At 45.5% G+C, this 115,343-nt stretch carries 100 protein-coding genes, 1 tRNA gene, 1 other RNA gene and 1 riboswitch (2 of these 103 only partly in view); of the genes, 34 read left to right on the top strand and 68 right to left on the bottom strand.

The window, feature by feature from the left end; genetic code table 11:
- Together leuD and leuC are read right to left on the bottom strand one after the other, a co-directional pair.
- Window positions 1-55, bottom strand: the 5' end (the start) of a protein-coding gene (gene leuD, locus N746_RS0103270; RefSeq protein WP_211245119.1) for a 3-isopropylmalate dehydratase small subunit. Its footprint begins 590 nt before the window's first position; the window shows 55 of its 645 coding nt (coding positions 1-55); its start codon is at window positions 53-55; its stop codon lies off the left edge, out of view.
- Window positions 52-1,479, bottom strand: coding sequence for a 3-isopropylmalate dehydratase large subunit (leuC, locus tag N746_RS0103265; RefSeq protein ID WP_029933933.1), 1,428 nt, complete (start codon window positions 1,477-1,479; stop codon window positions 52-54). Before leuC ends, leuD begins: the two co-directional genes overlap by 4 nt.
- A 146-nt stretch (window positions 1,480-1,625) precedes the next feature.
- Here leuC and queE point away from each other — a divergent pair, with 146 nt between their 5' ends.
- Both queE and N746_RS0103255 read left to right on the top strand, forming a co-directional pair.
- On the top strand, window positions 1,626-2,261 hold the full coding sequence (gene queE / locus N746_RS0103260; RefSeq protein ID WP_029933932.1) for a 7-carboxy-7-deazaguanine synthase: 636 nt from the start codon (window positions 1,626-1,628) through the stop codon (window positions 2,259-2,261).
- Between the two features lie 21 nt (window positions 2,262-2,282).
- Window positions 2,283-2,891 (top strand): class I SAM-dependent methyltransferase, encoded by a 609-nt coding sequence (locus N746_RS0103255; protein WP_029933931.1) that lies wholly within the window; start codon window positions 2,283-2,285, stop codon window positions 2,889-2,891.
- Here the strand turns inward: N746_RS0103255 and N746_RS0103250 are convergent.
- The 4 genes from N746_RS0103250 to N746_RS0103235 all read right to left on the bottom strand — a co-directional run bounded on the left by N746_RS0103250 (window position 2,883) and on the right by N746_RS0103235 (window position 7,062).
- On the bottom strand, window positions 2,883-3,578 hold the full coding sequence (locus N746_RS0103250) for an OmpA/MotB family protein (protein WP_029933930.1): 696 nt from the start codon (window positions 3,576-3,578) through the stop codon (window positions 2,883-2,885). The genes N746_RS0103255 and N746_RS0103250 overlap by 9 nt on opposite strands.
- 27 nt (window positions 3,579-3,605) lie before the next feature.
- Window positions 3,606-4,448, bottom strand: coding sequence for a motility-associated protein (locus N746_RS0103245; RefSeq protein WP_029933929.1), 843 nt, complete (start codon window positions 4,446-4,448; stop codon window positions 3,606-3,608).
- A gap of 104 nt (window positions 4,449-4,552) precedes the next feature.
- Entirely contained in the window at window positions 4,553-6,781 is a 2,229-nt protein-coding gene (gene parC, locus N746_RS0103240; RefSeq protein ID WP_029933928.1) for a DNA topoisomerase IV subunit A, read from the bottom strand.
- A 2-nt stretch (window positions 6,782-6,783) separates the two neighbouring features.
- Window positions 6,784-7,062 (bottom strand): heavy-metal-associated domain-containing protein, encoded by a 279-nt coding sequence (locus tag N746_RS0103235; protein WP_029933927.1) that lies wholly within the window; start codon window positions 7,060-7,062, stop codon window positions 6,784-6,786.
- A gap of 39 nt (window positions 7,063-7,101) precedes the next feature.
- Here N746_RS0103235 and N746_RS0103230 point away from each other — a divergent pair, with 39 nt between their 5' ends.
- Entirely contained in the window at window positions 7,102-7,461 is a 360-nt protein-coding gene (locus tag N746_RS0103230; protein ID WP_029933926.1) for a PilZ domain-containing protein, read from the top strand.
- A gap of 191 nt (window positions 7,462-7,652) precedes the next feature.
- On the top strand, window positions 7,653-8,234 hold the full coding sequence (locus tag N746_RS0103225; protein ID WP_029933925.1) for a response regulator: 582 nt from the start codon (window positions 7,653-7,655) through the stop codon (window positions 8,232-8,234).
- 11 nt (window positions 8,235-8,245) lie between these two features.
- Here the strand turns inward: N746_RS0103225 and N746_RS0103220 are convergent, their stop codons facing one another.
- The 5 genes from N746_RS0103220 to ectA form a co-directional block, all read right to left on the bottom strand.
- On the bottom strand, window positions 8,246-9,244 hold the full coding sequence (locus N746_RS0103220; RefSeq protein WP_029933924.1) for an amidoligase family protein: 999 nt from the start codon (window positions 9,242-9,244) through the stop codon (window positions 8,246-8,248).
- A gap of 18 nt (window positions 9,245-9,262) precedes the next feature.
- Window positions 9,263-9,700: a gamma-glutamylcyclotransferase family protein gene (locus tag N746_RS0103215; RefSeq protein WP_051678488.1), complete on the bottom strand. Its 438-nt coding sequence runs from the start codon at window positions 9,698-9,700 to the stop codon at window positions 9,263-9,265.
- An 87-nt stretch (window positions 9,701-9,787) separates the two neighbouring features.
- Complete coding sequence (locus N746_RS0103210) at window positions 9,788-10,180, bottom strand: ectoine synthase (RefSeq protein WP_029933922.1); 393 nt, start codon at window positions 10,178-10,180, stop codon at window positions 9,788-9,790.
- On the bottom strand, window positions 10,177-11,454 hold the full coding sequence (gene ectB, locus N746_RS0103205; RefSeq protein ID WP_029933921.1) for a diaminobutyrate--2-oxoglutarate transaminase: 1,278 nt from the start codon (window positions 11,452-11,454) through the stop codon (window positions 10,177-10,179). The genes N746_RS0103210 and ectB overlap by 4 nt, the downstream gene beginning before the upstream one ends.
- A 53-nt stretch (window positions 11,455-11,507) precedes the next feature.
- Window positions 11,508-12,017 carry a diaminobutyrate acetyltransferase gene (ectA, locus tag N746_RS0103200; protein WP_029933920.1) on the bottom strand — a complete coding sequence of 170 codons (510 nt, stop codon included), beginning with the start codon at window positions 12,015-12,017 and terminating at the stop codon, window positions 11,508-11,510.
- Between the two features lie 375 nt (window positions 12,018-12,392).
- Here ectA and hemA point away from each other — a divergent pair, with 375 nt between their 5' ends.
- The 5 genes from hemA to N746_RS0103175 are packed head-to-tail and all read left to right on the top strand — an operon-like array spanning window position 12,393 to window position 16,990.
- A complete protein-coding gene (gene hemA, locus N746_RS0103195) occupies window positions 12,393-13,682 on the top strand; it encodes a glutamyl-tRNA reductase (RefSeq protein WP_029933919.1) in 1,290 nt (429 codons plus the stop codon).
- Window positions 13,679-14,767: a peptide chain release factor 1 gene (gene prfA, locus N746_RS0103190; protein WP_029933918.1), complete on the top strand. Its 1,089-nt coding sequence runs from the start codon at window positions 13,679-13,681 to the stop codon at window positions 14,765-14,767. Before hemA ends, prfA begins: the two co-directional genes overlap by 4 nt.
- Window positions 14,768-14,770: 3 nt before the next feature.
- Window positions 14,771-15,610 carry a peptide chain release factor N(5)-glutamine methyltransferase gene (gene prmC, locus N746_RS0103185; protein WP_029933917.1) on the top strand — a complete coding sequence of 280 codons (840 nt, stop codon included), beginning with the start codon at window positions 14,771-14,773 and terminating at the stop codon, window positions 15,608-15,610.
- Window positions 15,607-16,359, top strand: a complete 753-nt coding sequence (locus N746_RS0103180; RefSeq protein ID WP_029933916.1) for a HesA/MoeB/ThiF family protein — start codon at window positions 15,607-15,609, stop codon at window positions 16,357-16,359. Before prmC ends, N746_RS0103180 begins: the two co-directional genes overlap by 4 nt.
- Window positions 16,349-16,990, top strand: a complete 642-nt coding sequence (locus N746_RS0103175; RefSeq protein WP_029933915.1) for an outer membrane beta-barrel protein — start codon at window positions 16,349-16,351, stop codon at window positions 16,988-16,990. Before N746_RS0103180 ends, N746_RS0103175 begins: the two co-directional genes overlap by 11 nt.
- A gap of 67 nt (window positions 16,991-17,057) precedes the next feature.
- Here the strand turns inward: N746_RS0103175 and hemN are convergent, their stop codons facing one another.
- From hemN to rlmKL, 4 genes are all read right to left on the bottom strand, one after another.
- On the bottom strand, window positions 17,058-18,440 hold the full coding sequence (gene hemN / locus N746_RS0103170; protein ID WP_029933914.1) for an oxygen-independent coproporphyrinogen III oxidase: 1,383 nt from the start codon (window positions 18,438-18,440) through the stop codon (window positions 17,058-17,060).
- 115 nt (window positions 18,441-18,555) lie between these two features.
- Window positions 18,556-20,778 (bottom strand): YgiQ family radical SAM protein, encoded by a 2,223-nt coding sequence (locus N746_RS0103165; RefSeq protein WP_038125866.1) that lies wholly within the window; start codon window positions 20,776-20,778, stop codon window positions 18,556-18,558.
- Window positions 20,779-20,979: 201 nt separating this feature from the next.
- On the bottom strand, window positions 20,980-21,183 hold the full coding sequence (locus tag N746_RS0103160) for a hypothetical protein (protein ID WP_029933912.1): 204 nt from the start codon (window positions 21,181-21,183) through the stop codon (window positions 20,980-20,982).
- Window positions 21,184-21,351: 168 nt separating this feature from the next.
- Entirely contained in the window at window positions 21,352-23,544 is a 2,193-nt protein-coding gene (gene rlmKL, locus N746_RS0103155) for a bifunctional 23S rRNA (guanine(2069)-N(7))-methyltransferase RlmK/23S rRNA (guanine(2445)-N(2))-methyltransferase RlmL (RefSeq protein ID WP_029933911.1), read from the bottom strand.
- A 190-nt stretch (window positions 23,545-23,734) separates the two neighbouring features.
- Here rlmKL and N746_RS0103150 point away from each other — a divergent pair, with 190 nt between their 5' ends.
- From N746_RS0103150 to N746_RS0103135, 4 genes are all read left to right on the top strand, one after another.
- Complete coding sequence (locus tag N746_RS0103150; protein WP_245603325.1) at window positions 23,735-24,898, top strand: lytic murein transglycosylase; 1,164 nt, start codon at window positions 23,735-23,737, stop codon at window positions 24,896-24,898.
- Window positions 24,899-25,045, top strand: coding sequence for a hypothetical protein (locus N746_RS10825; protein WP_156018262.1), 147 nt, complete (start codon window positions 24,899-24,901; stop codon window positions 25,043-25,045).
- 119 nt (window positions 25,046-25,164) lie between these two features.
- Complete coding sequence (locus tag N746_RS0103140; RefSeq protein ID WP_029933909.1) at window positions 25,165-26,235, top strand: efflux RND transporter periplasmic adaptor subunit; 1,071 nt, start codon at window positions 25,165-25,167, stop codon at window positions 26,233-26,235.
- Complete coding sequence (locus N746_RS0103135) at window positions 26,232-29,285, top strand: efflux RND transporter permease subunit (RefSeq protein ID WP_029933908.1); 3,054 nt, start codon at window positions 26,232-26,234, stop codon at window positions 29,283-29,285. The genes N746_RS0103140 and N746_RS0103135 overlap by 4 nt, the downstream gene beginning before the upstream one ends.
- Before the next feature lie 50 nt (window positions 29,286-29,335).
- On the opposite strand, the gene N746_RS10375 is transcribed toward N746_RS0103135, so the two are convergent.
- The 7 genes from N746_RS10375 to murJ all read right to left on the bottom strand — a co-directional run bounded on the left by N746_RS10375 (window position 29,336) and on the right by murJ (window position 40,755).
- Window positions 29,336-29,515: a DUF2986 domain-containing protein gene (locus N746_RS10375; protein WP_038125863.1), complete on the bottom strand. Its 180-nt coding sequence runs from the start codon at window positions 29,513-29,515 to the stop codon at window positions 29,336-29,338.
- 46 nt (window positions 29,516-29,561) lie between these two features.
- The gene (gene lspA, locus N746_RS0103125; RefSeq protein WP_029933907.1) at window positions 29,562-30,071 is read right to left on the bottom strand and encodes a signal peptidase II; all 510 of its coding nucleotides are present in this window, start codon (window positions 30,069-30,071) and stop codon (window positions 29,562-29,564) included.
- Window positions 30,064-32,892: an isoleucine--tRNA ligase gene (gene ileS / locus N746_RS0103120; protein ID WP_029933906.1), complete on the bottom strand. Its 2,829-nt coding sequence runs from the start codon at window positions 32,890-32,892 to the stop codon at window positions 30,064-30,066. Before ileS ends, lspA begins: the two co-directional genes overlap by 8 nt.
- 10 nt (window positions 32,893-32,902) lie before the next feature.
- Window positions 32,903-33,850 carry a bifunctional riboflavin kinase/FAD synthetase gene (gene ribF, locus N746_RS0103115; protein ID WP_029933905.1) on the bottom strand — a complete coding sequence of 316 codons (948 nt, stop codon included), beginning with the start codon at window positions 33,848-33,850 and terminating at the stop codon, window positions 32,903-32,905.
- Between the two features lie 119 nt (window positions 33,851-33,969).
- A complete protein-coding gene (locus N746_RS10595) occupies window positions 33,970-36,693 on the bottom strand; it encodes a bifunctional diguanylate cyclase/phosphodiesterase (RefSeq protein ID WP_162173027.1) in 2,724 nt (907 codons plus the stop codon).
- A gap of 9 nt (window positions 36,694-36,702) precedes the next feature.
- The gene (locus N746_RS0103105; RefSeq protein ID WP_029933903.1) at window positions 36,703-38,925 is read right to left on the bottom strand and encodes a methyl-accepting chemotaxis protein; all 2,223 of its coding nucleotides are present in this window, start codon (window positions 38,923-38,925) and stop codon (window positions 36,703-36,705) included.
- A 288-nt stretch (window positions 38,926-39,213) separates the two neighbouring features.
- Window positions 39,214-40,755: a murein biosynthesis integral membrane protein MurJ gene (gene murJ / locus N746_RS0103100; RefSeq protein ID WP_029933902.1), complete on the bottom strand. Its 1,542-nt coding sequence runs from the start codon at window positions 40,753-40,755 to the stop codon at window positions 39,214-39,216.
- Between the two features lie 140 nt (window positions 40,756-40,895).
- Between murJ and N746_RS0103095 the strand changes: the two genes are divergently transcribed.
- A complete protein-coding gene (locus N746_RS0103095; protein WP_029933901.1) occupies window positions 40,896-42,527 on the top strand; it encodes an acetolactate synthase large subunit in 1,632 nt (543 codons plus the stop codon).
- Between the two features lie 55 nt (window positions 42,528-42,582).
- Here N746_RS0103095 and N746_RS0103090 read toward each other — a convergent pair whose 3' ends face one another.
- The gene (locus tag N746_RS0103090) at window positions 42,583-43,161 is read right to left on the bottom strand and encodes an ATP-dependent zinc protease family protein (RefSeq protein WP_051678486.1); all 579 of its coding nucleotides are present in this window, start codon (window positions 43,159-43,161) and stop codon (window positions 42,583-42,585) included.
- Between the two features lie 135 nt (window positions 43,162-43,296).
- Window positions 43,297-43,560 (bottom strand): 30S ribosomal protein S20, encoded by a 264-nt coding sequence (gene rpsT, locus N746_RS0103085; protein WP_029933899.1) that lies wholly within the window; start codon window positions 43,558-43,560, stop codon window positions 43,297-43,299.
- A 218-nt stretch (window positions 43,561-43,778) separates the two neighbouring features.
- Between rpsT and N746_RS0103080 the strand changes: the two genes are divergently transcribed.
- Entirely contained in the window at window positions 43,779-44,009 is a 231-nt protein-coding gene (locus tag N746_RS0103080; RefSeq protein WP_029933898.1) for a DUF2789 domain-containing protein, read from the top strand.
- A 16-nt stretch (window positions 44,010-44,025) separates the two neighbouring features.
- On the opposite strand, the gene rlmH is transcribed toward N746_RS0103080, so the two are convergent.
- Genes rlmH through nadD form a run of 3 tightly spaced genes read right to left on the bottom strand, consistent with a single transcriptional unit; the run spans window position 44,026 to window position 45,561 of the window.
- Window positions 44,026-44,496, bottom strand: a complete 471-nt coding sequence (gene rlmH, locus N746_RS0103075) for a 23S rRNA (pseudouridine(1915)-N(3))-methyltransferase RlmH (protein ID WP_029933897.1) — start codon at window positions 44,494-44,496, stop codon at window positions 44,026-44,028.
- A 15-nt stretch (window positions 44,497-44,511) separates the two neighbouring features.
- Window positions 44,512-44,880: a ribosome silencing factor gene (gene rsfS / locus N746_RS0103070; RefSeq protein ID WP_029933896.1), complete on the bottom strand. Its 369-nt coding sequence runs from the start codon at window positions 44,878-44,880 to the stop codon at window positions 44,512-44,514.
- A 9-nt stretch (window positions 44,881-44,889) separates the two neighbouring features.
- Complete coding sequence (gene nadD / locus N746_RS0103065; protein ID WP_051678485.1) at window positions 44,890-45,561, bottom strand: nicotinate-nucleotide adenylyltransferase; 672 nt, start codon at window positions 45,559-45,561, stop codon at window positions 44,890-44,892.
- Between the two features lie 86 nt (window positions 45,562-45,647).
- On the opposite strand from nadD, the gene N746_RS10370 reads away from it, so the two are divergent.
- From N746_RS10370 to N746_RS0103045, 4 genes are all read left to right on the top strand, one after another.
- Complete coding sequence (locus N746_RS10370; protein WP_051678484.1) at window positions 45,648-46,118, top strand: methylated-DNA--[protein]-cysteine S-methyltransferase; 471 nt, start codon at window positions 45,648-45,650, stop codon at window positions 46,116-46,118.
- Window positions 46,102-46,725: a DNA-J related domain-containing protein gene (locus tag N746_RS0103055; protein ID WP_029933893.1), complete on the top strand. Its 624-nt coding sequence runs from the start codon at window positions 46,102-46,104 to the stop codon at window positions 46,723-46,725. Before N746_RS10370 ends, N746_RS0103055 begins: the two co-directional genes overlap by 17 nt.
- A gap of 48 nt (window positions 46,726-46,773) precedes the next feature.
- On the top strand, window positions 46,774-49,098 hold the full coding sequence (locus N746_RS0103050) for a heavy metal translocating P-type ATPase (protein ID WP_051678483.1): 2,325 nt from the start codon (window positions 46,774-46,776) through the stop codon (window positions 49,096-49,098).
- Between the two features lie 259 nt (window positions 49,099-49,357).
- Window positions 49,358-50,035: a hypothetical protein gene (locus N746_RS0103045; protein WP_029933891.1), complete on the top strand. Its 678-nt coding sequence runs from the start codon at window positions 49,358-49,360 to the stop codon at window positions 50,033-50,035.
- Window positions 50,036-50,110: 75 nt separating this feature from the next.
- On the opposite strand, the gene N746_RS0103040 is transcribed toward N746_RS0103045, so the two are convergent.
- The 7 genes from N746_RS0103040 to leuS all read right to left on the bottom strand — a co-directional run bounded on the left by N746_RS0103040 (window position 50,111) and on the right by leuS (window position 58,638).
- Complete coding sequence (locus N746_RS0103040; protein ID WP_029933890.1) at window positions 50,111-51,364, bottom strand: glutamate-5-semialdehyde dehydrogenase; 1,254 nt, start codon at window positions 51,362-51,364, stop codon at window positions 50,111-50,113.
- Window positions 51,365-51,536: 172 nt separating this feature from the next.
- Window positions 51,537-52,556 carry a sodium:calcium antiporter gene (locus N746_RS0103035; RefSeq protein ID WP_029933889.1) on the bottom strand — a complete coding sequence of 340 codons (1,020 nt, stop codon included), beginning with the start codon at window positions 52,554-52,556 and terminating at the stop codon, window positions 51,537-51,539.
- Between the two features lie 25 nt (window positions 52,557-52,581).
- Window positions 52,582-53,304 (bottom strand): cytochrome b/b6 domain-containing protein, encoded by a 723-nt coding sequence (locus N746_RS10365; RefSeq protein WP_038125860.1) that lies wholly within the window; start codon window positions 53,302-53,304, stop codon window positions 52,582-52,584.
- 65 nt (window positions 53,305-53,369) lie between these two features.
- On the bottom strand, window positions 53,370-54,368 hold the full coding sequence (locus N746_RS0103025) for a hypothetical protein (RefSeq protein WP_029933887.1): 999 nt from the start codon (window positions 54,366-54,368) through the stop codon (window positions 53,370-53,372).
- A gap of 188 nt (window positions 54,369-54,556) precedes the next feature.
- Complete coding sequence (holA, locus tag N746_RS0103020) at window positions 54,557-55,573, bottom strand: DNA polymerase III subunit delta (RefSeq protein WP_029933886.1); 1,017 nt, start codon at window positions 55,571-55,573, stop codon at window positions 54,557-54,559.
- Complete coding sequence (locus N746_RS0103015) at window positions 55,570-56,157, bottom strand: LPS-assembly lipoprotein LptE (RefSeq protein ID WP_051678482.1); 588 nt, start codon at window positions 56,155-56,157, stop codon at window positions 55,570-55,572. Before N746_RS0103015 ends, holA begins: the two co-directional genes overlap by 4 nt.
- Before the next feature lie 21 nt (window positions 56,158-56,178).
- Window positions 56,179-58,638: a leucine--tRNA ligase gene (gene leuS, locus N746_RS0103010; protein ID WP_029933884.1), complete on the bottom strand. Its 2,460-nt coding sequence runs from the start codon at window positions 58,636-58,638 to the stop codon at window positions 56,179-56,181.
- Window positions 58,639-58,774: 136 nt separating this feature from the next.
- Here leuS and N746_RS0103005 point away from each other — a divergent pair, with 136 nt between their 5' ends.
- Both N746_RS0103005 and N746_RS0103000 read left to right on the top strand, forming a co-directional pair.
- Complete coding sequence (locus N746_RS0103005) at window positions 58,775-59,143, top strand: zinc ribbon-containing protein (RefSeq protein WP_029933883.1); 369 nt, start codon at window positions 58,775-58,777, stop codon at window positions 59,141-59,143.
- 12 nt (window positions 59,144-59,155) lie between these two features.
- Window positions 59,156-59,593: a DsrE family protein gene (locus N746_RS0103000; RefSeq protein WP_245603323.1), complete on the top strand. Its 438-nt coding sequence runs from the start codon at window positions 59,156-59,158 to the stop codon at window positions 59,591-59,593.
- Window positions 59,594-59,616: 23 nt separating this feature from the next.
- Here N746_RS0103000 and lnt read toward each other — a convergent pair whose 3' ends face one another.
- The 11 genes from lnt to N746_RS0102945 all read right to left on the bottom strand — a co-directional run bounded on the left by lnt (window position 59,617) and on the right by N746_RS0102945 (window position 77,666).
- The gene (lnt, locus tag N746_RS0102995) at window positions 59,617-61,164 is read right to left on the bottom strand and encodes an apolipoprotein N-acyltransferase (RefSeq protein ID WP_051678480.1); all 1,548 of its coding nucleotides are present in this window, start codon (window positions 61,162-61,164) and stop codon (window positions 59,617-59,619) included.
- Window positions 61,164-62,024, bottom strand: a complete 861-nt coding sequence (locus tag N746_RS0102990; protein ID WP_029933880.1) for a CorC family transporter — start codon at window positions 62,022-62,024, stop codon at window positions 61,164-61,166. The genes lnt and N746_RS0102990 overlap by 1 nt, the downstream gene beginning before the upstream one ends.
- A gap of 73 nt (window positions 62,025-62,097) precedes the next feature.
- Window positions 62,098-62,562 carry an rRNA maturation RNase YbeY gene (ybeY, locus tag N746_RS0102985; RefSeq protein WP_029933879.1) on the bottom strand — a complete coding sequence of 155 codons (465 nt, stop codon included), beginning with the start codon at window positions 62,560-62,562 and terminating at the stop codon, window positions 62,098-62,100.
- A gap of 11 nt (window positions 62,563-62,573) precedes the next feature.
- Window positions 62,574-63,503 carry a PhoH family protein gene (locus tag N746_RS0102980; RefSeq protein WP_051678479.1) on the bottom strand — a complete coding sequence of 310 codons (930 nt, stop codon included), beginning with the start codon at window positions 63,501-63,503 and terminating at the stop codon, window positions 62,574-62,576.
- Between the two features lie 141 nt (window positions 63,504-63,644).
- Window positions 63,645-65,102 carry a tRNA (N6-isopentenyl adenosine(37)-C2)-methylthiotransferase MiaB gene (gene miaB / locus N746_RS0102975; protein WP_081835970.1) on the bottom strand — a complete coding sequence of 486 codons (1,458 nt, stop codon included), beginning with the start codon at window positions 65,100-65,102 and terminating at the stop codon, window positions 63,645-63,647.
- A gap of 262 nt (window positions 65,103-65,364) precedes the next feature.
- A complete protein-coding gene (gene ppsA / locus N746_RS0102970) occupies window positions 65,365-67,776 on the bottom strand; it encodes a phosphoenolpyruvate synthase (protein ID WP_029933876.1) in 2,412 nt (803 codons plus the stop codon).
- 40 nt (window positions 67,777-67,816) lie between these two features.
- A complete protein-coding gene (locus N746_RS0102965; protein WP_029933875.1) occupies window positions 67,817-69,031 on the bottom strand; it encodes a mechanosensitive ion channel family protein in 1,215 nt (404 codons plus the stop codon).
- A gap of 182 nt (window positions 69,032-69,213) precedes the next feature.
- Window positions 69,214-70,503 carry an HDOD domain-containing protein gene (locus N746_RS0102960; RefSeq protein ID WP_029933874.1) on the bottom strand — a complete coding sequence of 430 codons (1,290 nt, stop codon included), beginning with the start codon at window positions 70,501-70,503 and terminating at the stop codon, window positions 69,214-69,216.
- Window positions 70,504-70,665: 162 nt separating this feature from the next.
- Window positions 70,666-74,181 carry a UvrD-helicase domain-containing protein gene (locus N746_RS0102955; RefSeq protein WP_029933873.1) on the bottom strand — a complete coding sequence of 1,172 codons (3,516 nt, stop codon included), beginning with the start codon at window positions 74,179-74,181 and terminating at the stop codon, window positions 70,666-70,668.
- Window positions 74,178-76,916 (bottom strand): PD-(D/E)XK nuclease family protein, encoded by a 2,739-nt coding sequence (locus N746_RS0102950; protein ID WP_029933872.1) that lies wholly within the window; start codon window positions 76,914-76,916, stop codon window positions 74,178-74,180. Before N746_RS0102950 ends, N746_RS0102955 begins: the two co-directional genes overlap by 4 nt.
- A gap of 27 nt (window positions 76,917-76,943) precedes the next feature.
- Window positions 76,944-77,666, bottom strand: a complete 723-nt coding sequence (locus N746_RS0102945; protein ID WP_029933871.1) for a M48 family metallopeptidase — start codon at window positions 77,664-77,666, stop codon at window positions 76,944-76,946.
- 159 nt (window positions 77,667-77,825) lie between these two features.
- Between N746_RS0102945 and N746_RS0102940 the strand changes: the two genes are divergently transcribed.
- Complete coding sequence (locus N746_RS0102940) at window positions 77,826-78,266, top strand: PAS domain-containing protein (protein ID WP_162173026.1); 441 nt, start codon at window positions 77,826-77,828, stop codon at window positions 78,264-78,266.
- Here N746_RS0102940 and N746_RS10590 read toward each other — a convergent pair.
- Window positions 78,263-78,922, bottom strand: a complete 660-nt coding sequence (locus tag N746_RS10590; RefSeq protein ID WP_051678478.1) for a hypothetical protein — start codon at window positions 78,920-78,922, stop codon at window positions 78,263-78,265. The two genes, N746_RS0102940 and N746_RS10590, sit on opposite strands and share 4 nt — an antisense overlap.
- Window positions 78,923-78,973: 51 nt before the next feature.
- Window positions 78,974-79,441: a YaiI/YqxD family protein gene (locus tag N746_RS0102930; protein WP_029933868.1), complete on the bottom strand. Its 468-nt coding sequence runs from the start codon at window positions 79,439-79,441 to the stop codon at window positions 78,974-78,976.
- A 261-nt stretch (window positions 79,442-79,702) separates the two neighbouring features.
- On the opposite strand from N746_RS0102930, the gene N746_RS0102925 reads away from it, so the two are divergent.
- The gene (locus N746_RS0102925; RefSeq protein WP_029933867.1) at window positions 79,703-79,975 is read left to right on the top strand and encodes an HU family DNA-binding protein; all 273 of its coding nucleotides are present in this window, start codon (window positions 79,703-79,705) and stop codon (window positions 79,973-79,975) included.
- Window positions 79,976-80,108: 133 nt separating this feature from the next.
- On the opposite strand, the gene N746_RS0102920 is transcribed toward N746_RS0102925, so the two are convergent.
- A complete protein-coding gene (locus tag N746_RS0102920) occupies window positions 80,109-80,618 on the bottom strand; it encodes a lipocalin family protein (RefSeq protein ID WP_029933866.1) in 510 nt (169 codons plus the stop codon).
- Between the two features lie 135 nt (window positions 80,619-80,753).
- Here N746_RS0102920 and N746_RS0102915 point away from each other — a divergent pair, with 135 nt between their 5' ends.
- Window positions 80,754-82,088 (top strand): Y-family DNA polymerase, encoded by a 1,335-nt coding sequence (locus N746_RS0102915; RefSeq protein ID WP_029933865.1) that lies wholly within the window; start codon window positions 80,754-80,756, stop codon window positions 82,086-82,088.
- Between the two features lie 130 nt (window positions 82,089-82,218).
- Entirely contained in the window at window positions 82,219-82,830 is a 612-nt protein-coding gene (locus N746_RS0102910; protein ID WP_029933864.1) for a LexA family protein, read from the top strand.
- Window positions 82,831-82,871: 41 nt separating this feature from the next.
- On the opposite strand, the gene N746_RS0102905 is transcribed toward N746_RS0102910, so the two are convergent.
- On the bottom strand, window positions 82,872-83,918 hold the full coding sequence (locus tag N746_RS0102905) for an NADP(H)-dependent aldo-keto reductase (RefSeq protein ID WP_029933863.1): 1,047 nt from the start codon (window positions 83,916-83,918) through the stop codon (window positions 82,872-82,874).
- Between the two features lie 242 nt (window positions 83,919-84,160).
- Here N746_RS0102905 and N746_RS0102900 point away from each other — a divergent pair, with 242 nt between their 5' ends.
- The 3 genes from N746_RS0102900 (at window position 84,161) to N746_RS0102890 (ending at window position 86,221) form a co-directional block, all read left to right on the top strand.
- Window positions 84,161-85,039 (top strand): ion transporter, encoded by an 879-nt coding sequence (locus tag N746_RS0102900; RefSeq protein ID WP_029933862.1) that lies wholly within the window; start codon window positions 84,161-84,163, stop codon window positions 85,037-85,039.
- 12 nt (window positions 85,040-85,051) lie between these two features.
- A complete protein-coding gene (locus tag N746_RS10360; protein ID WP_051678477.1) occupies window positions 85,052-85,999 on the top strand; it encodes a mechanosensitive ion channel family protein in 948 nt (315 codons plus the stop codon).
- A 146-nt stretch (window positions 86,000-86,145) separates the two neighbouring features.
- Window positions 86,146-86,221 (top strand) — tRNA-Asn (locus N746_RS0102890).
- Window positions 86,222-86,330: 109 nt separating this feature from the next.
- Here N746_RS0102890 and N746_RS0102885 read toward each other — a convergent pair.
- The 5 genes from N746_RS0102885 to N746_RS0102865 all read right to left on the bottom strand — a co-directional run bounded on the left by N746_RS0102885 (window position 86,331) and on the right by N746_RS0102865 (window position 91,506).
- Window positions 86,331-86,750 (bottom strand): secondary thiamine-phosphate synthase enzyme YjbQ, encoded by a 420-nt coding sequence (locus tag N746_RS0102885; RefSeq protein ID WP_029933860.1) that lies wholly within the window; start codon window positions 86,748-86,750, stop codon window positions 86,331-86,333.
- A gap of 26 nt (window positions 86,751-86,776) precedes the next feature.
- Entirely contained in the window at window positions 86,777-87,688 is a 912-nt protein-coding gene (locus tag N746_RS0102880; RefSeq protein WP_029933859.1) for a DMT family transporter, read from the bottom strand.
- Between the two features lie 135 nt (window positions 87,689-87,823).
- The gene (locus N746_RS0102875) at window positions 87,824-90,220 is read right to left on the bottom strand and encodes a sensor histidine kinase (protein ID WP_029933858.1); all 2,397 of its coding nucleotides are present in this window, start codon (window positions 90,218-90,220) and stop codon (window positions 87,824-87,826) included.
- Between the two features lie 9 nt (window positions 90,221-90,229).
- Entirely contained in the window at window positions 90,230-91,153 is a 924-nt protein-coding gene (locus N746_RS0102870) for a response regulator (RefSeq protein WP_029933857.1), read from the bottom strand.
- Window positions 91,154-91,200: 47 nt separating this feature from the next.
- Window positions 91,201-91,506, bottom strand: a complete 306-nt coding sequence (locus tag N746_RS0102865; protein ID WP_029933856.1) for an STAS domain-containing protein — start codon at window positions 91,504-91,506, stop codon at window positions 91,201-91,203.
- Window positions 91,507-91,719: 213 nt separating this feature from the next.
- Window positions 91,720-91,828, top strand: a riboswitch (TPP riboswitch).
- Window positions 91,829-91,901: 73 nt separating this feature from the next.
- On the opposite strand from N746_RS0102865, the gene N746_RS0102860 reads away from it, so the two are divergent.
- The 3 genes from N746_RS0102860 (at window position 91,902) to pnuC (ending at window position 95,029) form a co-directional block, all read left to right on the top strand.
- On the top strand, window positions 91,902-94,061 hold the full coding sequence (locus N746_RS0102860) for a TonB-dependent receptor (protein ID WP_029933855.1): 2,160 nt from the start codon (window positions 91,902-91,904) through the stop codon (window positions 94,059-94,061).
- Window positions 94,062-94,161: 100 nt separating this feature from the next.
- The gene (locus N746_RS0102855; RefSeq protein WP_029933854.1) at window positions 94,162-94,428 is read left to right on the top strand and encodes a hypothetical protein; all 267 of its coding nucleotides are present in this window, start codon (window positions 94,162-94,164) and stop codon (window positions 94,426-94,428) included.
- On the top strand, window positions 94,418-95,029 hold the full coding sequence (pnuC, locus tag N746_RS0102850) for a nicotinamide riboside transporter PnuC (RefSeq protein WP_029933853.1): 612 nt from the start codon (window positions 94,418-94,420) through the stop codon (window positions 95,027-95,029). The genes N746_RS0102855 and pnuC overlap by 11 nt, the downstream gene beginning before the upstream one ends.
- Here the strand turns inward: pnuC and N746_RS10585 are convergent.
- Genes N746_RS10585 through N746_RS0102835 form a run of 3 tightly spaced genes read right to left on the bottom strand, consistent with a single transcriptional unit; the run spans window position 95,026 to window position 97,127 of the window.
- A complete protein-coding gene (locus N746_RS10585; protein ID WP_029933852.1) occupies window positions 95,026-95,934 on the bottom strand; it encodes a hypothetical protein in 909 nt (302 codons plus the stop codon). The two genes, pnuC and N746_RS10585, sit on opposite strands and share 4 nt — an antisense overlap.
- Complete coding sequence (locus tag N746_RS0102840) at window positions 95,934-96,146, bottom strand: zinc-finger domain-containing protein (RefSeq protein WP_029933851.1); 213 nt, start codon at window positions 96,144-96,146, stop codon at window positions 95,934-95,936. Before N746_RS0102840 ends, N746_RS10585 begins: the two co-directional genes overlap by 1 nt.
- Window positions 96,147-96,200: 54 nt before the next feature.
- Window positions 96,201-97,127 (bottom strand): branched-chain amino acid transaminase, encoded by a 927-nt coding sequence (locus N746_RS0102835; RefSeq protein WP_029933850.1) that lies wholly within the window; start codon window positions 97,125-97,127, stop codon window positions 96,201-96,203.
- Window positions 97,128-97,422: 295 nt separating this feature from the next.
- Here N746_RS0102835 and N746_RS0102830 point away from each other — a divergent pair, with 295 nt between their 5' ends.
- The 3 genes from N746_RS0102830 (at window position 97,423) to N746_RS0102820 (ending at window position 100,794) form a co-directional block, all read left to right on the top strand.
- Entirely contained in the window at window positions 97,423-98,601 is a 1,179-nt protein-coding gene (locus tag N746_RS0102830) for an acetylornithine transaminase (protein ID WP_029933849.1), read from the top strand.
- 4 nt (window positions 98,602-98,605) lie between these two features.
- The gene (argF, locus tag N746_RS0102825) at window positions 98,606-99,514 is read left to right on the top strand and encodes an ornithine carbamoyltransferase (RefSeq protein WP_029933848.1); all 909 of its coding nucleotides are present in this window, start codon (window positions 98,606-98,608) and stop codon (window positions 99,512-99,514) included.
- Between the two features lie 80 nt (window positions 99,515-99,594).
- Window positions 99,595-100,794 (top strand): cation:proton antiporter, encoded by a 1,200-nt coding sequence (locus N746_RS0102820; RefSeq protein WP_029933847.1) that lies wholly within the window; start codon window positions 99,595-99,597, stop codon window positions 100,792-100,794.
- Here N746_RS0102820 and recR read toward each other — a convergent pair.
- The 11 genes from recR to glk all read right to left on the bottom strand — a co-directional run.
- The gene (gene recR / locus N746_RS0102815) at window positions 100,769-101,365 is read right to left on the bottom strand and encodes a recombination mediator RecR (RefSeq protein ID WP_029933846.1); all 597 of its coding nucleotides are present in this window, start codon (window positions 101,363-101,365) and stop codon (window positions 100,769-100,771) included. The genes N746_RS0102820 and recR overlap by 26 nt on opposite strands.
- Window positions 101,366-101,385: 20 nt before the next feature.
- The gene (locus N746_RS0102810) at window positions 101,386-101,715 is read right to left on the bottom strand and encodes a YbaB/EbfC family nucleoid-associated protein (protein ID WP_029933845.1); all 330 of its coding nucleotides are present in this window, start codon (window positions 101,713-101,715) and stop codon (window positions 101,386-101,388) included.
- A gap of 49 nt (window positions 101,716-101,764) precedes the next feature.
- Window positions 101,765-103,807, bottom strand: coding sequence for a DNA polymerase III subunit gamma/tau (gene dnaX, locus N746_RS0102805; RefSeq protein WP_029933844.1), 2,043 nt, complete (start codon window positions 103,805-103,807; stop codon window positions 101,765-101,767).
- Window positions 103,808-103,881: 74 nt separating this feature from the next.
- Window positions 103,882-103,978: signal recognition particle sRNA small type (gene ffs / locus N746_RS10765), an RNA gene on the bottom strand.
- Between the two features lie 89 nt (window positions 103,979-104,067).
- Complete coding sequence (locus N746_RS0102800; protein WP_029933843.1) at window positions 104,068-106,566, bottom strand: glycogen/starch/alpha-glucan phosphorylase; 2,499 nt, start codon at window positions 106,564-106,566, stop codon at window positions 104,068-104,070.
- Window positions 106,567-108,039 carry a glycogen synthase GlgA gene (glgA, locus tag N746_RS0102795; protein ID WP_029933842.1) on the bottom strand — a complete coding sequence of 491 codons (1,473 nt, stop codon included), beginning with the start codon at window positions 108,037-108,039 and terminating at the stop codon, window positions 106,567-106,569.
- Between the two features lie 82 nt (window positions 108,040-108,121).
- Complete coding sequence (gene glgB, locus N746_RS0102790; RefSeq protein WP_029933841.1) at window positions 108,122-110,293, bottom strand: 1,4-alpha-glucan branching protein GlgB; 2,172 nt, start codon at window positions 110,291-110,293, stop codon at window positions 108,122-108,124.
- Window positions 110,290-111,651: a 4-alpha-glucanotransferase gene (gene malQ, locus N746_RS0102785; RefSeq protein WP_038125853.1), complete on the bottom strand. Its 1,362-nt coding sequence runs from the start codon at window positions 111,649-111,651 to the stop codon at window positions 110,290-110,292. The genes glgB and malQ overlap by 4 nt, the downstream gene beginning before the upstream one ends.
- Before the next feature lie 50 nt (window positions 111,652-111,701).
- Entirely contained in the window at window positions 111,702-113,381 is a 1,680-nt protein-coding gene (locus N746_RS0102780) for a glycoside hydrolase family 57 protein (RefSeq protein WP_051678476.1), read from the bottom strand.
- Between the two features lie 76 nt (window positions 113,382-113,457).
- Window positions 113,458-114,723, bottom strand: coding sequence for a glucose-1-phosphate adenylyltransferase (gene glgC / locus N746_RS0102775; RefSeq protein ID WP_029933838.1), 1,266 nt, complete (start codon window positions 114,721-114,723; stop codon window positions 113,458-113,460).
- 70 nt (window positions 114,724-114,793) lie between these two features.
- Window positions 114,794-115,343: the 3' portion of a glucokinase gene (gene glk, locus N746_RS0102770; protein WP_038125851.1), read on the bottom strand. 428 nt of this gene lie beyond the right edge of the window; 550 of the gene's 978 nt are visible here — the last part of the coding sequence; its start codon lies off the right edge, out of view — the gene reads right to left on this strand; it ends in the stop codon at window positions 114,794-114,796.

Below are 115,343 nucleotides of genomic sequence, written 5' to 3'. Positions count from 1 at the left end.
AACGATCAAGCGGCGCAACAATGGCAGTTAGCTTAGTAAACTGATTCATACTCATAAAGATCCCCCCATCATTTCGCGTACATCAACAAAATGACCGGCTACCGCAGCGGCCGCCGCCATTTGCGGACTTACCAAATGCGTACGTCCACCCGCTCCTTGGCGCCCTTCAAAATTACGATTTGACGTAGATGCGCAATGTTTTTGTGGAGGCAAACGGTCTGCATTCATCGCTAAACACATCGAGCACCCTGGATTGCGCCATTCAAAGCCAGCTTCAATAAAAATCTTATCCAAACCTTCTGCTTCAGCCTGATGCTTAACCCTACCAGAGCCTGGTACGACCAAAGCTTGCTCAACATTTGATGCGACTTTATGACCCTTTACAACACTTGCGGCCGCACGTAAGTCTTCTATACGTGAATTAGTACAGGAGCCGATAAACACATAATCAATTGCAATATCTTTAATCGCCATGCTGGGCTTTAAACCCATGTAGTCAAGTGCTCGTTTAATGCCGCCAGCCTTGACAGGATCAGACTCTTTAGCCGGATCGGGTACAATACCATTCACACCAACCACCATTTCGGGTGAGGTTCCCCAGCTTACCTGCGGCTCAATACTTGAACCGTCCAGCTCAATCACCTTATCAAATACAGCATCAGGATCTGACTTAAAATTCATCCAATAGGCGACAGCTGCATCCCAATGTTCATCTTTAGGAGCGAAAGGACGACCCTTAACATAGTTAATTGTATTTTCATCTACAGCCACCAAGCCTGCTCTCGCACCAGCTTCAATAGCCATATTACAGACGGTCATACGTCCTTCTATCGACATATCCCGAATAACCTGGCCACCAAACTCTATCGCACAACCATTACCGCCAGCTGTACCAATCTTACCAATAATAGCCAACACTACATCTTTTGGACCGACACCGGGTTTTAATTTACCATCAACCCTAATCAGCATATTTTTCATTTTCTTTTGAATCAAACACTGCGTTGCCAGTACATGCTCGACTTCAGACGTACCAATACCATGAGCCAAAGCACCTAATGCACCATGAGTTGAGGTATGAGAATCACCGCATACAACCGTCATACCAGGCAAAGTCGCACCAGACTCCGGACCGACAACGTGCACAATACCTTGACGGACATCACCCATACCATATTCCGTAATGCCAAACTCTTTGGTATTACTTCCTAAGGCCTGAACTTGGATGCGAGAAATAGGGTCTTTAATGCTGGATACACCACCCTCCAACTCGGTAGTTGGAACATTGTGGTCTGGCGTGGCCAAGTTCGCTGAAACTCGCCAAGGCTTGCGTTGAGCCAAACGAAGGCCTTCAAAAGCTTGAGGCGAGGTTACTTCATGCAATAACTGCCGATCAATGTATATCAGGGCGGTGCCGTCTTCTTCCTGACGAACCACATGGGCATCCCACAACTTATCGTAGAGCGTTTTTGCTGACATTAGTTTTTCCGTATCCATTAATACTTGAGCGGTACACATATTCCGAGCAAGCTAAAGTCTAAAAAATAGTTTTCGATTATAACATTTTGAAACTTTTACAACGTAGTAAAATATCACCAATTCGAACTAAACCTTGCGGAAACAACATGAGTTATCAGATCAAAGAAGTATTTTACTCCCTTCAAGGTGAAGGCGTGCACACTGGTCGACCGGCTATTTTCTGCCGATTTAGCCAGTGCAACCTATGGACTGGCCGCGAACAAGATCGCAATAATGCAATTTGTTCATTTTGTGACACCGATTTCGTTGGTACAGACGGTCAAAACGGAGGACGTTTTGAAGATGCGCAAGCCTTAACCCGGCACCTACTAAGCTTCTGGCCAACATCTAGCCCACAACACCCTTTTGTGGTCTTAACTGGAGGAGAACCATTGTTGCAAGTGGATCAAGCGCTGATTAATGAAATGCATCAGCACCAGGTAGAAATTGCCATTGAAACAAATGGAACCAAACTACCACCTGATGGCATAGACTGGATATGCGTCAGTCCAAAAGCGGGAGCACCCTGGATACTTACCGAAGGCGATGAGCTCAAACTGGTTTATCCACAAGTTGACTTATTGCCAAACAAAATTCCACTCACAGGGTTTAAACACTTTTATTTACAACCCATGGATGGCGACCAACAATCAAAAAACCTTCAATCTGCGATTAAGTTCTGCCTTCAACATCCAGAATGGAAACTTAGTTTACAGACTCATAAAATTATGAATATTGATTAAATAAGAGGGGTTGACAATTTTATGTGGAATCAAAAGTTTAATCGGCAAGATTATTTATACGGTACGGAACCAAATGATTTTTTACGCTCTGCAGCTGAGCAGCTTTCACCCAATAGTAAAGTGCTTTGCATCGCTGAAGGTGAAGGACGAAACGCCATCTTTTTAGCAAAACTTGGCCACCAAGTGACTGCAATGGATGCCTCCGAGGTGGGGTTAAACAAAGCTAAGCAACTCGCGAAAAAAAATGGGGTTAGCCTTAAAACACTTGTCGCTGACCTGGCAGATTTTGAAATGGGGGTATCAAGATGGGATGCAGTTATTGCGATTTTTTGCCATCTCCCACCCTCGTTAAGAAAGCTGGTAAACCAAAAAATAGTAACCGCACTCAAACCTAACGGTTTATTTATCGCCGAAGCCTATAGTAAAAAACAAATAGAACACGATACGGGTGGGCCAAAAGATTTAAATTTACTAATGGATTTAAACCAGGTTAAAAGTGAACTTACCGGACTAGATTGGCTTCTAGCCTCTGAGATCAAACGAGAAATCATAGAGGGCGCGGGCCACACAGGGCTAGGTGAAGCAATTCAGTTAATTGGCATCAAACCGAACACAAAACCATTAAGGTAGAAGGTTGCCGGTCTTATCAACCATAATAATAACTCGGCGATTCAATGAGCGCCCATAAGGCGTATCATTGGGTGCAACAGCATCATTATCCGCACGGCCTTCAATTGAGACCAACTCTCGATCTACCCCCATATAAATAAAGGTTCGACCTACCGTAGCTGCTCGTGAAGCTGATAACTCCCAGTTAGAAGGATATTGAAGTGTATTAATAGGCGCACTATCGGTATAACCGGTAATTCGAATCGCCTGACCACGCCCCGCCAAGGTTTCACCAAGCAACTCTAATTGCAGACGCGTTTTTTCGTTAATCGTGGCTCGCCCACTTTCAAAAAAACTATCCGATTTCAGCGTAATCTTTGTAAACTCAGGGGTGTCTTCAATTTCAATATCTTTCGGATCAACTTGATTCATTGCCCGCTGAATCTCAAGCGTGGTGGCTGGTGGCTTTAAATCTAATGGATTCAATTCGCTACCACGGATACTGGCATCTTGTTCCACTTCTTTCGAAGTCTTATCCCCCATCAATGACTGCACAAAATCATCACGATCCCCTGGATCAACGACCGACACCAACCACATTACCAAGAAAAACACCATTAACACCGTCATCAAGTCGGCTAATGCAATCTTCCAAGACCCACCATGAGCGCCACCATCATCGTGTCCGCCACCGCGACGACGAGACATATCAAACTCCCTGCTTTAAATTATTCATTAATTATTCCGAGGAACATCATATTCGGGCGGAATGCGCTGACGCGCAACCTCAACCGCAAGGTTAGGTGAAACCCCATTTGCATAAGCGGCAATAAAAGCCGCTGTCATTTCAAGCAGTGTACGATCCTGTCGATTCATCACCTCTAATGCGTGAGTAAAGGGCGCCACTAATGCAAATGCGAAGAATACGCCTGCTAATGTCCCGACTAAAGCCGCCCCAACAGACTGACCGATCAATGCCACATCCATCTCACCACCCAGTAGAGTCATAGTCAAAATAACGCCCATAATGGCGGCCACGATACCAAAACCTGGTAACCAATCGGCTACTTTTCCGGTCGCTTTTGGCAACTCCATCATGGAGTTATAAATACCATCAATCTGATCTAGTAAATGATCCTCAAAATGCTGGCTTTGCGGTGGGTTGAGCAGTAGATAACTAAAGTTATCTACAATAAATTTACGCAACTGCTTATGTTTCATTACCAAGGAATAATGACTAAATATCGGACTAACTCCGGGGTTTACGACATGCTTCTCCAATGCCAACATACCACTGGCACGCGCTGTTCTAGCCAACTCTTCAAGCAGGCCAATCGTTTCAGCGTATAAACGCTTATTGACCCGATCCCCTGCAAATACTCGCCCTGTACTCTTAATCGCATCAAACCAAATATACATAGGTGTAGATACCATGAAAGCACCCAAGGCCACACCTAAGATAATCACCAATTCAGAGGGATGCCAAATTGCAGCAAGATCGCCACCCATTAGCTTGAAGCCGCCGAGAAAGCTCAAAAATATAACTAAGATCCCGAGGGGTTTTGCAATAATACTCATATTTGACCATTCACCGAGTTAATTCACATCCAAGTCAACTTGGATTGCACGTTTTTATTTTGATTGCTTTTGCTGCCGATAAGCAAAGCAACTGCTATGCCAGACTATTGTGCGACACGAATCTCATTTACTTTTTTTAAGGTTCTTGGCAAGGCCACTCCACGTTTAGCTCGTTGCGATAACGCCTCTTCAATTGCGCTTGCGCTTAGCGTTTTAACATAATCTCCCGCAACAAAGTCTAGTTTACTGCCAGGCTCACAGGCGAACACAGCCATAACCTGCTCACCTTTGGCCAGCTGTATCAACTTATTACCCTTACCCTTAGCGAGCTCAGGTAACTCATCAGAGACAAACACTAAAAGTCTCGGCTCAGACGTTACCACAACAATCCAGTCACCCGACTTCACTGCACAAGGTGTCAATACTTCAGACTTAACTGGCAAACTTAAAATCGCTTTACCTGATTTGTTTTTAGATACTAAATTGTCTAAACTCGTTATAAACCCATAACCTGCCGATGAAGCTAGTACAACTTTCTGCTTTGGCTCACCCATCATCACTTGGGTTATACGGCCTCCGGCTGGTAAATTCAAACGACCACTTAACGGTTCGCCATGACTTCTAGCGGAAGGTAAACTATGTCCAGGCAGACTGTAACTACGACCCGTTGAATCAAAAAACACCACCATTTGCCGACTCTGGCCGAATGCCTGACCAGCAAAGCTATCTCCTGATTTATAGGCCAGCTGACGTCCATCCACATCATGTCCTTTTGCCGCTCTGACCCAACCATTATCCGACAACACAACAGTAATGGGTTCAGATGGCAACAAATCTTGTTCACTCATGGCACGAGCCGCGTCCACCTCCAATAAGGATGAACGACGATCATCACCATAAAGCTCTGCATCGGCCAGTAGCTCTTTTTTTACCTGAGTATTAAGGCGTGTTTCACTGGATAGGATACGTTCAAGTTTTTTACGTTCAGCCTCTAGCTCGGCTTGCTCACCACGGATTTTCATTTCTTCTAGACGTGCCAAATGACGTAACTTAAGTTCTAGAATCGCTTCGGCTTGAATATCACTTAAACCAAAACGCGCCATTAATACAGGTTTAGGCTTATCTTCTTCACGAATAATCGCAATGACTTCATCTATGTTTAAAAAGGCAATTAATAAACCATCTAAAATATGCAAACGATCCAGCACCTTATCCAATCGGTACTGTAGCCGGCGGCGCACAGTTTCTACTCTATAAGACAACCATTCAAGCAATAAACCACGCAAATTTTTAACTTGCGGACGACCATTTAAGCCAATCACATTTAAGTTCACACGATAACTACGTTCAAGATCGGTACTGGCAAATAAGTGCAGCATCGTGGCATGCACATCAATACGCTTAGAACGCAATTCAATAACCAAACGGGTCGGATTTTCATGATCTGACTCATCGCGTAAATCTACCACCATCGGCAATTTTTTCGCGCGCATTTGATTCGCAATCTGCTCTAATACCTTGGCACCGGATACTTGAAAAGGCAGCGCATGTACTACCACATTAACATCGTCTTCAACTTCATACGCAGCACGTTGACGTACCGAGCCATGACCGGTAGTGTAAAGTTGGGCCAATTCTTCTTTTGGTGTAATAATTAAAGCTTCATTCGGGTAATCCGGGCCTGGAACGAGTTCAAACAATTCCGCATCGGTTAGTTTTGGATTTGCAATTAGGGCAATACAACCAGCCACAATTTCACGTAAATTATGTGGCGGTATATCGGTAGCCATACCAACTGCAATCCCCGATGTGCCATTCAGCAATATATGAGGCACTCTAGCTGGTAAGACGAGCGGCTCACTCATCGTACCATCAAAATTAGGTACCCAATCAACGGTACCTTGTCCTACTTCATCTAGTAACAACTGAGCAAACTTAGACAGCCTTGATTCGGTGTAACGCATAGCCGCAAACGATTTGGGATCATCAATTGAACCCCAATTACCCTGTCCATCGACTAAGGTATAACGGAATGAAAAGTCCTGTGCCATCAGAACCATGGCTTCATAACAAGCGCTGTCACCATGTGGATGGAATTTACCCAGCACATCCCCCACAGTACGAGCTGATTTTTTATATTTCGATGTCGCCTTCAATCCTAGCTCAGACATCGCATAAATAATTCGTCGTTGAACCGGCTTTAAGCCATCACCAATATGAGGTAAGGCACGATCTAAAATTACGTACATCGCGTAATCAAGATAAGCCTTCTCTGTGAAGTGAGCTACGCTCTGCTGCTCCACTCCCTCGTAGTTGATGATTTGCTGAGACACACTTACTCCTTAGTCACTTTACCGATTGCACAACTAACAAATGATTTGGCTTTAGCCCCGACCGCACCCAAACCTTCCAATGATCCTGCTACTGGATAACCTATACTCTTAAGCTCTGATTTAACCTGATCAATTAATTCGTTTTTAGAAGAAAACGTAACTTGCCCCTGCTCAACGTCGACAGTGACATCCGTCACGCCATCCAAACCCGATAACTTAGATACAATAGAATGAGCACAACCGCCGCATTTTATATTGTCAACATTCAATCTATGTTGCATAGTAATCACCTATATCTAGTAAATTAAGAAACGAGCATTATGTCAAATAAAAGTTCAAACTCAAACACCGAGCTTCGTCATAATAAACGAATAACCACTCACAGACCAATTATCTTAAATCATCAAAACCTAAGTTTAGGTATAACGATGATTAATCTATCCCTGACTGGACTGGGCGCAACCAGCGCCATAAAAATAAACCCCGACGCCCCTGTAGAAGTAAAGTTTAGCTTGCCTTTTAATGATGAATTTATTGAATTAAAGCTCAATTCTTGGCTTGTTCACAGCACTCCTGTTCGAGGCCAGTTCTTGATTGGCTTGGCTTTTGATAAATTAAACTCACATCAACAACGCATCATTTCAAACTTCATTAACAGCCACCAAAAATCACAACTTTAAATTTTAAATGGCTAATAATTAACTAAACCAGGGTACTAGATTACTCAAAAAGCGCGAATTAATCATCTTAAAAACGGTTAAGACACTATAATGCACTCATAAACCTTAAAAATTCAAATTTTTGCCCACTTTTACAAAAAAGCAGATACAATACTTCATAAAGTAACAATTCGAACTATCCGAGACGATTCATGGCAAAAACTAATTCTAAGTACATCACAACCACCGAAGCTTGCGACTTGATTGGCGTATCCAAAACAGTCATCAAGCGCTTGGCAGATGAAGGTGTTCTGCAAATATGGAAAACACCGGGCGGTCATCGTCGTTTATTGCGTTCATCTGTAGATGAGTACATTATGCAAAATGGCCGTGAAAGAGCCAATGAAGACGATGGGGTATTAAAAGTATTAGTTGTAGATGATGATCGAATTTCACAAGAGTTGATTAAGTCAATGGCCCAAAGCTTGGACTTCCCAATGAAAGTTCTGACCGCTAATGATGGTTACGAAGGTCTCATTAATGCTGGACGCTACAAGCCAGAAATTATTTTTGCAGATCTCATTATGCCGCAAATGGACGGTTACAGTATGGTACATGCAATGCGTAACTTTGAAACTACCAAAGCCGCAACAATTATTGTAATGACGGGCGAAAAACCTAGTGAAATCGATCGTGAAAGGCTACCTAAAGACATCACAGTTATGCATAAACCAGTTCAGGCAGACATCCTAAAGCAGTTTTTAACTTACGAATACAACCTGAAACGCGGTTAACGCCTTTAAGGTTAGCGATCTTCTGCTAAAAATGTCACCACTAGCTCATCCCAGTTATTAACAAACCGTTCAATCGGATGAGCTAAAAATATTTGATAAGCTTCACACACCCTATCTAAACGAGCCGAGTCGAACACTAACTTCTCCACCTCTAACCAGTCATTCCAGGCCTGGTGAATCCCCCAGCTAGGCTGTCCTATCTCACTATCTGGTAATCGATAATGCAAGGTTGGACGTGATTTGATTAACACATCATCCGCGATAGCCAGCACTCGACTTTCATCAAGAAAGCGAAACAATGGCAGCATATCAAGTGCCCGATTTCGGGTTGGGTTATAGCTCAAATAATCATCAATTAATTGATCCTGATTCGGCCAATAATCTGGCGCAATAACTTTAAGCACATAAGCACGAGGAAATGGATCGACATAACTGGTGATCTTACGCGTAAGATTAATATCAGCACGCTTTTCAAGCCAATCATATAAGCACAAAAAAGCTTTCAAAAAACGCACAATCATCTGAGAATCTAAACTCGGCATCTCGGGGTTGAACTGCATGCCAAACGCATTGCGCCATCGGTCAGATGTGCCTTCCGCACCGGCTTTTGTTAATTGTTCAACCAACGACTCCACCTCAACTAGCCTATCCATCTCAATGGGCGGGCTCACCAGTTCTAATGGCACAATTTGTTCAGAAAGGGTTTTTAGAGTTTTCTCTAAACTAGCATCCAACTCGTCCATAAAAGAATCGCCAAGTCTCTCTTGACGCCCCCAGCGCTTTAACAAATCAAAATCCAGCTCTACCTTCCAGTCACCTGCCGCATCACCTTTTAAAAGGCGCTCGTAACGACCATCCGTTTTAACGGTTAGATTAAAATGCTTGGCTACAATCTGAGCCAACTCATCCACACCCAAGCCACTCATTTCAATTTCGACACCAATTCGGCGCTTATTGCCTTCAAAGTTATGAGTAAAGACAAGCGGTTTTAATGGACTCTTGGTTGACATATTAATTCCTATTTAAACTTACGGTTCCAAGCGCTGGTAAACCCAAGCTTGAGAGCCATCAGTTAAACTCATTTTTACACGCTTGTAGCGTTCACCTACACGCTCATAACGATCCAATTTACGCAACGCATTTGCATCTACTTCAAACACTACCCCTTCTGTAACAGCACCTTTACGCACATGAACATCTAGCCCTACCTGGTGATAATCACGCAACTGGGCTGGCTGAGTATCAACCCGTTGATGAATAATCAACCAACGAATGACCGGATTGGTTAAGGTTCCGTAAGCAAATACTCGATAACTGGCTTGTTCTGATAAATCATCAACTCTCTGTGCGCTGTATCCAAGCGGACTAACGAACAACCACCATAAGTAAATAATGACGGCAAGTAGAACAGAAAGCCCTAGGGTTATCCAATGCTTAAATTGACGAAACGACCCCAATAGTTTCATAAAACCTCGGTTCGATTAAGTGAATGAGTAGGAATGCAGATAAGGGGAACGGCCTGGCAAAAACAACCAGGCCTAATGGTGAACAGATTATTCAGTGATCAGAGGGTAAACACCGTTTTCATCGTGTACTTCACGGCCGGTAACCGGTGGATTAAACACACAAATCAAACGCATATCCTTAGTCGCACGCAAGTGATGGCGATCATGATTATTTAGAGCATAGAGCGTTCCATCTTCAATCGGTGTCGTCACACCTGTCTCTAAATCTTCAATTTCACCCTCACCTGCCACGCAATACACCGCTTCTAAGTGATTTGCATAATGAAAGTAGTTTTCATGGCCTGCGTAGATAATGGTTTCATGCATCGAAAAACCCATACCATCTTTTGCAAGTAATAGACGACGACTGACCCAATGACCGTTATCCGGTTTAACATCGCGATCGGTTCCAATAATCTCTTTTAACTTGCGAATAATCATGCCTTCTCCTTTTCTAATTTTTCTACTGCGGCCGCTACGGCTTCACGAAGAATAGCAAAGCCTTCTTCTAGTTCGGTTTCGCTAATAACCAATGGGGCTAAGAATTTCAATACCTGGTCATCTGCCCCAGCGGTTTCCATAATTAATCCACGTTGGAAAGCTTGATAAGATACTTCATTACAAAAACCTTCAACTAAAGACTCTAAGCCCCAAATCATGCCTAAACCACGAACGTCGGTAATGTATTTTGGGAATTCTTTTTGCAGACTCTTAAAGGTTTCTTCAACCTGCTTACCTTTAGCACGAATCGAGTGACTGAAATCATCGTTCTTCCAAAGTTCCATAACCGCTGTACCAGCCACAAACGCATGACTGTTACCACGGAAAGTACCGGTATGTTCACCCGGTTCCCATACATCCACTTCTGGCTTCATTAATACGATCGACATAGGTAAGCCGGTACCAATCGATTTAGATAAAGTGATAATGTCGGGCTTAATACCCGCACGCTCAAATGAGAAGAAGTCACCGGTACGACCGTTACCAACCTGGATATCGTCCATAATCAATAAAATATCTAGATCCTTACACAACTTATCTAGCTTCTGTAACCACTTAACACTGGCGACGTTAATGCCACCTTCACCCTGAATGGACTCAACAATAATAGCTGCTGGCAAATCATAACCTGAACTGTTGTCTTCCATGTAGTGACGCAGCATATCCATGCTGTCCATACCTTTGTCATTATCGAAATAATTGTCAAATGGCATTTTAGTTACGTTTAACGGCACGCCATAATAATCATCATGATAAAACTCGTTACCTGTGACCGCCAAAGCGCCCAGCGTATGGCCGTGATAAGCATTGGTAAAGGCAATTACATTGCTACGCTGTTTCTTTTTACGTGCGAGCTTAAGAGCGGTTTCTACACCGTTGGTTCCAGTTGGGCCAACGAACTGAATTTTATAATCCATACCACGCGGCTTTAAAATCGTATTTTGGAAAGATTCAATAAAGTCGTGTTTAGCAACGGTCGCCTTATCTAAAGCGTTACTGATTCCGTTGCGCTGAATATAGTTAATCAAAGCTTGGTTAACTAACGGATGGTTATGACCGTAGTTTAACGAGCCGGCACCGCCAAAAAAGTCGATATAGCGTACGCCGTCTACATCAACGATGGTGGCACTGGTTGCCGTGTCAAAGATTTTTGGGAAAGAACGAATATAACCACGAACGTTAGACTCATATTGTTCAAATAATGCAATGTCCATTTTTGTATCCTTACGTTTTAAGTGTTTATGTTTTAGTTTTATATTTTGTTTAATTAAGACTTGGTCAAATCAATGACAACTAAAGGCTCATCTTCATGGCCACCGCCCAAATGGGTTTCTGTCAAGAAAGGTTCAATCTTAGTGTGCGAACTCAGCTCACCCGCCAATTTATTAAATAAAGCATTTGAAGCTGTATTGGATGGTGAAATGGTGCACTGAACTTGGCGAATCTCGCCAAACCAATCTCGTTGTGTTAAGTTTTTTAACAGCGCCATCGCTAAACCCTGACCGCGCATCTTTGGATCCACGGCTACTTGCCAGACAAACAATACACTTGGATCTTTTGGCAAACGATAAGCCGTTACAAATCCGACCAGTTCGTTATCTGCATCATCAAGCTGCGCTACCGCACACGTATCTGAAAAATGCTCGGCAAGTAAGAAATAGAGGTAACTGGAGTTCACATCCAGTGTTTGCGATTGTTTTACCAATCGAGTGATAGCCGCACCGTCTTGTAGACAAGGGGGTCTTAAAGTGAAATTCATGTTTGATTGCGTTTTCATCGTCACTTCCTGCTGAAGTGGTACGCTAAAAAACGTCTCCTTTGCTTTTTAAGTTAATTGAATCGAAACCGCCAAGGCAACTTCCGTCAAATTTGAGATCTTTTAAACCCTAACACAATTTGACCCCATTCATCAAGTTCAAACCTCATAAAGGGTGATATTAATGCTAACACCAACCCTAACCAAAATCAGAACAATTTCAACTAAATTAATCAGTTAAAACAAACCCCACTCCACTTATACTTAATCTAAATTACCGCTTTACAAGCCTATTTAAAACTTAGCTAAAAGCTCGTGTTGTGAATGTTTTGTTAAAGTGGTCAAAATCGGATAAAATCGCTGTCTCTTTTTTAACCAGACACTTGCAGTGATCGCATGAATTTATTCGCCTTAGGTGTGAACCACGAAACCGCTCCCGTAGACATTCGAGAAACCGTGTCTTTTACGGCCGAGCGAGTTTTTAGCGCCCTACAGCAGCTCAAAGACGATCAACTTGTCGCTGAAAGCATTATTTTATCGACCTGCAACCGCACTGAAATCTACTTTACAGTGAAAGATGCGCAAGCTCAGGGTGTGATTGACTGGTTACATGCATTTTTTGAGTTAACGCCCGACAGTTTGACTCCTTATGTATATCTTCATCAAGACCTAAACGCAGTTCAACACATTATGCGAGTCGCTTGTGGCTTAAACTCTTTAGTATTGGGCGAACCACAAATTTTGGGGCAAATCAAAGATGCCTATAATTTAGCGCACAAAACTGAAAGCGTGCATCACACATTAGAACACTTATTTCAACAAGTATTTCGGACCGCTAAACAAGTAAGAACCGACACCGCAATTGGTTCAAGCCCGGTTTCAGTAGCATTTTCGGCCGTTTCGTTAGCCAAACAGTTTTTTGGTGATTTATCCAATCAAACCGCTTTACTCATTGGTGCGGGTGAAACCATAGAACTCGTCGCTCGTCATTTACATGAAAGCCACATTGGTCGCATTATTATCGCCAACCGCACTTTCAGTCGCGCTCATAGTTTAGCGGAAACCCTGGGTGGGTTTGCAATCGAACTCGACCAACTCACCGGGCACTTGCATGAGGCCGATATGGTCATTGCCTCAACCGGTAGCCCAGTACAATTAGTAAGCAAAGCTGATGTAAAGCAAGCACTTAAAAAGCGCCGAAACCGTCCGATGTTTATGGTAGACATCGCCGTTCCACGAGATATTGATGCCAATGTAAATGAGTTTGAAGATGTTTACCTATATAGCGTTGATGACTTGCAGGAAATCATTTCTGAAAATAAACGTTCACGCCAAGATGCCGCTAATGAAGCTGAAGAAATCATCCAGATGCAAGCCGAACGTTTTATATGCCAATATCAGGCGATTCAGTGCGTTAACCCACTGATTCGAACTTACCGTCATCAAGCTGACAAAATTAAACAACAGGTCTTGCAACAAGCATTGCATCAGCTTGAATTGGGTCAAGATCCACAAAGCGTAATTCATCGCTTGGCACACCAACTCACCAACAAACTCATTCACACACCTAGCCATCAGCTACACGAAGCCGGACTGGCAGGTAATCAAGATTTAATCAATATGGCAGAAACCCTGTTGTTAGAATCCAATCATCACCCAACAAAAGCAATCGAGAAACCTGAGTGAAATCGTCAATACGCAATAAATTAGAAACCCTAGTCGAACGACTGGAAGAAGTCGGGGCTATGCTATCGGAGCCCAGCATTGTCAACGACCAAAACCAATTCCGCAACTTGTCCAAAGAGCATTCGCAACTCACTCCAGTAGTCGAAACCTACCAAAAATTTGTTGCAGCTGAAGCCGATTTGCAAGAAGCCAAAGATATGATTGCTTCGGGGGATCGCGAGCTTAAAGAAATGGCGCAAGAAGAATATCCAAGCTTAGAAAGATCCATCGACGAGCTCGAACTGGATCTAAATAAAATGTTGTTACCGCGTGACCCCAACGACGATGCCAACATATTCCTTGAAATTCGCGCTGGTACAGGTGGGGATGAGGCTGCAATTTTTGCTGGTGATCTATTCAAAATGTACAGTCGATACGCCGAAACGATGCGTTGGCAAATCGAAATCATCAACCAAAATGAAGGCGAACACGGCGGTTTCAAAGAAATTATTGTGCGTATTATTGGCGATGGCGCCTACTCTAAGCTTAAGTTTGAATCCGGAGCCCACCGCGTTCAACGTGTACCGGCAACCGAAACCCAAGGTCGCGTGCATACCTCGGCCGCTACTGTAGCTGTTATGCCGGAAGTACCGGATGTCGAACAGATTGAATTGAACCCGGCTGACCTTAAAGTGGATACCTTCCGTGCCTCAGGTGCGGGTGGCCAGCATGTCAACAAAACCGATTCAGCGATCCGTATTACGCATATTCCAACCGGTACTATTGTTGAGTGTCAGGATGAACGTTCTCAGCACAAGAACCGCGCGCGTGCGATGTCGCTGTTAGCAGCTCGAATCATGGATGCAAAACGCCAAGTTCACGATCAAAAAATTGCTCAAGAACGCAAAAACTTAGTCGGTTCCGGCGATCGTTCTGAGCGCATTCGCACCTACAACTACCCTCAGGGGCGTGTTACGGATCATCGCATCAACTTAACCCTCTATAAGTTAGACGAAGTCATGAATGGCGGCCTAGCCAACGTCATCGATCCGTTAACCCAAGAACATCAAGCAGAACAGTTAGCGGCATTAAGCGGCGCGGAATAAAGCATGCACCAGGCCTGGTCGTATCAGCACGCGATTCAACAAGCTCAAATCCAGCTTGAGCATGAGTCGGCCAAGCTTGAAGCTGAAATATTACTTTGTCACCTGCTCAAGATTTCACGTGCTCAGCTTTATACCTGGCCAGAGCGCGAACTCACAGACCAACAGGCCAATGACTTTTTCGACCTGATTGCTCAACGTCAACAAGGTCAACCCATCGCCTATTTAACTGGCCAACGCGAATTTTGGGGGTTAAACCTGCAAGTCAATCCCAACACATTGATTCCTCGCGCCGACACTGAAACCTTAGTGGAAATCGCGTTGCAGAAAGCGACGGCTTATACGCAACCCAAACTACTGGATTTGGGTACTGGCTCGGGTGCGATTGCATTAGCCTTGGCCAGCGAATTAAACCAGGCTGTAATCCACGCGGTGGACTACTCAGCTGATGCGCTCACCATCGCAAAAAGCAATGCCAAACAACTAAACTTGTCGATTAAGTTTCATCATGGCAGTTGGTTTGAACCTATTGTTGATCAGGATTTCGATATTATTGTTTCAAACCCACCCTATATAGAATCGGATGACCTGCATTTAAACCAGGGTGATTTACGCTTTGAACCAAGTCAAGCCTTGGCCTCTGGCGTTGATGGCTTGGATGACTTACGCCTAATCATTTCACAAGCCAAAACGCATTTGAACCCACAAGGTTGGCTTATTGTCGAACACGGTTATAATCAAGCTCAAGCCGTCGCAGATTTATTTAAACAATCCGGCTATCAAGCGGTTGAATTAATAACCGACCTAGCTGGTCAGCCCAGAGTAACCATTGGACAAAAACCATGATCACAGAACTCAACGATAACGAACTTATGCGTTATTCTCGACAAATCCTGCTGCCCGAAATTGATTACAAAGGACAGCTTAAATTAGCGCAATCACATGCTTTGATTATTGGCTTGGGCGGCCTGGGATCACCGGTGGCGATGTATTTGGCTTCCGCCGGCGTTGGACAATTAACACTGGTGGACTTTGATCAAGTAGACGAATCCAACCTTCAGCGCCAAGTGATTCATAATGAAAGCCGTGTTGGTCTGAATAAAGCCGAATCGGCCGCGCAAAGCTTGCGTCAACTTAATCACACGACCCAGTTAAACGTCATCACACATCAGCTGGATCCAGACGAGTTAGCTCAACAGATTGATCAAGCCGATATTGTATTAGATTGCTCCGATAACTTTGATACCCGTTTTGCGCTTAACCAGGCTTGCTATAAAGCCCAAAAACCCCTGGTGTCAGGTGCGGCCATTCGCTGGGAAGGCCAACTCACGACCTATGATTTCCGTAACAGCCAATCGCCCTGTTATGAATGCCTATACAAGCGCGGCAGCAATACCGACCAAACTTGTAGTCAAAACGGCGTGGTCGCCCCCTTGGTGGGCATGATCGGTTCGATGCAAGCCCTAGAGGCGATTAAAGCCTTAGTCGGTTTGCCCACTTTAATGGGGCAACTCATGTTGATTGATGGTTTAACGATGAGCATTCGTCGGTTTAACTTAAATAAAGACCCGGGGTGTCAGCATTGTGGTGACTAATTTTCGATTGAGCTTTATTTCTGGTTTTGTGTTGATTTTGGGGATCATGATCATTCCTCCCTTGCAGGCTCAACCCAACTTCAACTATTCTCAGCTTCAAGCCCAATTCGGCTTTGCTAGTTTTGATGAGCCTTTTGTTATTCAACACGATGCTTTATCAGACGAATACTCCGCCCTGCAAATTTGGGGATTGAGCGTAAGCTACCAAACCCGACCAGGCTTAATTGTCACGCTCAATACCACTCAAGGTCAAAGTTCGACTGAATTCACTAAACTGAACAGCCAAACCTACGCAGCCAAGCTCGGTTATGCGATTGGGATCAGGCGAAACTGGGATGTATATGCACACCTTGGTCAATACTTAAGTCGGGCTCAAGCCTGCAACCAAATTGACTGTAACCGAGCCGAGGAAACCAACTTAGGCTATGATTTTGGTTTTCGGGCTGGGGCAAAAAACTGGTTTGAATGGGGAATGAATTTAAATACAGTTGGGTTTTTAGAGGCCGAAGAAACCTCTACTTTGGGAGTCTACGCCGCATTTTGGATAGACCGATATTCCAGCCTAACCACCAGCGTGATACGTAATGCCGACACAAGCGCCATAGCGGTCGGTTATCGTTTTAGCTTTTAGGTAAAAACACAAACAAGTATTTATTATATTCCGAGCACCAGGCCTGGTGCTCGCGCTGATAATCCGACTAAATCACTTTAGAAAAACGGTTCTGCGTGCCAGGTTTTATGTAAGCATCAAATGCCATACAGATATTTCGAATCAATAAGCGCCCTTTGGCGGTAATGTAAATATCCTGCGCATCTATGGTTAATAACCCATCTTCGGCAAACACTTTTAGAGAATTCAATTCGTCCGCAAAGTATTCATCAAACCGAATACCCCACTGCTGATTTACCTTGGCAAAGTTTAAGTGAAAATGACTGATTAAACGCGTAATCACATCTCGACGTAACTCATCATCCTCGCTTAAATGTACGCCACGGAAAACGGCCAGTTGTCCGGCATCAATGCGCGCATAATAGTCATCCAAGCTTCGCATATTTTGCGCATAGGTGTTATCAATCAAGCTGATCGAGGTCGCCCCCATACCGACTAAATCGCAATCCGCGTGGGTCGAGTAACCTTGAAAATTTCTGTATAGCGTTTCATTACGCTGGGCGATCGCCAATTCATCATCAGGTTTTGCAAAGTGATCCATGCCAATATACACATAACCCGCCTCTAGCAAACGCTCAGTAGTCGCCTGCAAAATCGCCAATTTTTGATCGGGCGATGGCATGTCTTCTTCTTTCATGCGTTTTTGGGTCGGAAACATAGTAGGCATATGCGCATAGTTAAAAATCGAGAAACGATCTGGTTCTACTTCTAATAACTTATCTAGAGTTTCTAAAAAACTGGTTTGAGTTTGAAACGGTAAACCATAAATCAAATCCACATTAACCGATAAAAAACCTTCCGCACGAGCCGCATTCAAAACCGTAAAGGTTTCTTCTTCGGACTGAATACGATTGACCGCTTTTTGCACCTTGGGATCAAAATCCTGCACGCCTAAACTCATGCGATTAAAGCCCAGTTCGCGCAGCAATTTGACGGTTTCGGCGGTCGCTTCACGCGGGTCAATTTCAATCGAATACTCACCGCTGTCGTCGTCATACAAATTAAAGCATTCACGGGTTTTCGCCATCAACTGACGCATTTCATTGTGATCAATAAAAGTGGGGGTACCACCGCCCCAGTGCAACTGCTCAACCTTGCGGTTTGGGTCAAACAGCTTGGCCTGCATTTCAATTTCTTTAAATAAACGTTCTAAATAAGGCGTGGTTTTAGAGCGGTCACGTGTCCAGACTTTGTTACACGCGCAATAAAAGCAAATCGTGTCACAAAAGGGAATATGAAAATATAAAGATAAACCGCGTCCAGACTCATTACTTCGCTGGGCGGCTTTTTCATAATCGGCTATGCCAAAGGCTTCTTCAAACTGCACCGCTGTTGGATAGGAAGTATACCGAGGCCCGCTTTGGTTGTAGCGTTTGATTAACGCTGTATCAAATTGAATACCCTGTTCCATCATTGCGTCCTCTTGTTTTTGCGGCCATTCTATCGCAAGCACCAGGCCTAGTGCTTGCTTGCGCCAGCCGATACTTGGCTAAACTTGAGGCAAATCAATTTAGCCGCTTTCGACTTTAGCGTGTTCGTGTTTTTCGCGCTTTCGCTGGCTTCTTTTTGGCGGTTTTAGCGGGTAAAGGTTTGCGACCATTTTCGCTGTGTTTGGTTAAAAACTGCTGCTGACCAAACTTGCGCCCTTTACGTTTGCCTTCTCCACCCGTTAAGCCGGTGCCCGCTGGCTGGAAAGATGGAATCAAATGTTTTTTGCCATTACCAATTAAATCCTCGCGCCCCATTTCACGCAACGCATCACGCAACAAAGGCCAGTTTTCCGGGTCGTGATAACGCAGAAATGCCTTGTGTAAACGGCGCTGTTTAATCGATTTAGGCGTAAACACTTGCTCATCTTTATCATCACGATGAATTTTCCGTAATGGATTAAGATCGGTATGATACATAGCCGATGCAATCGCCATTGGACTCGGAAGAAAAGCTTGAACTTGATCCGCGCGATAGTTATTGCTCTTCAGCCAAAGTGCCAAGTTCATCATATCTTCATCCGTTGTGCCCGGATGAGCCGCAATAAAATAGGGAATCAAATACTGTTTTTTACCGGCTTCAGCGGAATACTTTTCAAACATTTGTTTAAAGCGATCATACGCCCCCATACCCGGCTTCATCATTTTGTTAAGTGGGCCTTCTTCGGTATGTTCCGGGGCAATTTTTAAATATCCGCCTACATGATGCGTAACTAATTCTTTTACGTATTCGGGGGTTTCCACGGCCAGGTCATAACGCAAACCGGACGCAATCAACACTTTTTTGATCCCCGGCAATGCGCGGGTTTTACGATACAACTCAATTAATGGTGTTTGATCGGTGTTTAAATAACGACAAATGCCTGGGTGCACACAAGACAAACGTCGACAATTGGTTTCAATACGCGGGTCTTTACACGCTAAACGCCACATATTAGCCGTCGGGCCACCTAAGTCAGAAATGACACCGGTAAAGCCTTTAACCCTGTCTCGAATATCTTCCACTTCGCGCAAAATAGATTCTTCTGAACGGTTTTGAATCACGCGGCCTTCGTGTTCGGTGATCGAACAAAAAGTACAACCGCCAAAACAACCGCGCATGATATTCACTGAAAAACGGATCATTTCCCAAGCCGATATTTTAGCCTCACCATATTGGGGATGCGGCGCACGCGCATAAGGCAAATCAAAAACGCCATCCATTTCAGGCGTGGTGAGTGGAATCGGCGGTGGATTAATCCATAGATCACGATCACCGTGACGCTGAACTAAGGCACGTGCATTACCCGGGTTGGTTTCGAGATGAAACACGCGTGAGGCATGGGCATACAACACCGGATCATCCCGTACTTGCTCAAACGACGGCATACGAATCACGGTTTTATCACGCGGGTGATGGCGTGGAATTTCCAACGCCACCCGCACGACTTGCACCCCATTTTTCTGGTCAATGCTTTGAGCGGCTTGTTCCGTCTGTGTTTTTTTGGTTTCACAGCCTTCTTCAGTCACCATTTCGTAAGGATTGAGATGCGGCGTCACCAGGCCTGGTGTATCAACTTCGGTCGAATCCATCACAATAAAACCTTCCGGCACACGCGGCACGATATAAGCCGTGCCACGAATATCGCGCATCTCTTTAACCGATTCACCCTTGGCTAAACGATGAGCAATTTCAACAATGGCTCTTTCAGCATTGCCATACACCAGTAAATCACCTTTGGCATCAAAAATGACCGAGCGTCGAACTTTATCCGACCAATAATCGTAATGTGCAATGCGGCGCAAGCTGGCTTCAATGCCACCCAAAATTATCGGTTTGTTTTTATAGGCTTCACGACAACGTTGCGAATAAACGGCCGTCGCCCGATCAGGGCGCTTACCAAAATCATCATTGGGCGTGTAAGCATCATTATGACGCAGTTTACGATCCGAGGTGTAATGGTTGACCATCGAATCCATATTACCGGCGGTAACACCGAAAAATAGGGTTGGCTCACCCAATTGGCGGAAATCATCTACCGACTTCCAGTTAGGCTGGGCAATGATGCCCACGCGGAAACCTTGCGATTCCAACATACGGCCGACCACCGCCATACCAAAACTAGGGTGATCAACATAAGCATCGCCTGTCACCAAAATAATATCGCAGGCATCCCAGCCTAATAAATCCATCTCGGCTCGTGTCATCGGCAAAAACGGCGCAACACCGAACTTATGTGCCCAATGCTTGCGATAAGAAAAAATATTTTTGGCCCCTAACATGACAACTCAACCCTAAGCGAAAAGAAAGCCGACTATTATACCTGATCAATCCAGGCTTAACTTAATGAAAAGACTTAGTTTTACGCGATAAAAACCAGGTTAATAGCAAGGAATTAATGTGTAAGGCATTCTTTTGGGAGGGAGGATTTTAACTAGGGATTGAAAAGCCCGCTTAATCAAATTGATCAAGTAGGCGAAGAATTATTTGGATGCTTTTTTGACCGCTTTCTTAACGGCTTTTTTAACTTTCTTCTTGCTAGACAACTCTTTTTTATCCACGGCTTTGGTCACTTTTTTAATGATTTTCTTCGCATTCTTCTTTTTCACGTCCTTGTTAGAGACCGCCTTTTTAGTGACTTTCTTAACAACCTTTTTAACATCTTTTTTCTTTATGTCTTTCGCCATGACAAACTCCTTGTGTAAATGATTATGTGATGATTTTTTAACACCAATAAAACTAAGCTAGACCTATTTTTTGTTTTTATCAAGCAACTGGACTTAACAAACCACCGAAACCTCTAACCATAGTAAAATTTATTGATATAAGGTAACAAACAAGAATTCGAGCGTGTATTATTTTTTACGTAACAACCAGGCCTGGTGGATTTTCGGACTGCGTTTAAAGTCTTCCGGCAAGGTTTTACGTGTAATATCTTCAATTTCCCATGTGCTTAAGGCTTCTGTATCAAGTTTAAATTTCTGGCGATTATTGGAAAACACCAATACCCCGTTTTGAGTCAACAATCGCCCCGTTTGCTCAATTAAATCAACATGATCTCGCTGCACATCCAACACCCCTTCCATACGTTTAGAAGACGAGAAGGACGGCGGATCAAGGAAGATCACATCAAATGGCGTCAAGTTAGGTAGATTCTGCAACCAAGCGACTACATCTTCTTGTAATAATTCATGGCGTTCTAAATCCATACCGTTAGTCATGAAATTATGTTTGGCCCAGTACAAATAGGTTTTCGACATATCCACACTTAGCGAACTGACTGCACCCTTCACGGCAGCTTGCACAGTGGCCGTGGCGGTGTAACAAAACAGGTTTAATAAACGTTTGCCTTTTGACAACTCGCCCACCAACGCACGCACATCGCGGTGATCCAAAAACACACCGGTATCTAGGTAATCTGCAAAATTCACCCGTACTTTGGCGCCGTTTTCGATAATCGTAAAATAGTCTTTACGTTCTTGGAGTTTTTCATATTGACTGCCACCACGTTGACGTTGACGAACTTTAAACAAAATCCGTTCACTCGGAATATCCATTACGTCCGGCAAAACTGACATGGCTTCGTATAAACGGCGTTTGGCCTTGGCCGCATTCACTGTTTTCGGCGCCGCATATTCGTTAACGACCAGCCATTCACCCGCTTCAAGCGTATGGTAATAATCAATCGCCAGAGCGTATTCGGGCATATCGGCATCGTAAACACGGAAAGCTGTTACCTTGTTTCGATCCGCCCATTTACGTAAGTTTTTTAAATTTTTGCGTAACCGATTGGCAAACATCTGCGCACCTTCGGTTTGCGATAAATCGGCCATTGAAACTTCAACTTCCGCCGCTAAATCGACACCCGCCTTTAACGCCGGTTGACGGAAAAACTCTTCTTGTATCTCAAAGCGGAATAACTTACATTCAAGCGCACCGTTAAAAAAGCTGTGATCGCGCTTGGCTTTTAGGCCTAAATATAAACCCAACTCCTTATTACAAGTTAAAACCGCCGCCTGCCAGCCGACAAACTGAGTTTTTAAACATTCGCCAATTTGTATATATAAGGCTTTGACTTCATCTTCATCGCCCAAACGTTCACCATAAGGTGGGTTAGCAACCACCAGGCCTGGTTGCCATTCACCCCAAGGTTTGGCTTCGTTGATGTTTAATAGCTGCACCTCAATCACATCGTCAAACCCGGCTTGCGCTATCGCTTGGCGGGCGATCTTGATTGCGCCCGGATGAGAATCTGACCCGTAAATCGGCGGCAAGTGTTTTAGACCTTCGGCCTCACGTTTTTCAGCTTCCACCACCAAGTTTGACCAAATATCCCGCTGATGCCCTAACCAAGATAAAAAGCCCATATCCTGTGATTTGGCTAAACCCGGGGCGCTGTCAGCGGCCATCATCGCCGCCTCTATTAAAAAAGTGCCTGAACCACACATGGGGTCGTATAGCACCCCGCCCTGCGTTGCAATGTCTTTCCAACCTGACCGCATTAAAATCGCCGCTGCGACGTTCTCTTTTAAAGGCGCTTTAACCTGCTGGCCCTCGCGATAACCTCGTTGATGCAAACTGTGCCCGCTTAAATCTAAGCTCAACGTAAACTGATTGCGATTAAGGTGACCATGTAATCGAATATCCGCATAATCCACATCCACCGATGGTCGAACACCTCGACTATCACGAAAATAATCCACCACCGCATCTTTAATTTTCAACGCACCAAAGTGGGTATGTTCAATCCCCATACCTTTACCGGTAAACGAAATCGCAAAACTATGATCCTCACTCATATGGCGAGACCAATCAATCGCGCGCACCGTATCGTAGAGTGCTTCTTGATTCGGCAATTCCGCTTCGACCAATACCAAATAGATTCGGTTAGCCAAACGCGACCACAAACAAGCCCGATAACCATCTACCAGCCCACCTTCAAACGCCACGCCGCGTGGTTGGGCCTTAACGTTTTGTGCGCCCAAGGCCATCAATTCTTCGCGTAATAATTCTGATAAGCCGCTCGGAGCGGTCGCAAAAAATTTCATAAATTCTCTCACTATATGAGACTTGTAAAAGTCTCTGTAAATTTAGCGCTAATTTTACCCTCTTTAAGCTAAGGTTTCGGTAAAATAGCGGCTCGACTGTTAAATAATGTAAAGCTTGATTAAAACTATGACCCTAAATTGCCTATCCAGATTCCGCCATTCGGCCCAACTCTTATTCGCAGCAAGCTTAATGGCTGTAGCGGTACAGGTAAGCGCGCAATCCGAAGCCGAATTCCAGGCCTGGTTAACCGATTTCAAACAACAAGCCAAGTCACAAGGCATTTCGCAACCTACTTTGGATATGGCTTTTGCCGATGTGCATTTAAATCATAAAGTGCTGGAATTGGATCAACGTCAACCTGAGTTTACGCGCACCTTTTGGCAGTATTTCGAAGCCACCGTGACCGACTGGCGGATTAACAAAGGCATTGAGCTATATGAAGAAAACCGCACATTGCTGGATAATGTGACTCAAAAATACGGCGTGCCCGGGCGTTTTTTAGTCGCATTTTGGGGCATGGAAACCAACTATGGCGGATTTACCGGCAATATCCCGATCATTGAAGCCTTGGCGACTTTGGCCTATAACCCACGCCGTAGCGAGTTTTTCAGTGACCAATTAATTTATGCGTTACGCATTTTGGATGAAGGCCATGTGCCACTCAAACAAATGAAAGGCTCTTGGGCCGGTGCAATGGGGCAAACCCAGTTTATGCCCTACAACTATCTGCGATATAGCGTGGACGGCGACAACTCGGGTCATAAAGATTTATGGAACAGCTTGCCTGATGTATTTCATTCGTCCGGTAATTTCTTAAACAAGCTTGGTTGGAATAAAGAAGAAAACTGGGGACGAGAAGTTCAGTTACCGGCCAAATTTGATTATGCTTTAGCCGATGGCTCAACCCGCCGACCTTTATCAGAATGGCGCGAAATGGGTATTACACTGGCCGATGGCCGTCCAATCCCTAACATTGACATGAAAGCCGCGTTATTAATGCCGTCTGACTACCGTGGCCCCGTATTTTTAGTATACGACAACTTTTTTGTGATCAAACGTTGGAATAATTCTAACAGTTACGCTTTAGCTGTCGGCCATTTGGCCGATAGACTAATTGGACGCGAACCTTTAGTCGCCACCAAACCTTCTGATGATGAAGCTTTGAGCAAACAACATATCAGTGAACTGCAGCGTCTATTAAGACGTTTGGGTTACAAGTCAGGCGGTATTGATGGCGTGGCCGGAACCATGACACGCCAGGCCATTCGCGACTTCCAAATCGACCGCAATATACCGGCTGATGGATTCCCAAGTATGCACCTTTTAAAAATACTGCGTGAGGCCGTACATTAAATGAACCAGGCTAATAATCAGCCCGCCTATTTTGCCTTGCTCAAATCCACCCTGGGTTTGGGCTATCAATTTTGGAAACTGCAAGCGCGCAGTGTCAAAATTGAGTACCGCCAGCTGCGCGAGCAAAAAGTTCAATCACCGCAATAATCTCGGTTTCACGGTCTCATCAAATTTTTCTGTGCGCATCATTTGCACAACATCATTAATTAACGCTAATATAATGATTCACTTAATATGAATCATTATTCTGAATCAAGAGTCTTATTATGCACCCAAAGTCACCTCACCTTATCCCTACTTTATTCATTGCGTTAACCAGCTTCGTTTTATTACCAGGTTGCGGATCAGACTCTGATGGACAAAACACCCCCTCCAAGCCCTATGTGCTGACCACTCAAATTGAACAGGGCACTTTTCTACAATGGCATCTGAGTGGTCAGGTGGAAGCACAAAAATCAGTCCAGCTCGGTTTTCAAGTAAACGGACAGATTGAAAAACGTTTGGTTAACCCTGGCGATGCAGTCAAAGCCGGTGATCCATTACTCGAACTTGATAGAACCGATTTGAGTCTCAAATTACGCGCCGCTCAAGCCAATTTAGCCGCCACCCAAGCCGAACTAAATTTATCTAAAACCGAAGCCAAGCGTTCGCAGGATTTATTGGATCGTAAACTCGTCTCTCAACAAGAATACGACCGAGCTCAAAACCAAGTGACCACCTTGCAACAACGTGAAATCGCACTGCAGCGCGAACTAGAGCTCGCTCAGCGCCAACTTAACTACGCCCGTCTGAGTGCGCCAGCACCAGGCCTGGTGCAATCGGTTTTGGTGAATAAAGGTCAAGTTGTTTCAGCCGGACAGGCCCTGATTGAATTTCTTTATCAAGACGGTCGAGATGCGGTAGTGCAGTTGCCGGAATCGCGAATTCATGACGTACCCAAACAAGCCAAAGCTACCTTACTGCATCAACCAAACCAAACTTTCAACGTTACGCTGCGCGAGCTAAAACCTAGTGCGCACAGCGGCTCCCGTACCTGGCAAGCGCATTACGCCTTACCCACGAATGCTCAAGTACAACTGGGTCAAACTTTGCGGTTGAGCTTTGGCGACAATCTAAATTTAGCTAAAGTACCGTTATCCGCGCTTTATGAACAAGCTAATGGCACGTTTATCTGGGTGTATAACGATCAGCAAGTAAGCTTAGCCTCGGTTGAAGTTGTGCATCTCGCGTCTGATTTCGCCTTGATTAAAACCGACTTGCCTAGTAAGGCTCGTATCGTAAAAGCCGAGGTTCACTTGTTGAAAGATGGCCAAGCAGCGCTGGAGCGTGCATTATGATGGATCGTTTTAACTTATCTGCCTGGGCGGTTAGAGAACGTTCGCTCACGCTGTATTTTATTATTCTTGTTGCGCTCGCCGGTTTATACGCTTTTAGTCACCTGGGGCGCGCTGAAGACCCCAGTTTTACAATTAAAGTCATGACCGTTTCAGCCAACTGGCCGGGGGCATCAGCACAACAAATGCAGGAACAAGTCGCTGATCGCCTGGAAAAACGTATTCAAGAAGCCCCCTACTTTGACCGAGTTGAAACAACCAGTCGACCAGGGCAAGTTAACATGCTCATCCAGTTTCAAGATCATACTCCCGCCAGCGAAGTTCACAACGTATTTTATGAAGTGCGAAAACGTATGTTGGACGAAGCATCCAAGCTACCCAATGGCGTACAGGGGCCATTTGTAAACGACGATTTTTCAGACGTATATTTCACTCTCTACGCCTTAACGGCACCCGAACTTGAGCATCACGAACTCATCAATCCGGCCGAAAAAATTCGCGACCAACTTTTGCGCGTCAATGGTGTACAAAAAGTTAACCTGCTGGGTGAACGCCCGCAAACTGTATTTATTGAACTATCTTCAAACAAACTCGCTCGACTAGGATTAAGCCCACAGCAAGTATTTGATGCCATTGATGCACAAAATCGGCTCACACCTAGCGGCCAAGTTGATACTCAAGCGGCCCGTGTTTATTTACGCCTGGATACCGACCTATCTGAACTTGAAAAACTGCGTAATCTGCCTTTATCAGTTGATGGAAAAAGTTTTCGCTTAGGCGATATCGCCAGTGTTGAACTAGGATACCAAGACCCACCCACATACCTGATTCGTGACCGGTCACAACAAACCTTATTGATTGGCGTGATCATGGAAAAAGGTTTTAATGGTTTAGATTTAGGCGAGAATTTGACCAAAGCCGAACAACAAATAAATGCCGAACTTCCGCTTGGTTTTCATTTGGATAAAATCACCGATCAAGCCAATGCAATAAGCAAAGCAATCAACGAATTTCAAATGAAGTTTGTAGTCGCACTGGCTGTGGTTATGTTAGTAAGTTTTTTAGCGCTTGGTTTGCGAGCCGGCCTAGTCGTTGCGTTAGCCGTACCTTTAACCCTTGCTATGACCTTCTTTATTATGATGTTGATGGGAAAAAACCTCGATCGCATCACACTTGGTGCCCTAATCTTAGCACTCGGCTTATTAGTGGATGACGCCATTATTGCGATTGAAATGATGCTGGTAAAAATTGAAGAGGGTCTTGATAAAATCCAAGCCGCCTCTTATGCCTGGACTGTTACGGCTATGCCGATGCTGGTCGGCACGTTAATTACGGCTGTGGGCTTTGTGCCAATTGGCTTTGCGGCCTCAAACGTGGGTGAATATGCCGGTAATATTTTCTGGGTTTTAGGTATCGCACTCATCGCCTCCTGGCTGGTAGCGGTCCTATTCACGCCTTACCTGGGTGTAAAGCTGCTCCCGAAGCACCCTCATCATAGCGATCAATCCAACCCCTATGACTCGCGAATTTACCAAAAGCTTCGCGCGGCTATTACCTGGTGTGTTCATCAACGCAAAACTGTGTTGTTAACAACATTTATATTGTTTGTATTATCCGTGGTCGGCATGGGTAAACTGGTGGAAAAACAATTCTTTCCAAGTTCAGACCGCCCCGAATTAATGATCGATATATATTTACCTGAAGGTACGGCCATTCAAGTTACGGACAAACTCACACAACGCGTCGAAAAAGTGCTTGCCGAACAACCCGAGGTGCGCTCTCTTTCCAGTTATGTCGGTCAAGGTGCCCCACGTTTCTTCCTAGCGCTTAACCCGGAATTACCAAACCCGGCGTTTGCCAAAATTATTGCGATCACCGGTGATCGTGACGAACGTGATGCATTACAGGCACGTATGCAAAACCTAATCGACCAAGGCGAGTTTGCTGAGGCTCGTGTTAGGGTTCATCCGTTGCTTTATGGTCCACCTGTGATTTGGCCGGTAACCTTCCGAGTCATGGGCGAAGACCCAGTCGTCCTGCGTGATATTGCATCTCAAGTTAGGTCGGTAATGGAGCAACATCCGCAAACCATTCAACCGCATTTGGAATGGGGCGAGCGTGCTCCAATTATCAATCTCGAATTAAATACTAATCGTTTGGCACAACTTGGTTTGACGCCACTTGATCTGCAAAATCAGCTACAGTTTTTGTTGAATGGTGTCACCGTATCAGAACTGCGTGATCAAACTCGCAGTGTTCAGCTAATCGCTCGCGCAACCGATAACGAACGACTCGACTTAGCCAGCGTGGGTAGCTTACAAATCAAAACTCGTAATGGTGACAGTGTCTCTCTAGAGCATTTGGCGAAATTAAATGTCGAGTTTGAAGATCCGGTATTAAAACGGCGCAATCGTATGCCATATTTGTCGGTTAACTCGGAAATTAAACCCGGGGCGCAGCCACCAGATGTGACAATGCAAATCTGGCCAGAATTACAAGCAATCAACACCGAGCTACCCTTGGGATACCGGATAGAAATCGGCGGCTCGGTTGAGGAGTCTGGCAAAGCACAAGGTTCCATCCAAGCCATGATGCCAGTCATGGTGGTGTTAATGTTCACGCTCGTTATGCTTATGATGCGTTCTTTCAGCGGCATGTTTATGGTAATTTTGACAGCGCCTCTTGGCTTGATTGGCGCAGTGATGGCGTTGCTGTTATTTTCACAGCCTTTCGGCTTTGTAGCGACCTTAGGTTTAATTGGTTTGGCCGGTATACTCATGCGTAACACGCTTATTTTGGTCGGCCAAATTGATGATAACAAACGCCAAGGCATGAATGATTACGACGCTGTGATTGACGCCACCGTCCGACGCGCCCGACCGGTCATTCTGACCGCTATGGCGGCGGTGTTGGCATTTATTCCATTAACCACTTCCACCTTTTGGGGGCCATTAGCTTATGTATTAATTGGTGGGGTCACGATGGGAACCGTGTTGACCTTGTTATTCTTACCCGCGCTTTATAGCAGCTGGTTTAAAGTCAAAACGGCTTAAATAAAACTCCGCAACAAAAAACCACCAGGCCTGGTGGTTTTTTTAAACGTCTAGGATTCATCCGTCGGCTTTGTTGATAACTCGCCTGTTTGTTGAGACAGCCCATCAAGTTCTAACGCTTTGCGTTGAGCTTTGGAAACATAAGGCGGCTTTTTAACCGGCTGGTTTTTCGCCTTTGCCTGCTGCATTTTCTTTTTATATTTTTGATAAATTTTTTTCTGACGGTTCATAAATAAACACCCTGATTAATCCGCTCTACAACGGCTCATAGTTTAACTATTTGTTAGCTGTAGTTTTGGATTTAGGGCGCAAGAAAAACTCATACATAATAAGCAGCGCCGCCCCAACTGAAATCGCAACATCGGCGATATTAAAAGTCGCGTAATGCCAAGAACCGTAATAAAAGTCCAGAAAGTCGGTGACGCGACCAAACAATACACGATCAATTAAATTCCCAATCGCCCCTGCCAAAATAAGATTTAAACCTAACACTTCAAAGGTCGGTTTGGCTTTAAGTTTAGCCAGCCAGAACATCAGCCCAACACTCACGGCTATCGCTAACAAAGAAAAAAACCAACGTTGCCACCCTCCCATCTCGGCCAAAAAGCTAAACGCCGCACCATAATTAAACACCAGGGTTAAGTTAAAGTGTGGCATTACCGCAACCGGTTCTGCGAATGTTAAATAGCTTAACGCCAAAAACTTGGTGAACTGATCTAACACAAGCACCAGGCCTGCTAGCCAAAGATAGCGCAGTCCACTCTGACGGAAAACTGGCTTATGCATAATGACGCACTTCGCCGTCACCGGCGACGTTATCCACACAACGCTGGCATAACTCTGGATGTTCAGCATGTGTGCCGACATCGGCACGATGGTGCCAACAACGCGGACATTTGGTTTTGTCGGTGGCTTGTGCGTCAATCCATAATCCACTTAATTCACTTTCCAATGCCTGATCGGTCTTATCCGCCAAGGGTAAGACTCTGGCATAGGATGTAATCAACACAAAACGCAGTTCGTCATCTAAGCTCGTTAATAGTGTGTAAAGTTCGGCATCCGCATACAGGGTCACTTCAGCCGTTAACGACGCTTTAATCACACCGTCATTACGCAGCTCTTCTAAGCGTTTTGATACCGCCGAACGCACTTGCATAATTTGCATCCAATAATCTGAATTCATCGCTGAGCTTTCATCTAAAGCGGTTAAGCCGTCATACCAAGTCGCAACAAATACGGTTTTTGAACGTTCACCCGGAATGTATTGCCAAAGTTCTTCGGCGGTAAAACTTAGGATCGGTGCGATCCAGCGCGTCATGGCTTCAACAATATGATACAAAGCGGTTTGCGCAGAACGGCGCGCTAAGCCATCGGCTTTACAGGTGTATTGACGATCTTTAATTACGTCTAAATAAAACGCGCCCATTTCCACCGAACAAAAGTGCGAGACCGCTTGATAGATTTGGTGGAAGTGGTACTGCTCATAAGACTCCACGATTTGAGTTTGCAATTGATGCGCATGCCCCACTGCCCACTTATCCAGCGGTAATAAGTCGTCATAGTCAACCAAGTCTTTAGCCGGATCAAAGCCGTTTAAGTTAGCTAAAAAGAAACGTGCTGTGTTACGAATACGACGATAAGTATCAGCGGTACGACTGATTATTTCGTCCGATACCGTCATTTCATAACGATAATCGGCCGCTGAAATCCACAAGCGTAAAATATCGGCACCCAAAGTACCGGCAATTTTCTGTGGCGCGACCACATTGCCTTTGGATTTCGACATTTTCTTGCCATCTTTATCCACCGTAAATCCGTGCGTCAGTACTTGTTTATAAGGCGCCTCTTTATTAATCGCGATGCTGGTTAATAAAGACGACTGGAACCAACCGCGATGCTGATCCGAACCCTCTAAATATAAATCCGCCGGAGCCGACAATTCTTCACGTTGCTCACACACTGCAAAGTGGGTAATACCAGAATCAAACCAAACATCCAAAATATCCTGCACTTTTTCGTAGTCGGCGGCCTCGTCACCTAGTAACTCAGAAGCATCCAAGTCATACCAAGCATCAATTGAGTTTTGTTCAATGCGCTGTGCTACCTGCTCCATTAACTCAACCGTACGCGGATGCATTTCGCCAGTCACTTTATGTATAAAGATGGTGATCGGCACGCCCCACAAACGTTGGCGTGAAATACACCAATCTGGGCGGCCATCAATCATGGATTCAATCCGATTTTGTCCCCAGTCTGGCACCCATTCCACGGTTTTAATTGCGTCCAATGCCGAAGTACGTAAGTTTTGTTGATCCATGCTAATAAACCACTGAGGCGTGGCACGGAAAATCAACGGCGTTTTGGTACGCCAACAATGCGGGTAGCTATGCGTAATCGCTTCATGGTGTAGCAATGCGCCATGCTGTTTTAGAACCTCAATCACCGGCTCATCCGCTTTAAGTACATTAATACCGGCAAATAACGGCGTGCCTTCCACAAAGGTGCCAGAACCATCGACCGGACAATCGACTTCTAAGTCATACTTCAAACCCACAATATAGTCATCTTGACCATGACCGGGCGCGGTGTGAACACAACCTGTACCCGCATCGGTCGTCACATGGTCACCTAAAATAATCGGTACAATTCGATCGTAAAATGGGTGCTGTAAACGTAATAAATCAAACTGATCACCGCGCCCATAAGCTACCACGCGATAATGTTCGATATCACATTTCGCCATCACATCTTTGACTAAGGCTTCGGCCATAAACAAGCGTTCTGGCTCTTGCTCACCCTCTACCTGCACTAAGGCATATTCCAGTTCTGGGTTAATCGCGACGGCTTGGTTGGCCGGTAAAGTCCATGGCGTGGTTGTCCAAATCACCACCGACAAGGGGCCTTCGCCGGTGTGATCTTCGACATGATGGCAGCGTTCAAAAAATGCGGCTTCATCTAAAATTTTAAAGCGCACATCAATCGCGTTTGAACGTTTTTCTTCGTATTCAACTTCGGCTTCGGCCAAGGCGGAACGCCCTCCAATTGACCAATAAACCGGCTTGGTACCTTTAACTAAATGACCTTTTTCAATAATTTTTGCCAGTGCACGCACTTCGTTGGCTTCAAAATCGAACGCCTTGGTCAAATAAGGGTTTTGCCAATCAGCCATCACACCCAAACGCTGAAAATCTTTCATCTGACCTTCAACCTGCGTTTGCGCATAATCGCGGCAGGCCTGGCGAAATTCGCGTTCGTTTAACTTAACCCCAACCCGGCCATGTTTCTTTTCTACGTTCAGCTCAATCGGCAAACCGTGACAATCCCATCCCGGCACAAACGGCGCATCAAACCCACTCAGGCCTTTCGATTTAACAATCATATCCTTTAACACTTTGTTCACCGCATGACCGATATGAATGTCACCATTCGCATAAGGCGGGCCGTCATGCAAAATAAACTTAGGACGACCGGCCATGTGCTCACGCACAGTTTGATAAAGGTCGTTGGCTAACCAAGCTTCAACTTGCTTTGGTTCACGCTGAGGCAAACCACCGCGCATTGGAAATTCAGTTTCAGGAAGATTTAATGTTGGCTTATAGTCCGTCATGATTAGGGTCTCAAACAGGTTTTAGGTTTAAAAGTTGTCGAGCTTGAGCCGCATCTTTTGCAATCTGCGTCTGTAATTCGCTCAAACCATTGAATTTCATTTCTGGCCGGATAAACGCCTCTAAGCGCACTTCGACATGTGCACCGTAAACCGAGGTACTCCAGTCAAATAAGTGCACCTCTATCGATGGACGCTTGCCTTGTACTGTGGGTCGAACACCAATATTAGCCACTCCCGGCCAAGGCTGCTCGCTCAGCCCAGCGACCTTGACAGCAAACACACCGCTCACCGGCATTTGTAAACGTTTTGGGTTTAGGTTTAAGGTCGGAAAACCGATCTTACGTCCGAGCTTTTGGCCGTGAATCACTCGGCCTTCAAAGCGAAAATCATGTCCCAGTAATTGGTTAGCTTGTGCTAGGTCTGGAATCTGTAGTACTTCACGAATTCGCGTGCTACTGACTCGTTCTGACTCAACAATAAAGGTCGGCATCGCACTTACTTCAAAACCCAGCGCCTGGCCTTGAGTGTTTAAAAACGCAAAATCGCCTTGACGCTGATGTCCAAATCGAAAATCATCGCCAACCACAAGATATTGAGCTTTTAGGCCTTGGTGAAGGACTTGACTGACAAATTGTGCGGCGGACAATTTGGCAAACTCGGCGTTAAAGGCCACGCAAAACACAAAATCAACCCCTGCCCTCTCAAACGCATGTAGCTTTTCGCGCAAGTTCATCAGCCGAACCGGCGCAACTTCTGGGCTGAAAAACTCGACCGGAAAAGGCTCAAAAATCATCACCACACTGGGTAGATTGACTTGCGCGGCGCGTTGTTTTAGTTCGTCCAATACACGTTGATGGCCAATATGCACGCCATCAAAATTACCAATCGTGACCACACTGCCTCGACTTAAAGCCGACTGTGCATTGACTAAATTATGTAAACCACGAATTAATCGCATAGTGACCGTAAGTGCATTCTAGGACAGGGAAATTAGAGATTATAACGGATTCAAAAGCTTATGTGATAACAACCAGGCCTGATGCTTTAAAAAAAGCGCCAGGCCTGGTGCTTTAGGAACTAACAGGCCTGGTGATTGCTATCCATTTTGACTAGGAAAGTCAGTAAATCAGCATAATTGACGGGTTTCGAATAGAGATAGCCCTGAAATTCACGACACCCTAACGCCATCAAGTTTTGATGATGTTCGCGAGTTTCGACGCCTTCTGCCACCACACTTAAACCCAGCTCTTTACTCATCAATAAGATACTGCGCACCAAGGGCTCAGCATTATCGTCGGTAAATAGGTCGCGCACAAAATTTTGATCAATTTTGAGCTGGTCGAGTGGCAGATTTTTAATACTTAATAACGATGAATAGCCGGTGCCAAAATCGTCCATAGAGAATTTAACGCCGAGCTTTTTAAGGCGTTGCATTTTATCAATCGAGTCTTGCATATCCATTAACATCATCGACTCGGTTAATTCGAGTTTTAGTTTAGTAGGATCAAATTGATAATGTTCAATATAGGCACGGATTTGTTCAACAAAATCGACCTGTTGAAGTTGTTGTGCACTGATATTCACCGATAAAGTTAAGTCTGAAAAGGACGGTACTTCGCGCCATTTAGCCAACACGTTCACCGATTGCTTCAACACCCAATCGCCCAAGCTTAAAATTGAACCATTTTCTTCTGCGATCGGAATAAAGTCAGCGGGTGATATCTGGCCTTTGGTTGGATGATGCCAACGAATCAAAGCTTCGGCACCGATCACACGACATTGATGATTAATTTGCGGTTGATAAAACAACTCAAACTGATCCAATTCAATCGCGGTTTTTAAATCTTCTTCTAAACTCAAACGCTTCTCAAGATCGGCTTGCATGCCTGGATCAAACAAACGAATCATATTGCGACCCGAGGCTTTGGCCTGATACATCGCACTATCCGCATTGCGTAATGTTTCATCCGATCCGCCATTGTCATGGTCGCAAAACAGAGCAATCCCAATACTGGGCGTAATTTGATACTCAAAACCATCCAGATTATAAGGTTCGCCCAAGTTAAGACGAATTTTTTCAGCGAGCATTTCAGCTTCATACGCCGCTTTTTGTTTGTCGGCATTGAGACCTTCAAACAAAACCACAAACTCGTCGCCGCCCAAGCGAGCGACCGTATCCACTTCACGCACAGATTGGGTTAAGCGCTTTGCAACTTCAATTAGTAGTTTGTCGCCAATCTCGTGCCCCTTGGTATCGTTTAGCGCCTTAAAGCGATCTAAATCCATATAGAGCAACGCACCAAATCGTTCAAGCTGATGACTGGAGGCTAAGGCATGCTCAATCCGATCCAGCAACAAACGTCGATTGGCTAACTGCGTAAGGGGATCGTAGAAAGCCAACTGGCGAATTTCATCCTGATCCATTTTGTTTTTTGTAATATCAAAAAACGCGCCCACATAATGGCTAACACGGCCTTTACGATCATAAATCGCGTGAATCGATAAACGTTCAAAGTATTCTTCGCCATTTTTTCGTCGGTTCCAAATTTCGCCCAACCAATGGCCGTGATTAAGCAACGCTTGCCACATAGCGGCATAAAAATCTTTATCTTGTCGGCCAGAACTCAATATCGCCGGAGTTTTGCCGATCACGTCTTCGAGCTCATACCCAGTCAACCGTGTAAAGGCCGGATTAACCCGTACAATTCGCCCTTTTGGATCGGTAATTAGCACACCTTCCTGAACATTAAATGCCGCCGCCGCAATACGCAAATCATCTTGGTGGCGAATAATTCGCCAAACAACGAGTCCGATCATTAACAAAAACAAACCCGTGACTAAACTCCTGACCCAGAACATACGTTCAAACTTGGCTAACTCTGGGGCGGGCGATAACGCGACCACATAAGCCATTAAGTTGTTTGCTAGGTCGTTGACTGGCAAAAAAACCGCCATATGAGGCTGAGCATTCAATTGGTAAGGTTTCACAAAAGCCTGCCCACTCAGCAAAGGCTCCGTTAAATCATTTTGATCCAAGGTACTGGCCATTTGCTTTAAATATAAATTGGGTAAAGAGGCGTTTTGAAATAACTCACGCATGGGGTCTTCGACCAACCAATCGCTATGAAACAAACTGGGCTTATAATGGGCTTTGTAATCTTCAAACGGCATTTGACTAGCACGAGGATGAAAAATAATCGCATATTCACGCTGACTACTGAGCTGCGTTAAATCACGGCGCAAGGTTTCAAATTGATTACTAAACTCGACTGAGCCCAGGTGTTGACCATTATGTACAATCGGGAAAACACTGCGCAGACCTGCGACCACTCGGCCAAAATCAAAGCCGGTCACGGGCTGTTGGGTTTGGTTTGCCAATCTAACACTGGTTCGAATTTCTGTTAAATCATCACCAAACCTAGAAGGGTCATGCAATCGCAAAAAACTGGTGTTATCGGGCAAATGAAACTGAAATTGATAAATACCCTGACGCCGCATTTTTTGATAAGCCGGTTCAAACAAATCATATAGCTTATCGCGTGCCATTGATTGACGGCTTGGGCTTTGCGCTTCAATTAACAAGGACAATACCCGAGGTTGTAGCACGTAACTATCAAAATAGGCTTGTTTGGCTTTATGCTGAGCAATCAAGGTCGCCTGCCAGGCTAATTCAACATCACGAGTTTGCTGCTGAAAATAGTCCTGTTGATCCAGCTCAGCACGATCCGAAAAAAACCATAAGCTCGCCACCCATACCAATAAAAGGCTAACCGTCAAGCTCAAGAATAGACGTTGTTTCATTAAAAACATTTAAGAAGAACGCTTAGGGTTACTCAGCAACTTAGGCTGGTTACTCGTTTGTGTTTTGAAAAAGCTCATATTATGGTTCAGTTTCTGCGCCTGTTCACTTAGACCTTTCGAAGCCTCAGTCGTGCGTTCTACTAAGCTAGCGTTTTGCTGGGTCACATTGTCGATACTATTGATCGCCAAGTTAACTTGATTAATGCCATCTGCTTGCTCAGTAGCCGATTGCGCAATTTGTTCGACCATTTCTGTGACCTGCTTAATTGACGTGCTCACGCCCGCCAACTCTTCGCTGGCACTCGCGGCCAATTTGGTGCCAAAATCAATTTTTTGAACGCTATTATTAATCAACTGACGAATATCTTTAGCGGCCTCAGCTGATTTTTGCGCCAAACCGCGCACCTCACCAGCTACAACCGCAAAACCGCGACCATGATCACCCGCACGTGCGGCCTCTACCGCCGCGTTCAAGGCCAATAAGTTGGTTTGGAAAGCGATGCTGTCTATTAAGGTGACAATATCGGCAATTTGGTGGCTCGACTTCTGAATATCCGTCATCGCCTCTAGGGTTTGCTGCATCACTTTGGCACCGCTCGCCACTTGAGCTTCAACTTTTTGCGCGACGACTTCGGTATCCATTGCATTTTGTGAGCTGTTTTGCACAGCAGTATTCATTTCATGCATTGTCGCCGATGTTTGTTCCAACGAACTGGCTTGCTCTTGAACACGCGAGCTCAATTCGTGCGCATCAGTCGAGACTTCATGCGCTTCCTCACTCACATGGCTCGCCACATCCAACACTTCCGATACAATTTCACGCAACTTGCGCGTAGAGGCATTAATCGCTTGCGTTAAGGCACCCAAGTCGCCTTCATACTCTACCGTCACTTCTTGAGTTAGGTCGCCTTCACTTTGCGCCACCACGACTTGAGTAATCTCGGTCATGGCATCGTGCAAGGTTGAAATTACATTATTAATACCGATCTGCAATTCTTTATAGAAACCGTCGGCCTGCTGGCTCACCTCAATGGATTTGAAATGACCTAACGACAAATCATGTATCACCGCTTGAAGTTGTGACTGAATTTGATGTTCAAGCGTAATATCCTGCCATTCCACCATCGTGCTCTGACGTTTTTTATTAACTCTAATCGGCGTAATCGTCAAGCGGAAACGTAACTCATTAATCGTGAGCTCGGTCACCATGCGTTCGGTTAAGTTATCTAGACGTTCACGAATCGTTTTTGGATCTTTATGGAAAATATCAATATTGCTGCCAATCACTTTATCAGTATGAAACTTGGGCAGAGCTTGCTGCATCTGGGTTTCATAACCCTCAAAAATTTTCAGTAAAGATTTGTTTGCATATTGAATATGGTAATCCGTATCCGCCAGCATAATACAGCTGGTGGCCGAGTCTAGCGCCTTCATCACAGCCGCGGATTTAGATTGGGCTTCTTTGGCTTCCTGCGCCATCCAACCTAAACGAACTACGGCGGGCTGTAACCAGTTAGATAACGTATCAAAAAAGGAACCAGAACCGATAGTAAAATCTTGACGCACATCACCCGACGCCAAACCGACCAATTTAGTCTGCATTTGAGTCAACTCGTTTTTCAGCCGCGCTTGACTCCAGCCCCAAGTTAAAGCGGTAAGCCCCCCAAACAACAAGCTAAATGGATAGGTTTGAGATGGCGCCCAAATCAAACCGGCCAGCAGAGACACTAGCAAGCCGGCCCCACTTAACATCAATACACGTTGTGGGTTTAAATAACGTCTTAGCTTATTCCATAACTGATTGGGTTTGCCTTGGCGTAAACTTAACACACCCCGACTAACGGCTTGATAAGCCCGCTCGGCTTGTTGAATTTCATCTGCGCTAGCCGGAAAACGTACTGACATATAACCAGTCGTTTGACCATTTTCGCGAACTGGCGTCGCGAACGCACGCACCCAGTAATGGTCACCGTTTTTACGGCGATTTTTTACCACCTGCGACCAAGGTAAACCCGCTTTTAAACTTGACCATAAATCCGAAAATACCGAAGCGGGCACATCGGGGTGACGCAAAATATTATGTGGTTGACCAATCACTTCGGATCTTGTTAAACCCGCCGCCTCTAGAAAGCTATCGTTGCAATGTAAAATGGTGCCATGCAAGTCGGTGGTCGAAACTATCACCATTGAGGCGGGTAACTTAAATTCTTTTTGGGTGACGGCTGAAGTCATAACTCAATTAAACCTTTGATATTGTTATTTCTACTCATCAATTTGGTGAGTGAATATGTTCGCGTTATACGTATAAATAATTTATTTTCGAATAATTCGAACGGCATTCTACCAGGTTCTAATTAAGTAACAATTATTTTTATAGGGGTATAAGCATGACAAGAGTAAGATTGAAGATGTTGCTCACTTGCTAGCGAATGCGTACATTACCAGGTTTTATCAGCACTTCAGCTAATTAACCCTACCTTCCTTAATGTTTACGCTTTTGATAGCTAGTGCGCTCATGAACTAGTCAGTGACTTTAGATTGAAAAAAACGACGTGGCCGAAATCCGAATATAATTAAGGTCATTGCATACACCACCATGGCAACAAAGACCAAACCAAACAACCAACCTACCCGCTGCCAAGCATTAAACAACAACCAGGCCTGGTGGTCGGGGTTGATAAACAATATAACCAAACTCATAACTACGACGGCAAGTCCGACTTGAAAGCTGAATCGAAGCCAAGGGCTTTGCGGCCTGAAAACTTGCTGTTTGACCAAAAAGTAATATAACAAGCTCGCATTCAGAAACGCGGATAAAGAGGTCGCCAAAGCCAACCCGGCATGAGCCAAGGGGCCAATAAGTAGCAGGTTTAATACAATATTGCTCACCAAGGCCACCACCGCAATCTTTACCGGCGTTTTCATGTCTTTACGAGCATAAAATGCAGGGGCTAACACCTTAACCAATATAAAGCCGAGTAACCCAAAAGAATAAGCAACTAAACTTTGACTCGCCATTTGCACATCAAACGCGCTAAATTCGCCATAGAAAAACAGCGTGACCAATAAGGGTTGCGCCAAAAGCATCAACCCGAGCATAGCGGGCACTGCAATGATTGCCACCAATTTAAGTGCAAAATCTAAATCCTGCTGAAAGCCTGCCCAATCGGCATTTGCCGCTTTTCTAGATAAACCCGGCAACACCACGGTTGCTAATGCGACCCCAAAAACACCCAACGGAAATTCCATTAAACGGTCGGAATAATACAGCCACGACACACTGCCGGTGACTAAAAACGAAGCCAAAATCGTATCAACCAATAAATTGATTTGCGCTACCGACACACCAAACAAGGCCGGAATCATCAAACGTCCGACTTCATTTACGCCTTTATCTGGTGCGGATGTTGGTTTCGGCAATAAGCCCATTTGCCATAAAAAAGGCAAATGAAATAATAACTGCACGACCCCGGCGATCAATACCCCCCAAGCCAACGCCATCACGGGAATGTCCAACATCGGAGATAGCCAAATCGCGCTGCCAATCAATACCAAGTTTAACCAAACAGGTGTAAATGCCGGCACGGCAAAGCGGTTATAGGTATTCATTAAAGCCGATGATAACGCCACTAATGAAATCAACATTAAATACGGAAACGTCAGACGTAACATGTCGGTGGCTAAGGCAAACTTTTCAGGATCAGAGCGAAAGCCCGGCGCAAATACCGTCATCCACAAAGACGCACCCAACACCCCAAACAAGGTCAAGGCCAACAATACGACACCTAAGCGAAACGCAATCGCACCCACTAAATGACGCACCGCATCCTGCCCGCCCTTTTCTTTTGTTTCAGCCAACACCGGTACAAAGGCTTGCGAAAAAGCGCCTTCAGCAAACAAGCGTCTGAAAAAGTTAGGAATTTTAAAGGCGACAAAAAACGCATCCGCACCCGCAGAAGCACCAAATAAACGCGCAATCACCATATCGCGTACAAACCCCAGTACACGGGAGATCATCGTCATGCCACCAACCGTGGCGGTCGCTTTTATAATTCGCTTCAAAGTATCATCACTGTTCAATAGTTATTAATGTCGAATTCTACCAAACAACCAGGCCTGGTGAAGCTCTATTGACTATATGACTTGAAGCCCTTCGCATTTATCAGTAATCTGTTTCTAATAGTCAAATCAAAAGGATTCCCATGAAAGCGGCTCAGTTATTTGTAAAGTGCTTAGAAAACGAAGACGTTGAATACGTGTTTGGTATACCCGGTGAAGAAAACCTGGATTTGATGGATGCGTTACTAGACAGCCCCATTGAGTTTATCCTGACTCGCCATGAACAAGGCGGCGCGTTTATGGCGGATGTGTATGGTCGCTTAACCGGTCGAGCTGGGGTATGCTTGTCGACTTTAGGTCCAGGTGCAACCAATCTCGTCACCGGAGTGGCGGATGCTAATATGGATCGCGCGCCAGTGGTCGCAATTGCCGGTCAAGCCGCCACCACGCGTTTGCATAAAGAAAGCCACCAAGTGCTTGATCTAGTGAATTTGTTTCAACCCATCACCAAATACAGTACGCAAATTTTAAGCCCTAATATTATTCCTGAAATTGTACGCAAGGCGTTTAAAGTCGCGGAAATTGAAAAACCCGGTTGCAGTTTCATCGACTTTCCCGAAGACATCGCCAAAATGTCGGTCGATAAAAAGCCGCTTAAACGCCAAAGCCCCACCGCCCCCGCACCCAACTTTGAAAAAGTGCGACAAGCCGCTGATCTATTGTCGCAAGCGAAACATCCGGTGATTATTGCTGGTAATGGCGTGGTACGCGCTAAAGCCAGTGAGGCTTTAATAGAATTTGCCGCCAAACTCAATATTCCAGTCGCCACCACTTTTATGGCCAAAGGCGTGATCCCTTGCCGACATGATTTATCCATTGGCACCATTGGCTTGCAAGCCCATGATTATGTGGCTTGCGGTATTGATAGAGCCGATGTGGTAATGTGCGTGGGCTATGATATTGTCGAATATCAACCGGCTTTTTGGAACCATAATCCCGGCTGTAAAATCATTCACGTTGACACTCATCCAGCGGAAGTCGATGAATACTATATTGTTGAAACTGGCGTGTTAGGGGATATTGGCCGCAGCTTAGAAAGTATTGCTTCTATCAGTCACCGTCATTCAGACAGTGGGGTCGCCAACTTAAAAACCATGATGGAATATGAATTTCATCAATACGATGAAGACCAGGCTTTTCCCGTTAAACCGCAAAAAGTTATTCATGATTTACGCCAAGCCTTAGGCGATGAAGACATCGTGGTATGTGATGTCGGCGCACACAAAATGTGGATGGCGCGTATGTATAACGCCCAAGCGCCCAACACCTGCATTATTTCAAACGGCTTTGCATCAATGGGCATTGCCTTACCTGGCGCGATCGCCGCTAAACTTGCCAAGCCTGAGCAGGTCTCGGTCGCCGTTACGGGCGATGCGGGTTTTTTAATGAACTGCCAAGAGATCGAAACCGCGGTGCGGTTGAATCTGGCATTGATTGTGTTGGTCTGGAATGACAGCGAATACGGCTTAATTAAATGGAAACAGCTCAACGAATTTGGACGTGAAAGTAATATCCATTTTAATAACCCTGACTTGGTTAAGTTCGCCGATGCGTTTGGCGCCAAAGGTTACCGCATAGAACACACCGATGAATTGCTGCCAACCCTAGAAAAAGCCATCCAAGATAACTGTGTGGTAATTATTGATTGTCCGGTGGACTATTCTGAAAACATCAAGTTAACCCAGCAACTAGGGCAAATGATTTGCCCGACTTAATAATATTTAACCACCAGGCCTGGTGGTTAAAATCACACAGAAAACCGATATCAACTTACTCAGTGGGTGGATGAACAGATAATTTGAGCGGTACGATATGTTTTTTACTAACATCGACCACCACTCGACCCTTTATGACATTACGACCGATTAAAACTGGGTAGGTTAAATGCTTACGATCCGTCAAACTAAACGCCACCGACCATGTTTTATCTGCCAGCGTTAAGGGCATTAACACGACTGGACGAACTTCCGACTCCTCGGCATTGGATTGCATAATTCGGGCATTACGAACGAGCGGACGTTCAATTGTTATAACTTCGCCCGTTTGTCTATCCAATAAATCAAATTGAACCCAGTCTCGACCATTTTGCTTAAATCGCCTGATATTACGCACATCTAATGACGACGTGGTCGCGCCAGTGTCGATTCGTGCTTCTAGCTGACTAGCTACCGGTTGAATAATTACCTTTTCAATCTCACCGACCAATAATTTATCACCCACATAAATGTAACCATCCGTATTGGTTTGTGGTTGAACAATCGACTTTGTGCTGACCTCTGCAGACGCGCACGCGGATAAACAGATTAACAAGAAACTAGAAACAATCACTGGTTTAAAAATGGACTTCATAGAATCTTATCTAAGGTAAAAAATCAAAATTAGCATAGCCTAAAAACAAAAAAGCCGTGCGCAATATTTTCATACTGCTACACGGCTTTTAAGCCATCCGGTTAGGGACGGCACGCTTTTAAAGCTAGCTTAAAATTAAGCTAGGGCTTTAATGCGCGCGTTGATACGGCTTTTTGAACGCGCTGCCTTGTTCTTTTCAATCACGCCTTTACGCGCCATACCGTCAAGCTTAGCTTGTGCGGCACGGAACAATTCGTTAGCCGCTGCTTTATCACCCGCTTGAATCGCGACTAATACTTTTTTTACAGCTGTACGCATGTCTGAACGCTGTGATGCGTTTAACTGACGACGTTTTTCGGCTTGTTTAGCGCGTTTTAGTGCTTGTGCTGAGTTTGCCACAATGATGTCTCCAAAATTCTGTTAAAAACTAAAGTAGTCCGGGTTTTACAAGTTGTCAGATTCACAACTCAGCCAGTGTTTTACAATAGGGTCTGAAAGGATGGCGAGATTATACCTTTTTTATTTGTAACGTCAACTAAAAAAAGGCTATTTTTCTTAGGCTTAGGGTAGCTATAATGAACGAACGACTTTCAACAACATATGATGGAGGAATCGATATGGACACATCTCAGCACACGCTTTCCACCCTGTTTGATCAACTTGGCTTAGACAGTTCAGATAAAGCCATTCAGGACTTTATCCGCCAACACCGAATCCGCGATGATAAACCCTTAGATGAAGCGGATTTCTGGACTCAATCTCAAGCTCAGTTTATTCGCGAAAGTTGGCAAAATGATGCCGATTGGGTTGATATCGTTGACCATTTGGATGCACAGTTACGCGACTAATCCACGCTTATAAAACTTATTCACGATGGTATGGATGGTTTTGAATCACCGACCATGCGCGATAAATTTGTTCAGCAATCAATACTCGAACTAACGGGTGCGGCAAGGTTAGTTTGGATAAACTCCAAGTCCAATCCGCCTGCTGAATCAAGCCCGTTTCTAGCCCGTCCGGACCTCCAACAACCAACGCGAGATCTTGGCCACCACTTAACCAGTCTTCCAGTTTTTTTGATAACTGTAACGTTGTAGGTTGTTGACCATGTTCGTCCAACACCACCAAACGTGCGCCTTTTGGAATCGCGCCTAAAATCCGCTTGGCTTCTTCTTGTTTATTTTGTTCGACCGAACTGGTTTTACCGCGTTGCGACATCGGCAGCTCAATCAAATTTAGCGTACAAGCTTTAGGCAGGCGTTTGGCATATTCACTGTAACCTTCTTGCACCCACTTGGGCATTTTTTGGCCGACGACAATAAAGTGAATCTGCATCAATCTACTCGAGTCTTAGTCGTTTTTATCCGCATTTTCAACGGCGGCATCCGGTGCTTCTACTTTCATATCCCACAACTTTTCAATTGAATAATAAGCGCGCGCTTTTTCCGTCATCACATGCACAATCAGGTTACCGTGATCAATCAAAACCCAATCTGGCTCTGGCCCAGTTTCCATGCCCATACTCGGATCACCGGCTTCTTTAAACGCCTGATCCACCATGCTACCCAAAGAACGCACATGCGTCGAGGACGTACCGGTTGCGACGATCATACGATCGGTAAAACTTGAGATACCAGCCACGTCAATTACTTGCACATCCCGCGCTTTGCCGTCTTCTAATGCTTTTAGGGCGATGTTTTCAATTTGCTGCAAATCCATTCAGATTCCTTATAAATAAAGTTGGTGTTGTTTAATATAGTTGATAACACAGGGCGGCATCAAATAGTCGACTGCTTGACCGTTTTTTAACAGCTCACGTAATCGGGTCGCGCTTAAATCGAGTTGCGTGACTTCGACTTCCACAATCTGCCCTGCTTGCTGGTTTGATGAGCTTGATGAACTAGGCAGTTGGTTGACCAAACGCGCCTCCAATAACTGCGCCAACGCGCCCTGGCTTGGCAAGGGTTCATTTGGCCGATGCATAATCGCCAAGTGTGCCAGTTCTAAGATCGTTTCGGATTCATGCCAGGATAAAAACTTCGCAAACGCATCGGTACCCATCATCAGTACCAAGCGGGCATGCGGAAAATCTTGTTTTAAACTGCGCAAGGTATCCACCATAAATGAGGGGCCTTGGCGTTCGATTTCGCGTTTATCCAATATAAAATTCGGCTGATTCGCAATCGCTAATTCAATCATGCGACAACGCTGCTCGGAAGATACTTGTGGATGCGCACGATGCACCGGAATAAAACAGGGAATAAACCTTACATGATCTAATTCAAGCTGATTCAACACATCCAGCGCAGGGCGTAAATGCCCATAATGGATCGGATCAAACGTGCCGCCATATACGCCAATAAGTTGTTCGACTGGTTCACCAGGCCTGGTTGTTTGCACACACGATCCTTAGCCAGTTTAACGCGTTAATTATTAAACGACACATTATACTTTTATTCGCTGGCAGCGTCACTTAAACTAACCAAATGACTGAACCTGCCATTCTTACCTACGGCCAACACACCACCCGCTTTGGTGAGGTTTACCTATTGTTGGATCAACAAGGTTTACGCCGCTGTGATTTTCGTCCGATTGAGCTGAGTCGTATTAACTGGCAAACCAACCCAAGCCTAACCCAGCCGATTGCTGACGCAATGGGTGAACCTGAATATACGATCACACTCAACCCCCAAGGCACAGGGTTTCAAAAAACGGTTTGGCGAGCCTTGTTGCAGATTCCGTTTGGGCAAACGACCGACTATCAAAGTCTAGCGCAACAAATCGGTCGCCCGACCGCCAGCCGAGCGGTGGCGAATGCGGTGGGCGCCAATCCTATTAGCTGGTTTATCCCTTGTCATCGTGTGATTCGTCGCAATGGCGAACTCGGCGGCTATGCTTGGGGCGCAGAACTAAAACAAGCCTTACTTGACTGGGAGAAACATGGCCGAACTCGATAACCCGCAAATTGATCCCCAGCTAGAAACCGAGTTGCTGAACATGTTACGCGCCGATCCAACTGGTGTAGCCGAACATGCCCTATTAAAACAACTCAGCCAAGCCGGGTATGAAGTCTTTACGCCGAGTTTAGAACCGCTTGAATTGTTTCAAGCGCATTTTTTGTTGTTTCATATTTTGTACCGTTTAGCGGATAAATGGCAGCAAGCTGGGCATGGTCGACTCGTAATTGACTGTCTAAACATTCACTTCCAAACTGAGCCTGACGACAACTCTAAAGAGTCTTATCAAACCAATTTAGCGCATGATGATTCGTTAAAACGTTATTATCTCGACTACCAACATTACCGCGACACCCAAACCCAGGATGTTATTGACCTGCTCGATAGCTTCTGGCGCCAACAGCCTGAAACAATTGATCACAACGCATTAAAACAAGCGAAAATTACGTTAGAGCTCCCATTAGATCAAAACTTAGACCGCCAACAAATCAATCACCACTATCGTCGTTTAAGTTTTAGCCATCATCCTGATCGCGGTGGCGACACTTCAACGTTTCAAAAGCTGAGTAACGCCGTTCAAATATTAAGGCGCGCTTACCCAGAATAAACTCTATAATTTATTCTCTACACCCAACAATCCGTGAGCATTCACACCATGCCAAACAAAGCACCTTATGCACTATTAATCACGACTCTCTTCTTTACGCTTGCCGGGCTGACCCACTACCTAAATTTTATAGACCATGAAACCGCTCAACTCAGCTGGATGATATCGGGTGTGCTGGTATTATCTATATTGCTGATTGAAATATTTCGCAGTTTAATAAAAGGCAACTTTGGCGTTGACTTAATCGCCGCGATCGCCATCGTTGGCGCACTATTGTTAGGGGAACATTTAACAGCCGCTGTCATTGCGTTGATGTATACAGGCGGACAAGCATTAGAAAACTACGCAGCAAATCGAGCTAAACGTGAACTTACGGCCTTAATCAACCGCACCCCTGCTACGGCGGAACGTTACGATCAAGACTCTTTAACCACCGTCAAAGTTGAAGATATTAAACCGGGTGACAAATTACTCATTAAAACTGGCTCTGTGTTACCGGTTGATGGTTACATTGATCAAGGATTTGCCACGCTAGATGAGTCGGCTCTAACTGGTGAATCACTACCTGTTAAACGCACCGAAGGCCAAACGGTTACCAGCGGCACGGTTAATATCGCACAGCCATTTGACCTTATTGTCGCTCATGACGCGGCGAGTAGTACCTATGCAAATATCGTTCGCCTTGTACAAGAAGCCCAAACCAGCAAAACCCCTTTTACACGCATGGCAGATCGTTATGCGTTGTGGTTAATCCCGTTTACTTTATTGGTTGCCGGACTTGCTTGGTTATGGTCAGGTGACCCAATCCGTGCATTAGCGGTACTGGTGGTCGCCACGCCCTGCCCCTTAATTTTAGCGGCCCCCATTGCTATCGTTTCGGGCATATCCACCGCAGCCCGTCAAGGACTGCTTATTAAAAATGGAGCCGCACTCGAAGCACTCGCTAATACACAACGTATCATCCTAGATAAAACGGGAACGCTTACAAATGGTAATCCTCGGTTAGTCGATATTGAAACTGACGGTTCAATGTCAAAAGAACAACTTTTACAATTAGCCGCTTCGGTTGAACAAGCTTCATTCCATGTTATTTCTGATTCAATTGTGGAATCCGCCAAACAACGTCAACTTAAACTCCACATCCCACAACAAGTAACCGAGTCTGCCGGCAACGGTTTGCAAGGCTGTATTAATCAACAGCAAGTCATGATTGGCCAAGCTGAGTGGGTTATCCAACAAACTCAACTCAACGAATGGGTGCAATCACTGTTAGAGCGCAACAAAAATCAAGCAAGCATGATTGTATTAGTGGCACTTGATCAATACATTCGGGGTGCGTTATTGCTCCAAGATGAAATTAGAGCCGATACTCCGCGAGCACTGCGCAGCTTACGCGCTACCGGCATTAATAGTATATCCATGGCCAGTGGCGATCAGCAAGCCATTGCTGACAGTATCGGCAATGTACTTGGCATCGACAAAATCTATGCCGAGCTCAAACCAGAAGACAAGGTGAAAGTCGTACGAGCTGAGCGCGAATACGGCATCACTTTAATGGTGGGAGATGGTGTTAATGATGCTCCGGCATTAGCTATTGCCGACATTGGCGTTGCAATGGGCGCACATGGAGCCGGCGCCAGTTCAGAAGCGGCTGATGCGGTGTTGATGGTTGATCGACTTGAGAGCCTAGCAAATGGCTTATTAATTGCGCGCTACAGTCAAAAAATTGCCCGCCAAAGTGTAATGGCGGGGATGGGATTGTCTGCGGTTGCCATGATGTTTGCGGCCATGGGTTACCTCACCCCACTGGCGGGTGCGTTGGTGCAAGAAGGCATAGACGTATTGGTTATTTTAAATGCCCTACGCGTGCTGGGTTTCCGGATCACTCGACATCCCATTATCAGCCAGCAACAACAACAATTGCTCTATCAAACACATGTTGAATTACAACCCACTTTAGATAGTATCCGTCAACTTGCGGACCATTTAGCTTTGCCACCAACCCCATCAGAAGTTCAAACAAATATTATCCCAAGCCTAAACTCTTTGGCACAACAGTTACAACAAAAAATCATCCCACATGAACAGTCTGATGAGCGTGAACTTCATCCAGGTTTAGCACGTAAGATGACAGGGTCAGATCCATTAGCGATGTTAAGCAGAACCCACAGTGAAATTTTACAATTGGCCAATCAATTTAACCATCAACTAGAATTGTTAAACGACACACAACCTAATGATCAGCAGCGCCAAAATTTGGTAAGAATTTTGTACAGTCTTAGCGCCATCCTAGAATTACATTTCGCGCAAGAGAATGAGCTTTACAGCATGCTGGCCGGAGAGAACGATGAAAATAAAATACTCACGCATTAAAACTTCACAATTACATCTTATTCTCGCCCCTCTAACAAGAACACAAATCTTCTCCAGTTTTTCCAAAGAAAAAATTAGGCACTTCAACCCTTAAAAATCCTTAGTGCCAATTAAATACCAATAAATGCAATTCGCGCTTTAAAGCTTTTTATTTCGTATAAATGCGAAAAATTTTTTCATAAAAAAAATTGAATAGCCAAGCCTTATTAGCCCAAGTTAATATGTCTAACCTATTAAAATATTTAGGAAATAAAGGATCATGATTCACATCTTTCGCGTGTTCAATACGAACCATAGTGACTATTTGGAGTTTCTGGATAAGCCACAGGTCGTGGAAAACTATAAGATGAATCAAGATCCACAACGCTTTAACTGGCAAGTTGTCGGGATTGATCAAGCGTTAAAACAAGAAACTCGTCGTGCACAACGCGAATCGCTGCAGGTGATTAAACAACGCGGCGAAGGCCGAGTGATAAAAGTCATCAGTAAAGCTGAAATCCACTGGTATTCACCATCCAATTCGCACGGCATTCCTTCTGAATATCAAGTTGCGATTCAACATTTCACTGACCAGTGCCAATATTACAAAGTCACTAGCCGTCACCAAGAAATTTTCAAAGTCATTCGCGATCCCCGTTTCCAAAACCTACATCGCTCAATTGTGGATAGTATTTTGGCAAAAGTAGAAGCTACACGTTGTGCTCATCGTTTAGACCGTTATTTGGATTTAAACCTCAACAAACTTTACCTCTATGGCGTAGAGCTCGAACAACTGCATGGCACCTACAGCGAGATTCGCGACACCATTACACAAAAACGCCTCAACTGTCCTTTGTTCAGTGATTTTTTATTACGTTTGTTGGATGTTTGCATCGCAAAAGAAAAAGAATTGCTTGGCAAGAATCAAACCTATCAAAAGCAACTTAGAACGGGATAAATCCAATAGACTTGGTAAGTTTGATATGACGACCACCAGGCCTGGTGGTCGTCATTGAGACTAAAACTCGATTAATTACTGGCGAATATGGCCATCACCCAAGACAATGTATTTTTGAGAAGTTAAACCTTCTAGCCCAACTGGTCCTCGTGCATGGAACTTATCGGTACTGATCCCAATTTCCGCCCCCAAACCATATTCAAAACCATCTGCAAAACGCGTTGATGCATTCACCATCACGGAGCTAGAATCAATCTGTGCCATAAATTGGCGCGCTTTGGTATAGTTTTCGGTCACAATCGATTCGGTATGACCTGAACTGTATTGCGTAATATGCGCCATCGCTTCTTGCATATCGGCCACCACTTTAATCGATAAAATTGGCGCCAAATATTCAGTTTCCCAATCTTCATTGGTGGCGGCTTTGGCTTCAATAATTTGACGTGTTACTTCACAACCACGCAATTCAACTGATTTTTCCGCATATAACTTAGCCAACTCAGGCAAAATGTCGGCCGCCACCGACTCAGCTACCAATAAGGTTTCCATCGCATTACATACGCCATAACGATGGGTTTTTGAGTTAAAGGCCACTTTAATCGCTTTCTCTTTGTTGGCATCATCATCAATATACACATGACAAATACCATCTAAATGTTTAATCACCGGCACTCGAGCATGTTCGCTAATACGCGCAATTAAACCTTTGCCGCCACGTGGAATAATCACATCGACATATTTAGGCATCGCAATTAACTCACCCACGGCTTCGCGATCCGTCGTTTCAACGACCTGCACTGATGCCTTTGGCAAACCAGCTTGCTCCAGCCCAGCTTGAATACAAGCCGCTAACGCACGGTTCGAAAATGCCGCTTCCGAACCGCCGCGCAAAATCGCCGCATTACCCGACTTTAAGCATAACGCCGCTGCATCAATGGTCACATTTGGGCGCGATTCGTAAATAATCCCCACTACACCCAAAGGCACGCGCATTTTGCCAACCTGAATACCGGATGGGCGATAACGTAAATCGGTCACCTCCCCAATCGGATCCACCAGACCGGCTATTTGACGCAAGCCTTCCGCCATCTGCGCAATGGCTTTATCGTTAATCGCCAAGCGATCCAGCATCGCGGCGTCCAAACCATTCGCTTTACCCGCTTCTAAATCTTTCGCATTTTCAGACTTCAACAAATCAGCCTGCGCTTCCAGCTGAGCTGCCATTGCCAACAAGGCTTGGTCTTTTTGTTGCGTGGTCGCCGTCACCAACACCCGAGAAGCCGCACGCGCCGCCTGCCCTAAATTCTGCATATAATCTTTAATATCCATAACCTATCCTATTGCTTTTAACCTTGATTATTATTGGCGCATAAACTCACAGCATGCTGTTTGTTACTTCTAGCGGGTGAAATAAGCATTGTAGCGGGTTGCCAAAATGAGTGCAAAAACCGCATTTATTTGAATGCGTCCCACTCATGGCATCTTACAAAAGATCAGCAGCCTATCCGTTTGCCAGAATAATTCCTAACGCGACCGCGTAAACGCTTAAAATCATTGCGCTTTCAAAGCCGATTCGGCCAATGCCATAGGTCTCACGGCGCACCATACCCAATAACAAAATCGCCGTCATCAAAATGCTGACCAAGCCCCATGTCATCTGAACCGACGACAACTCGCTATATATTGAACCGTTTGGATAACCCACGTCGGCCGCCGCTACAACCAACATATTAAAACAGTTAGTGCCAAAAATATTGCTTACCGCCAGTGTTAAAGCGCCATACCGTATCGCCGCAATCGTGGTCACCAATTCTGGTGTCGACGTTGCCAATGCGGTAAATACACCGCCCACCAAAGTATCCGACAAACCAGTTTGGTCGGCAATAACCTTAGCGGATTCCATTAACACCCAACCAGCTAAAGCGGTGATCGTGGCCAACACAGCAAACCTAATCCATACCTCAGACGAACGTCCTTGATAATGTAGTTCGGGTTTATCCGGTACGGTTTGACTGGTTAAGCGCGGAAACCACATGGGTTTAGTGCGAGCGCGATAAACTAAATGCAAGCCAAAAAGATAAACCCCAACAATCACCGGTGTAACCGGATGCACACCCCAGCTCGCAACGGAGGGTGAAATAATCGCAAGCAACGGCAAAGTTAATAACACAATCAACAAGGTCGCCAGCATCAAATTAACCGACGAAGCCGCCGCATGTTCCAGGTTGGCTTTGCGATATACGATATCGGCCACGCCTAGAAAAAGCAGATTTACCGCCATACTACCCATTGCATTACTCATCGCCAAATCAGGCCGCGCATCCATCGACGCGCTTAACGTCGCCGCAAAATCCGGTAAAGAGGTTACCCCCGCCAACAACAACACACCAAATAACGCCTCACCCAACCCCGTACGATCTGCCAATTCATCCGCCAATCGTGCCAACCGCGTGCCTGCAATAATGATCGCCAAGGCTGCGAAAGCAAAAACAATAAGGCTAAGGGTTAAAGAAGAAAACACTCACAACCTCTAAGGTTCTATAAAATTAATGATCGTCGTCGTGATCGTCATGCTCATGTTCTACTTCACCCACTTGCACTGTCCAACCGACTAATGGCAACTTTGTGGTCTGAGTTGCTGCATCGAAATTCGCAAACAGTCCATAACCCCAGCTAACGCAAACAACACAAAAAACAAAAGCCGCCACAAAATGCGGTGACTTAATGCCTTCTTTCTCATCCACGGCTTTGCGACCATGGTACATGCTCGCCACAATATTTTCGCGGTGACGCACAACATGCGCAATCACACCCAAAATATGTACCGCAACCACCGCAAGCATTGCGTAAGCAAACAACTCATGAATATCTTCAATAAACTCAAGTCCAAGACCCATTAACAAACCGCTCAACACCAGTCCAACAAGCAAACCCAGCATGGCAAATATAGCCCACGCACCGGCCGGATTATGCCCAACATGACGTGTATCCCGGCCAATCAAGGCACCACCAATATACTGAAGCACTGACTTAGGACCATATGTAAAAGATGAAAATCGAGCATATCGAGACCCAACAAAGCCCCAAATAACCCGCATAAAAACCATCAAGCCAATAATCAAACCTAAAATTGCATGATAGGCAAACAAACCACTGTCATCCCCCAACACCAAAGAGATAAACGCCGCCGTAAAAAATCCGATTACAAGCAACCAATGAAACAACCTAACAGGCAAATCCCACACCAGCGTTTTTAAAGACTCTTTCATGTCGTTCTCCTTGAAAACTAAACTAACTCAGGTTGACTTTAATTATTCTGCTTAAAATTTAGCATTTATTTGTCTTTAAAGTGTACTATCTTCGTTTGAACGCCTATATATTCATAAGCAGCTGCAGCCTTCATAACTAAATCTTCGTCTTTACAAAAAAACCAATGGCAGAATGAAGCTACTCCAGCATGAGTCATATCACTAAATGAAGCCCTGAACCGTCTGTCTTTTTTCATTTTTGAGTCTCGATAGTATCCGATAATATTCAACTGATGATAAACCGCATTAACTTTTTCCTGAATAGTTCTTTCCCTATCTTGGTTTACCTCAAAACTGTCTGGTCTTATACCAAAAAAACTATCCATATCAACCCCTGAGAATCCATCGACTTTAGATAACTTTTGCCATATTTTTTCAATAACATTAGGGGGATTTATATTTTTTAACACTTTAGCCCCAGAAGCAGTTGCTGTTTCGAATGCTGAGACAGGCGATAACTCTTGTTCATCCAACTCTTTTGCCATAGGTGATGTTAGCTCCTGCATCAATACTGGCAATTCATCAATTAACTTTTCAAGTAATTCAACATCAACGGATTTATTTACTGATAACGAATCAACGCCAACTAACAATTCTTTCAAATGTTTTTGCAAGTCAATAGCGCCTTGTTCGAAAATATCTGAGAAAGAGCTTTCCTGCTGTCCACCATAGAACTTCATAAGAAATTTAGTAATTCCAAAATCGCCGTATTCGTTATTATTTTGGTTTTCCAAAAAGTTTCGATAACACAGTTCTGGTGATATTTCATTTAGCCTAGCTTGACCAGTTTGCTTAAAGTCCCGATCCAAAATAGGTTCAATATATTTGGCCTCGATTACATCTAATACATCTATAAATTTATCTACATAACCGACTGACCGTTGAATTTCTTTCAGTGATTCATTGGAATAGACTGGGGTAAGATCATTTTCTTTCAATATATTTTTGATTCTTAGAGGGTCACCCTTAGTCATTAAATCTAGTACGTTATGATCTAGGTAAACCAGTATTTGACCGTTTTCCATAACACCCTCTTAAAGTTACAAATTGAACGATACTTTCCGATCATCCTAGCGTATTTGTTGGACATATAACGTTCATTGAGCAAACCTGCTTAAAACACGTATGTTGGCATCTTCACACCCCGGCCCTCCCACATCGAGGGAGAGGGAGTTTAAACCTTCGTGCCTTCGTGTTCTTCGTGGTTCAAATCTTAGCGGGCGATCTTCATGACTAAATCCGACAGACCTAACCACGGATCACCAGGCCTGGTGCCTTTGATTTGGCGGTCAATTTGGTAGGCTTGCATGAGGAGTTGTGACCAGTGGTCTTGGCTGTGGCGGCGTAAGGCTTGGCTGACTTCGTTTTGTTTGCTTGACCAGATTCGCATGGATTTCATGGCTTGAGCGAGTGGCATGGTGTGTTGTTTTTGGCTGAGTTCGATGAGTTGGCGTAGCTCTTTAGTGAGCAGCCACAAAACGATTGGCGCTTCGCTGCCTTCTTGTTGCAGACGTTGTAGCACATGCAAGGCCTGCGCAGCTTGGCCGAGCAACATCAAGCTATTCAATGCAAATAGTTGATAGTGGGCTTGATCGACTACGCTGTTTTCAATATCCACCAAGCTAACGGTTTCGCCGGCGGGTTTGATTAGGGCGAGCTTTTCCAGTTCTTGATCCGCCGCTAATAAGTTACCTTCGACCCGTTCCGCGAGTAAGGCCGCGGCATCTTGATCCATTTGTAAATTTAAACGTTGCGCTTGATGTTGGCACCACTGTGGCAATTCGCGCATTTCGATGGGTTTGGATTGCACCACCAAGCCGGCCGCTTCAATCGCGCTCACCCATTTGGATTTGGTTTGGCGCGAATCCAAACGTTCGCAATAAATCACCAAAACAATATCGGGTTCGGCTTGCGGTGTTTGATTGCACCAGGCCTGGATAAAAGCGGTGCCCGCTTGTCCGGGGTTGCCGGTAGGTAAATTTAATTCGATGATACGGCGCTCGGCAAATAACGAGCCGGTTTGGGTTTCCATTTGCAGTTCGCCCCAATCATATTGCGCATCCACATCAAAGCGGTCGCGCTGGTCGTAGCCGCGTTCGCGCAAATATTGGCGAATCGCATCGGTACTGCGACGAATATAAAGTGGCTCTTCACCATAAATCAGCAACACAGGCGGAATCGCCAACGAAGCTTGCGCCACCTGCTTTAAAAAAGCGGGCGCTAGTATCATTGAGGTTGCTCGTTGGATATGGCGGGCTTGGCTTGACTCTCATCCTTCTGTTCACCCACGGCCGGCAATTGATGATACGTACGGTTGATCCGATCAATTAACTGACGCGCCAAATCTTGTTGCATTTGACGTTCAATGTCTTGCAACTCACGTGCCGCCGCAAGCTTTTGTGCTGGATCGGTTTGACGATCACGCAACGCCATGACCTCGGTGTTGATGATTTCGGTGTCATCTTCGACTCGGAAAGCAATAAACGATTGGCTAAGTTTAATCAGCTCTGAAGTAGTTTCGCCGGTGGCGGAAAAGGCCGTGCGGCTGATGTTGCGTTGATAGCCACCCAATTGCACCACCACGTCGGCTTGCGAGATGGAATCAGTTAACTCAACCCCCAAACCACGCCATTGTTGACGTAACGCGCTGACGAGTTCGCTGGGAACTTTTTCGTCCCCGAGCAACTGCACTGTTTTATAGCTTGCACCCGCAAGCGGGCCGGTGCCTCGTAAACGAAAACCGCAACCCGTTGCCCCAACGGCGATGGCCGCGAATAAACCATTTAATAACGTACGACGTGACAATACAGACATAAATCCGCCTTTTCGTTGTTTTTAGCCTTTTACCACTAAGTTAACCAAGCGCCCAGGCACCAAAATTTCTTTGACTAGCTCTTTGCCGTTAATAAATTTGGTGACCGATTCATCGGCCTTGGCTAACGCCAAAATCGCGTCTTTGTCTAAATCTTTCGCTACGCTGATTTTGCCACGTAACTTACCATTCACCTGCACCATCAACTCGATCTCATCTTTGACCAACGCGGTCTCGTCAACCTTAGGCCAAGTTACGTTAAGCACCAGGCCTGGTTGTTGCAAGGTTTCCCAAAGCGTTTGGGTAATATGTGGCACCATCGGCGACAGCATCAAAACCAAAGTCTCCAAAGCTTCTTGCATCACCGCACGGCCTTGCTCGCTATCATCTTCAAACTTCGCCAAGCTGTTTAATAGCTCCATACAAGCGGCGATGGCGGTATTAAACTGCAAACGACGGCCAATGTCGTCGCTGACTTTTTGTAGGGTTTCGTGCAGCTTTAAACGCAAGGCTTTTTGCTCTTTGCTTAAGCCATCGTTGTTTTGGCTGGCTGGCACCAGGCCAACTTGGGCGTGCTGCTGCACTAAACGCCACACACGGTTTAAGAAACGGTGCGCACCTTCAACACCCGAATCCGACCACTCCAAACTCTGCTCTGGCGGCGCGGCAAACATAATGAACAATCGCACCGTATCGGCACCGTATTGTTCAATCAGACCTTGTGGATCGACGGTATTGCCCTTGGATTTCGACATTTTCGCGCCATCCATTAACACCATGCCTTGGGTTAATAGGTTTTTAAACGGCTCATCCGAATTCACCAAGCCGACATCACGCATCAGCTTATGGAAGAAGCGCGCATACAATAAATGCAAAATCGCGTGCTCAATTCCTCCGATGTATTGATCCACCGGCAACCAATAATTGGCGCGCTCGTCCAACATGGCTTCGTTTTGCGCCGGACAAGCGTAACGCGCGTAATACCAAGAGGATTCAAAAAACGTATCAAAGGTATCGGTTTCGCGTTTCGCCTCGCCACCGCATTTCGGGCAAGTACAATTACGGAAAGAATCCAATTTAACTAACGGCGAACCCGCGCCATCTGGCACGACATCTTCCGGCAAGCGTACTGGCAAATCCTGCTCTGGAACCGGTACGGGCCCACAATCGGCACAGTAAATCATCGGAATCGGGCAACCCCAATAACGCTGGCGTGAAATGCCCCAGTCGCGTAAACGGAAATTGGTTTGTTTTTGACCCAAATTTTTGTCGCCTAATAACTTGGCTAAGGCCTCTAACGCCGCAGCAAAATCCAGCCCGTCCAGCTCGCCGGAGTTAAACAACACGCCTTTGTCGGTATAGGCCTGTTCGGACACATCCACGTCTTTCGCATCCGCTGGGCGAATCACCGGCTTGATCGCTAAGTTGTATTTTTTGGCAAACTCATAATCGCGCTGATCGTGTGCCGGTACGGCCATCACCGCCCCTGTACCGTAACCCATTAACACAAAGTTGGCCACCCAAACGGGTACCAATTCATCCGTCACTGGATGGCGCACACGTAAACCGGTATCCACGCCCTTCTTCTCCATGGTTTCCATGTCAGCTTCAGCGGTAGATATATGTGAGCATTCTTCAATAAATTGCGCTAACGGTTCGTTCATTAAAGCCGCTTGTTTGGCGAGCGGATGATCGGACGCAATCCCAACATAAGACACACCCATTAAAGTATCTGGACGAGTGGTATAAACCTTAAGGGTTTCATTTTGGCCTTCAAGTGGAAACGCCACCTCCATCCCGGTGGACTTACCAATCCAGTTACGCTGCATGGTTTTAACCTGCTCTGGCCAACCTTCTAACTTATCCAAGTCACTTAATAATTCGTCGGCATAATCGGTGATTTTTAAGAACCACTGAGCGATTTCTTTGCGCTCAACCGGCGCACCAGAACGCCAGCCTTTGCCATCAATCACCTGCTCGTTCGCTAATACAGTTTGATCAACAGGATCCCAGTTCACCACTGACAATTGACGATATACCAAACCTTTTTCGTAAAGCTTGGTAAACAACCATTGTTCCCAACGATAATAATCTGGTGAACAAGTCGCCAACTCACGTGACCAGTCATAACCTAAACCTAACTGTTGTAACTGGTTGCGCATGTAATCCATGTTGGAATAAGTCCAAGTGGCCGGCGCGACCTTGTTTTGCATCGCAGCGTTTTCAGCTGGTAAACCAAACGCATCAAAGCCCATTGGCTGCATCACATTTTTGCCCAACATGCGCTGGTAACGCGAAATCACATCGCCAATCGTGTAGTTACGTACGTGCCCCATATGCAAGCGTCCGCTTGGGTAAGGGAACATCGACAAGCAATAATATTTTTCTTTGCTCGGATCTTCGGTGACTTCAAAGACTTTTTGATCTTGCCAGATTTTTTGAATGGCGGCTTCTAACGACTGAGGTTGATATTCGGCGATCATCTTGTTGTGTTTTCCTGCTGGGTTTTCGGTATGATTAAAATAGAAAAATTTTAGAATTGGCTCATTATAACAAAGTAACTCTGCCACCAATTAGCTGTTTCTAAACCTCTTCAAGCCGAACAGAAGGAGACTGTCCATGTCACTATCCGAAAAATTTCAAAACGCGTATAACAGCCTACTCGACAAGCTCACTTTTCGCCTAAAAAACGCCGAAGACAGCAGCTTGCATTGGTTGGGTAAAGAGATCAGTCAAATAGAACAAAAAGGGGCCGAACTCGAAGTTTTAACCGAACACGAGCTGGAAGAGTTACAAAACTTGCTCAAAGCCGATGTCGAGCAAACCGCCGGTTACTTTAATGATTTGGGCAAAGGCATGGATGCGTTTATTGAAAACGATTGGCCAGCGATTGAGGCGACCTTAACTGAAAAAGCCCTTACCCTCGCCGACCCGAGCAAAATCGAACTGTTAAAGTTGCGCCTACAAGCCGCGCTTAACCAGAAATAACCACCAGGCCTGGTGCTTGCCGATAAACCGACCGATTCTCGCGCCATTGCCGGCATGGATAAAGCAAAAATTCTTTGGGATGTCACACTTGCAAACCCACAGGGGCTGATTTCACGTTTAAATGTCATTGAAGAAACTCATCAAGACATGGTTCGCCAGGGTTTAAAACCAAACATGGTGTTTGCGTTTCGCGGTGGTGCAGCCGGTTTGATTGGTCGTGACACGGATCAGTTAGACATCGAACGCGCGGCTGAAGTTCGTATGTTGCATGACCGAATTGCACAAATTCAACAGCTTGATGGGGTACATATGGAAGCCTGTGCAATCGCCACTCGGCGTTTCAATCTCAGCCAAGAAGATTTATTACCCGGCATCACCTTGGTGGGCAATACCTTCTTGTCAATTATGGGGTATGAAAATCAGGGCTTTGCAACGATTCGGATTGACTGAACAACCAGGCCTGGTGGTATTGGTTAGTGTTTGCGATTAAACGGATTCGTGATTTTGCCGGTGTAGGCGTAGCGTTTGCCTAGGATAAAACCAAAAATACCAAATACGATTATTAGGATAGGCCAATTGGTCCAGCGTGCATAAGGCGTTAAACCTTCATAAGGCTGCACTTGACCGCGCAACACGCCCGCTTCGTAAGCAGGGATTCGAGTTTTAATTTGACCATCTACACCAATTATCGCGGTATGGCCGGTATTGGTCGCGCGTGCGATTTCGCGACCAAGTTCGCGCGCGCGCATTTGCGCCTCTTGTAACAATTGCGCCGGTTCAAACGTGTGCGCAAACCAAGCATCATTGCTGGTGGTAATAAAATATTTAGCGTGCGGTAGATCTTGCGCCAACTCGGCACCAAACATCATCTCAAAACAAATCGACACACCAGCAGGCTGTCCGCCTAAGATTAGTGGTTTTTGCGGTTGATCAGCCGCACTGAACTGCGAAAATGGGAAGCCCAACTTTTGCGCCAAGGGCTCGATTAAACCGGATAACGGGTAATACTCCCCAAACATCACCAAATGACGTTTGCGGTATTCTTGCTCAAGATCTCGCAAATTGATCATCGCATTATAATAACGCGAACCATCCGGTTCACGTGAAATGGTGCCGACCAATATATCGCGGCTTTGCAATTGAGCATCCGCAATAAATTGACGCAAAACTGTATCGGCGGCGCGATCAAAATAACCTGGAATCGCGGTTTCTGGCCAAACAATCAAATCCGCATCCAAGTTTGCACGCGTCATGCCGACATAGCGACGCATCATCGGAACAAACTGTTCGGATTGCCACTTCTGATCTTGTGAAAAATTGCCTTGCAACAAGGCGACGTCAATCGGTTCATCTACCGGCGTAACCCATTGAGTTTTTTGCAATACACCACCGATTGGCCAAATAAACGCGATCAGTAAAGCCGCCGGTAAAGTTTGTTTGTGTTGCACAAACCACACCATTAAACCAGCGCTGATGGCGACCACAAAACTGACACCGAATACACCAAACACGCTCGCATAGCCATCCAGCCAGGTGCCAAGATGAGACGTGCCCATTAACATAAACGGCAAACCGCCGAGTATGCTGGCACGCACCCATTCAAACAGCACCCAGGCGGCCGGGAATACCCAAATAAGACTGGAACCAATCCGGTTCGGATTATAGAAATAACGCCCCAATGCCCCTGCAAAAGCCGGAAACAGCGCTAAAACAAACACAAACCCGGCCACCATTAGAACCGAGCCAATTAAGCCAATGTCGGAATAAAAATAGATACTGGAAAATAACCAGCTGGCGCCGACGCCAAATTGGCCTAAGCCAAACCATAAGCCATATTTAAAGGCTTGCGAACGACTGGTTGAGCGTCCCCACAACCAAAACAAACCAGCGAGCGCCAACAAGGCAACCGGCGAAAACTCAAATGGCGCGAAACCTAGAACCGCTAAACCACCCAATAACGCGGCTAAAAAGGCGTAACGATCCGGCCACAGCAGTTGTTTAAGTCGCGCACTGCGTTTCATTAATCAATGATTCCTTCATCTTCCACGCGCTTAACTTGGAATAAATGCACGCGACGGCTATCGGATTTAAGTACACGAAATAACAGGCCTTCCATCACAATTTCTTCGCCTTTTTGCGGCACATGCCCCATTGATGTGGCAACCAAACCGCCTAGGGTTTCAATGTTGGATTCATTTTCAAATTCCACGCCAAACTCTTCACAAAAGTCACTTAAAGGCGTGATTGCTTTTACTGCGAACGAATCACCTACTTGGGCTTTGATATAAAGCTCTTCATCTTCATCGTGTTCGTCTTCAATCTCGCCCACGATTTGTTCCAGCACGTCTTCAATCGTCACCAGGCCTGCGAGTCCGGCGTATTCATCCACCACCAATGCAAGGTGGTTATGACTGGTTTTAAACTCACGTAACAGGACATTTAAGCGTTTGCTTTCGGGGATAAATACCGGTTCGCGATAAATGCTTCGCAAATCGTCTTTATCGTTAAGTTGACCTTTCACCATTAAACGCAATACATCTTTCGCCAACAACACGCCGATGATTTCGTCTTTGCTTTCTGACACCACCGGGTAGCGCGAGTGCGCGGATTCAGCAATTTCTTTTAGGATGGCTTCGAGCGGTTGAGATTCGTCAATCACATCAACTTGAGGGCGCGGCACCATGATATCGCGCACCCGCGTTTCCGATACATCGAGCACACCCTGAATCATTAACAAGGCATCACTATCGATTAAACCTTGCTTCTGAGCCTCTTTTAGAATTTCCAGTAAGTCTTCGCGATCTTCGGGTTCATCCGAAAACATACGCGTAAAGCGTTCTAACCAAGATGAACCACTGCTACTACTGTCACTGTCACTCATGACGATTTTATCTCTCCGTTGTTGAAATTCTGTTGCGCGCTAAGCGCATAGCTAAGTCAGCTATTTGAAACCCTTAATAGGGATCATCATAACCAAGTTGCTGCATAATTTGGGTTTCTAAGGCTTCCATTTGTTCGGCCTCAGCCTCTTCTATATGGTCAAAGCCCTGCAAATGCAATGTGCCATGAATCACCATATGCGCCCAATGTTCTTCGAGCGTTTTTTCTTGCGTCATGGCTTCTTCAATCACCACCGAAGCGCAGATCACCAAATCGCCTAAATAAACCGGTTCATCATCGGGTTGCACCAGGCCTGGTGGTATCTCAAACTCAAATGACAATACATTGGTCGCATAATCTTTGCCACGATAGTCATGATTTAACTGTCTACTTTCGTCTGCGTCCACTACTCTAATTGTAATAGCGACATCTCGCTGCCTTAAATCGTTTTGCAAAGCGGCTTCTACCCAAGTCTGACATTGTGACTCGGTCGGCATTGCCTGTTGCTGGGCTCCCCATTGTAATTCGACTTCGGTCATAGCACTCTCATTTAATTGATCGGACGACCCTGACTTTCGTAGGCTTGCACAATACGCTGAACCAGACTATGACGCACCACATCTTGCGATTGAAAAAATGTGAAGCCGACTTCATCCACTTCCGCCAATACCTCAATCGCATCGCGTAAACCGGACTTTTGGTGTTTCGGCAAATCGCATTGTGTGATGTCGCCGGTAATCACCGATTTTGAACCAAACCCCATGCGGGTTAAGAACATTTTCATCTGTTCCACCGTGGTGTTTTGGGCTTCATCCAAAATAATAAAAGCTTCGTTTAAGGTGCGACCTCGCATAAAGGCTAAAGGGGCAATCTCAATCACATTTTTTTCGATTAAGCGTTCAACCGTTTCAAATCCCATCATTTCAAACAACGCATCATAAAGTGGGCGTAAATAAGGGTCGACCTTTTGACTTAAATCGCCGGGTAAAAAACCTAGTTTTTCACCGGCTTCAACCGCCGGACGTGTTAACACAATGCGTCTGACCTGTTCGGCTTCCAATGCGGCGACCGCACAGGCCACCGCCAAATAGGTTTTACCCGTTCCGGCCGGGCCAATCCCAAAGTTAACATCTTTTTCTTGCACTAATGTGACATAGTTAGATTGGTTGGGATTGCGAGTTTTGATGGGTTTACGACGTACTTTGACAATCGCTTGCTGGTAATCGACTGGGCGCGCTTGATCAAAGCCTTGTGATTGCAAAGCCATATGAACATCGGCGGGTAACAGGGTTTTTTGACCGGCCTCTCTATACAAGTCACGGATCATCTGCTCGGTTTTAACTAGCCGATCCGACTGACCGGTCACGCGAAATTGAAAACCCAGGTGGTTAATTTCCACCCCCAGTTTTAATTCCATTTGACTGATGTGCTGATTGTGCCAACCGCAGAAACTCTGCAACTGTTCGTTCGACTCCGGCATTAGCTCAAAGTGAATTGTATGCAAAGTCGAAGGGGTTGAACTCGAATGGGTCTGTGTCAAATTAGGCTAACCAACTTTAATTAAAGGCAAAATAGACATATTAAATGTCAACGTTTTCATTGTAAAACTCAGCTGAGCCGATCACAAGCCATAAAATTGTGGCGTAGCCAAACCGGCTTCGGGTGTCGCCACCACCTCACCCCTTAATGAATTGGTTAAGGCCTCATGAATTTTCACATCCACAAACGTGCCGATCATATCTATATCGCCAACGAAATTGACAACCCGGTTACATTCGGTGCGCCCCGCCATCTCACGATCCGATTTGCGTGACAAACGTTCCACCAACACGCGCTGAACCGTGCCAATTAAGGCTTCGCTGTGTGCCAGCGTTTGCTGGTTTAACAGTTCCTGCAAGGCATATAAACGCTGTTTTTTGACATCCATCGGCACATCATCCGGCAAGCTGGCGGCTGGCGTGCCTGGACGTGGGCTATAAATGAAGCTAAAGGAACGGTCGTATTTCAGCTCTTCAACCAATTTCATGGTGGCTTCAAAATCGGCCTGGGTTTCACCAGGGAAGCCAATAATAAAGTCACCCGATAAACTTAGGTTGGGGCGATGTGCGCGCACTTTACGGATAATCGACTTATACTCTAAAGCTAAATGATTACGTTTCATTAACGCTAAAATTCGATCCGAACCAGACTGAATTGGCAAATGCAAATGCGACACTAATTCCGGAAGCTCAGCATACGCATTGATAATATTGTTCGACATTTCATTAGGGTGCGAAGTGGTAAAGCGAATTCGATCAATACCTTCGATATTGCGCACAGCTTGCATTAGTAACGCCAAATCTGCGACATCGCCATCGGCCATTTTGCCACGATAGGCATTTACATTTTGACCAAGCAGATTGACTTCACGTACACCTTGCGCCGCCAACGCACGCACTTCGGCCAATACATCGTCAAACGGACGGCTAACTTCTTCACCACGCGTATAAGGCACCACACAAAAAGTGCAATATTTTGAGCAACCTTCCATCACCGATACAAACGCCGATACACCAGACGACTCAGGTTTCGCCAAATGATCAAACTTTTCGATTTCCGGGAAAGAAATATCAATTACCGCTTTGGCTTTGCCATGTACCGAGCGTGTACCGAGTGCATCATTAATCATCGCGGGCAATCGATGCAAGGTTTGCGGGCCAAAAATCACGTCTACATAAGGCGCGCGTTTACGAATCACTTTACCTTCTTGCGAGGCCACGCAGCCGCCCACACCAATTACACGATGCGGTTTTTCAGCTTTCCACTTCTTCCACTTACCCAGCTCATCAAACACTTTTTCTTGTGCTTTTTCGCGCACCGAGCAGGTATTCATCAACACAACGTCCGCTTCTTCTGCCGAATCGACTAAACGCAAACCGTGCGTATTTTCGAGCAGGTTCGCCATTTTTTCGGAGTCGTATTCATTCATCTGACAGCCATAAGTTTTAATCAATAACCCACCACCTACCAACGATTTAGCTAAATCGGTCGGTATGGCTAAGTCGTTAATCAAGCTTTCAGCGGAAGAAGTCTGTGTCATAGCTATCCTTATAAAACGTGAGGTTTCGTGTTAAAAAACAGGCAGTTACACCCAATAAAGCAACCGAAAAATAGCCGCGTAGTTTAGCATAAAACCGTGCCCTAAAAAATAAAAAACCACCAGGTCTGGTGACTCATCGCTAAGTACCAGGCCTGGTGGTCGTGTTTGTAAAGTCAGTCTAGTCATTCTGAGCAAACTAAAAAACCTCTGTGACTGCAAAAATACCAAATCTTTCACTTTAATACGAATGGCTGTATCCGCTTTATACTTGGCGTTTTGCTTGCTCTTTTTGCAGAATCAGAGGAATGGTTTTGAGCACTGAATCGGGATTTAAACTCATGGTCTCAATTCCGATATCTACTAAAAACTCCGCCATCTCAGGGTAATCGGACGGTGCCTGACCGCACAAACCTATATGTTTGTGGTTGCGTTTAGCGCCTTCTACCGCCCATTTGATCATCATTTTGACGCCTTCATCGCGTTCATCATAAGACGAGGCGACTTTGGCCGAGTCACGATCGACACCCAACACCAACTGGGTTAAATCATTGCTGCCGATGGAGAAACCATCAAAAAATTCGGCGAACTGGTCAATTAACAATACATTGTTTGGAATCTCGCACATCATATAAACCTGCAAGCCGTTTTCACCGCGCTTCAAACCATATCGTGACATCACCTCAATGACCTGCTCGGCTTCATTGACACGACGACAAAATGGAATCATCACAATTACATTGTCCAAGCCCATGGTGTCACGCACACGTTTGATCGCCGCGCATTCCAACGCAAAACTGGACTGATAGTCGGTATCAATATAACGTGCCGCGCCACGATAACCGATCATCGGGTTTTCTTCTTTCTGTTCGAAGTATTCACCCGCTAAAAGCGAAGCGTATTCATTTGATTTAAAATCCGACATGCGCACTACAACCGGACGCGGATAAAATGCGGCGCCAATCGTGCCAATACCTTCTGAAAGCTTTTGCACAAAGTAGGCTTGGCCATTCTCATAGCCTTTAATTAGATCCGCTACCTGCTGACGCACCGCATCATTTTCAATGCGTTTAGGGTAAAGCAAGGCTTGTGGATGCACCTTAATGCTTTCGTTAATAATGAACTCCATGCGCGCCAAGCCAACACCCGCCACGGGCAAAAAGCTGTTTTGGAAAGCCAAGTCTGGATTACCCAAGTTCAGCATCACATCCGTTTTGGGTTTGGCTAAGTCAGATAAATCGGTTTCATGAGTTTTATAATCCAATTCACCGGCATAAATATAACCGGTCTCACCTTCGGCGCAGGACACCGTCACCAAATCGCCAGTTCTAAGCTTTTCGGTCGCAACATCACAACCGACTACGGCAGGGATGCCGAGTTCACGTGAGATAATCGCCGCGTGACAGGTTCGCCCACCTCGGTTGGTAATAATCGCTGAAGCGATTTTCATTACCGGTTCCCAATCAGGTGTGGTGGTATCGCTGACTAATACTTCGCCTGGTTTAAACTCATGCAACTTATCGACCGATTCAATCACGCGTACCCGACCGACGCCGATTTTGGCGCCCACCGCTCGCCCAGTCACTAAGGTTTGTTTATCTTTGGCTGTGAGTTCATAAGTTTTTAATATTTGACCGACCACTTGCGACGCCACGGTTTCTGGACGTGCCTGCACAATAAATAATTCCCCGGTTAAGCCGTCTTTGGCCCACTCCATATCCATGGGTTTGACATAACCCGCTTGCTTAGAATAATGATCTTCAATTTTGATCGCGTATTCCGCCAGTTTTAGCGCTTCTTGGTCATTAATACAAAAACGGCTGCGTTCGGTTTTGACGGTGGGCACGTTTTTAACCGAGTCTTTGGTGTGGCCGCTGGAATAGACCATTTTGATTTTTTTGGAACCTAAATGGCGCTTTAAAATCGCACGATGCTCCTTTCTAAAAGTGGGTTTATGTACAAAAAATTCGTCCGGATCGACCGAGCCTTGCACCACATTTTCACCCAAACCAAATGCGCCAGTGATAAACACCACATCCTTAAAGCCGGTTTCAGTATCAATTGAGAACATTACGCCAGATGACGCCAAGTCAGAGCGCACCATTTGTTGCACACCAATCGACAAGGCGACTGAAAAATGATCAAAACCCTGGTCAATCCGATAATGAATCGCACGATCCGTAAACAAACTTGCGAAACAGCGTTTACAAGCATCTAAAAAATCGGCATCGCCCCGGATATTTAAATAGGTGTCTTGCTGGCCGGCAAAGCTGGCGGTCGGCAAATCTTCCGCCGTGGCCGAGCTGCGCACCGCCAAACTAATCTGCCCGCCACTTTGCTGACGTAAATCGGCGTAAGCGGCTAAAATTTCATCCACCAGATCTTTCGGTAACTCAGCCTTATAAATTAACTGCCGCACTTTTAAGCCGCGCTGACTCAGATCAGTCACATGGCCAGTCAAGCCGCCAATCAGTTCTTTTAACTCCGCCCAAATACCATTAGCTTCAAGCACATAACGATAAGCGTCGGCGGTAATTGCGAAACCATTGGGGACTGGCACACCATTAGGCACAAGGGTTTGGTACATCTCCCCTAGTGAGGCATTTTTGCCGCCCACTAAAGGAATATCGTCAATCCCCAGTTCCTCAAAAAAACGAATGTATTTATATGTGGCCATAGGATTCCCTCTTTTATGATTTTGCTATTAAGCGGGCTGACTAGCCAAGTAAATCACTAGCATTTTTACTGCTACCAATTCTTTGGAAAGCCGATAAATCAAACTTCGGTAAAATCGCGAGTAATTTGTCAAAAATATCTGACTGAATTTTTTCGTAGTTCAACCAGTTTTTATCCATACTAAAACAATATATCTCTATTGGTAAGCCCACCTCAGTTGGTTGCAGTTGACGTGCCATCACCATTAAATTCTGATTAATTTGTGGATGGTTATGCAATACCCACTCTATGTAACCACGAAATAGCGCCGAGTTGGTCAAATCCGGTTGAGTGATATCAACAAACTCTTGTTCTGTAAAAAAGCGTTGCAAACTGGGCTCGGCTTTAAAACGTTGCATTTCGTCAGCATCCACAAAACGCACCGTATGTATATCCAATAAAATCGACCGTTTAATCCGCCGCCCGCCCGATTCTTTCATGGCGCGCCAGTTTTTGAACGAATCCGAAATCAAAGCATAAGTGGGCAAAGTCGTTACCGTGTTATCCCAGTTGCGCACCTTAACTGTGGTTAAGGCCACTTCGATCACATTGCCGTCGGCCCCATATTTAGGCATTTCAATCCAATCACCTTTGGCAACCATTCGGTTTGCGGCAATTTGGATACTGGCCACAAACCCCAAAATTGCATCACGAAATACCAATAATAGGACCGCCGTTAACGCCCCCAAACCACTCAACAAAAAGGCCGGTGATGAACCGATTATGGTGCTGATGGATAAAATCATGACAACAACGAAAATTACCAATTTCAGCAACTGTGAAACCACCTTATAAGGCAAGTTAGAGGATTCATAGTGCAAGGCATAAATGGCGGTCATCAAGTTAATTAGCGCCGCAATGGTCAAACCAATATATACATACAAATACAACCAGGTGACTTTAGCGGCAATCAACTCCAGCGGTGGCCAAGTACCAAAGAAAAACGACACCAAAACAATCAACAAAACAGCGGGCACTAGATGGGCGATATGGCTTGATAAGGCGTGGCGCTCAAGCCTGGTAGCTTCCAGAGTAATTCCATTCATGCGTTCAATAGTACGTTTGATAAGCGGTTTTAATACTCGGCGCGAGATATAAAAACTCAATAAAACAAACAGCAGCATACTGCTTAGGGTCAACCCTAACACCAGGGGCGCTTGCCAACTTGGATACAGATTGATCGCATTTAGCCATTGGGCGAAATAATCACCTAACATAGATTTCCTTTATTTGGTTGGATCGGGTTCGTAAAGCACCAGGCCTGGTGCTATCGTTCGTACAATTAATTAGTAGCTATTCTAGAGGGTCGACTTGGATTATCAAGCTTAAGTTGTGAAAGTTTTGCGCATATAAGCATCAAACGAGACGCGGTTTTTCAGTACGGGTCATTAGATCAGTGTTAAAAGTGGCTGAGATAGGGAAGTTTATTGCCTGAGGTCATCACAATTTTATAAGCTGAACGTACATTTTTTTCATCTACGGTTAAGTGCGATAGTGCATAGTCGCGTGAGCTTTTAAGTTCATCACTGACATAATTTTTTCCCATCGCCGAACAAGCAACATAATCACTTAACATCATCAATAAACCCATGTTGCATATTTTGTTATGAGTTTGCTTGATTTCTGAGCTAATGTGACGTGAATGGTGCAACAGAATACCTTTATAAACCTCCGGTTCCATTTGCCACTTTTTAGCAATGACCACCCCAACTTCGCAATGCGAGGTATTAAAAGTGACCAACTCTTGATCATAGGCGGTATAAGGCAAAGATAGTGATTTTCTAAAAATGTATTTGTAAGCTTCCGGATCTACTTTCGATAAAAAAACCGCCCCAATATTTTGCATCAATCCAGCCAAATACGCTTCTGAGCGACTAATCCCTTCAATACTATCGGACAGTTCAGCGGCCGCTAACCCCGCATTCATGCCGTGCATCATAATATTGTATTCAAGTGGATTATTTTCATGAAAGCGGATCATTATCGCGGACACAAATAAATCGTAGACTTGATCAATACCAATCAACTTTAAGATGGTGCCAATTTTCATCAGTTGATCAATCGATTTTTTGGGATAAGCCAGGCGCGCAATTTTAATAAAAATCGCCAGTACTTCTGGATTGCGCTTAATTAAGACTTCGATTTTAGCCAGATTAGGGTGCAAACAATTAAGTTCATCACGCACCATAATCAACTCAGGTGGCAGATGATCGACATACACATTTTGCAACAACTTAATGGCTTCATTGAGTCGGCTTTCTAAGTGCTCCGACATCTTGGCTTTGTCGGGCACGCAAGTATGGGTTAAAAGGCTATCGACATCGAACTTATCAAATACCAACTGCTCATGCATCGGACGCAAGGCATCATCTAAGTTAACAATTCGTGCACCATAAAAAGTGATTTCATCGCGCTGCCTTACAGAGCTAATCACTAAAGCCGCAATCCGATAGGTCATCCCCTGCTGAGATAAGATTTGCACATTGGCATACAGCCGGCCTTTGCGAATCGTCTCAATAGTTTCAGTGGTACTAAAAGACACGCCTTCTAACGAAATATCGTAACCACTAAATGACACCCCATTCAGCGTAACAGTAAAGGTACGCTGAAAGCGCGGATATTTGCGCTTTTCAGGCATGCCGAGCGGCTCTTGTGATGTCTGTTCCGTTGAACGGTTGGTTGGCGCCATCTTGGTATCTGCTTTTATAATATTTATACATACTAATACAACTTGCTTAATCTAGCAGACTTCCATAAGACAAAACAGATGAAACACCAAACTAATGCGATAAAAGTATTGATATAAGGCATAATAATTTTTATACAAGCGAACCTGTGCGGCGCCCTCTACTTACTCAGCCACCTCAACCCACTCATCCATGTCGGTAAAATACAACACCCATTTTTGTGGCCGTTGTTCAAGCGCCTTAAACAAAGCGGCATATCGCGCCAGTTGTGGTCTGTATTGGTCAACCAGGGTTTGCAAATAACTTGCTCGTTCCACTGAGCAATCTCGACTGGTTTTATAATCAATAATCCAACGCACGCCATCGGCGACAAAGGTTCGGTCGACCACATGATTTTCAATTACATCAAATTTAGATGTCAGGGCTAATTCGGTGGCAGATTCTTCTAATTGGTAATTCAGTGCCCACTGCATTTTGGGGTGATTAAGTGCGTTTTTCATCGAGTTTTGTACTCGCTCAACCGCATGATCCAAGTCGGCATCACGCACACCGGCTTGAGATAAAATTTGGCGATACAACGCGCCGGATTCACTCACTCTATGTAACGACCAGGCCTGGAAGCCTTGTTTAACGACTTGTTCTAATAGCGCGTGCACTAAATCGCCTACTTTACGCGCGGTTAAACCAGCCCAAAAAGCGCTCGCTTTATCTTGCGTTGATTCTGGGTCTAACGAGCTATCATCCAGCCCCACTCCAGTAATGGTGGACTCGACTCGCCCCTTATGTTTGTTTAACGACAGTAAGTTTTTAGCGCGCCAAGCGGCTGGATCAACACTGGCCAAGGGCAGACGTTTGACTTTTGGAATCAATCTTTCAGCGGTCTCCAGTCCTGTGTCGCCAATATCTTGTTGCGTTTCTAGCCGCTCAAATTCTAGCTCAACTAAGCTTGTAAAGGCTGGTTTCACCACTGTCCATAACGGCACTAACAAACTTTTGGCTTGCGGGTCGGGGGCTTCTAAAGCCGTGGTTTCGAGCTCTGGTTGTTTTCTAAATTGGCTCAGACTTAAATTCACCGAACCAAATAAATGCAATTCCGATTCGGCGCGCGTGGCCGCGACATACAACAAGCGCGCATCTTCAAGGCTTTGTTTTTGTTGCTCCACTTGGCCGATTAGTTGATTAAGCGGCGAGCTCGCCTCACCTTTTTGATCTAACGGAGCAAGCACCAGGCCATCGCACTGATCGCAAGCAAATTCCAACCAACTGACAAGCGCTTTGTCATCCGAACGCGGCTTTTTGCCTAATGAGGGCAAAATTACCGTGTCAAACTGCAAGCCTTTTGATTTGTGCATAGTCATTAACTGCACACGTTGCGCAGGCGCGGAACTGTCACCGCTGGCATAAAGCTTGGTCACCCAGTCATCCAGTTTGGTTTGATTTAGCACCTCACCATCCCATTGCGCCAAACCTTCAAAAAAGGCTTGTGTGTTTTCGAGCTCGACCTCAGAATCTAACGATAAAGGCCCGCCCAGCGACAACCAGGCCTGGTGCACCAAACGCGAGAAAGGTTGCGAACCTAGCTGTTGCAAGGTTTTATTTAATACCAACCAGGCCTGGTGCAAGCGCGTTTGACCCGTTTGGCTTAAGTTTGACCAGGCCTGGTGGTCGCTGAGAAGTTGCGTTAAGGGCGCATAAAGCTTGGTTTTGTCTTCGCCACATAAGGCATATAAATCGGCCAAATCCAGCCCAATAAAAGGCGCTCGTAATAAGGCCAACCAAGCCCCCCGGTCGCTTGCGTGCAGCAAAGCCCGACTCAAGGCTAACAAATCTTGAATTTCTTGGCGTTCATTTAAGGATTCTAGCTCCACTGCACGAAATGCGATATTTTGCTGTTTTAACCCCAGCGCCAAACGCGCTAAATGCGAGCGCGAACGACCTAAAATTGCAATGCTTTTGGCATTTTCATCTTGAGCAAAACTGTTCAGCTTTTGCTGAATCAGTGTCACCATCTCATCCACTTCCGCTTGTGGGGTTTGGTTGATGGCCCAGTGACTAAACACGGCCGTTTGCGATTGATCGTGCTTCACCGCCTTGGGTGATGCTTGTGCCTGTTCGTATTTAACCGCCCCCAACACCAATTGGTTTTGCGCGGGAAACACCTGTTTAAAAGTGTCATTAAACCAGCGCACCAAACTCGCGTTAGAACGAAAGTTAATCGTCAGATTCAGCGGTTTTAAAGTAACCGGTAACGCCTCGCCCTGCCAGGCTTGTAAAAAGTTGCCGACTTCGGCTTCGCGAAACCGATAAATCGATTGCATTGGGTCACCCACAATAAACAGTGTACGACCATCATCGACTTGCCAGCCGCGCAGTAATTTCTTTAACAAATCAAACTGCGCGACACTGGTATCTTGAAATTCATCAATCAATAAATGCTGGAGTTGATAGTCTAACTGCAACGCCAAATCGGTCGGGCTGTCTTCGTCTCCCAAGGCTTGGGCGGCGGCTTGCGCTATCTCAATAAAATCGGCCTGGCCAGCGCTTTTAAACACCAGGGTTAAATGTGCAACCGCATGTTTGAGCAAAGTAATCACATGCTCCAACGCTTGCCATTGGCTGTCGGAATAATAAGGATCAGGTAGGCGACTTAAGCTGGCTAAGGCTTGAATGGATTCGCTATTTAAACGCGCGCTTATATCCGCCAATACATCCAACATTTGTTCTTTTTTAGCTTTGTCGCTGGTCGGGAAACCATTTGCAACCGTTACCGTTTTGCGCACTTTTGAGTCTTTGGTCAAAACAAAACCCGCCAGCTCACGCCAAGCCGCAATATGGGATAAATCAGCATTTAACGGCCAATTGGCTTTGGCTAGCTGGCTTAGTTCAAGTTCGGGTTTATTCGATAAGGCATAAGCCGCTAGCTCCGGTAACGCTGCGCCAGTTTCTAACAGCGGGCCAAGCTTCATGCTGGCTTGAGCAAGTTCGGCCTGCACCAGTTGGGCCAGTGCCGCTTGCATCGCTTCTCGCCCACCGGCACTTAAAATTAAACGCATCCACTGATCGCGTTTTTTTAACATGCTAACCAACAGGTTTTCGGCGCGTGCGTAGCGCCCATTGACCAAGCTAAGCAAAGCGGCGGTTTCTTGTTGCACCGCATCGGATCTCAATACTGCGCGCACCGCTTCGATATATAACGCGTCGTTGTTTTCATTTAAACGTGGCTGCGTACCTAGCTTGGATAAAAATGGCATTTGCTGCACCAAATACCCATTCATTGAATCCAGCGTACGAATTCTTAGACGATTAGGGTTATCGAGCAATCGCCAGGCCTGCTGCTCATCTCGTTTCAACACCAAACGCGCGAGTTGCCATGTGTTGTAATCGTAAGCCTCTGAACTGACCGGCTCATTGAGTAAGCCAATTTTTAACGCCCCCAAAACACGTTCGCGCATCTCAGCGGCGGCCTTTTTGGTAAAGGTCATCGCCACAATTTGTTCAGGCGATTCGACGCGACTTAATAGCGATAAAAAACGCTGGGTTAACAAGGCGGTTTTGCCCGAACCAGCCGGGGCTTGCACAATAAATGATCGTGTTGGATCAATTGCTTCTAAACGCTGAGTGCCATCGCTTAATTCTGCATCCAACTTTAAATTCGGATTCCACGGGTTCTGAATACTCATGCGCTGGCTTCCTCGGCTTCACCATTGTTGTCCAATTCACCGATTTGAGATTTCACCTCAGGCACACGTAACGCTAGTAAACTCGGCGAATAGACTAAATCGGAGTCTTTCTCATACCACATAGGCGCAAAACCCTGTTTGACGTCTTGCGCTAACTGAGTCACTTGATTTTGTAGAAAATCCAAGAATTCCGGCCAACTCACATCCAACCAGTCACCCTTTTGTGAAATGCGGCTCCAAGCGCGCTCACCCTTGCCAATCAAGTCGGTATCTTCGCTAATCAAGCTCCAGCGCACACCTTTGTCGGAACTTAATAAACCATAACCCAAGCCCGCAACCTCAGCTTGTTCCTTACTGGCTACCGCCAATAAATACACCGCGAGCTGAGGCGCACGAATCGGTTCTTTCAACAAATCATTCAAACTGGCCTGGCCGGTTTTGTAGTCGATTAAGACTCGACCTATTTCAGTGGCATCAATCCGGTCTATCGAAATGCGAAATTTAATCTGCGCAATTTCCAACTCCAACCCTTGTTCGGTGGCCACGACTTCAAAAGCGGTGGGACGATTTTTTTCCAACGCCATCCAATCTTGCAGCACACCTAACATCCGCGCTTTTTCGAGCGCCACGTAGCTGGGCGAAAAACGTTTTTCGAGCGGTTCAAACTCCGCATCCAACAGGGTTTTCAACCGTTCGGTTAAAGCCGTGTCATCCAGCGAAATTAACGACACCTGAGTCTTGGTTTGTTGCCAAAAATGCTCCAAAACTGAGTGCATAATCGAGCCCTGGTCGGTACTCGCCAAACCATCTTCGACCGATTCCAAACCGTATTTTGCCCCCAGCCGATAATCCATAAACGCCATTAATGGACATTTCATTTGCGCACTTAACATGCCCGAACCACCCGGCACTAACACACCAGCGTTGATTTGCGGGGCTTTAAAATCCTCCTGCATGTCGCAAGCTGGGCGCAAGCACCAGGCCTGGTGAGCAGTGGAATACACATTTAACGCCTGATAACTCGGCCAATGTTCCACATTAATTAAAGGGCTGGGCATGGACATCGCCTCGCCTTTTTGTTTAGCGTAACTCATGACCACCTGCTCGGCACTTTGGGCTAAGCGCGTGGTTAAACGCCGAGCATAGTCGAGTTCGCGGCTGGCATCGCAGCGCGGCAATTGATTTTGACGCTGCCAACGCAAAGGCAAAAAGGCATTCGGCTGAGCGGGTCTTGGCCAAGCTTCGTCATCCAAGCCCATCACCCATAAGGCATCAAAATCTTGGCCACCAGCTTCTAACATCCCCATTACTTGGATCGGTTGAACCCAAGTACTTTGTGCCTGGTGCAAAGTTTGACTGCAAAAACGTTGCCATAAACCCAACCATTCCGCCATATTCAACCGGCCTTGCAAACCTTGTAAGCTGGCAAACTGGGCGAGACTATCGATGAATTTTTCGTGTTGCTGAAACAAATCCGAACTCAGACTGGTTTGACGAAACGCGCCCAAACTATCCAAACAGGTTTGAACCTGCTCGACAAACTGATTTAAAGAGCCGGTTGACTTAAACTTAAGGGCGGTTAAAGCCTCTAGAAACTTGGCTAAATTTTTCGGCCAGTTTAAGCGCTCAGATTCAGTTTGCGCGACCAGTTCCGGCCACTTAACCCAAGCCCATTGCAAACGTCTTAAACTTCGGTCTAACGCATGGCGTTGGCTTTGATCTCCGACACAAAAAGGCGAAATCAACCATTGGCTAAAGTCTTCAAATGCCAGCGATTTATGTGGATTAAAAGCCATACTTAACGTTTGTTGAATAAACTGAATATAAGGTAAACGACTTAAAGCGGTGCCGAGCGAGATATTGTAAAGTCGATCGGTTGAATGTTCCGCTAAAATGGGGTGAGGCTCAAACTGCTGAAACAATTGATCGTCCAACCAATAACTCAAGGACGCTTTCACGTCTTCTAAATTAGGCGCGACCACACCGATCCGAACTTGATCCAACGGCTTAAACTGTTGCAAAGCTTGACTGAGGTGCGCGACACAAAAAGCCGCGACTTGTTGCGCTTCATCACGCGGATCGGCGGCGCTGTAAACCGCGACTTGGCGGCTCGGCTCAGCCGCCAAACCGGCTTCTTGATCCTTAAGCGAGCTAAGACTTTGGTTAGTCAAACTTGCGCCTCGCGCCTCACAAGCCGACCACCAGGCATTCATAAATGGAGTTAACTTATCAAAACCCTGCCAATTAATTTGGCTCGGACACTCACCTAACCCTTGTTTAAACCAAGTCAAGCGCTGTTGCATTAATAAGGTTTCATCTAACCAATTGTGTGCCGACAACCAGGCCTGGTAGTCGGCACGACACAGACTAAACAATTGCCATTCTTGGCTTTTATCCATTTCCAATTCAGCCGAGATTTGCGAGTCACCATACTCCACCCACAAGCACCAGGCCTGGTAAAGCTGTTTGGCGGTATCCGCCAAGTTAAGTAAAGGCGTAGGCGAGTGTTTTTCTAACAGTAAAGACCATTGATGAGTGGCTTCAAACGCACTAATCACACGATCATAAGACCAACTTAACTCGCCACTTAATAAAGCTTGATCTTGCCAAAAAGCCCACCATTGCGACCAAGTCATCACTAAAGGTGTAGCGACAACTGGCGCATCTGAGTGATGCGCAAAGCTGACTTTTAGGTGAGCACTTAAACGCGAGTTGGCACTGAGATGCAAAATCATAAAAATCCTTCTAGCGGTTCAGGCTGATTAAAGCTGGTGAATATATTGATGTCCGTGCTGTTTTAACCAAGCTTTCGCTTGCGGCGTATCGGGATAAAGCCGATTCACCAGTTGCCAGAACGCCGGTGAATGGTTCATTTGTTTGAGGTGACATAACTCATGCACCACCACATAATCCACCACCCAACTGGGTAAACAAATCAATTTCCAATTGTATTGAATTCGGCGGCGCGCATCGCAGCTACCCCAACGCGCTCGATAGGTTTTAATTTGAATCTCACTGGGTGCTTCGCCCAAAGCCTGGGCAAAAAACTGGGTACGCTGTGATAAGTGTTGATAAGCGTATTCTCGCCACCAGGCCTGCAGATGTTTGTAGCGAACTTGAGCATTATCGGGCTGCGGAAACTGACAAATTAACTGCTGATCGCATAATTCGATCTGACGTCGCCCGACGCGAAAACTCAGTTGGATTTCATTACCTAATAACGGCCAAAACGCGCCCTCTTCAGCTACCCGTTTAGCAATCGGCTGCGCAACCGGATGGCTACGTAACGCCTCTAACCACCAGGCCTGGTGCTTGTTTGCAAACTGTTTAAGTTGGGCGAAGGCTACACTGGTCGGCGCCAAGACTTCGACTTGACCGGCCCGCACACGCAAAGATAAACGCCGACGACGCGGATGACGCTTAATCGCTAAATCGTGGCCGGCGATGGTTAAAGTGGGAGCTGATAATGGGCTAGACTTTCTCATAAAGGGTTTCCGTTAACTGGTCGAAGAATACCATAAAACCAAATGTGCAAAACAGCTCAAAATATTCCAAGTGTTTGCAAATTGGCCGGATCATTGAATGCTATGCTTTATTTATATATGTTCGCCAAACTGGTACTTACAGATCAAAAAGGTGATTTTATGTCTCTCAGCCTCATCAACTTTATTGGCCTCATCGTGATATTGGGGCTAGCTGCGTTAGTTTGGATAAGGCAACGCAGCTTACAACGTTACCAGGCTCAGCTCACCACTCTGTTTCGTCACGCCCCGATCGCAATCATTGTGGTTGACGAGCAAGCACGCATTGTGGAATGGAATAATCAAGCCCAACAAATCTTTAAGTGGCGCACTCAAGAAGTGCTTGGGAAAAACATAATTGAACTGCTAGCAGAGCCGGAAGAACATGAGAACCTCAAGCGTATCTTAGACAGCGTTCGTAACCAACAAACGACGGTGCGCTCGGAGAATCGAAACCGAACCAAGCATGGCAACATCCTATTGTGCGAATGGTTAAATGCACCTTTTACTGGTCAACATGATGCACGCCAAGTCATTTGCATGGCGCGCCCCATTGAAAGCTAGCGACTCGTTCGACTGTCGTAACGTCTTCTTAACTCAGGCAACACCAAATCACAACGCATTTTACCGCGCACAAAGTCCTTTGAACTAATGTTTTGGCTAACACCTCGGTCAAATTGGCGCGTGGTGGCCACCAAACTGGCGCACTGGTTAGAGGAGGGTCTTGAGCTCGAATACAAACATAAATTTACACGTTGACCATCGAAACTCGCGTGGCCATTACGCGAATAACGCGTGCGGCCATCGCGCAGATGAAGAACATCAAACTCTTGCGATTCGCCAATCACTAAATCTACCGCGACCGGTTCAATATTGCGCCATTTGCTACTTAACTTAGCTTGCCCACCAGATAAAACGCATTGCACTCGCTCACCATATTTTGGATTAGCACGACGTTCAGCAATAATCGCTTGCTCACGCGCTTCTTGCTCGGCACGAATGCGAGCTTTTTCGGCTCGTTCAGCGGCACGCGCTTTATCCACTTCGGCCTGCTGTTCACGCGCTTGCATACGCTGTGCAGGCGTTAAGGTTTGCCATTCATCATCACTGATCCCCATCGGATGATAAGGCCCGCAGGCGATCAAGCCCAAGGTTAAGGCCAGTAAAACCAAGTAACGAAACCATTGCACTAGACCACACTGGGTTGAATTTATATGCATGCATCACTCCTTGTTATTAGACTGTTTGGATCAGGCTTGATGCTTTCTAGCTCAAGCTTCGTTGGATTTCGATTTTAAATATTTCGCTAAAATCCGATCTAACTGATTGGCAAATGCCTGACGATCTGCCTGGCTGATTGCCGCCGGACCACCGGTTTGCACCCCGCTTGAACGCAATGATTCCATAAAATCGCGCATATTGAGCCGAGCTCGAATATTCTCAGTGGTATAAAGCTGGCCTCGAGGATTCAAGGCTTGCCCCTGCGCTTCAATCACTTCCGCGGCCAATGGAATATCGGCCGTCACCACCAAGTCACCCGGTTTCAGACGTTTTACAATCTCATTATCCGCCACATCAAAACCACTGCTGACCTGCAAAAAGTCCACAAACCGCGACGGCGGAATTCGCATCGCGTGGTTAGCGACCAGGGTGGTTTGCACTTGTGTTCGTAACGCCGCTTTAAATAAGATTTCTTTAATCACCACCGGACAGGCATCCGCATCAACCCAAATTTTCATAGACCGTTCTATTTAATCTTTTTAATGTTTGAGCCGAATTGTAACGTTTTTACACCACTGCCACTAGGTTAAAACACCAGGATAAATACGCACTTTTGGCTCAATTTGCCTAAAAAATGCTCAAAATCAAATCAAAAGCTTATAAATAGCGGGTTTTGGTTAATTTTTCGCTGTTCAAACGCTTTTTTTCTGCTAAAGTTTGAGACTCAAGAATTGCTATACATTTTTTTTACACAATTATCCAACGAATGGAGAGTCAGCATGTCTAAAGAAGCCCTAGTAGAACAAATTGTACAAAACACCGGTATGACAAAGAAAGATGCCACGGCAGCCGTGAATGCTGTGACTCAAGGTGTAACTGAACTAATGGTTAAAGGCCAAGAAGTCAGCCTAATCGGTTTTGGTAAATTCAGTGTTAAAGATGTACCAGCTCGTACTGGTCGTAACCCATCTACTGGCGCCACTATCCAGATTTCTGCAAGAAAGCAAGCTAAGTTCACACCAGGCAAAGGTTTAAAAGACGCGGTTAATTAATAAATCGTCCTGATTGCTTTTCGGCAACCTATATAGATGGCAGCAACTTGGAGCTTATCGCTCTAAGTTCAATAAAAAACCGGCTTAGCCGGTTTTTTATTGTCTGATTTTTGCGTTTAGGATTGTGCCCCAATTAATCGCAACGCTTTAGCCAGATCCAATCCTCACGATTTACCCCTATCCGATCCGCTTCAGCTAAATAAGCTTCGCACTGACCTTGACTGGGTTGAGGGTCGCGCGCCAACAACCAAGCGTAATCTAAATTCGGCCCAATCACTAAGGCCATAGTGTAACCTTCATCCAGTTTGGCGATATTATAGGCGCCATAAAATGGGCCAAAAAACGAGACCTTTAAACGCCCAATGTCTTCTGAATCGACAAAGTAAGCTTTGCCGACGGCTTCTTTCCAAGCCTGTTTTTCAGTGTCAAAGCCTCGATTCACAACTCTGACACCGCCATCTTCACGCATCGAATAATGCGCACTGACCTGGGTTAAACCTCGTTCAAACGAATGATCCAAGCGCGCCAACTCGTGCCATTCACCCAGATATCTATCCAACTCAAACGACGTCACCGGCTCAACTTTATCAGGCAAACTGGTACAACCACTTAACAATAACGCGCCGGCTAACAGCCAACTCATTCCAACTCCTGTATTCATTTCAGCCTCACTAAATTAAATGAATTCACTTTATGTCACTTGAATAATGTAACAAAACAATTATGATAGACCACCCTGCTACCCAACTTGTTTATAATTCATAGCCGAGTCAATATTATGCCCTTATTTGCCCTAGTGGACGCCAACAGTTTTTATGCGTCCTGCGAAATCGCTTTTCAACCGGCTCTGGAAAATCGGCCGGTGGTGGTTTTGTCGAATAATGACGGCTGTATCGTCGCAGCCAACAAAATCGCCAAAGATTTAGCCCGCCAACAAAGCATTAACTATGGCTCTGGCGGCTATCGCGCGGCCAAGCCCACCAGCATGATGTTTCAACCCTACTTTAAAGTTAAAGGATTTTTAGCGCACCATAACGCGGCGATATTCAGCTCTAACTATGAACTTTATGCCGATATGAGCACACGCATGCACCGTTTAATCGCTGGGTTTGGTTCATCTCAGGAAATCTATTCGATTGATGAATCCTTTTTAGATTTATCCGGCATGACACAATGGAATTTAACCGCTTACGGTCAGCAGATTAAACAGCGTGTTAAACAAGGACTCGGCTTACCGGTTGACATCGGCATCGCGCCATCAAAAACCCTCGCTAAGCTGGCTAACCATTTAGCCAAAAAACACAAGGATTACGATGGTGTATTAGACTTAAGTGCCTTATCCGATGTTAGTGTAAATCTGTTACTTAAAAACCTGTCTGTCGGGGAGGTGTGGGGAATTGGCAAACAGCTCGCTGCCCAACTCGAAGCTGGCGGAATTCATACCGCATTAGACCTAAAACTCGCCAGCCCAACCTTATTAAAACGCCGCTCCAGCATTATCGAGCGCATTATTATGGAGCTAAATGGCATCGCCTGTATTCAACTAAAAGAAGTCGCGCCAGCCAAACAACAAATCCTATCCTCGCGTTCTTTCGGCCGGCCAGTGAGCGAATATCAAGAAATGGAACAAGCCGTCGCCAGCTACACCGCCCGCGCGGCAGAAAAGTTACGTAGCCAAGCTTCGGTTTGCCAAACCGTGAGTGTATACATTCGTACGGATCCATTTAAAACACCCAGTTACACCAATCATCAAACACTTGGACTGGTATATCCGAGCGACAATACATCGCTATTAATCCAAATGACCAAGCGCGCCTTAAAACGTATTTGGCAACCAGGCCTGGCGTATCAAAAAACCGGCATCACCCTCTCCGAAATCAGTCCTAAAGGTGCGCTACAACTGGATGTGTTTGCACCCAATCCTAAATATTCTGCCAATCCCAAGTCGGACAATCTGATGAGGGTATTAGATGAAGTAAATCAAAAAATGGGACGTGGCAAACTCCATTTAGCTGCAGAAGGCCTAACCAACAAGCAAGATTGGCGCATGCGTCGCGATTATTGTTCGCCCCGTTACACCACGCGCTGGGATGAATTATTAAGCGTTCACTAGCGTTAATTAGAACTCGCTAATCAGATGAAAATAATAAGTAAAACCAGTCAAAACAAACAATGAACTTAATGCTCTTAATGTATTTAATGTACAATATGAACTTGTATCAATAATCAAGAAGGGGTTAGTGATGTCAGATACACCTAAAACACACGGTGGCAAGCGCCCAGGCGCAGGACGCAAAAAAGGCTCAGGACTTTATAATGAGCCGACCAAGGTCGTGCGCTTGCCCGAATCCCAAGTTCCGGTGATTAAAGAGTGGCTGAAAGCGCGTGCTAAATCACCCACTCACGCCCCCGAGTTACCTTTGCCTAAGGCTAACAATGCCGAAACCTTACGACCAGATGCATCCAGCCATGTTGATCTGCCATTGTTTTCGCATAAGGTCGTGGCCGGATTTCCATCGCCGGCCGACGACAATATTGAAGCTCGTCTGGACCTAAACGAACACTATATTCGCAACCCAGAAACCACCTTCTTAGTTAAGGTGCAGGGCGACTCAATGAAAAAAAGCGGCATACACCATGGCGATATATTGGTGGTGGATCGCAGCATCAATCCAGTGGATGGTAAAATTGTAATTGCGGCGATTGACTCTGAACTGACCGTCAAACGTCTGTCAGTAAAATCTACCGGCACTTGGCTAGTACCCGAAAATGACGATTACACCCCAATTCTGGTAAAAGAAGAATCCAACTTAGTGATTTGGGGCGTGGTCACCACGGTGATGCATTCGTTTTAATGCGTCACCGTACAACCAGCCCAGTGTTTGCATAGCGAGCGTTAAGGGCTTGGATAGGTATAACGCTGGTGAATCGCTTCAATTTCCGCTAACACTTCGGCACTCAAATCCAAATCAATCGAAGCAATATTGTCTCTTAACTGCGCCATATTAGTGGCACCAATAATATTGGCGGTTAAAAATGGACGACTGTTCACATAACTTAACGCCATTTGTGCCGGATCTAACCCATGACGCTGGGCAAGTTCAACATAAGCTTTTGTAGCCGCTTGTGCCTGATCGTTCAAGTATCGGTCGAAACGCGGAAATAAGCTGATGCGTGCACCTTCTGGTCGAGCATTATTTAAATACTTACCCGCTAAACAACCAAACGCTAGTGGTGAATAAGCCAGCAAACCAACCTGCTCTTGATAAGCCACTTCAGCCAAGCCGACTTCGTAACTACGGTTTAACAAATTGTAAGGGTTTTGCACGCTAACGATTTTTTCTAACCCCAACTGTTCTGCCAGTTGCAAAAACTTCATCGTGCCCCAAGCGGTTTCGTTGGACAGACCAATGCTGCAGATTTTACCGGCTTCTACTTGCTTACTTAAAGCTTGTAAGGTTTCCGCCATGGGCGTTAAATCACTCGGTTTATTAGACGGATATTCAAACCCCAACTGACCAAAAAAGTTAGTCGAACGTTCCGGCCAATGCAACTGATACAAATCAACATAATCGGTTTGCAGACGTTGCAATGAGGCGTCCAATGCTTGCGGCACCATGTGTGCATTAAAACGTGTTTGACCACCACGAATATGCTCTACAAACTCACCGGGGCCCGCCATTTTTGAGGCTAAAACGATCTCGCTACGACGTGCATTTTTCGCCAGCCACTCACCGATAATTTTCTCTGTCGAACCATAGGTTTCTGCTTTAGGTGGCACCGAATAAAGCTCAGCTGCATCCCAGAAGTTGACCCCCTGGTCTAACGCATAATCCATCTGCTCAAAAGCTTCCGCCTGAGTGTTCTGCTCACCCCAGGTCATGGTGCCCAAACAAATACGACTGACTTTAATATTGGATTGACCTAGTGTTGAATACTTCATAAATCTCCTTTTCCTATAATACCGACTCAGCTAATTTATCTAGGCTTCTAAAAACAACATAACAGCTCGACATCCCTAACGGCTAAAAATTAAACTATTGGCAAGATTAATAATGGCTTTGAATTGCTTCCAATGATTATTACGGTTCTCCAGAATTTATTTGTTAAATCGACAAATTGAGAAATCTAAGTTAAGTTGTGTAATCAAATATAATTTAAAACTGTCTCAGAAGAAAAATTACTATGCGCCAATTCTACTATCCTGATAGCCGAAACACTGAAGGGATTCGCCATAAATTATTTCATATAATTTTTGGCTACCAGCAGCGTAACTCGATTATTTTTGATATGTCCCTAGTCATAGCAATATTGTTAAGCGTTGCTGTTTTAATGGTCGACTCACTAAATCAAGACTATAACAGTCTTCTTTTTAGGCTAGATTGGTTTTTTACGCTACTGTTTACCATTGAATACATTACCCGACTTTGGGTCGTACGCGATCCTATGCGCTACGCGCGAAGTTTTTATGGCGTCATCGACCTCCTCGCTATTTTACCTACTTACATTGCTTTGCTTTTTCCTGAAAGTGGTATCCAATACCTCGCGGTAATCCGAATCCTAAGAATATTAAGGGTGTTTGATGTGCTACACATGCACCGTTATCAACGTGAAACCAGTATTTTAATTGATGCTTTTTCAAATTGTTGGCGTAAAGTTTTGGTTTTTTTGGTCGGCGTTATCACCATCATTATTATTTTTGGTACTTTTTTATATATCATCGAGGGGCCTGAATATGGCTTTACCAACATCCCTACCTCCATGTATTGGGCGCTCATTAGCGTATCCACGGTTGGCTATGGTGACATATCCCCTGCTACGCCTTTCGGCCAGTTTATCGCCTCTATTCTAGTTTTAATTGGTTATGGCATTATTGCGGTTCCAACCGGCATTTATTCAGCCCAAGTTTACCAATCTCTAAGTAAACAAAAAGATGGTCGCGCCTGTCAAGAATGTAGTTTGAGAGGGCATGACGCCGATGCAAAATTTTGTCGCCGATGCGGATATGAGCTTAAAGATATTAGTCACCATGAAACATCGAAAGATAAAACCAAACAAGTTTAATAAGGGGTTTTTATGGAAGGCTCAAACACACAAATAAACCCTTGGTCGTTTTTTGATACGGTTATCAATTGGATAACATCGCCACTCATTCAGACTGCCACGGTTTCTTTTTCACTAGCCACTATTCTTGGATTTTTCTTGATTATAGTTTTAGCTTGGTGGATATCGGCAAAAATAGAAAACATTATTCAACGTTTCACAAAAGGCAAAGCCTATAAACATGTGGACGAATCCACTTTGTATTTATTAAGTCGATTATTACGTTATTTTATTTGGTTTATTGCTACCTTAATGGGTTTATCCTACATGGGTTTGAACTTGAGTGGTTTAGCTTTTTTAGGCGGTGCTATAGGCATAGGTATAGGCTTTGGTCTAAAGAATATCTTTAGTAACTTTATTTCAGGAATCATTATTATTTCTGAAAAAACTTTAAAAATTGGTGACTTTGTAGAGCTAAACTCAGTCACAACAGGCGTTGTGGCTGAAATTGGGTTGCGATTTACTCGAATCACAACCCGTGACAATGTTGATATTATCGTACCCAATTCAGAATTTATTAACGGACAAGTAACTAACTGGAGTTATAACGAAAAAAATCGCCGCATCCATATTCCATTTTCTATCGCATACGGGAGTAACAAAGACCTGGTTAAGGAAGCCGCTTTAACCGCCGCAAAACGCGTTAAAGGTGCGGTTATTGATCACGCTTCTCGTCAGCCAGACGTTTGGTTAGTAGGGTTTGGAGACTCCAGTCTTGATTTTGAGCTAGTCATATGGGTGGATAACGAACTCATGTCTAGGCCTGGTAAAGCACAAGCTCTTTTCTTGTGGGAACTTGAAACAGAGCTAACGAAACGTGGGATTGAAATACCTTTTCCGCAGCGAGACTTACATTTACGGACAGGTAAAGTAAAAATTGATATGGAAACTCATCAATTAACCGTAGAGCCCAGAGGATAGACAAACACCCACTAACTTAAATTCACCGAATAACGGCAACCTTTATAGCTAGGGGCTTTACAACAAATTATTTTCAAAAAACTATTGCAAAGCCCTTAGGAGTCTTTATAATACGCACTCATCAAACGACACGTTTGAACTACCACTCCCGATTAGTTCAGTTGGTAGAACACCGGACTGTTAATCCGTATGTCGCTGGTTCGAGTCCAGCATCGGGAGCCAGATTTAAAGCCAGATTTTTCAACCACTTAGGTGAATTGAAGTCTGGCTTTTTTAATGCCCAAATTTTGCCTGTGTGGGGAAAATTGTAGCTAGCCCTCCCAAACTATCACTATTCGCCTTGTATCGTCACCACTAGTTGACGTTGAAAACGCCCTGTTCGATGTTCATATAAAAACAAACCCTGCCAGATGCCCAAATTTAGCTGTCCATTTGTAACCGGTATGGTGTGGCTGGTATCAGTCATAATGGTACGAATATGGCCGCTCATGTCATCGTCACCTTCGTAGTTGTGTCGGTATTGCGGATCGCCATCCGTAATACGCGAGGCAAGCCAGTATTCAATATCATCTCTTACGGTTGGATCGGCGTTTTCGGTGATGATGAGCGAGGCGGAAGTATGTTGAATAAACACATGACAAGTCCCAGTTTTAATACCCGACTGACTCAGCACTTGATTAATTTTTGCAGTGATATTTTGAGTGCCGCGCTGGCTGGTTTGAATTTGAAGTTGGGTTTGATACACAGACATATAAATTCCTCAAAATTGGTTTCGGATTAGAGGTTGGTTGGAATCAATCGGCGGTGACGATGTCGCCCCCATAAAACCAAACCCAATCCGCCAAGCATTAAAAGCGCGGCCAACATAAAGTGTAGCGTAATCGGTTCATCAATCAACCAAGCGGCTCCAAACGCGGCCATTAAGGGGACTAATAGTTGGCTGGCGGAGGCAAGGCTTGAGGAGATTCCTGGCAAAGCCTTGTACCATAAAATGTAGCCTAAACCGGAGGTGATTGCGCCGGAAAATACCGCTAACAAGACGCCTTCGGTGGTTAAGTTCATAAACGGAATAAACAATAAACTTGATAGCGCAACCAAGGGCAAGGTTCGGTAAAAATTATAGGCGGTATCGCTAAGCGGGTTTTTAGAGCGTCGGCCGTTTAGACTATAAAGCGCCCAAGTGTAAGCCGAAATACAGATTACCACCAACCCCCACCAAGAAGGCGTGGTTAATTTGGGATAAACCAAGTACAACAGACCAATTAACGCCAGCGCCACCCCAATCCATTCTGCGCCATGTAAACGATCACCCGCGCGTAACGCATAACCCAGCATCGTTAGTTGCACAATCGCCGCTAGCAATAACGCACCCGTCGCGGTGCTGATTTCGATATAACCGTACGAAAAAGTAATCGCGTAGATAAATAAGATAAGTGCCGCTTTCCAACTGCCTTTTGATACTTTAATTGTTTCAGCACCAGGCCTGGTGCTTGGGCGCTTGCGCCACCATACTAAGCTCATGACCATAAATAACATCATCGCACCCGATGCTAAACGTAAACTGGTGAAACTAACGGGGTCAATCCAGCCCGCCTCTAACGCCCAACGACAAATGACGGCATTGGCGGCAAAAGCGACTAAAGCAGCCAGCGTGAGTAAAGCCGTTTGAAAAAACAACACAGGGGTCACAATCGGGAATTCCTAAAAAGGTCGATAGTCGAATCAAAGCGGCTTATTCTAACCGATCACTCGCTGATATTTTATAAAGAGCTAAACTAACTCAAGCCAAGTACCAGGCCTGGTGATGAATTGTCTGCTTAATATTTATGGCTTAACGCGCGGGATATCTATCCAAAAAGTAGTGCCGCTCGAACCGGCTTGAGTAGAGGACTCGACCCCTATTTCGCCCGCCATTTGTTCAACCAGGGTTTTGCTGATGGATAAACCTATGCCCGAACCCTCTATCGCACTACCCTGTTTGTCTAAACGTTCAAAAGGCGTAAAGAGTTCTTTTATTTTTTCACTTGGGATACCCAGGCCACTATCCGTGACACTAAGGCGCACAAACTCGGCGTTCGGCTTGGCTTGGAGCTTTAATTTACCGGCCAACTGATTATATTTAATCCCGTTCGACATCAGGTTGAGAATCACTTGTTTAAGGCGTAAACGGTCAGCTTTGACTTTAAATTCTTCTGGCAGATCAAGAATCAATTCCAGCTTTTTATTTACCGCCTGCGGTTTTAGCAAACTTAAACATTCGTTCAGGATTTTATTCAGCGACACGCTTTCAAAATTAAGTTCGACTTGGCCGGACTCAATACTGGCAAAATCCAAAATTTGGTTAATAAGCTCTAATAGATGTTTACCCGCTTGGATAATTTCGTTCAAGCTGTCTTTTTGTAATTCATTAAGGTGTTGATCTTTATGCAATAGCTGTGCAAAACCCAAAATAGAATTCAACGGTGTGCGAAGCTCGTGACTCATGCTGGACAAAAACTCGGTTTTGGCCTGGCTCGCATGCTCGGCTTTATCAATCGCCTTGCGTAATTGCGTTTGCTGCAACAACAAGTCTTGCTCGGCTTGCTTCAATTCAGTCACATCCTGCACTGTACCGATCAAATACAGTGGCTCGCCCTGACTATCCATATGCATTTCGGCTAACTCATGTACAATTCGAACCTCACCATCAGGTCGCACTATACGATGCACGACATCATGCACTCCAGTTTTGCGCATGGCTTCATGACTCTCATCAATTAAAACGCGGTCGCCCGGATGTACCGCTTGCATGAACAAATCAACATTAGGTGCTATCTCCGGGTCGATTCCAAAAATCTCATAAATAACCTTCGACCAAGTTAGTTCACCAGTTTGCAAGTTCGCACGCCAATGACCTAAGCGCGCGCGTTTTTGTGCCTGCTTAAGCTGGCGGCGGTGTTCATGTAATTCCACTTCAGCGCGTTTTTTGGCATCAATATCAATCACTACCCCCAACATGCGTTCAGGCTGACCCTGGTCGTTGTAAACCACGTCACCACGCTCTTGCACCCAATATTCTTGACCATCGGCACGGATAATTCGGTGTTCAATATCATAGGTTTTGCGCTGTTCGATACACTGTTTGATGGCTTCAGCCACTTTATTTTGATCGTCGGGATGAATTCGTTGAGTAAATTCATCTATCGTCAACTGCATACTCTCAGGCGAAAAACCAAAAATATCTGCGGCGCCATTTGACCAAAACAAATTCTCAGTTTGTATGTCCCATTCCCAAGAGCCGATATGCGCAAACTCTTGGCTGCGGCGCAAGCGTTCCAGTAAGGTGCCGAGTTGGTTTTCGTAAGCCTTGCGCTCTGAGACATCGCGCATAATCAAGATTTTTTGTGGCTCGTCGTCTATATCTACCTGACTTAAGCTAAGCTCGAGAGGAAAGATTTCACCACTCATGCGTACACCCATACGCTCCTCTCTCAGACTAGCGGATTGGGTAATCTTTTGCTCCAATTTTGAATCAGAAGTACGATTAAGTGGATCAAAAAACGGTTTAACTAAAAGCTGGTCAACGCTTTGTCCAATCAGTTGATCAACCTCATAACCAAATAAGGTTTGAGTCGCGGGATTCGCTCCGACAATTGAACCATCGGATTTAATCGAAACGATGGCATCCATCTCGGTTTGCAAAATCGCATTTAGCCGTCTTTGACGATTGTCCGCCAGTTTGGCTTGGCGCAAAATATTGTTAAGCGCGAGTTTGTCTTCGACCATCTTAGCCATATCACGCAAAGTATCTAGGTGCTCAGCGGATAACTCGCGTGGTTTATGATCGATCAAACATAATGTGCCAACTCGATACCCATCCGGTGCGCGCAACGGAATACCATAATAAGCTCGAATGTAGGGCTCGCCTATTACCAGCGGGTTATCTGCGAAACGCGGATCGAGCCTAGTATCCGGAATGCTAAACACTTCTTCTTGCAAAATCGCATGCCCACAAAACGAGGTATTGCGTGGCAACTCTTCCGCTTCTACACCGACAATGGATTTAAACCATTGCCGATCTCTATCGACCAAACTGATCATAGCAACTGGGAAGTCAAAGTAAGATTGAGCCAGGCGGGTAATGCGATCAAAGCGTTCTTCGGGCTCAGAGTCTAATAACCCCAAGTTATAGAGCGCGACTAAACGCTCCTCTTCATAGTCTGGAATCCAAGGGGCTTGCATAATTGAGGTCTAACTTGATAAGTGAGTGAATGCGGCGCGATCAATGCAACAACTGACTTGACGACCACCATCAGAATATTCGAGCTTTTTAAATCCGGCCTGGTTGGCCATCATAATACCACGCCCGTGATTGTCTAACATGCGCTCCAAAGAGAAGTTGAGATATTGTTCAAAATCAAACCCCTCCCCCATATCTCGAATGGTGACGTCTATTTCGGCCGCACGCACGTCTAATGTTAATGCCACGACTTTATCGCGATAGGTGTCATCGGCCAGACGTTGTTGAACTTCGTCAATTAAACGGCCTTCGTTGATCAATTGAGTTTTTTCATCGTAAGTAATGGCCAAATTACCATGCTCAACCGCATTCACCATTAACTCAAACAAGCCTACAACCGCTTCATCCGGCTCTGCGCACAAGCTGGCTAGCAAGGATGATAAACCACGAGCTTCTTCAAGGGTTTTATATTCAAATTCGGCGTGTTTAGCGGTAGCAAAAGACGCGGTAATTTTATTGATTTCCGCGCGCAAGTTTTGGTGGGTTTTATAATCACGTAAAGCGGAACGAATAACCGATTGCACCAACTCCATATCGAGCGGCTTGGCTAAATAATAAAATGCACCTTCTCTTAAACCCTGTTGAACCGACTCTTTATCCGCCAGTGCCGTTTGCAGAATAACCGGTATCTGGCGACGTTCTGAATCTTTTTTTAAGGCTTTCAGTAATGCGATGCCATCCATTTTAGGCATCAACCAGTCCGAGACCACCACACTATAATAGTCCGGGGTTCGTGCCTTGATTTTATTCAACGCGTCTTCGCCATCCACGGCGGTATCAAATTCCCAACCCGCGTTAGCCACCATCATGCTTAACAATTTTAGCGATGCTGGCGTATCATCTATCAATAATAATCGAGTTTGATTAACGGACATTCGTTTTCCTTTGCAACCTTAGTTTGTATAACACAACTGATTAACGATTAAGCATCCATATCAAACAATTTACCAAACTGGGCGGTTTCTAAACTGCGCATCACCTTGTCGTTGGCGTTAATTAACTTAATTACCCTGTTTTCCGTTCCCACTTTTTGGCGCATCAATAACATCAAACCCAACGCGGCACTATCAATACGGTCAGTGCGATCAAAGTCAATAACATAACGATTAGCTTTGCCAATATAGTCTTTATATGCGTTGTTAAAATCATGATAAAGCTCAATATCAAATACGCCATCCACGGCGATTTCGAGACAATCTTGATTCATTTTTGCGGATACCGATGACATATTTGAACCCTCTTTATTTTTTTCTGACTGATTTAATAATAGTCGCCTAATTAGAATGAAGTGAACATTAAGCGCAACAATATCATAATTGACATTAATCAATATTCTAGCACTTCTTAAATCGGCGATTGTATTAGTTTAGTAGCTTTACTGTATTAGTTTGCCAATGATTTTACATAGGCTTAAATGGTGCTTGTGTTACAATTTGCGCTCAAATTTGCCAAGGGGTGGTCTATTCGGCCTGAGATCGATTGCAGAAAATCGAAACCCTAAGAACCTGATCTGGTTAATACCAGCGTAGGGACAGGCATGACACGCCATTTTAGTCAAAAACTCTTGACGCAACTCGCGGTCTTCCTGTCCTTTTACACACATAAATATGTAAAAGGAAAACCATGAAACTCAAACCACTTCCATTTGCTTTAATCGCCCTTATACCAGGCCTGGTACTAGCTGAAAACAACTTATCTACCATTACCGTGAATGCCGATTTACGCGAAACCAGCGAAACGGATATCGCTGCCAGCGTCGATATTATGGATGAAGCTGAATTGCAAGATCGCGGCGCCACCCATTTTGGCGATGTGTTATTACAAACCCCCAATGTCAATTTTTCCGGGCAATCATCGCGTCCGCGTCATATCCAAATTCGCGGTATGGGCGAACGTGACGAATACACCGGCGCACCCAACGCCAGTGTGGGGTTTGCGGTCGATGAAATTGATTTCAGCGGCATCGGCATGGTCGGCAATTTATTTGACGTCAAACAAGTCGAAGTATTACGCGGCCCACAAAGCACACGTTATGGAGCCAGCGCCCTCGCCGGCTTGGTAAACATCCAAACTAACGACCCAACGCCTTATAAAGAAAGTTTAATTGAAGCGAGCGTGGGCACGGATAACCTGAAAGAACTTGGCGTCATGACCAGTGGCGCTTTCACATCCGAAGACAAAAGTCCGCAATACCGTGTCAGCCTGTTCAAACATAACAGCGATGGCTTCCGTGATAACGACACCCTAGACCGCACCGATACCAACCAAAAAAACGAGCTCACCGCGCGAGCTAAACTACGCTGGTGGGCCGGTGACGATACTCAATTTGATTTAAGCCTCATGCACGCTGATATTAATAACGGCTATGATGTGTTTACGCGTGATAATAGCTTTACCAGTCTTTCTGATGAGCCAGGTAAAGACACTCAAAAAGCCAATGCCAGTTCTTTGAAAGTCCAATATGATGGCAATTCAAACTATCAACTCACTTCCACTACCAGCTTTGCGGACAACACAAGTCACTACGACTATGATTTAGACTGGCAAGCCTTTGATGAAGAAAAGAGTAACGGTACCTATCAAAGCACACAAACACGCCAGAACTTTAGCCAAGATTTTCGCTGGAAATCAACTGATTCTAGCAAACTCTTTAATCAATCAACCGATTGGCTCGTCGGGCTTTATGCGTCACATTTAACTGAAACAAATGATCGCGCAGAACGCTTTCAAAGTTGTTACGGATTTACCTGCCCAACGGAAGGTCCAGATATTTATAACAACGATATTAGCAGTGATTTCACCAATGAGAAATTGGCTCTATATGGTCAACTTGATCAAGCAATATCAAATCAAAAAACGCTGAGTTACAGCATAAGGGCTGAACATAATCGCAAAGATTTCACGCAAACCAAACGTAACTTCGGATCCGCTTTTGAGTACGATGCAAGTGGAAATGTCGTTGGTCCGCACGCTGATTTTGATTACACCCTACTGGATGAACATGAACCAGTAGAAACCCTTTGGGGCGGTTCAATAACTTACACGCATAAATACAACGAACGCCATACCGCCTTTGCCGGATTTAACCGAGGTTTTAAAGCGAGCGGCTTTAATACCGGACAAAGTACTGAACAAAATTTAACCTTCGAAGCCGAAACTCTTTATAACTATGAAATTGGCTTACGCTCCAACTACGGTGCAATCAAAACAGCGACGACCTTATTTTATATGGATCGTCAAAATCCACAGTTTGATGGTTACAGCTATGAACCTGGCGGTTATGAATGGGTATTCTTTACTGAAAACTTAGATTCAGCACAACACTATGGACTAGAAACCGAAATCGACTGGCAGGTCAATAGCCGCTGGCTGGTTTTTGCTAATTTGGGATTATTACAAACTCAAGTTAAAGGCACGCCGATTAATGAAGAATTTGATATGGCCGATCGCGGTGCAGCGCATGCGCCCAACTATCAATATTTAATCGGTGGTCAATATCGACATGACCAAGGCTGGTTTGGTCGAGTCGAAGTTCAAGGCATGGATGCATTTTATTTCGACAATGTACATAATGAAAAATCTAAAGCCTATACCATCGCTAATGCGCGAATAGGCTATGAGGCCAAGGACTGGGAAGTCTATTTCTGGGGCAAAAACCTAACAGATGAGCGTTATGCTACAAGAGGTTACTTTTTTGACCACTTTGATGGTGACGGCGAACACCAATATATCGCCCTTGGCGATCCGCGCCAAGTTGGTTTGACCACGAGAGTGCGGTTTTAACCAAAGGTGACACTTCACCCTCACCCACCCAGGGAGAGGGTGAAAAGCTAACGCTTAACAACTCCGTGTCTTCGCAGTAAAAGAACAAAGGAATAACCCTATGAATATTTCACTTGATATCAGTATGTACCCGTTACAAGACGAATTTTGCCAACCGATTATTGACTTTATCGAGCGTTTAGAACAAGCACCAGGCCTGGTGCTTGAGCGCAATAGCCTCAGCACTCAGGTGTTTGGTGACTATCGCACGATTATGAACTTGATGACCAAAGAGCTTGAAACCGTATTTGAACAAAACCCACACACCATTTTTGTAATGAAAATGGTCGGGGTCAATCGCTCCAAGGCCAAAATTGATGCTTGCTGAGATTTGGGCGCAATTTAGCCAGCAATCTATTTGGGAGGCGATTGCGGTTGCGCTGGGCATCGCTTATGTGATTCTAGCCGCGCGCGAATCGGTTTGGTGTTGGCCAGCGGCTTTTGTAAGCACCGCGATTTATACCCTGCTGTTTTGGAACGGCATGCTGCCGATGCAATCTTTCTTACACTTCTTTTACATGTCCATGGCGGTGTACGGTTTTTATGTCTGGACCCGAGGCAGCATTAGCCAACCTGAGTTACACATTCATCGTTGGCGCTGGGGTTATCACGCTGTTTTTATTAGTTTAGGCGTGTTGCTGACTTTTTCACTCGGCGGTTTATTAACCTTGTTTGAGGCTAGCCAAAAACCCTATTTAGACGGGTTTGTGATGGTGTTTTCCATGCTCACCACTTATATGATGGCACGCAAGGTATTGGAAAACTGGCTCTATTGGTTGGTAATTGATAGCACGGCGGTGGTGCTTTATTGGCAAACCGGCTATTTGCTGACTGCAGCGATGTTTGTGCTTTATCTTGGTCTCGCGGTTTATGGGTTTGTTAATTGGTTAAAACTTTATCGCGCACAGCACCAAAGTGCCTCTCTTTAAAACCGTGTGGGCGCGGCCATCCAGTGCGCCAAATCGGTTTCGCCTAGCAAGTTCAAACCAAACAACCACAAGCGATAAGGGGCACGCACCTGTGTTAAATCGGGCAAATCGCCATAGGCTTGCTTAAACCACCAGGCCTGGTGTTCGTCCAAAAGATATTCCAATATCACCCAGGTTAATTCGACCGGCGCGAGCACAAACGCGTCCAAATCTACCAAGGCAGACAATTGCTTCTGCTCAAATAAAAACTGATCCCAACGACAATCCAACATGGTGGGCACGGCTGAATCAATATGCAGCGCCTCAGCCTGCTCTATCGCCGACCACCAGGCCTGGTGGTCGGTCGAATTCATCCAGCTTTTTAAACGCTGCGCGAGTCTGGTTGACCAATCGTTAAGTGGATATTGCGGCTGATGCCAAACCCCCCAGCTGGAATATTGAACCTGATGCAACGAACTTAAATGTCGCGCGAAGCGTTCAACATTGGTCTGATTCATCCATTTTGCTTGACCGGTTTCACCCGCGAGTTTTGAGGCTAAGACAAATCCCTGCAAACTTTCAGAAGGATTCACTGCCCATTCAATCTGCGGAATCGCCAAATCGGTTAAGTCTGCCAATTGACGCGAGCACCAGGCCTGGTGCTGGAGATGTTGTTGCAGATCTAAACCAAATAGCACACGTACATTACGCCAAAAATCTTGTTGTTGGGCATTGGGGTTCAACGTTTTTAAGACCTTGTCGCCCTGCTCGGTTTGCAGATAGAAAAGCTGATGCGTACTGTCGTGATATAAGGTCGGTTGGGGTTGCGCAGAGAGAATATTAGGTAATTGCTTAGGCTCGATATTTAAGCCTTGGTAGGGAGACCGACCACCAGGCCTGGTGGTCGGGTTTGAATCTCGAATCATTAGTGCGCCGAACGATTCGGATCCCAGTCTTTTAAAACGTATTCCGTACCACAGTAGGGGCATTTAGCTTCGCCGGTCTCTTCAATCGGCAAAAATACGCGCGGATGTGCGTCCCATACCGACTGATTATTGGTTGGGCAATACAATGGCAAATCGTCGTAGGTTACTTCAACGTGCGTTTGCGCACATGAATCGGTTGCTTTTGAACTCATTGTCACTCCTTAAAGCGTGTAAACACGGCGGGCAATTTGCCGCCGTACGAAATCTTATTTAACGGTGGCTAACCAGTCTAAATGAGCGGCTGAGCGTCCATGAACCACGTCAAAATACAGGCTTTGTAAACGCTCGGTAATGGGGCCTCGTGAACCTTGACCAATCGGACGATTGTCCAATTCACGAATCGGCGTTACTTCAGCCGCCGTGCCAGTGAAGAAGGCTTCATCTGCGATGTAAACTTCGTCACGTGTAATGCGTTTTTCCACCACTTCATAACCACATTCTCGCGCTAATTGCATCACGGTTTTACGCGTAATACCATCCAAGGCCGCCGTCAATTCTGGGGTATAAATCACGCCGTCACGAATCATAAAGAAGTTTTCGCCACTACCTTCACACACATAACCTTCAGTGTCTAACAATAGCGCTTCATCACAACCGTGCGATACCGCTTCTTGCAAAGCTAACATTGAGTTCATGTACGCACCGTTCGCTTTCGCCTTGGTCATGGTAATGTTAACGTGATGACGTGTGTAGGACGAAGTCGCGACCTTGATACCACGGGTTAGGTTTTCTTCACCCATATACGCACCCCATTCCCAGGCTGCGATAATCACGTGAGTTTTCAAATTATCGGCACGTAAACCCATGCCTTCTGAGCCGTAATACACCATCGGACGAATATAAGCCGATTTCAAACCATTCTCACGCACCGCGGCACGCTGCGCTTCGTTAAGCGTGGTTTTATCAAACGGCATCGGCATATTCATAATTTTCGCTGAATTAAACAGGCGATCGGTATGCGCTTCTAAGCGAAAAATCGCGGTGCCTTGCTCGGCATCATACGCACGCACACCTTCAAAAACACCCATACCATAATGTAAGGTGTGAGTTAAAACATGCGTGTTGGCTTCGCGCCAAGGCACCATTTGACCGTCCATCCAAATCAGGCCATCACGATCCGACATCGTTCGCATTGAGAAGCTCCTCAGAAATATAAATCGCTACAAATTCGGTATAAAACCGGCCAAAGCCGTTTTTACAAAAAATAAAAGATGTATTTTAGCCGAATGAACCCACGAATAACAGAGAGTCTGCACGCTTAATTTCAATCTAGCTCTGAGCTTTATTCACTCTATCAACTTGAATTTATTCTTGATTCAGCTAAAATCATCGTTTGTCTTTCAAAAAGAGCAATCTTCGGATTGCTCTTTTTTGTTTGTAATTATCAAGCCGCCTAGGCGCTGTTGCGTTGGCAAGAAGGTGAAGTCCATGTCCGAAAGTTTAATGAATACCTATGCTCGTTTGCCTGTCATGTTTACAGAAGGCGAAGGCGCAACCTTGTACGATGATCAAGGAAAGGCCTATTTAGACGCCGTGAGTGGTATTGCCGTTTGCAGTTTAGGCCACGCTCACCCTGCGATTTCGCAAGCCTTGTGTGAACAGAGCAAACGCCTCATTCATACCTCGAACCTATATCGCGTCGAAAACCAAGAAAAATTAGGTGAAGACTTAATTCGCCTATCGGGTATGGATCGCGTATTTTTTGGTAACTCGGGTGCAGAAGCCAACGAGGCGGCGATTAAGATTGCGCGTAAAACGGGGGCTGATCGCGGGATTGAAAACCCCGAAATCCTCGTAATGGAAAACAGCTTCCACGGCCGCACCATGGCGACCTTAAGTGCGACCGGCAACAAAAAAGTTCAAGAAGGTTTTGGCCCTTTAGTGCAGGGCTTTGTGCGCGTGCCTTACAACCAAGTAGAGGCGGTTGAAAAAGCCATTGCTGATCACCCTAACCTCGTCGCCATTTTGGTTGAGCCAGTTCAAGGTGAAGGTGGTGTATTTGTACCCGATGCCGGTTATTTAAAAACCTTACGTCAATTGTGCGACCAGCATAATTTGTTACTGATGATGGATGAAATCCAAACTGGCGTGGGCCGTACCGGCAAATGGTTTGCCTACCAACACGAAGACATTTTGCCAGATGTATTAACCTTAGCGAAAGCCTTGGGCAACGGTGTGCCGATTGGTGCATGTTTAGCCCGTGGTAAAGCGGCCAGCACTTTTGGTCCAGGCAACCACGGCACCACGTTTGGTGGCAATCCGCTCGCGTGTGCGGCCGGTTTAGCGGTCATTAATACGCTTGAGCAGCACGACTATATCTCACAGGTCGCCAAACAAGGCAAACAAATCATGACCGCCTTTAGAAACGCATTAGCCGACCAAAAAGGCGTGGTAGAAGTGCGTGGCAAAGGTTATATGATCGGTATTCAGTTGGATCGTCCGTGTAGCGAGCTGGTCAAACTAGCGCTTGATAAAGGCCTACTGATCAACGTAACGCGTGGCGACACCGTTCGTTTATTGCCGCCATTTGTAATTTCCGAAGCCCAAACGAGCCAACTGGTGACTGATTTGAGCCAATTAATAACCGAATTTTTAAAAAAATCTTAATCCCATGACAAATAATCACTTTTTAACCCTTAAAAGCCTCACCCCGCAACAACTGCAACATATTTTGCAGCGTGGGATTGAGCTCAAAAAAATGCAACACGCCGGTGAAATTTACGAGCCGCTCAAAAACCAAACCCTTGCAATGATTTTTGAAAAGGCGTCTACTCGCACCCGCATTTCGTTTGAAGTCGGCATGACTCAGCTAGGCGGCCACGCGTTGTTTTTATCGCCCCGCGATACCCAACTTGGCCGTGGCGAACCGATTGAAGATAGCGCACGCGTTATTTCCAGCATGGTGGATGGCATTATGGTGCGCACGTTCGAACACAGCATTGTTGAAACCATGGCCGAATTTTCATCGGTGCCAGTAATAAACGCTTTAACCGATGATTTTCACCCTTGCCAGTTGCTAGCTGACATGCAAACCTACTATGAGCATCGAGGCTCGATTCAGGGTAAAACGGTGGTCTGGATTGGGGATGGTAATAATATGTGCCAGTCATATATTAATGCGGCGCAAATCTATGACTTTAAATTACGCGTAGCTTGTCCAAAAGGCTTTGAACCACGTGCAGATTTAATCGAGATGGCGAAAGATCGTGTTGAAATTGTACGCGACCCGATGGAAGCCGCACAAGGCGCAGACTTATTGGTAACCGATGTTTGGGCCAGCATGGGACAAGAAGACGAACAACGTTTGCGCATTCAAGCCTTATCGAAATATCGCGTAAGTCGTGCCATTATGGACCAAGCTGATTCGAATGCTTTATTTATGCACTGCCTACCTGCGCATCGTGGCGAAGAAGTCACGGCTGAAGTCATTGACGGTCACCAAAGTGTAGTGTGGGATGAAGCCGAAAACCGTTTGCATGCGCAAAAAGCGCTACTTGAATTTTTAATGACTCGCAACTAAAGCAGCAAACAATCGCTTCAAGCGCCTTTTATTGTCTAGAGACTTTCAGTTATAGTAAACGAAACTAAAAATAGTCAATTATGTTTCAATCTGAATCCGTTGCTGAAATTCTAATTACATTTGGTGGGCTGTTTATCATTGGTTTGATCGCAGACCTGCTTGGCCGCCATACCCCACTTCCAAGAGTCACTCTTTTAATTTTGACTGGCTTTTTAATGGGGCCGGCCGTTCTTGACTGGTTACCGGAGTTTACCCGAGAATGGTTTCCGGTATTATCGGAAGTTGCACTCGCAATGATTGGCTTTATGCTTGGCCAAAACCTCACAAAAACCAAACTTCAGACCATGGGTCGCGGCATTATCGGCATTTCTCTCAGCGTAATGTTTATGACGGCATTGCTGGTATTCTTCGGCTTATGGTTGATGGGTGTACCGGTTGAAATCGCACTGATATTAGCCGGCATTGCCCCCGCAACCGCCCCCGCACCAGTCGTTGATGTTACCAAAGAGTTTAATGCGCAGGGCCCGGTGACCGACATGCTATTAGGCATTGTTGCAATTGATGACGCCTGGGGCATGCTGGTTTTTAGTTTACTGTTAATGTTAGCCACAATTTGGGCGGGAACCAGCGAAGCGGTTAATAATTTAGTGCATGGTTTATGGGAAGTTGGTGGTGCCGTTGGCTTGGGCATCCTTCTTGGATTACCCATGGCCTATTTAACTCGGTACATTTACCCTGGTAAATCAACACAAGCGGAAGTGTTGGGGCTTGTTTTATTATGCGCAGGTTTAGCCGAATGGTTAGGTGTTTCTTATATCCTTTCGGCGATGGTGATGGGCACATTAGTTGCCAATTTAGCTCGCCAACATCCTGAACGACCATTTGATGAAATTGAAGCATTACAATGGCCTTTATTGATTTTATTCTTTCTATTAGCTGGTTCTGCACTTGAGTTGGATGCCCTATGGGCTGCCGGATTGATTGGACTAGGCTATATCGTATTTCGAGTTTTAGGACGTATCACCGGCTCCTACCTAGGCGCAACATGGGCGGGTTGCCAAGGTAGCTCTTATAAATCACTCGGACTGGCAATGTTACCTCACGCCGGTATTCCAATTGGTATGGCGTTGTTAGCGGTTCAACAAGTCCCGGAGCACAAAGACACTATTCTCGCGGTGGTTCTGGGTTGTACAATTATATTTGAATTGATTGGCCCGCCTCTAACCCGGCATATTTTGGTACGTGCCAGAGAGATTAATCGACCGCTCGACGGCCACTAAACGCATACGACAAGGTCGCACTGTCGATATATTCCAACTCACCACCCATCGGCAAACCTTGCGCCAGTCGTGTCACCGAAACGCCTTCTTGCTGTGCGAGCTGATAAATATAATGCGCGGTCGCTTCACCTTCAACCGTTGGATTCGTCGCCAGAATTAACTCGGTAATGCCCGGCTGTTTTAAACGTTCGTGTAAACGATCCAAACCTAATTGTTGCGGGCCAATGCCATCAATCGGAGACAAATGTCCCATCAACACAAAATACTTGCCCTGATAGATGCCCGCCTGTTCAATTGATAATACATCGGCCGGGGTTTCGACCACACACAACAGTCCGTTATCACGTTTATTAGACGCACAAATACCGCACACCGCCGTTTCGCTTAAGGTGCGGCATTCTTCACAATGACCCACTTTTTCCAACGCTTGCTGGATTGTATGAGCCAATCGATTGGCGCCGTCACGTTGACGCTCCAATAAAAAATACGCCATACGTTGTGCCGACTTTGGACCGACGCCGGGCAAAATACGAAACGCATCAATTAATTGCTGAATCAGTGGAGAGGACATGGTCGCCTAATTTAACGATTTTAAAAAGGGAACTTCATACCACCGGGTAAATTCATACCCTGAGTTAAACCGCCCATTCTTTCTTGGGTGGTGTCTTCAACTCGACGCACTGCACTATTAACTGCTGCCGCCACTAAATCTTCCAGCATTTCTTTGTCGTCCATTAAGCTATCATCTAACTCAACTTTAACCAGTTCATGCTTACCTGTCATTGTAACTTTAACTAATCCTCCACCCGCTTCGCCGGTGACTTCCATTTCTGCGATTTCCGCTTGTGCTTTTTCCATGTTTTTTTGCATTTCTTGTGCTTGTTTCATCAAGCCACCGAGACCGGCTTTTCCACCAAACATAGTCATTCCTTTATTTAAAAAATTATTATCGTGTTAACTATTTCAAACATCATAAGGGTTGGATCGATTTTTCCAACACCTGCATACCTAGACGCGTTTGCAACATTTGTACGTTTGCGTCTGCATGAATCGATTGAGTTGCCTGTTCTTGTGACAGAGTTTGTTGAGCTTTATCATAAAGATTCGGCGTGTAAAATTCACCTGAAAACTCAACAAAATTTACCTGAAAACCTTCACCAAATTGACGTTGAGCCGCTTCTCTTAAACGAGTCACTGCCAAATCCGTTTTGGCGTGTAACTCGTCTGGGTGCACACTTAACCACCAAGCCTGGGGGTTAGCGTCAACTAATACGCAATGTCTGGCCAATTCCAAGGCCATGCCATCCACACCTAACTGTGCAATCAACGCCATCCAAGCTTGAACCGACTCAGACTGAGGCCCCGTTTGCGAACCACCAGGCCTGATGGTTGACATCAATTCAGGGGCGGTGACAGGGGCCACTGGGTTTGAAGCGGATTCAGCGAAGTTTTCAGCCGCTGGTGCCCAAGCGGATTGTTGGTTGACTTGGGGCGCCTGCATTTGCGTCGGCGCCGCTTCGAATGTTTCAGAAATTGGCGGCACAAAATCGGATGCCAACTTCATCGATTGAGGTATTTGTGTATTGGTTTCAGGCTCCGCTACTGAAGATGTTTCGAGCGGCGGATTAACGTTATTAGGCTTAGACGCACTCGGAGCTTTTACGCGCGCATGCAGATCGGGAAATAAACTTAAATCCGCTACCGGTTCAGCTGGGCTTGGTTCAGGCGGCTTCGGGCTAAGCGTTTCGTTAGCTTGCGTCACCCGCTCTTGAGTCTGAAAAGCTGGTTGAGGTTCGTTTACTTGCGCCGCCTTGAGTAGTTCGGCCACGCTTTGGCGTGCGCTGGTTGAGCTTGGCGCTGTCTTGGCGGCCGTAGAAGACGTGGCGCTTTGCAAGCCTGGCTGGCCGTCTGATGAAGGCGAACGCGGTCCACTCGGATCAAAGGCTAGCATCCGTAACAAGGTCATTTCAAAGCCGATTCTCACATCCGGCGCAAGCTTCATGTCTTGACGTGCCATCAAACCGATTTGATATAAGAGTTGTACTTTTTCTGGGCTTAAGCTTTGGGCAAAACCCGCTAGGATGTCGGTTGGCAAAAGGCCGTCTTCAAGCGCTTCACCCAAAATTTGGGTCTGGGCGGTTTGATGCAGGACTTCTAACAACTGATTAAGTAAGGCCACATAATCCACCCCCAAACTCGCCAGGGTTTGCAATATTTGTTTAACCTGCTCCGCCGAATCATCGCTTAGTGCTTGTAAAATGGCCTGCACCACGCCTTGATCAACCAAGCCTAACATCGAGCGCACTGCTTCAAACTGGATTTGAGCGCCACAATAGGCAATCGCCTGATCGAGCAGACTCAATGAATCACGCGCTGAACCATCCGCACTTTTTGCAATTAGTGCCAATGCCGTCGGCTCAAAACTGATCTGCTCTTGTTGCAGGATTTGGGCGAGATGATTTTGAATTTGAGTACTGGTTAACCGTAACAAGTTAAACTGTAAACAACGCGATAAAACCGTAATAGGTAACTTATGCGGGTCGGTAGTCGCAAGCAAGAACTTAACATGTTCCGGTGGTTCTTCCAAGGTTTTTAACAAAGCGTTAAAACTACTTTTGGAGAGCATGTGAACTTCGTCAACCAAATAAACTTTATAACGACCTTGGGTAGGCGCGTATTGCACGTTATCCAGAATCTCACGCGTATCTTCGACCTTAGTACGCGATGCGGCATCGACTTCAATCAGATCGACAAAACGCCCTTCGTCAATCGATTGACATACCGAACATTGACCGCAAGGTGTCGAAGAAATGCCTTGCTCGCAATTGAGGGCTTTCGCAAAGATACGCGCAATCGTGGTTTTACCCACCCCACGTGTTCCGGTGAACAGATAAGCATGATGCAAACGCTGCTGGTCTAGCGCGTTCGCTAACGCCTGCATTACGTGGGTTTGACCCACCAGTTCACTAAAGTTTTTTGGGCGCCACTTACGTGCTAATACGGTATAACTCATGAAGGCATCCAGAATCAGAATTTGGACTATTTTAACGTGCTTTAAACTTGGGCGGGAGGAAATTATGGAGGCAACGCTACCCGCCTTACCTCGGCGCACGCATCAGAAGGTACCGTTGCTTCCTTCCGGACCTGGCGGAGTTCCCAACTTAGCGTCGCGAGGGGACGAATAGCGTCACCATATTGAAAACTTTTTAACCAGCAGGACCAGCTAAAAAGTGGGCTTATTGTATCAGAAAGCCAACTGAAAAACAGTGACAATCAATCTGTTTGCACCTGAATCGGCTTTAAGTGCCAAATATCCCGATTGTATTCACTCATGGTTCGATCAGTTGAAAACATGCCACTGCGCGCCGAATTCATAATACTCATCGTGACCCAACGCTCAGCATCTTGATAGGCTTGTGCAACTTGCTCTTGTACCTCTACATAACTGCGGAAATCGGCCAAGGTCATCCATTCATCTTGCGGACTTTTAATTGAGGCTAAAATGTCATCAAAAATACCCGGCTCAAATTGGTTAAAATGACCAACCTCCAGTAGATTCAATACGGCTTGTAAATCGACATCGTTATCAATATAAGATTGCGGCTGATAACGTCCAATCAAGTCCTGAACTTGTTCGGTTTGCAAGCCAAACAAGAAGAAATGCTCGTCACCCACCGCTTCTCTGATTTCGACATTGGCACCATCTAAAGTGCCGATTGTCACCGCCCCATTCATCATAAATTTCATATTACCCGTGCCTGAGGCTTCTTTACCCGCGGTGGAAATCTGTTCGGATAAATCCGTTCCTGGACAAATCACCTCCATCGCCGACACTCGGTAGTTTGGAATAAACACCACTTTGAGTAAATCACCGACGCCCGGATCATTATTGACCACCTGGGCCACATTATTAATGAGCTTAATAATCGCCTTCGCCATGTGATAACCCGGCGCCGCTTTGCCACCAAAAACCACCACACGCGGCGTCATATTTTGGGTGGCGCCACGTTTAATACGCGCGTATAAATGCACTACGTGCAACGCATTTAACAGCTGACGTTTGTATTCGTGTATGCGTTTGACCTGCACATCAAACATTGATGTTGGATTAACCGTTAAGCCGGTATCTTTTTTGATTAAGTCTGCCAAACGCTGTTTGTTCTGCAACTTCACTTGCGCCCATTTTTGGCGGAAATCAGAATCCTGTAAATAAGTTTCTAATTGGCTGAGTTGGCTTAAATCCGTCACCCAATCCTCACCAATGTTGGTATTTAATAAATCACGCAAGCCTGGGTTGCAACCGGCCATCCAACGACGTTGCGTCACACCGTTGGTTTTATTATTAAAACGTTCCGGCCAGAGCTGATAGAAGTCGTTAAACAAGCCGTCCTTTAATAATTGCGAATGCAATGCCGCCACGCCATTTACCGAAAAACTCCCCACTATCGCCAAGTAGGCCATACGCACCATGCCGTGCTCGTCAAAAATAGACAAACGGCGCTGACGCTCCATATCACCCGGCCACTTTTGCGCCACTTGGGCTAAGAAGCGATGGTTAATTTCTTCTATTATGTCGAGTGGACGAGGGAGTAATTTGCGCATCAAATCGCCGGACCATTTTTCGAGCGCTTCTGGCAACAGCGTGTGATTGGTGTAAGCCATAGTATGAGTGACAATATGCCAGGCTTCATCCCAGCCTAGATGTTGTTCGTCGACCAGAATCCGCATTAATTCGGCGACGGCTAAGCTAGGATGAGTGTCGTTGAGTTGGAAAACATTCGACTCGGCAAAACGTGTGAAATCGGCATTATGATGTTTGACCCACTGCTCAACCACATCCTGCAGGCTCGCTGACACCAAAAAGTATTGCTGGCGCAGACGCAACTCTTTACCGTTTTCACTCGAATCGTTGGGATACAACACCATCGTAATATTTTCAGCTTCATTTTTGGCCGCGACCGCTTCAAAGTAGGAACCGGCATTAAATTCAGATAACTTAAAGGCTTCATCCGCAGCCGCATCCCATAAACGCAGGGTGTTGACTGTGTGATTTTTGTAACCAGGAATCGGCACATCAAACGGCACCGCTAACACCTCTTCATCGTTTTCCCAGTGCACGATCAAATGCCCGGTATGCGGATCGGTATAAGGTCGGCAATAACCCCCAAATTTAACTCTGCGCGTATATTCTCGACGCTGCACTTCCCAAGGATAATAGCCAAACCCTAACCAATGATCGGGCTCTTCAACCTGAAAGCCATTTTGAATGCGCTGACGAAACATGCCATATTCATAACGTAGCCCATAACCCATAACCGGCAATTGTAAAGTGGCGCAACTGTCCATAAAACAGGCGGCCAAACGCCCCAAACCGCCGTTACCTAAACCGGCATCAATTTCAGCTTCTTCGATTTCTTCGATGGATAAGCCTAACTCTCGCAAAGCCTCAGTGGCTTGATTTTCGATGCCTAAATTAAGCATGTTATTAACCAACGATCGACCAATCAAAAACTCCATTGATAAATAATAGGCGCGTTTATTGGTGTTTTCGCGGTAACTTAACCAGGTTTGCTTCCAATTGCCCATTAAACGATCACGAACGGTATAAGCCAAAGCTTTGAGTTTATAGTCAACCTCGGAGGTCAATTCACGGCCTAGGTTATTTTGTAAATAATGTAAAAAGTCGGTTTCTAAACCCGCTTTATCATTCGTTAAACGTTTGCTAACCCGGTGGTTTATTACGTCCAAACTGGTTTGATCTTGGGTGCTCATCTAAATCTCCTTAGCGTACAATTTGATATAGTTCTGAGCGCTTTTTTTCCAACTAAACGCCCGCTGCATCCCCGTTTTTTGTATTTGCTGCCAACTACGCGGCTTTTTGTATAAGTTCAGTGCTTGTAAAATCGTGGCGCGTAATGCGTGTGGATTTGGATCATAAAACATAAAGCCGGTCGCGGTTTTGTCCGCTAAGGTTTGTTTAGTCGTGTTCACCACCGTATCAATTAAGCCGCCTGTATGGTGCACAATGGGTGGCGTACCGTAAGCTAAACTGTACATTTGATTTAAACCGCAAGGCTCAAAACGTGAAGGCATCAAAAACATATCCGCACCCGCTTCAACTTGGTGGGCGAGGGTTTCTGAATAGCCAATATGCACAAACACACGACCTGGGTAACGGCCAGCCAAACGCATTAATTGCTTTTCATAATACTCTGATCCCGAACCAACAAATACAAATTGCACCGATTCAGTTTCTAAAATATCAGGCAAGGCTTGTAAAATTAAGTCGATCCCTTTTTGTTCGACCAAGCGCCCTACAAAACCAATTAACGGGATTGTGAGGTGCGCTTGCGGATCGCTGTCGCCTAATAAGGTAAGCAGCAGCTCTTTATTGCGTTTTTTGCTGGCAATACGACCTTTTTCAGCTGAGTAGTTATATGAAATATAACGATCAGTAGCCGGGTTCCATTCTTGGTCGTCAATGCCATTAATGATGCCGACTAAACGCCCCTGTTTTTGGCGCTGATTTAACACACCTTCAAAGCCATAAGCATACTCTGGGTAACAGATTTCTTTGGCGTAAGATGGACTCACCGTCGTCACCCAATCAGCCATTTGAATACCGGCCTTTAACATTGACATTTGATCGTAAAACTCCATGCCCTCTATCGTCCACCATTTCCACGGTAGTTTTAAACCTTCAAATAAGCTTTTGGGAAAGTAACCCGCATAGGCCATATTATGAATCGTAAACAGGCTGCGAGGCTTTGATTTTTCGAGGGTTAACAGAGCTGGGATCAATCCAGTTTGCCAATCATTTGCGTGAACCACATCGGCTTTCCAGTTTAAGCCGACCCGGTCCATCGCGATTTCGACCACCGCTTTTGAAAACACACCAAACCGTTCACCGTTGTCCCACCAATCTTTAGCGTCGGCCGCCATATAAGGATTACCCGGACGATTAAACAGTTCTGGAATATCAACCAAAATAACATTCGCTTTTAGTTCGGCCACCTTGGCACTTAACAAACGCACCTTTAAACGTTTACCGACCCCGTCTAATTCAAACTGCGATAACACACTGACCTTATTCACCTTATCCAACACCGCTTGATAGGCTGGCAACACCAGTTTCACTTGATGACCAAGTTCGACCAATGCACTTGTTAAACCACCGGACACATCGGCCAAACCACCGGTTTTGATTAAAGGATGGGCTTCGGAAGTGGCAAAAACTAACTTCATACTCTGTGAATTCTCTACCTAATTAAATGCTTTCAACAAGCACCAGGCCTGGTACTTGTTGGATTCGTTATCAAACCTGGAGTTAAGGCTGGTGTTTTAACACGATAAAGCCCAATGGAGGCAAAACCAGCTCAGCCGAAGCGGGTCGATTCATCCAAGGATTGGAACTGGCTTCAACCCAACCTTGGTTGCCCATGTTGCTGCCACCGTAGGTCGCTGAATCAGAGTTGGCGATCTCCTGATAAGACCCCGCCTGTGGCAAACCAATTCGGTAAGCCTCACGCGGCACCGGCGAAAAATTAAACACACAAACCAAACACTGTTGATCTGAACGACGCTCAAAGCTCAAAATCGAATGTTCATTATTGTCGCAATCAATCCATTCAAAACCTTGAGCTTCGAAATCATACTGATGCAAGGCGGCATGGTTTCGATATAAATGATTTAAATCTCTCACCATTAACTGGACACCACGGTGGTTTGGGAAATCGCATAAATGCCAAGGCAAGGCCTCTGCTTCTGACCATTCTGTCCAAGGTCCAAACTCCGACCCCATAAACAACAGTTTTTTACCCGGATGCAATATTTGATAACCTAATAACAAACGTAAATTCGCCATTTTCTGCCAATCATCGCCTGGCATTTTGGCGGCCATTGAACCTTTCAGATGCACCACTTCATCATGCGAAAGCGGCAACACAAAGTTTTCGGTATAAGCATAAACCTGACTAAAGGTTAGCTGGTTATGATGATAGGGGCGATAAATTGGATCTCTTTGAAAGTAGTCCAGCGTATCGTTCATCCACCCCATATTCCACTTCATCGAAAAGCCTAGCCCACCCATCCAGGTTGGGCGCGACACCATCGGCCAAGAAGTTGACTCTTCGGCCATCATTAAAGCACCTGGATTTCGGGCGTGGACTTCGGCATTAAGCTGCTGGATAAATGCCATCGCGTCTAAATTCTCGCGACCGCCATGTATGTTAGGTAGCCATTCACCCGGTTCGCGCGAATAGTCCAAATACAACATCGAAGCCACCGCATCGACTCGTAACCCATCTAAATGAAATTCTTTAAGCCAAAATAAAGCGTTGGCGATTAGAAAGTTTCGGACTTCATTACGACCAAAATTAAAAATATATGTTCCCCAGTCGGCATGCTCGCCCAGGCGGGGATCTTCGTGTTCATATAAAGCCGTGCCATCAAAGCGCGCCAGTGCAAAGCTGTCTTTAGGGAAGTGCGCTGGCACCCAATCCAAAAACACACCGATGCCATTTTGGTGACAATGATCAACAAAAAACCGAAAGTCGTCCGGTGAGCCAAACCGACTCGTGGGGGCATAATAGCCCGTGGTTTGATAACCCCAAGACGCGTCATAAGGATGTTCAGTAATCGGCAAGAGCTCGATATGGGTATAGCCCATCCAGTTTACATAATCGACCAGGCGATACGCCAAGTCTCGATAGTTTAAAAACCCGCCGGCGTCGTCTCGCTGCCAAGACCCCAAATGCACTTCGTATACATTGATAGGTTGATGCGCCCAATCAAAACCAGCGCGCTTTTCCAACCAGGCCTGGTCTTTCCACTGATGGCTAGGTTGATCAATATAACAAGCGGTATCGGGGCGCATTTGCATGGCACGCGCGTAAGGATCAGCCTTGGTAACCACCGCGCCGCTGGTGGCATTGCGAATTTCAAACTTATAATGATCTCCAGGCATTAATCCTGGGACAAATAACTCCCAAACACCAGAATCTCCTCGTGAACGCATGGGATGACGCAAACCGTGCCATGCATTAAAGTCCCCTACCACCGATACACGTTCTGCAGACGGTGCCCACACAGCAAACTGAACCCCTTGAATGCCATCGACACTTTTAGGGTGCGCGCCCATGTGTTCGTAAATTTGCCAATGGCGGCCTTCGGCAAATAAGTGTAAATCCAGCTCACCTAACTGCGGCGTAAAGCTATAGGGGCAGACTAAAGTATGCGTTCGATCATCCGCTTCACACCATTCAAGCTGATAGTGCAAAGCTAAACTTTGGTATTCAGATTCGCTTAGGCGAACTTCAAACAAACCGCTCTCGGTTAGGGCTTGCATTGAATATTGGCCAGCCAGCGTGACCTGAGTAGCGGTCGGTAACCAGCTTCGTACGACCCAACTTGAGCCATCTTTATGACGACCTAAAAGTTGAAAAGGATCGTGCAAACGACCTTGCTCTAGTCGACCTATTAATGCAGAAATTGAGTTCATTGTTTTAAGGCTCTTTGGGTTTCATTTAAACGTTGAGTTTTTTTAACCCATTGATAGATGCGTTTTTCGAGGCCGTCAGGAATCTCATCCCAATCAAACTGCCAACCCCAGTTTTTTTCAGTAGTGCCGGGAACATTCATACGATACTCTGAGTCCAATCCCAACCAATCTTGCATCGGCACCACCACGCGCTCGGCAACAGATTGCATCGCTGCCACCATTAATGGCCAAGGCATATCACCGACCTGAACTGGCAGTTGGGATAACACCCAGTTTTGCGCGCCAGGGTCCAGGCTTTTAAACCAACCCAAACTGGTGTCATTATCATGTGTGCCAGTATAAACCACCGAATGCGCAACCAGACTATCCGGCGCATGCGGATTATCCGGCAAACCGCTAAACCCAAACTGCAATACCGACATACCCGGCAAACCGAAACGCTGTTTTAAGGCCACCACTTCGGGTGTGATAATACCTAAATCTTCCGCTACTAGCGGCAAAGGATTAAATTCTCGCTGTAAAAAAGCTAATAAAGCCTCACCCGGCGCTTTTACCCAGTTGCCATTGATGGCCGTCGGTTCGTTTGCATCAATTTCCCAGCTGGACTCCAAGCCACGAAAATGGTCAATTCTTAATAGATCAAATTGGCTCAACGCGTGTTCAATCCGCTGTCGCCACCAACTGAAGCCATCTTGTTGCATCGCCGGCCAGTTGTAATGTGGATTACCCCAACGCTGACCGGTTTGCGAGAAATAATCGGGAGGTACGCCGGTAACCACATAGGGTTGCAGATTTTCATCTAATTTAAATTGGCCTGGATTCGCCCAAACGTCCACACTATCGTAAGCCACAAAAATGGGCATATCACCAAACATTTCTATGCCTTTATCATTCGCATCGCATTTCAATTTTTGCCATAAATAGTCGAGATAAAACTGCTGTTTTTTGATCTTACGCATCGCGTCAACATGCTGGCCTGCAAACTGACTTAATGCTTGTGGATCTCGAAACCGATAAGCTTCCGGCCAGGCCGACCAGGCCTGGTGGTTAAACTCTTCTCGCAACAACATAAACAAAGCATAGTTTTCCAGCCAGTGAGGCGGGGTTTTAAGATAGGCTTCAAACGCTTTATTATCGACTTGTTTTTGCCAGTTTTTAGGCAAAAGCTTAGGATTTAATGCAAAAGCCGATAGCGCTTGATATGGCGAACCATCATCATGCGGCGCGGTTAAAGGCAGCACTTGCCAAATAGATAAACCGGCTTTTTGCATCCACTCCAAAAACAACCAGGCCTGGTAGTCGAGTACCCCACTAGGCAAGGAGGTGGGATGCAATAATACTCCGACAGTTCTTGTCATAAGTGCTCTCTTCTATTCATTACATTTGCGTAACATCGAATTACCCAAACTCAGTTACGCCGCATAGTGCCCGCATTTTCCATCACACCACCCCCTTGCGAAATCGGCGTTGTTAAATCCTCGGGCACAGGCTCATTAAGCAAATCATAAAGTTTCTCTATATGACGGCGATAGAGCTGATCAAAATCTTTTACGCTATCACTCGGATTGTAATCACCAAACCACCAAAACCAATCCGACCCTTCACAAACCGCAAGCTGTTCGGTAGCCTGTTTGAGTTGTGATTGACTCAATTCACCACCCTGTACGACTCGATCATAAGCCTGCTTAGCTTCGACCAATAAATCCCAAGCGCGATTTTTTTCCGGATCACCAATCCAGGTTGAAAACGAGCCGTAAACCCAACTACCGGATTTTAAAGTCGGTAAATGGCGTACTGGCACACCCTGCTCCAATGCGTCACTAAAGGTGGTCATTTGGATAGTCGGATGATGGGTTAAACGTTCATATAAGGCCGTTAAAAAATGAAACGCATTGTCTGGATAATACTCCCAGGCATTTTCACCATCGAGTATGACGCTCACCACATGCTCTTCGACCTTATCGCCCAAAAAGTTGGCAATATTATTGAGATGCTGGGCGAAGTCGTTAGCCGCATCACCTGGGTTCCAGTCTTTATATTGAAAACCGATTAAATCTGATAAGCCATCGTCACGACAAAACAGCGCACAATTCTGGGTCGCATGCTGCAAAGGTTGATACAACGCACGCTTAGACGCAATGTCGTGTGGATCTAAATGCGAGGCTTCGCATGAATGTCGCCACACCCCTTCGCCAGAAGCCGTCCACTTAATACCATAATGATCCAATAGTCCAATGGCCGCGCTGCTCACTGCACCTTCCGACAACCACACACCTTGTGGTTTGCAGTCAAAATGGTTTTCAAACACTTCCAGCCCATGCTCCATATGCCAACAAGCGCGTTCATAACCACCTGGATAAACTGGAGATTGGGGTGCGGGTGCGCTTGGCAAGGCGTCACGCATCGAATCAAAGTCAATTAATAACGGTACAATCGGATGACCATAAGGCGTCATTGATAGTTCAATTTGATTTCGTTCCATCAGGCGGCGATAACGCGGGATCACGGTCTGCAAATTATCCGCTATGGCCTCAATTAACAAACGCTGGTCTTTTAAATCAAACCCTTTTTGCTTATCTAACAAGTATTGAATCCGTTCATCCTGCTGTCGGACACTCACGCCTGTCCAAGCTAGGTGATACCAGACTAACAAATCGACATAAAACCCATCGTTTAAGTACATTAAGGTGTTTTCATAAACTTCGCTATCAACATCGAACGGGCGAATCATATCGATTAAATGTCGATATGCCGGTAAGGGCTCAATCATGGTAGGCGCAAATGCACGCTGACAAGCTTCCACCAAGATTTTACGTTGCTCTAAGTCTTGTGGAATAGGTTCGACTCCGGCGAGCAAATTTAAAAAATCATCCGGCATAGGGTTTGCATTCGCCAACCAGGCCTGCATTTTGGCGGCATAGTCATCAATTTGTTCGAGCAACACCGGCGCAAAATTCACCACCACCTTGGCTTCAGAGTTGGTTTCTAAATATGCAACCATGTCGGTGTAGTCTTTCATGGCATGCAAATACACCCAAGGCAATCGATAACGCCCGTCAAGGCCATCTCGATAGTGCGGTTGGTGCATATGCCAACAAAGTACGACTTTGATTTTTTTAGTATGTTCCAAAACAGCCTGACCTTTTGGTAATTTTAAAATTTACTTAACGTATAAAATGTTCAGACTGACCCAGCATATCAGGTGTAATCAACACTAAGCCATGCTCATCCACATAAAATCGCTTGGCATCATCCTCTCGGTTTTCACCAATCACGGTGCCGGAGGCAATTACACAGCCCTTATCTATAATCGCGTTTTGAATTCGACAGTTGCGCCCAACTTCGACTCTAGGCAGTAACACCGAATCTTTAACTAAGCTGTAGCTGTGTAAAAAACAACCGCTCGAAATCACCGAACGTTTAACGCGTGCACCCGATAAGATACAACCGGCGGACACCATCGAATCAATCGCTTCACCACGTCGTCCTTCATCATCGAAGGTGAATTTTGCTGGCGGCAACTGGGCTTGATAGGTCCATATTGGCCAATCACGGTTGTAAAGATTTAAATCTGGCGTGATCGAACATAAATCCAGACTGGCTTTCCAGTAGGATTCTAGTGTTCCAACATCTCGCCAATAAACCGGTTCGCCAGATTCATCGACGAATGGATACGCGCGCGCATGCCAATCATCAATAATTGAAGGGATAATATCTTTACCAAAATCATTCGAAGAATCAGGATTATCATGATCTTCAATCAGTTTTTGGAATAAAAAATCGGTTGAGAAAATATAAATACCCATTGAGGCCAAAGCTTTGTCAGGTTTGCCAGGCATGGCTTCTGGATCTTTGGGTTTTTCAGTAAACTTAGTAATTCGATAACATTCATCCACCGACATCACCCCAAACCCACCGGCTTCCATACGCGGCACTTCAATACATCCAATCGTCACATCCGCACCGGAAGCGGCGTGTTCGACCAGCATTTTGCTGTAGTCCATTGAGTAAATATGGTCCCCCCCCAACACCATCACATATTCCGGTGTATGGCGGCGCAAAATATCTAAGTTTTGATAAAGCGCATCCGCCGTGCCTTTGTACCATTCTTTATCGATACGCTGTTGTGCCGGCAATAATTCAACAAACTCGCCTACTTCATAACGCATAAAACTCCATGCTCTTTGAACATGACGGATTAAAGAATGGGCTTTATATTGGGTGAGAACACCGATTTTGCGAATTCCGGAGTTCACACAATTAGACAACACAAAATCAATAATACGGTACTTTCCGCCAAACGGCACCGCGGGTTTGGCGCGCCAGCGAGTTAGGTCTTTTAGGCGGCTGCCTTCGCCTCCAGCTAAAACCAGTGCCAATGTTTTACGGGTTAAGTCGGTAGCAGATTTTGTTTCAGTATAGTTCTTCATAACAGCCTCATGCCAATCTAAAAATGATTATGTGTGTTGCGTTATTTAACTGATTCAGAATAATTTATACTTAATTGGTTGCTTTTAGATTGCGTTGACCACATAAGGTACGCGCATAATTTGATGCGCCTTGTAAACCCAGTGACTCATCCGTTACGAGATAGACAGGAGTTTTCTGCACAAAGTCACGCATTCGACCTTTATGATGCATCGCGTCTAAAAAACCATTTTGTTTCATCCACACCTCTATCTTACTCGCAATTCCCCCCGCAATATACACACCGCCATAAGACGGCCACAATAAAATCAAATTTCCTATATAAGCACCATAAACCTCAACAAAGCTTTCAATTGTTTTTTGCGCAATCAAATCACTCTGTTCAGCCAGCTGTTGAATGGCTTCTGCCTTCAACCAGGCCTGGTGGTTATGATGCGACAAACCCGCATAAAACGCATATAAGGTTTCCAAACCGGCTCCGGATAAGATGCGCTCATAAGACACATGTGGCCAAATTGGCCACAGCCACTTAAGCAGTTCAAGCTGGTCGGCATTCATGGGGGCAAAATCCATGTGCCCCGCCTCACTAGCTTGCGGATGATAAAGCCCGTCTTCGAAGACC

The organism is Thiomicrospira pelophila DSM 1534, assembly GCF_000711195.1.
GTDB classification, from domain to species: Bacteria; Pseudomonadota; Gammaproteobacteria; order Thiomicrospirales; family Thiomicrospiraceae; genus Thiomicrospira; species Thiomicrospira pelophila.
The sequence above is the reverse complement of the archived record's forward strand: the minus strand, read 5'-3'. Positions and strand labels throughout refer to the sequence as shown.

Excerpts from the sequence above, each read along its gene's own strand:
- N746_RS0103080 (WP_029933898.1), top strand. The coding sequence starts at position 43,779 with ATGGACACATCTCAGCACACGCTTTCCACCCTGTTTGATCAACTTGGC.
- ectA (WP_029933920.1), bottom strand. The coding sequence starts at position 12,017 with ATGAAAACGCAATCAAACATGAATTTCACTTTAAGACCCCCTTGTCTA.
- N746_RS0103235 (WP_029933927.1), bottom strand. The coding sequence starts at position 7,062 with ATGCAACATAGATTGAATGTTGACAATATAAAATGCGGCGGTTGTGCT.
- N746_RS0102855 (WP_029933854.1), top strand. The coding sequence starts at position 94,162 with ATGAATATTTCACTTGATATCAGTATGTACCCGTTACAAGACGAATTT.
- N746_RS0102860 (WP_029933855.1), top strand. The coding sequence starts at position 91,902 with ATGAAACTCAAACCACTTCCATTTGCTTTAATCGCCCTTATACCAGGC.
- N746_RS0102830 (WP_029933849.1), top strand. The coding sequence starts at position 97,423 with ATGTCCGAAAGTTTAATGAATACCTATGCTCGTTTGCCTGTCATGTTT.
- rlmKL (WP_029933911.1), bottom strand. The coding sequence starts at position 23,544 with ATGAAATTTTTTGCGACCGCTCCGAGCGGCTTATCAGAATTATTACGC.
- N746_RS0103160 (WP_029933912.1), bottom strand. The coding sequence starts at position 21,183 with ATGGCGAAAGACATAAAGAAAAAAGATGTTAAAAAGGTTGTTAAGAAA.
- ribF (WP_029933905.1), bottom strand. The coding sequence starts at position 33,850 with ATGCGATTAATTCGTGGTTTACATAATTTAGTCAATGCACAGTCGGCT.
- leuC (WP_029933933.1), bottom strand. The coding sequence starts at position 1,479 with ATGTCAGCAAAAACGCTCTACGATAAGTTGTGGGATGCCCATGTGGTT.
- pnuC (WP_029933853.1), top strand. The coding sequence starts at position 94,418 with ATGCTTGCTGAGATTTGGGCGCAATTTAGCCAGCAATCTATTTGGGAG.
- N746_RS0103165 (WP_038125866.1), bottom strand. The coding sequence starts at position 20,778 with ATGTTAGGGGCCAAAAATATTTTTTCTTATCGCAAGCATTGGGCACAT.
- N746_RS0103055 (WP_029933893.1), top strand. The coding sequence starts at position 46,102 with ATGGCCGAACTCGATAACCCGCAAATTGATCCCCAGCTAGAAACCGAG.
- N746_RS0102920 (WP_029933866.1), bottom strand. The coding sequence starts at position 80,618 with ATGAGTTGGCTGTTAGCCGGCGCGTTATTGTTAAGTGGTTGTACCAGT.
- N746_RS0103015 (WP_051678482.1), bottom strand. The coding sequence starts at position 56,157 with ATGTCTGTATTGTCACGTCGTACGTTATTAAATGGTTTATTCGCGGCC.
- N746_RS0103140 (WP_029933909.1), top strand. The coding sequence starts at position 25,165 with ATGCACCCAAAGTCACCTCACCTTATCCCTACTTTATTCATTGCGTTA.
- N746_RS10360 (WP_051678477.1), top strand. The coding sequence starts at position 85,052 with ATGGAAGGCTCAAACACACAAATAAACCCTTGGTCGTTTTTTGATACG.
- N746_RS0103040 (WP_029933890.1), bottom strand. The coding sequence starts at position 51,364 with ATGGATATTAAAGATTATATGCAGAATTTAGGGCAGGCGGCGCGTGCG.
- N746_RS0102835 (WP_029933850.1), bottom strand. The coding sequence starts at position 97,127 with ATGCGAACGATGTCGGATCGTGATGGCCTGATTTGGATGGACGGTCAA.
- N746_RS0102840 (WP_029933851.1), bottom strand. The coding sequence starts at position 96,146 with ATGAGTTCAAAAGCAACCGATTCATGTGCGCAAACGCACGTTGAAGTA.
- N746_RS10585 (WP_029933852.1), bottom strand. The coding sequence starts at position 95,934 with ATGATTCGAGATTCAAACCCGACCACCAGGCCTGGTGGTCGGTCTCCC.
- prmC (WP_029933917.1), top strand. The coding sequence starts at position 14,771 with ATGCACCAGGCCTGGTCGTATCAGCACGCGATTCAACAAGCTCAAATC.
- lnt (WP_051678480.1), bottom strand. The coding sequence starts at position 61,164 with ATGAAACGCAGTGCGCGACTTAAACAACTGCTGTGGCCGGATCGTTAC.
- N746_RS0103150 (WP_245603325.1), top strand. The coding sequence starts at position 23,735 with ATGGCTGTAGCGGTACAGGTAAGCGCGCAATCCGAAGCCGAATTCCAG.
- recR (WP_029933846.1), bottom strand. The coding sequence starts at position 101,365 with ATGTCCTCTCCACTGATTCAGCAATTAATTGATGCGTTTCGTATTTTG.
- N746_RS0103210 (WP_029933922.1), bottom strand. The coding sequence starts at position 10,180 with ATGATTATTCGCAAGTTAAAAGAGATTATTGGAACCGATCGCGATGTT.
- N746_RS0103215 (WP_051678488.1), bottom strand. The coding sequence starts at position 9,700 with ATGAAACTATTGGGGTCGTTTCGTCAATTTAAGCATTGGATAACCCTA.
- leuS (WP_029933884.1), bottom strand. The coding sequence starts at position 58,638 with ATGATCGCCGAATATCAACCTCAGTCGTTAGAAGCCGCCATTCAAAAA.
- N746_RS10595 (WP_162173027.1), bottom strand. The coding sequence starts at position 36,693 with ATGAAACAACGTCTATTCTTGAGCTTGACGGTTAGCCTTTTATTGGTA.
- N746_RS0102865 (WP_029933856.1), bottom strand. The coding sequence starts at position 91,506 with ATGTCATCGGTATCCGCAAAAATGAATCAAGATTGTCTCGAAATCGCC.
- N746_RS0103090 (WP_051678486.1), bottom strand. The coding sequence starts at position 43,161 with ATGAAGTCCATTTTTAAACCAGTGATTGTTTCTAGTTTCTTGTTAATC.
- N746_RS0103225 (WP_029933925.1), top strand. The coding sequence starts at position 7,653 with ATGGCAAAAACTAATTCTAAGTACATCACAACCACCGAAGCTTGCGAC.
- lspA (WP_029933907.1), bottom strand. The coding sequence starts at position 30,071 with ATGCATAAGCCAGTTTTCCGTCAGAGTGGACTGCGCTATCTTTGGCTA.
- N746_RS0102960 (WP_029933874.1), bottom strand. The coding sequence starts at position 70,503 with ATGGCGCCAACCAACCGTTCAACGGAACAGACATCACAAGAGCCGCTC.
- N746_RS10825 (WP_156018262.1), top strand. The coding sequence starts at position 24,899 with ATGAACCAGGCTAATAATCAGCCCGCCTATTTTGCCTTGCTCAAATCC.
- N746_RS0102950 (WP_029933872.1), bottom strand. The coding sequence starts at position 76,916 with ATGATTTTGCATCTCAGTGCCAACTCGCGTTTAAGTGCTCACCTAAAA.
- N746_RS0103025 (WP_029933887.1), bottom strand. The coding sequence starts at position 54,368 with ATGGAAAACGGTCAAATACTGGTTTACCTAGATCATAACGTACTAGAT.
- N746_RS0103005 (WP_029933883.1), top strand. The coding sequence starts at position 58,775 with ATGTCACTATCCGAAAAATTTCAAAACGCGTATAACAGCCTACTCGAC.
- ectB (WP_029933921.1), bottom strand. The coding sequence starts at position 11,454 with ATGGACATTGCATTATTTGAACAATATGAGTCTAACGTTCGTGGTTAT.
- N746_RS0103045 (WP_029933891.1), top strand. The coding sequence starts at position 49,358 with ATGATTCACATCTTTCGCGTGTTCAATACGAACCATAGTGACTATTTG.
- N746_RS0102910 (WP_029933864.1), top strand. The coding sequence starts at position 82,219 with ATGTCAGATACACCTAAAACACACGGTGGCAAGCGCCCAGGCGCAGGA.
- N746_RS0102955 (WP_029933873.1), bottom strand. The coding sequence starts at position 74,181 with ATGAGTATTCAGAACCCGTGGAATCCGAATTTAAAGTTGGATGCAGAA.
- N746_RS10370 (WP_051678484.1), top strand. The coding sequence starts at position 45,648 with ATGACTGAACCTGCCATTCTTACCTACGGCCAACACACCACCCGCTTT.
- rlmH (WP_029933897.1), bottom strand. The coding sequence starts at position 44,496 with ATGCAGATTCACTTTATTGTCGTCGGCCAAAAAATGCCCAAGTGGGTG.
- glgC (WP_029933838.1), bottom strand. The coding sequence starts at position 114,723 with ATGAAGAACTATACTGAAACAAAATCTGCTACCGACTTAACCCGTAAA.
- hemA (WP_029933919.1), top strand. The coding sequence starts at position 12,393 with ATGAATTTATTCGCCTTAGGTGTGAACCACGAAACCGCTCCCGTAGAC.
- N746_RS0102885 (WP_029933860.1), bottom strand. The coding sequence starts at position 86,750 with ATGTCTGTGTATCAAACCCAACTTCAAATTCAAACCAGCCAGCGCGGC.
- N746_RS0102940 (WP_162173026.1), top strand. The coding sequence starts at position 77,826 with ATGTCTCTCAGCCTCATCAACTTTATTGGCCTCATCGTGATATTGGGG.
- N746_RS0102980 (WP_051678479.1), bottom strand. The coding sequence starts at position 63,503 with ATGCCGGAGTCGAACGAACAGTTGCAGAGTTTCTGCGGTTGGCACAAT.
- N746_RS0102905 (WP_029933863.1), bottom strand. The coding sequence starts at position 83,918 with ATGAAGTATTCAACACTAGGTCAATCCAATATTAAAGTCAGTCGTATT.
- N746_RS0103250 (WP_029933930.1), bottom strand. The coding sequence starts at position 3,578 with ATGTCTCGTCGTCGCGGTGGCGGACACGATGATGGTGGCGCTCATGGT.
- malQ (WP_038125853.1), bottom strand. The coding sequence starts at position 111,651 with ATGACAAGAACTGTCGGAGTATTATTGCATCCCACCTCCTTGCCTAGT.
- hemN (WP_029933914.1), bottom strand. The coding sequence starts at position 18,440 with ATGGAACAGGGTATTCAATTTGATACAGCGTTAATCAAACGCTACAAC.
- N746_RS0102930 (WP_029933868.1), bottom strand. The coding sequence starts at position 79,441 with ATGAAAATTTGGGTTGATGCGGATGCCTGTCCGGTGGTGATTAAAGAA.
- N746_RS0103135 (WP_029933908.1), top strand. The coding sequence starts at position 26,232 with ATGATGGATCGTTTTAACTTATCTGCCTGGGCGGTTAGAGAACGTTCG.
- N746_RS0103105 (WP_029933903.1), bottom strand. The coding sequence starts at position 38,925 with ATGACTTCAGCCGTCACCCAAAAAGAATTTAAGTTACCCGCCTCAATG.
- N746_RS0102820 (WP_029933847.1), top strand. The coding sequence starts at position 99,595 with ATGTTTCAATCTGAATCCGTTGCTGAAATTCTAATTACATTTGGTGGG.
- ybeY (WP_029933879.1), bottom strand. The coding sequence starts at position 62,562 with ATGACCGAAGTCGAATTACAATGGGGAGCCCAGCAACAGGCAATGCCG.
- miaB (WP_081835970.1), bottom strand. The coding sequence starts at position 65,102 with ATGACACAGACTTCTTCCGCTGAAAGCTTGATTAACGACTTAGCCATA.
- N746_RS0103230 (WP_029933926.1), top strand. The coding sequence starts at position 7,102 with ATGTCAAATAAAAGTTCAAACTCAAACACCGAGCTTCGTCATAATAAA.
- N746_RS0102990 (WP_029933880.1), bottom strand. The coding sequence starts at position 62,024 with ATGAGTGACAGTGACAGTAGTAGCAGTGGTTCATCTTGGTTAGAACGC.
- glgB (WP_029933841.1), bottom strand. The coding sequence starts at position 110,293 with ATGAACTCAATTTCTGCATTAATAGGTCGACTAGAGCAAGGTCGTTTG.
- N746_RS0102965 (WP_029933875.1), bottom strand. The coding sequence starts at position 69,031 with ATGTTAGGTGATTATTTCGCCCAATGGCTAAATGCGATCAATCTGTAT.
- N746_RS10375 (WP_038125863.1), bottom strand. The coding sequence starts at position 29,515 with ATGAACCGTCAGAAAAAAATTTATCAAAAATATAAAAAGAAAATGCAG.
- dnaX (WP_029933844.1), bottom strand. The coding sequence starts at position 103,807 with ATGAGTTATACCGTATTAGCACGTAAGTGGCGCCCAAAAAACTTTAGT.
- N746_RS0102915 (WP_029933865.1), top strand. The coding sequence starts at position 80,754 with ATGCCCTTATTTGCCCTAGTGGACGCCAACAGTTTTTATGCGTCCTGC.
- N746_RS10590 (WP_051678478.1), bottom strand. The coding sequence starts at position 78,922 with ATGCATATAAATTCAACCCAGTGTGGTCTAGTGCAATGGTTTCGTTAC.
- N746_RS0102810 (WP_029933845.1), bottom strand. The coding sequence starts at position 101,715 with ATGTTTGGTGGAAAAGCCGGTCTCGGTGGCTTGATGAAACAAGCACAA.
- N746_RS0102800 (WP_029933843.1), bottom strand. The coding sequence starts at position 106,566 with ATGAGCACCCAAGATCAAACCAGTTTGGACGTAATAAACCACCGGGTT.
- argF (WP_029933848.1), top strand. The coding sequence starts at position 98,606 with ATGACAAATAATCACTTTTTAACCCTTAAAAGCCTCACCCCGCAACAA.
- N746_RS0102875 (WP_029933858.1), bottom strand. The coding sequence starts at position 90,220 with ATGCAAGCCCCTTGGATTCCAGACTATGAAGAGGAGCGTTTAGTCGCG.
- N746_RS0103095 (WP_029933901.1), top strand. The coding sequence starts at position 40,896 with ATGAAAGCGGCTCAGTTATTTGTAAAGTGCTTAGAAAACGAAGACGTT.
- rsfS (WP_029933896.1), bottom strand. The coding sequence starts at position 44,880 with ATGGATTTGCAGCAAATTGAAAACATCGCCCTAAAAGCATTAGAAGAC.
- ppsA (WP_029933876.1), bottom strand. The coding sequence starts at position 67,776 with ATGGCCACATATAAATACATTCGTTTTTTTGAGGAACTGGGGATTGAC.
- glgA (WP_029933842.1), bottom strand. The coding sequence starts at position 108,039 with ATGAAGTTAGTTTTTGCCACTTCCGAAGCCCATCCTTTAATCAAAACC.
- N746_RS10365 (WP_038125860.1), bottom strand. The coding sequence starts at position 53,304 with ATGAAAGAGTCTTTAAAAACGCTGGTGTGGGATTTGCCTGTTAGGTTG.
- holA (WP_029933886.1), bottom strand. The coding sequence starts at position 55,573 with ATGATACTAGCGCCCGCTTTTTTAAAGCAGGTGGCGCAAGCTTCGTTG.
- N746_RS0103255 (WP_029933931.1), top strand. The coding sequence starts at position 2,283 with ATGTGGAATCAAAAGTTTAATCGGCAAGATTATTTATACGGTACGGAA.
- N746_RS0103050 (WP_051678483.1), top strand. The coding sequence starts at position 46,774 with ATGCCAAACAAAGCACCTTATGCACTATTAATCACGACTCTCTTCTTT.
- ileS (WP_029933906.1), bottom strand. The coding sequence starts at position 32,892 with ATGACGGACTATAAGCCAACATTAAATCTTCCTGAAACTGAATTTCCA.
- N746_RS0102945 (WP_029933871.1), bottom strand. The coding sequence starts at position 77,666 with ATGAGAAAGTCTAGCCCATTATCAGCTCCCACTTTAACCATCGCCGGC.
- N746_RS0103220 (WP_029933924.1), bottom strand. The coding sequence starts at position 9,244 with ATGTCAACCAAGAGTCCATTAAAACCGCTTGTCTTTACTCATAACTTT.
- N746_RS0102900 (WP_029933862.1), top strand. The coding sequence starts at position 84,161 with ATGCGCCAATTCTACTATCCTGATAGCCGAAACACTGAAGGGATTCGC.
- N746_RS0103245 (WP_029933929.1), bottom strand. The coding sequence starts at position 4,448 with ATGAGTATTATTGCAAAACCCCTCGGGATCTTAGTTATATTTTTGAGC.
- N746_RS0102780 (WP_051678476.1), bottom strand. The coding sequence starts at position 113,381 with ATGCACCAACCGCACTATCGAGATGGCCTTGACGGGCGTTATCGATTG.
- N746_RS0103180 (WP_029933916.1), top strand. The coding sequence starts at position 15,607 with ATGATCACAGAACTCAACGATAACGAACTTATGCGTTATTCTCGACAA.
- N746_RS0102870 (WP_029933857.1), bottom strand. The coding sequence starts at position 91,153 with ATGTCCGTTAATCAAACTCGATTATTATTGATAGATGATACGCCAGCA.
- queE (WP_029933932.1), top strand. The coding sequence starts at position 1,626 with ATGAGTTATCAGATCAAAGAAGTATTTTACTCCCTTCAAGGTGAAGGC.
- N746_RS0102925 (WP_029933867.1), top strand. The coding sequence starts at position 79,703 with ATGTCTAAAGAAGCCCTAGTAGAACAAATTGTACAAAACACCGGTATG.